At 59.4% G+C, this 115343-nt stretch carries 105 protein-coding genes and 10 tRNA genes (2 of these 115 only partly in view); 33 read left to right on the top strand and 82 right to left on the bottom strand.

From position 1 onward, the window contains the following. The 4 genes in view from gspM to gspG are tightly spaced (at most 8 nt apart) and all read right to left on the bottom strand, a layout consistent with a single transcriptional unit that may run on beyond the window. Positions 1-432 carry the 5' portion of a type II secretion system protein GspM gene (gspM, locus tag ACZZ0G_RS22410; protein ID WP_463557550.1) on the bottom strand. It extends 111 nt beyond the left edge of the window, so the window shows 432 of its 543 coding nt (coding positions 1-432); the start codon lies at positions 430-432; the stop codon falls past the left edge of the window. Next, complete coding sequence (gene gspL / locus ACZZ0G_RS22405) at positions 425-1603, bottom strand: type II secretion system protein GspL (protein WP_463557549.1); 1179 nt, start codon at positions 1601-1603, stop codon at positions 425-427. Before gspL ends, gspM begins: the two co-directional genes overlap by 8 nt. Further along, entirely contained in the window at positions 1600-2586 is a 987-nt protein-coding gene (gspK, locus tag ACZZ0G_RS22400) for a type II secretion system minor pseudopilin GspK (protein ID WP_463557548.1), read from the bottom strand. The genes gspL and gspK overlap by 4 nt, the downstream gene beginning before the upstream one ends. Before the next feature lie 8 nt (positions 2587-2594). Then, complete coding sequence (gene gspG, locus ACZZ0G_RS22395; protein ID WP_463557547.1) at positions 2595-3044, bottom strand: type II secretion system major pseudopilin GspG; 450 nt, start codon at positions 3042-3044, stop codon at positions 2595-2597. Between the two features lie 146 nt (positions 3045-3190). On the opposite strand from gspG, the gene gspI reads away from it, so the two are divergent. After that, positions 3191-3577, top strand: a complete 387-nt coding sequence (gene gspI / locus ACZZ0G_RS22390; protein WP_463557546.1) for a type II secretion system minor pseudopilin GspI — start codon at positions 3191-3193, stop codon at positions 3575-3577. Positions 3578-3583: 6 nt separating this feature from the next. On the opposite strand, the gene ACZZ0G_RS22385 is transcribed toward gspI, so the two are convergent. Next, entirely contained in the window at positions 3584-4015 is a 432-nt protein-coding gene (locus tag ACZZ0G_RS22385; RefSeq protein WP_463557545.1) for a type II secretion system protein N, read from the bottom strand. Between the two features lie 114 nt (positions 4016-4129). Here ACZZ0G_RS22385 and gspH point away from each other — a divergent pair, with 114 nt between their 5' ends. The 3 genes from gspH (at position 4130) to ACZZ0G_RS22370 (ending at position 5834) form a co-directional block, all read left to right on the top strand. Then, the gene (gene gspH, locus ACZZ0G_RS22380; RefSeq protein ID WP_463557544.1) at positions 4130-4591 is read left to right on the top strand and encodes a type II secretion system minor pseudopilin GspH; all 462 of its coding nucleotides are present in this window, start codon (positions 4130-4132) and stop codon (positions 4589-4591) included. Next, positions 4588-5199 (top strand): PulJ/GspJ family protein, encoded by a 612-nt coding sequence (locus tag ACZZ0G_RS22375; RefSeq protein WP_463557543.1) that lies wholly within the window; start codon positions 4588-4590, stop codon positions 5197-5199. Before gspH ends, ACZZ0G_RS22375 begins: the two co-directional genes overlap by 4 nt. Positions 5200-5276: 77 nt before the next feature. Continuing rightward, positions 5277-5834 carry an NADAR family protein gene (locus ACZZ0G_RS22370; RefSeq protein ID WP_463557542.1) on the top strand — a complete coding sequence of 186 codons (558 nt, stop codon included), beginning with the start codon at positions 5277-5279 and terminating at the stop codon, positions 5832-5834. 99 nt (positions 5835-5933) lie between these two features. On the opposite strand, the gene ACZZ0G_RS22365 is transcribed toward ACZZ0G_RS22370, so the two are convergent. The 11 genes from ACZZ0G_RS22365 to thrS all read right to left on the bottom strand — a co-directional run bounded on the left by ACZZ0G_RS22365 (position 5934) and on the right by thrS (position 14387). Further along, positions 5934-6173 carry a YceK/YidQ family lipoprotein gene (locus ACZZ0G_RS22365; protein WP_150729447.1) on the bottom strand — a complete coding sequence of 80 codons (240 nt, stop codon included), beginning with the start codon at positions 6171-6173 and terminating at the stop codon, positions 5934-5936. Positions 6174-6271: 98 nt separating this feature from the next. Beyond that, the gene (locus ACZZ0G_RS22360) at positions 6272-6412 is read right to left on the bottom strand and encodes a YceK/YidQ family lipoprotein (protein WP_254846346.1); all 141 of its coding nucleotides are present in this window, start codon (positions 6410-6412) and stop codon (positions 6272-6274) included. Between the two features lie 522 nt (positions 6413-6934). Further along, a tRNA-Pro gene (locus tag ACZZ0G_RS22355) sits at positions 6935-7011 on the bottom strand. An 88-nt stretch (positions 7012-7099) separates the two neighbouring features. Then, entirely contained in the window at positions 7100-7456 is a 357-nt protein-coding gene (locus tag ACZZ0G_RS22350) for a MerR family transcriptional regulator (protein ID WP_003179985.1), read from the bottom strand. Next, the gene (gene ihfA, locus ACZZ0G_RS22345) at positions 7437-7739 is read right to left on the bottom strand and encodes an integration host factor subunit alpha (protein ID WP_002553164.1); all 303 of its coding nucleotides are present in this window, start codon (positions 7737-7739) and stop codon (positions 7437-7439) included. The genes ACZZ0G_RS22350 and ihfA overlap by 20 nt, the downstream gene beginning before the upstream one ends. Positions 7740-7742: 3 nt before the next feature. Continuing rightward, on the bottom strand, positions 7743-10121 hold the full coding sequence (gene pheT / locus ACZZ0G_RS22340; RefSeq protein ID WP_463557541.1) for a phenylalanine--tRNA ligase subunit beta: 2379 nt from the start codon (positions 10119-10121) through the stop codon (positions 7743-7745). Between the two features lie 26 nt (positions 10122-10147). Further along, positions 10148-11164, bottom strand: a complete 1017-nt coding sequence (pheS, locus tag ACZZ0G_RS22335; protein WP_127926600.1) for a phenylalanine--tRNA ligase subunit alpha — start codon at positions 11162-11164, stop codon at positions 10148-10150. Positions 11165-11273: 109 nt separating this feature from the next. Further along, a complete protein-coding gene (gene rplT / locus ACZZ0G_RS22330; protein ID WP_007913489.1) occupies positions 11274-11630 on the bottom strand; it encodes a 50S ribosomal protein L20 in 357 nt (118 codons plus the stop codon). A 28-nt stretch (positions 11631-11658) separates the two neighbouring features. Next, entirely contained in the window at positions 11659-11853 is a 195-nt protein-coding gene (rpmI, locus tag ACZZ0G_RS22325) for a 50S ribosomal protein L35 (protein WP_002553160.1), read from the bottom strand. A gap of 60 nt (positions 11854-11913) precedes the next feature. Then, on the bottom strand, positions 11914-12465 hold the full coding sequence (gene infC / locus ACZZ0G_RS22320) for a translation initiation factor IF-3 (RefSeq protein ID WP_170947229.1): 552 nt from the start codon (positions 12463-12465) through the stop codon (positions 11914-11916). Further along, entirely contained in the window at positions 12465-14387 is a 1923-nt protein-coding gene (gene thrS, locus ACZZ0G_RS22315; protein ID WP_007913488.1) for a threonine--tRNA ligase, read from the bottom strand. The genes infC and thrS overlap by 1 nt, the downstream gene beginning before the upstream one ends. A gap of 371 nt (positions 14388-14758) precedes the next feature. On the opposite strand from thrS, the gene ACZZ0G_RS22310 reads away from it, so the two are divergent. Beyond that, positions 14759-15061, top strand: a complete 303-nt coding sequence (locus ACZZ0G_RS22310) for a hypothetical protein (protein WP_463557540.1) — start codon at positions 14759-14761, stop codon at positions 15059-15061. Positions 15062-15349: 288 nt separating this feature from the next. Next, positions 15350-15562, top strand: a complete 213-nt coding sequence (locus ACZZ0G_RS22305) for a cold-shock protein (RefSeq protein WP_003179963.1) — start codon at positions 15350-15352, stop codon at positions 15560-15562. 72 nt (positions 15563-15634) lie between these two features. Here ACZZ0G_RS22305 and ACZZ0G_RS22300 read toward each other — a convergent pair whose 3' ends face one another. Both ACZZ0G_RS22300 and ACZZ0G_RS22295 read right to left on the bottom strand, forming a co-directional pair. Continuing rightward, positions 15635-15952, bottom strand: coding sequence for an I78 family peptidase inhibitor (locus tag ACZZ0G_RS22300; protein ID WP_397481403.1), 318 nt, complete (start codon positions 15950-15952; stop codon positions 15635-15637). A gap of 168 nt (positions 15953-16120) precedes the next feature. Beyond that, a complete protein-coding gene (locus ACZZ0G_RS22295) occupies positions 16121-16426 on the bottom strand; it encodes a hypothetical protein (RefSeq protein ID WP_463557539.1) in 306 nt (101 codons plus the stop codon). Positions 16427-16557: 131 nt separating this feature from the next. Here ACZZ0G_RS22295 and ACZZ0G_RS22290 point away from each other — a divergent pair, with 131 nt between their 5' ends. Beyond that, on the top strand, positions 16558-16764 hold the full coding sequence (locus tag ACZZ0G_RS22290; protein ID WP_122609013.1) for a hypothetical protein: 207 nt from the start codon (positions 16558-16560) through the stop codon (positions 16762-16764). Positions 16765-16796: 32 nt separating this feature from the next. Here the strand turns inward: ACZZ0G_RS22290 and ACZZ0G_RS22285 are convergent, their stop codons facing one another. The 8 genes from ACZZ0G_RS22285 to ACZZ0G_RS22250 form a co-directional block, all read right to left on the bottom strand. After that, on the bottom strand, positions 16797-17825 hold the full coding sequence (locus tag ACZZ0G_RS22285) for a nucleoside hydrolase (RefSeq protein ID WP_463557538.1): 1029 nt from the start codon (positions 17823-17825) through the stop codon (positions 16797-16799). A 31-nt stretch (positions 17826-17856) separates the two neighbouring features. Then, positions 17857-18261 carry a D-ribose pyranase gene (gene rbsD, locus ACZZ0G_RS22280; protein ID WP_463557537.1) on the bottom strand — a complete coding sequence of 135 codons (405 nt, stop codon included), beginning with the start codon at positions 18259-18261 and terminating at the stop codon, positions 17857-17859. Next, the gene (gene rbsK, locus ACZZ0G_RS22275) at positions 18258-19175 is read right to left on the bottom strand and encodes a ribokinase (protein WP_463557536.1); all 918 of its coding nucleotides are present in this window, start codon (positions 19173-19175) and stop codon (positions 18258-18260) included. Before rbsK ends, rbsD begins: the two co-directional genes overlap by 4 nt. Positions 19176-19199: 24 nt before the next feature. Beyond that, positions 19200-20219: a LacI family DNA-binding transcriptional regulator gene (locus tag ACZZ0G_RS22270; RefSeq protein WP_463557535.1), complete on the bottom strand. Its 1020-nt coding sequence runs from the start codon at positions 20217-20219 to the stop codon at positions 19200-19202. A 3-nt stretch (positions 20220-20222) separates the two neighbouring features. Further along, positions 20223-21200, bottom strand: coding sequence for an ABC transporter permease (locus tag ACZZ0G_RS22265; RefSeq protein WP_095123149.1), 978 nt, complete (start codon positions 21198-21200; stop codon positions 20223-20225). Then, positions 21197-22750 (bottom strand): sugar ABC transporter ATP-binding protein, encoded by a 1554-nt coding sequence (locus ACZZ0G_RS22260; protein ID WP_463557534.1) that lies wholly within the window; start codon positions 22748-22750, stop codon positions 21197-21199. Before ACZZ0G_RS22260 ends, ACZZ0G_RS22265 begins: the two co-directional genes overlap by 4 nt. Before the next feature lie 56 nt (positions 22751-22806). After that, positions 22807-23763: a substrate-binding domain-containing protein gene (locus ACZZ0G_RS22255; protein WP_463557533.1), complete on the bottom strand. Its 957-nt coding sequence runs from the start codon at positions 23761-23763 to the stop codon at positions 22807-22809. 201 nt (positions 23764-23964) lie between these two features. Further along, positions 23965-24411, bottom strand: coding sequence for a hypothetical protein (locus tag ACZZ0G_RS22250; RefSeq protein WP_463557532.1), 447 nt, complete (start codon positions 24409-24411; stop codon positions 23965-23967). 349 nt (positions 24412-24760) lie between these two features. On the opposite strand from ACZZ0G_RS22250, the gene ACZZ0G_RS22245 reads away from it, so the two are divergent. From ACZZ0G_RS22245 to ACZZ0G_RS22235, 3 genes are all read left to right on the top strand, one after another. Continuing rightward, positions 24761-25849 (top strand): asparaginase, encoded by a 1089-nt coding sequence (locus tag ACZZ0G_RS22245; RefSeq protein ID WP_093432129.1) that lies wholly within the window; start codon positions 24761-24763, stop codon positions 25847-25849. 198 nt (positions 25850-26047) lie between these two features. Then, the gene (locus ACZZ0G_RS22240; protein WP_166219800.1) at positions 26048-26317 is read left to right on the top strand and encodes a DUF1654 domain-containing protein; all 270 of its coding nucleotides are present in this window, start codon (positions 26048-26050) and stop codon (positions 26315-26317) included. Positions 26318-26321: 4 nt separating this feature from the next. Next, positions 26322-27011 carry an endonuclease gene (locus ACZZ0G_RS22235; RefSeq protein WP_034152754.1) on the top strand — a complete coding sequence of 230 codons (690 nt, stop codon included), beginning with the start codon at positions 26322-26324 and terminating at the stop codon, positions 27009-27011. Positions 27012-27065: 54 nt separating this feature from the next. Here the strand turns inward: ACZZ0G_RS22235 and ACZZ0G_RS22230 are convergent, their stop codons facing one another. Together ACZZ0G_RS22230 and ACZZ0G_RS22225 are read right to left on the bottom strand one after the other, a co-directional pair. Then, entirely contained in the window at positions 27066-27968 is a 903-nt protein-coding gene (locus ACZZ0G_RS22230; protein ID WP_463557531.1) for a siderophore-interacting protein, read from the bottom strand. Positions 27969-28056: 88 nt separating this feature from the next. Then, on the bottom strand, positions 28057-28425 hold the full coding sequence (locus tag ACZZ0G_RS22225) for an SPOR domain-containing protein (protein ID WP_463557530.1): 369 nt from the start codon (positions 28423-28425) through the stop codon (positions 28057-28059). A gap of 250 nt (positions 28426-28675) precedes the next feature. On the opposite strand from ACZZ0G_RS22225, the gene csrA reads away from it, so the two are divergent. Beyond that, positions 28676-28870, top strand: a complete 195-nt coding sequence (gene csrA, locus ACZZ0G_RS22220; protein WP_003179932.1) for a carbon storage regulator CsrA — start codon at positions 28676-28678, stop codon at positions 28868-28870. 212 nt (positions 28871-29082) lie between these two features. Here the strand turns inward: csrA and ACZZ0G_RS22215 are convergent, their stop codons facing one another. Both ACZZ0G_RS22215 and ACZZ0G_RS22210 read right to left on the bottom strand, forming a co-directional pair. Further along, the gene (locus tag ACZZ0G_RS22215) at positions 29083-29538 is read right to left on the bottom strand and encodes a DUF2214 family protein (RefSeq protein ID WP_463557529.1); all 456 of its coding nucleotides are present in this window, start codon (positions 29536-29538) and stop codon (positions 29083-29085) included. A gap of 571 nt (positions 29539-30109) precedes the next feature. Next, a tRNA-Val gene (locus ACZZ0G_RS22210) sits at positions 30110-30186 on the bottom strand. A 183-nt stretch (positions 30187-30369) separates the two neighbouring features. Here ACZZ0G_RS22210 and ACZZ0G_RS22205 point away from each other — a divergent pair. Then, on the top strand, positions 30370-31653 hold the full coding sequence (locus ACZZ0G_RS22205) for an NAD(P)/FAD-dependent oxidoreductase (RefSeq protein WP_463557528.1): 1284 nt from the start codon (positions 30370-30372) through the stop codon (positions 31651-31653). Between the two features lie 42 nt (positions 31654-31695). Here ACZZ0G_RS22205 and ACZZ0G_RS22200 read toward each other — a convergent pair whose 3' ends face one another. The 23 genes from ACZZ0G_RS22200 to leuC form a co-directional block, all read right to left on the bottom strand. Beyond that, the gene (locus ACZZ0G_RS22200; RefSeq protein ID WP_463557527.1) at positions 31696-32667 is read right to left on the bottom strand and encodes an XdhC family protein; all 972 of its coding nucleotides are present in this window, start codon (positions 32665-32667) and stop codon (positions 31696-31698) included. Position 32668: 1 nt separating this feature from the next. Continuing rightward, on the bottom strand, positions 32669-33904 hold the full coding sequence (locus ACZZ0G_RS22195; protein WP_463557526.1) for a c-type cytochrome: 1236 nt from the start codon (positions 33902-33904) through the stop codon (positions 32669-32671). 2 nt (positions 33905-33906) lie between these two features. After that, positions 33907-34446, bottom strand: coding sequence for a (2Fe-2S)-binding protein (locus tag ACZZ0G_RS22190; RefSeq protein WP_463557525.1), 540 nt, complete (start codon positions 34444-34446; stop codon positions 33907-33909). Then, entirely contained in the window at positions 34439-37270 is a 2832-nt protein-coding gene (locus ACZZ0G_RS22185) for a xanthine dehydrogenase family protein molybdopterin-binding subunit (RefSeq protein ID WP_463557524.1), read from the bottom strand. The genes ACZZ0G_RS22190 and ACZZ0G_RS22185 overlap by 8 nt, the downstream gene beginning before the upstream one ends. A 502-nt stretch (positions 37271-37772) precedes the next feature. Then, positions 37773-37849: transfer RNA gene (locus ACZZ0G_RS22180), tRNA-Asp, on the bottom strand. Between the two features lie 94 nt (positions 37850-37943). Beyond that, positions 37944-38020, bottom strand: a tRNA-Asp gene (locus ACZZ0G_RS22175). Positions 38021-38076: 56 nt separating this feature from the next. Then, positions 38077-38152: transfer RNA gene (locus ACZZ0G_RS22170), tRNA-Val, on the bottom strand. Positions 38153-38368: 216 nt separating this feature from the next. Next, entirely contained in the window at positions 38369-39145 is a 777-nt protein-coding gene (locus ACZZ0G_RS22165) for an SDR family oxidoreductase (protein ID WP_463387558.1), read from the bottom strand. Further along, on the bottom strand, positions 39142-40353 hold the full coding sequence (locus ACZZ0G_RS22160) for an O-succinylhomoserine sulfhydrylase (protein ID WP_463557523.1): 1212 nt from the start codon (positions 40351-40353) through the stop codon (positions 39142-39144). The genes ACZZ0G_RS22165 and ACZZ0G_RS22160 overlap by 4 nt, the downstream gene beginning before the upstream one ends. 73 nt (positions 40354-40426) lie before the next feature. Further along, positions 40427-41932: an amidophosphoribosyltransferase gene (gene purF, locus ACZZ0G_RS22155; RefSeq protein WP_016984539.1), complete on the bottom strand. Its 1506-nt coding sequence runs from the start codon at positions 41930-41932 to the stop codon at positions 40427-40429. Positions 41933-41973: 41 nt separating this feature from the next. Further along, a complete protein-coding gene (locus ACZZ0G_RS22150; RefSeq protein ID WP_007913461.1) occupies positions 41974-42534 on the bottom strand; it encodes a CvpA family protein in 561 nt (186 codons plus the stop codon). A 98-nt stretch (positions 42535-42632) separates the two neighbouring features. Further along, complete coding sequence (locus tag ACZZ0G_RS22145; RefSeq protein WP_463557522.1) at positions 42633-43295, bottom strand: SPOR domain-containing protein; 663 nt, start codon at positions 43293-43295, stop codon at positions 42633-42635. Further along, entirely contained in the window at positions 43279-44586 is a 1308-nt protein-coding gene (folC, locus tag ACZZ0G_RS22140; RefSeq protein WP_463557521.1) for a bifunctional tetrahydrofolate synthase/dihydrofolate synthase, read from the bottom strand. The genes ACZZ0G_RS22145 and folC overlap by 17 nt, the downstream gene beginning before the upstream one ends. Next, positions 44583-45503, bottom strand: coding sequence for an acetyl-CoA carboxylase, carboxyltransferase subunit beta (accD, locus tag ACZZ0G_RS22135; RefSeq protein ID WP_463557520.1), 921 nt, complete (start codon positions 45501-45503; stop codon positions 44583-44585). Before accD ends, folC begins: the two co-directional genes overlap by 4 nt. Before the next feature lie 204 nt (positions 45504-45707). Then, entirely contained in the window at positions 45708-46334 is a 627-nt protein-coding gene (locus tag ACZZ0G_RS22130; protein ID WP_463557519.1) for a phosphoribosylanthranilate isomerase, read from the bottom strand. A 65-nt stretch (positions 46335-46399) separates the two neighbouring features. Next, positions 46400-47224, bottom strand: coding sequence for a tRNA pseudouridine(38-40) synthase TruA (gene truA / locus ACZZ0G_RS22125; protein WP_463558875.1), 825 nt, complete (start codon positions 47222-47224; stop codon positions 46400-46402). A 271-nt stretch (positions 47225-47495) separates the two neighbouring features. Further along, positions 47496-50153 (bottom strand): FimV/HubP family polar landmark protein, encoded by a 2658-nt coding sequence (locus tag ACZZ0G_RS22120; protein ID WP_463557518.1) that lies wholly within the window; start codon positions 50151-50153, stop codon positions 47496-47498. A gap of 208 nt (positions 50154-50361) precedes the next feature. Beyond that, positions 50362-51372 carry an aspartate-semialdehyde dehydrogenase gene (locus ACZZ0G_RS22115; RefSeq protein WP_463557517.1) on the bottom strand — a complete coding sequence of 337 codons (1011 nt, stop codon included), beginning with the start codon at positions 51370-51372 and terminating at the stop codon, positions 50362-50364. 244 nt (positions 51373-51616) lie between these two features. Beyond that, positions 51617-52729: an aspartate-semialdehyde dehydrogenase gene (gene asd, locus ACZZ0G_RS22110; protein ID WP_007913448.1), complete on the bottom strand. Its 1113-nt coding sequence runs from the start codon at positions 52727-52729 to the stop codon at positions 51617-51619. A gap of 66 nt (positions 52730-52795) precedes the next feature. Beyond that, positions 52796-53878 carry a 3-isopropylmalate dehydrogenase gene (gene leuB / locus ACZZ0G_RS22105; RefSeq protein WP_463557516.1) on the bottom strand — a complete coding sequence of 361 codons (1083 nt, stop codon included), beginning with the start codon at positions 53876-53878 and terminating at the stop codon, positions 52796-52798. A 54-nt stretch (positions 53879-53932) separates the two neighbouring features. Then, positions 53933-54700, bottom strand: coding sequence for a class I SAM-dependent methyltransferase (locus ACZZ0G_RS22100; protein ID WP_463557515.1), 768 nt, complete (start codon positions 54698-54700; stop codon positions 53933-53935). Positions 54701-54847: 147 nt separating this feature from the next. Beyond that, positions 54848-55492, bottom strand: a complete 645-nt coding sequence (gene leuD, locus ACZZ0G_RS22095) for a 3-isopropylmalate dehydratase small subunit (protein WP_236428489.1) — start codon at positions 55490-55492, stop codon at positions 54848-54850. A gap of 11 nt (positions 55493-55503) precedes the next feature. Continuing rightward, positions 55504-56922 (bottom strand): 3-isopropylmalate dehydratase large subunit, encoded by a 1419-nt coding sequence (gene leuC / locus ACZZ0G_RS22090; protein WP_016984527.1) that lies wholly within the window; start codon positions 56920-56922, stop codon positions 55504-55506. 140 nt (positions 56923-57062) lie between these two features. On the opposite strand from leuC, the gene ACZZ0G_RS22085 reads away from it, so the two are divergent. The 3 genes from ACZZ0G_RS22085 to ACZZ0G_RS22075 all read left to right on the top strand — a co-directional run bounded on the left by ACZZ0G_RS22085 (position 57063) and on the right by ACZZ0G_RS22075 (position 63078). Then, positions 57063-57947 carry a LysR family transcriptional regulator gene (locus ACZZ0G_RS22085; RefSeq protein ID WP_220558417.1) on the top strand — a complete coding sequence of 295 codons (885 nt, stop codon included), beginning with the start codon at positions 57063-57065 and terminating at the stop codon, positions 57945-57947. A 74-nt stretch (positions 57948-58021) separates the two neighbouring features. Beyond that, positions 58022-61300, top strand: a complete 3279-nt coding sequence (locus tag ACZZ0G_RS22080) for a sensor domain-containing protein (RefSeq protein WP_463557514.1) — start codon at positions 58022-58024, stop codon at positions 61298-61300. Between the two features lie 86 nt (positions 61301-61386). Beyond that, positions 61387-63078, top strand: coding sequence for an Hsp70 family protein (locus tag ACZZ0G_RS22075; RefSeq protein WP_463557513.1), 1692 nt, complete (start codon positions 61387-61389; stop codon positions 63076-63078). Here ACZZ0G_RS22075 and ACZZ0G_RS22070 read toward each other — a convergent pair. From ACZZ0G_RS22070 to gltX, 12 genes are all read right to left on the bottom strand, one after another. Then, a complete protein-coding gene (locus tag ACZZ0G_RS22070) occupies positions 63075-65777 on the bottom strand; it encodes a DUF805 domain-containing protein (RefSeq protein ID WP_463557512.1) in 2703 nt (900 codons plus the stop codon). The two genes, ACZZ0G_RS22075 and ACZZ0G_RS22070, sit on opposite strands and share 4 nt — an antisense overlap. Next, the gene (locus tag ACZZ0G_RS22065) at positions 65774-66469 is read right to left on the bottom strand and encodes a DUF1266 domain-containing protein (protein WP_463557511.1); all 696 of its coding nucleotides are present in this window, start codon (positions 66467-66469) and stop codon (positions 65774-65776) included. Before ACZZ0G_RS22065 ends, ACZZ0G_RS22070 begins: the two co-directional genes overlap by 4 nt. Before the next feature lie 188 nt (positions 66470-66657). Continuing rightward, on the bottom strand, positions 66658-67104 hold the full coding sequence (locus tag ACZZ0G_RS22060; protein ID WP_007913433.1) for an Hsp20 family protein: 447 nt from the start codon (positions 67102-67104) through the stop codon (positions 66658-66660). 119 nt (positions 67105-67223) lie between these two features. Beyond that, complete coding sequence (locus ACZZ0G_RS22055; RefSeq protein ID WP_137218004.1) at positions 67224-68183, bottom strand: tRNA dihydrouridine synthase; 960 nt, start codon at positions 68181-68183, stop codon at positions 67224-67226. Positions 68184-68348: 165 nt separating this feature from the next. Then, positions 68349-68786: an acyl-CoA thioesterase gene (locus ACZZ0G_RS22050; protein WP_158954628.1), complete on the bottom strand. Its 438-nt coding sequence runs from the start codon at positions 68784-68786 to the stop codon at positions 68349-68351. Positions 68787-68831: 45 nt separating this feature from the next. Further along, positions 68832-69665 (bottom strand): alpha/beta fold hydrolase, encoded by an 834-nt coding sequence (locus ACZZ0G_RS22045; protein ID WP_463557510.1) that lies wholly within the window; start codon positions 69663-69665, stop codon positions 68832-68834. Between the two features lie 30 nt (positions 69666-69695). Beyond that, a complete protein-coding gene (locus ACZZ0G_RS22040; protein WP_077571915.1) occupies positions 69696-70235 on the bottom strand; it encodes a TetR/AcrR family transcriptional regulator in 540 nt (179 codons plus the stop codon). Between the two features lie 182 nt (positions 70236-70417). Further along, a tRNA-Glu gene (locus ACZZ0G_RS22035) sits at positions 70418-70493 on the bottom strand. Between the two features lie 79 nt (positions 70494-70572). Beyond that, positions 70573-70648, bottom strand: a tRNA-Ala gene (locus tag ACZZ0G_RS22030). A 53-nt stretch (positions 70649-70701) separates the two neighbouring features. After that, a tRNA-Glu gene (locus ACZZ0G_RS22025) sits at positions 70702-70777 on the bottom strand. Between the two features lie 79 nt (positions 70778-70856). Continuing rightward, positions 70857-70932: transfer RNA gene (locus ACZZ0G_RS22020), tRNA-Ala, on the bottom strand. A gap of 203 nt (positions 70933-71135) precedes the next feature. Further along, complete coding sequence (gene gltX, locus ACZZ0G_RS22015; protein WP_105705073.1) at positions 71136-72617, bottom strand: glutamate--tRNA ligase; 1482 nt, start codon at positions 72615-72617, stop codon at positions 71136-71138. Between the two features lie 228 nt (positions 72618-72845). Here gltX and ACZZ0G_RS22010 point away from each other — a divergent pair, with 228 nt between their 5' ends. Together ACZZ0G_RS22010 and ACZZ0G_RS22005 are read left to right on the top strand one after the other, a co-directional pair. Next, complete coding sequence (locus ACZZ0G_RS22010) at positions 72846-73895, top strand: HlyD family secretion protein (protein WP_463557509.1); 1050 nt, start codon at positions 72846-72848, stop codon at positions 73893-73895. Then, positions 73885-75435: an MDR family MFS transporter gene (locus ACZZ0G_RS22005; RefSeq protein ID WP_463557508.1), complete on the top strand. Its 1551-nt coding sequence runs from the start codon at positions 73885-73887 to the stop codon at positions 75433-75435. The genes ACZZ0G_RS22010 and ACZZ0G_RS22005 overlap by 11 nt, the downstream gene beginning before the upstream one ends. Before the next feature lie 116 nt (positions 75436-75551). Here the strand turns inward: ACZZ0G_RS22005 and uvrB are convergent, their stop codons facing one another. Then, positions 75552-77567, bottom strand: coding sequence for an excinuclease ABC subunit UvrB (uvrB, locus tag ACZZ0G_RS22000; protein WP_463557507.1), 2016 nt, complete (start codon positions 77565-77567; stop codon positions 75552-75554). A gap of 337 nt (positions 77568-77904) precedes the next feature. Between uvrB and ACZZ0G_RS21995 the strand changes: the two genes are divergently transcribed. Beyond that, positions 77905-79101, top strand: coding sequence for an amino acid aminotransferase (locus ACZZ0G_RS21995; RefSeq protein WP_463557506.1), 1197 nt, complete (start codon positions 77905-77907; stop codon positions 79099-79101). A gap of 224 nt (positions 79102-79325) precedes the next feature. Beyond that, positions 79326-79526: a hypothetical protein gene (locus ACZZ0G_RS21990; RefSeq protein ID WP_463557505.1), complete on the top strand. Its 201-nt coding sequence runs from the start codon at positions 79326-79328 to the stop codon at positions 79524-79526. Here the strand turns inward: ACZZ0G_RS21990 and ACZZ0G_RS21985 are convergent. Beyond that, positions 79523-79753 carry a hypothetical protein gene (locus ACZZ0G_RS21985; protein WP_463557504.1) on the bottom strand — a complete coding sequence of 77 codons (231 nt, stop codon included), beginning with the start codon at positions 79751-79753 and terminating at the stop codon, positions 79523-79525. The genes ACZZ0G_RS21990 and ACZZ0G_RS21985 overlap by 4 nt on opposite strands. Before the next feature lie 219 nt (positions 79754-79972). On the opposite strand from ACZZ0G_RS21985, the gene ACZZ0G_RS21980 reads away from it, so the two are divergent. Then, positions 79973-80048 (top strand) — tRNA-Asn (locus tag ACZZ0G_RS21980). Positions 80049-80168: 120 nt separating this feature from the next. Here ACZZ0G_RS21980 and ACZZ0G_RS21975 read toward each other — a convergent pair. Then, positions 80169-81692, bottom strand: coding sequence for a nucleobase:cation symporter-2 family protein (locus ACZZ0G_RS21975; protein ID WP_463396994.1), 1524 nt, complete (start codon positions 81690-81692; stop codon positions 80169-80171). 254 nt (positions 81693-81946) lie between these two features. Here ACZZ0G_RS21975 and ACZZ0G_RS21970 point away from each other — a divergent pair, with 254 nt between their 5' ends. Next, positions 81947-82231 (top strand): BrnT family toxin, encoded by a 285-nt coding sequence (locus tag ACZZ0G_RS21970; RefSeq protein WP_463396995.1) that lies wholly within the window; start codon positions 81947-81949, stop codon positions 82229-82231. Positions 82232-82234: 3 nt separating this feature from the next. Beyond that, positions 82235-82561 (top strand): BrnA antitoxin family protein, encoded by a 327-nt coding sequence (locus ACZZ0G_RS21965; protein WP_463557503.1) that lies wholly within the window; start codon positions 82235-82237, stop codon positions 82559-82561. Here ACZZ0G_RS21965 and ACZZ0G_RS21960 read toward each other — a convergent pair. Together ACZZ0G_RS21960 and xth are read right to left on the bottom strand one after the other, a co-directional pair. Beyond that, positions 82558-83391 carry an arylamine N-acetyltransferase family protein gene (locus ACZZ0G_RS21960; RefSeq protein WP_463557502.1) on the bottom strand — a complete coding sequence of 278 codons (834 nt, stop codon included), beginning with the start codon at positions 83389-83391 and terminating at the stop codon, positions 82558-82560. The genes ACZZ0G_RS21965 and ACZZ0G_RS21960 overlap by 4 nt on opposite strands. A gap of 101 nt (positions 83392-83492) precedes the next feature. Then, positions 83493-84287, bottom strand: a complete 795-nt coding sequence (gene xth / locus ACZZ0G_RS21955; RefSeq protein WP_463557501.1) for an exodeoxyribonuclease III — start codon at positions 84285-84287, stop codon at positions 83493-83495. Between the two features lie 128 nt (positions 84288-84415). On the opposite strand from xth, the gene ACZZ0G_RS21950 reads away from it, so the two are divergent. After that, positions 84416-84991: a GNAT family N-acetyltransferase gene (locus tag ACZZ0G_RS21950; protein ID WP_463557500.1), complete on the top strand. Its 576-nt coding sequence runs from the start codon at positions 84416-84418 to the stop codon at positions 84989-84991. A 4-nt stretch (positions 84992-84995) separates the two neighbouring features. Here ACZZ0G_RS21950 and ACZZ0G_RS21945 read toward each other — a convergent pair whose 3' ends face one another. The 4 genes from ACZZ0G_RS21945 to ACZZ0G_RS21930 form a co-directional block, all read right to left on the bottom strand. Next, complete coding sequence (locus ACZZ0G_RS21945; RefSeq protein WP_463557499.1) at positions 84996-86438, bottom strand: mechanosensitive ion channel domain-containing protein; 1443 nt, start codon at positions 86436-86438, stop codon at positions 84996-84998. 217 nt (positions 86439-86655) lie between these two features. Then, positions 86656-87282, bottom strand: coding sequence for an isochorismate family cysteine hydrolase YcaC (gene ycaC, locus ACZZ0G_RS21940; RefSeq protein WP_108226668.1), 627 nt, complete (start codon positions 87280-87282; stop codon positions 86656-86658). 57 nt (positions 87283-87339) lie between these two features. Beyond that, positions 87340-88023: an isochorismatase family protein gene (locus ACZZ0G_RS21935; RefSeq protein WP_064116839.1), complete on the bottom strand. Its 684-nt coding sequence runs from the start codon at positions 88021-88023 to the stop codon at positions 87340-87342. Between the two features lie 86 nt (positions 88024-88109). After that, positions 88110-88976 (bottom strand): pirin family protein, encoded by an 867-nt coding sequence (locus ACZZ0G_RS21930; RefSeq protein ID WP_463557498.1) that lies wholly within the window; start codon positions 88974-88976, stop codon positions 88110-88112. A gap of 105 nt (positions 88977-89081) precedes the next feature. Between ACZZ0G_RS21930 and ACZZ0G_RS21925 the strand changes: the two genes are divergently transcribed. Both ACZZ0G_RS21925 and dkgB read left to right on the top strand, forming a co-directional pair. Continuing rightward, positions 89082-89990, top strand: coding sequence for a LysR substrate-binding domain-containing protein (locus ACZZ0G_RS21925; RefSeq protein ID WP_463557497.1), 909 nt, complete (start codon positions 89082-89084; stop codon positions 89988-89990). Positions 89991-90207: 217 nt separating this feature from the next. Then, a complete protein-coding gene (gene dkgB, locus ACZZ0G_RS21920; protein WP_463557496.1) occupies positions 90208-91011 on the top strand; it encodes a 2,5-didehydrogluconate reductase DkgB in 804 nt (267 codons plus the stop codon). 10 nt (positions 91012-91021) lie between these two features. On the opposite strand, the gene ACZZ0G_RS21915 is transcribed toward dkgB, so the two are convergent. The 7 genes from ACZZ0G_RS21915 to ACZZ0G_RS21885 all read right to left on the bottom strand — a co-directional run bounded on the left by ACZZ0G_RS21915 (position 91022) and on the right by ACZZ0G_RS21885 (position 101590). After that, complete coding sequence (locus tag ACZZ0G_RS21915) at positions 91022-94198, bottom strand: transporter substrate-binding domain-containing protein (RefSeq protein WP_463557495.1); 3177 nt, start codon at positions 94196-94198, stop codon at positions 91022-91024. A 52-nt stretch (positions 94199-94250) separates the two neighbouring features. After that, complete coding sequence (locus ACZZ0G_RS21910; RefSeq protein WP_463557494.1) at positions 94251-94877, bottom strand: response regulator; 627 nt, start codon at positions 94875-94877, stop codon at positions 94251-94253. 135 nt (positions 94878-95012) lie between these two features. Next, on the bottom strand, positions 95013-95456 hold the full coding sequence (locus tag ACZZ0G_RS21905; protein ID WP_463557493.1) for a chemotaxis protein CheY: 444 nt from the start codon (positions 95454-95456) through the stop codon (positions 95013-95015). Between the two features lie 188 nt (positions 95457-95644). Continuing rightward, entirely contained in the window at positions 95645-96361 is a 717-nt protein-coding gene (locus ACZZ0G_RS21900; RefSeq protein ID WP_007913384.1) for an MgtC/SapB family protein, read from the bottom strand. Positions 96362-96443: 82 nt separating this feature from the next. Continuing rightward, complete coding sequence (gene mgtA, locus ACZZ0G_RS21895) at positions 96444-99143, bottom strand: magnesium-translocating P-type ATPase (RefSeq protein ID WP_463557492.1); 2700 nt, start codon at positions 99141-99143, stop codon at positions 96444-96446. A gap of 495 nt (positions 99144-99638) precedes the next feature. Beyond that, a complete protein-coding gene (locus ACZZ0G_RS21890; RefSeq protein ID WP_463557491.1) occupies positions 99639-100973 on the bottom strand; it encodes a lysine N(6)-hydroxylase/L-ornithine N(5)-oxygenase family protein in 1335 nt (444 codons plus the stop codon). Positions 100974-101107: 134 nt separating this feature from the next. Beyond that, on the bottom strand, positions 101108-101590 hold the full coding sequence (locus ACZZ0G_RS21885; RefSeq protein WP_463557490.1) for a sigma-70 family RNA polymerase sigma factor: 483 nt from the start codon (positions 101588-101590) through the stop codon (positions 101108-101110). Between the two features lie 321 nt (positions 101591-101911). Between ACZZ0G_RS21885 and ACZZ0G_RS21880 the strand changes: the two genes are divergently transcribed. Genes ACZZ0G_RS21880 through ACZZ0G_RS21870 form a run of 3 tightly spaced genes read left to right on the top strand, consistent with a single transcriptional unit; the run spans position 101912 to position 106457 of the window. Beyond that, complete coding sequence (locus ACZZ0G_RS21880) at positions 101912-103084, top strand: efflux RND transporter periplasmic adaptor subunit (protein WP_463557489.1); 1173 nt, start codon at positions 101912-101914, stop codon at positions 103082-103084. Beyond that, positions 103085-105058 carry a MacB family efflux pump subunit gene (locus tag ACZZ0G_RS21875; RefSeq protein WP_463557488.1) on the top strand — a complete coding sequence of 658 codons (1974 nt, stop codon included), beginning with the start codon at positions 103085-103087 and terminating at the stop codon, positions 105056-105058. It abuts the gene before it with no gap. A gap of 7 nt (positions 105059-105065) precedes the next feature. Further along, positions 105066-106457, top strand: a complete 1392-nt coding sequence (locus tag ACZZ0G_RS21870; protein WP_463557487.1) for an efflux transporter outer membrane subunit — start codon at positions 105066-105068, stop codon at positions 106455-106457. Positions 106458-106588: 131 nt separating this feature from the next. Here ACZZ0G_RS21870 and pvdP read toward each other — a convergent pair whose 3' ends face one another. Continuing rightward, positions 106589-108208 carry a pyoverdine maturation tyrosinase PvdP gene (pvdP, locus tag ACZZ0G_RS21865; protein ID WP_463557486.1) on the bottom strand — a complete coding sequence of 540 codons (1620 nt, stop codon included), beginning with the start codon at positions 108206-108208 and terminating at the stop codon, positions 106589-106591. Positions 108209-108394: 186 nt separating this feature from the next. Between pvdP and pvdM the strand changes: the two genes are divergently transcribed. The 5 genes from pvdM to ACZZ0G_RS21840 all read left to right on the top strand — a co-directional run. Then, a complete protein-coding gene (pvdM, locus tag ACZZ0G_RS21860) occupies positions 108395-109765 on the top strand; it encodes a pyoverdine-tailoring dipeptidase-like protein PvdM (RefSeq protein WP_463557485.1) in 1371 nt (456 codons plus the stop codon). Next, positions 109762-111042: a pyoverdine-tailoring periplasmic protein PvdN gene (pvdN, locus tag ACZZ0G_RS21855; protein WP_463557484.1), complete on the top strand. Its 1281-nt coding sequence runs from the start codon at positions 109762-109764 to the stop codon at positions 111040-111042. The genes pvdM and pvdN overlap by 4 nt, the downstream gene beginning before the upstream one ends. Before the next feature lie 31 nt (positions 111043-111073). Beyond that, positions 111074-111982 (top strand): dihydropyoverdine dehydrogenase, encoded by a 909-nt coding sequence (gene pvdO, locus ACZZ0G_RS21850; protein ID WP_038365326.1) that lies wholly within the window; start codon positions 111074-111076, stop codon positions 111980-111982. 145 nt (positions 111983-112127) lie between these two features. Continuing rightward, a complete protein-coding gene (locus ACZZ0G_RS21845) occupies positions 112128-113777 on the top strand; it encodes a cyclic peptide export ABC transporter (RefSeq protein ID WP_463557483.1) in 1650 nt (549 codons plus the stop codon). 117 nt (positions 113778-113894) lie between these two features. Next, positions 113895-115343 carry the 5' portion of a TonB-dependent siderophore receptor gene (locus tag ACZZ0G_RS21840; RefSeq protein ID WP_463557482.1) on the top strand. The gene runs 1014 nt beyond the window's last position, so the window shows 1449 of its 2463 coding nt (coding positions 1-1449); the start codon lies at positions 113895-113897; its stop codon lies off the right edge, out of view.

Raw genomic sequence — 115343 nt, 5'->3', positions numbered from 1 at the left:
CACTTCAAGTGAAAACTGCACGGGGTGGATTAACAGCCAACTGATGACGGCATCAGCGGGCGCATCCTCGAACGTCAACTGCCAAGCGGTGCCAATTACCTGCAACTGGTAGTGACCCAGCAGCCCGCTGCCATCGAGAGATTGCTGCAATGATCGCTCGACGTTTTGCCCGATGGGCGCTGTCGCCACCTCGCGCAACAACAGATCCAGCGCTTCGGCCTGGCCACGCAACTTCGGCGTTTCGGTCTGCCAATGCTCAATCTTTTTCAGCGGTGGCTGGATGAACAGCAGCCAGATCAGCACGCCCCCCAACATCAATGCGGTGCCCGCGACCAGGCGTTTTTCGCGCAAGCTCAGCGGCGTCCAATGCCGATGAATCTGTGCACGCAGCAGCAGCCAGCGAGCCCGATAGATCGCCAGTGGATTATTCATCGTCGCTGTCCATGACGGCATCGTCCTCGACCGCTGCCGGCTCAACCTGCGGGGTGAAAATCCAAACGTTGTCTTCGCGTCTGGCGACCAACCTTGCCTGCGTCAGCGCTCCCGGCAATGCGCCGTCGGCGGGTGCCTGCGCAGTGTCGGCGGCCAACTCCAACTGCAAACGTCCCTGCTCATAGGTCATGCGCTGGACGCTGCCTGCCATAAACGGCAGCGCGCTCGCGGCATGTTGCACCAGGTAGGTGAACCCGTGATTCGCGTCGGCCGCCACCCCATTGTGTCGAGCCGCCAGTTGCTGGCGAGCCTGCTGCAGCGGATTGAGGATCACCGGCAACTCTGGAAAAGCCTGCTTCACCCGCTGGCTCATTTGCGCCCTGAGCTGCTCGCCTTGGGTCACTTCACGGGCCGCGTAAAGGTTCAGCCCAGACACCCAGATCGCAATCGCCAAGGCACAACAGAAGATGGCCTTGCCCCAACCGCGCGCGGGGCCGGCAGCCTTGCCGATGCCTGCATGCAGCCCCCATTCCGGCGCAACGCCACACCAGCGCTGCTCCGCAGGTCGTGGTTCGACAACTGTTGCAGGAGCATCCGCGCCGATCCACTGCAAGCCGCGACCACTGGTGACGAGTTCATCCAGACGCTCCTGCGCCAAGGGTTCTACCGAAGCCTGCGCACGGCTGAAGCGCAGCAGCAATTGCCCGTCCAATACGCACGCGCTGACCTGCCCCTGCGCGGGCACCGGCAAAGCATAAGGCGCCGGGTAAAGGCCTCGCAGCTTCAATCGGTGCTGAGCCAATAACAGTCCGAAACGATCCAGAGATGCCTGCGCGAGCCAGGCCAGCGACACTTGCCCCGAGACCTCACGAGCACTGTGTGCAACGTACATTTGTTCAGTGCCACCCAGAATCAGCGCCTGCGCGGCACACTTCACCGCCGCCTCGATCTTCACCGGCGTCAGCGGTGGCAAATGCAAACTGGTCAGTACGCTGTCTGCCGGATGCAGAAAAAATTCAACAGGCTGTAACGGCCACTCTTGTTCAATCAGCAACAGCGTACTGACACCGGTCTGACTGACCTGGTCGTGCCGATCCAGGCGCGCAAATTCAACCTCGGAATCTGAGGTCAAACCCGCCAGCGGCGGCAAGGCGACTCGCAGGCGAGTCATACGCCGAGCCTCGACCAGATCACTTTCGGCATGTCGTCGGCGGGTCGATGCAACAGCGCATCCAGGCTGACGCGGCGCTGGTCACGACGCGCGTGTCCGCGCAGCAGAAACCAATCGCTGCTGATGCCGACGTTCAGTCCGTCGACGGTCAGATGCGGCAAGTGCAGACGGTTGACGAAGTCCCCGCGATTGATGAACCACTGGCCACGATCGCGCTCTCCCACCACGGCCCGGGCCTGCGCGAGCGATAACCCCGGCACCACCGCCACCAATACCTCGGCGCTGGCAGTATTACCGTTGACCCAAGTCTTAGCCGGAATCAGGCTGACATACTGATTCAAGCGACCAAGCAGTTGCTCATTTATGCCTTCGAGGCCACGTAAATCATCAAGGCTGCGCAACATCGGCTGGGTGGCCGGCAAGGGTCTTCGATGCGCACTCGGCGACGTCGCACGGACGCCGTCGAAACCCGTCTGCGCCATACTCTGCCCGGCGGCTTGAGGGTCGGGCATTCTCGGGTAGGAGGCAATGACGCGCTGGCTGATGCGCTGGCTGAGGGCAGCATCGATGCCGATCATTTCACAGAGGCGTTCGAAGCTGCGCAACTGTCCGCCATCGACACGCTCATTGCTGAGTAAATTGCGCAAATTGAACTTGCCCTGCTGATCCTCGATGCGCCCCTCGAAACCGCCCCCCGACGAATTCAACAAATGGCTTTTGACAGGCTGCGCCCAAGGTTGATCGAGCCGGGTCAGCGCGTCCTGTTGACGCGCGTCCCTGAGCAGTTGACGACTGAGCTCCAGCCCCGCCAACAGCGTGGCCGCGCCCTGCACTCGGGACTGTTCTGCTTCAAGAGAACGGGTAAAGACGCTCTGCCGGGTGAGCATGCCAGCGGCGATCACCGCAACCACGGCGGCAATCAGCAAGGCGCTGATAATGGCCATGCCGCGCTGTTTCTGCGCCCGTGGCGAGGATGATTTCATGGCCGCTCTCAGAGCTGCCAGGAACCAATATCGGCATTGACGTCGTCGCCGTCGGGTTGGCCGTCTGCGCCGAGGGAGAAGATGTCGATCTCACCGTTCGCGCCAGGATTGAGATAGTTGTAAGGACGACCCCACGGGTCGTTGGGCAAGCGCTCCAGGTAAGAGCGCCAGTTGCTGTTCTTCGCATCCGCCGGGCGCTCCACCAGCACTTTCAAGCCCTGATTCAGGGTCGGATAAGTGCCGTGGTCGAGGCGGTAAAGTTTGAGCGCCTGCATCAGGCCGGCGATGTCTTGTTTCGCCGCAGTGGCTCGGGCCTGATCAGGTCGGTCGAGCACCTTGGGCACGACCATCGCAGCCAGAATGCCGAGGATGACTACCACCACCATGATCTCGATCAGGGTAAAACCCTGCTGGCCTCGACGGCCTGCGGACTGAGATTTGACGCGCGCGAAATCCATTTCAACCTTCCTTGGCATGATTACATTCGGCGCGCAGTGTAACAAAAGCCAGTCATCGTACAACAATCATTAACGCACTGTTTTTCTGCACATTCGCCAAAGGACGGGTGTTATTCTGCGGGCCGGTTTCAACCGCAGAGACAAGCATGGAAGCGTTGCCCAAGGAGCGAGGTTTCACCCTCATCGAGGTTCTGGTGGCCTTGGCAATCATCGCCGTGGCCATGTCTGCGGCCGTTCGCGTTGCGGGCCTGATGACCCAGAGCAATGGCCTGTTGCGTGATCGCTCGATCGCTTTGCTGGCGGCGCAGACCCGGCTCGCCGAACTGCGTCTGGAGGGAGATTTTGCCCCGGGACAGAAAACCTTCGAGTGTGATCAAGGTCGCCTGCAACTGCGCTGTGATCAACGCATGACCCCGAGCACCGATGGACGACTGATGCGCGTGACGCTGCTGGTTTCCGATCGCGAACGTCAGGCGCCACCCCTGGCGCGACTCGAAACCTTACTCGGCCGGCCGCAGGAAAAGCGCCAATGACGCTGCTCAGGGTCGAGTCAACCGAGGCAGCGACGGGGAGTCTGGCAGCGTGCTGACTTTTAATCGGCTCTGTTCTGCGCCACGCTCAATGACCACCGCATCCTGTTCAATGGCTATCACGCGCACCCCCTGGGTCAGGCGATCACCCACCAGAAAACTGCGCGGCGGACCGTCGTTGAGACTTAGAATCGCCACCGCAGCGTGCGCCCCTGCCAGCACTCCGGAAACTTTGATATCCAACGGTGCCGGCTGGTTGGAAAACCACTGCAAAGCCGCTGTGTCGGCGCGCGTCGGCAGCACTTGGGGGTCCATCGCCGGAACGTGGGATTGTGCCGGCGTCAGCAACAGCGCAGACCAGAACAGTCCCCCTGCCAGTGCAGCGATCAGCGCCGCCGATTGCACAAGCTGCGTTGCGGATAAGCGAAAAGTAAATGCCAAGACCCAACCTCCCTGTTGTCTTGCGTCGCAGTCTACAGGACAACATTCGCTTTTCTATCGGGATTGATGGTTCGAATCCGCCAGGATGGATTCACAACGAAGGAACGTTGCGGTATGACCAAGGACAGACAAACAGGCTTCACCCTCATCGAGTTGATGGTGGTGTTGATCATCATCGGCATTGCCAGCGCCGCCGTCAGCCTGAGTATCAAGCCTGACCCGGCGCAACTGCTGCGCAAGGACGCCAATCGCTTGATCCAGTTGCTGCAAATCGCCCATGCCGAAGCCCTGGCCGATGGACGCCCGATCACTTGGCTGGCGGACAAAAACGGCTTTCGTTTCAGTCGTCGCAATGAACAAGGCTCCGGCTTCGATCACTTTCTCGCCGATCCGCAACTGCGCCCTCGTCATTGGGAAACGCCGTCAATGAAGGTGCAAGTGACACCCAGGCAGCCGCTGATACTGAATGCCGAGTGGTTCGATTCACCCGTGCAACTGCAACTCTCGGACGGCCAGAACACGCTCACCGTGCAACGCACAGCCACGGGCAAATTGACCTTGGCCAATCAACCATGAATAGCCGGCAAGAGGGTTTTACCCTGATCGAAGTGATGGTCGCGATCATGCTCATGGCGATCGTCAGCCTGATCGCCTGGCGCGGTCTGGACAGCGTGACCCGCGCCGACACGCACCTGCAGGCGAGCACCGAACACACCGAAGCGCTGCTGCGCACGCTGCATCAACTGGAACGAGATATCGCCTTGCGCGCCAGCATCGAACTGCGCGAACCACTGTTGAACGACAACGATGACGAACGATCCGAGCAGCCAGCGGCAATCAGCGTGCGCAGCGCCGACGACCAGAGCTTTCGTCTTGACGTGATCCGCAGTGCAGTCACCTCGCAGAATGGCTTGCAGCGCGTGCGCTGGTGGTTGAAAGATCAAACCCTGTACCGCGCCGCCGCCACGCCACGTGATCGCTACCCACTGCCTGCGCCGAAACAGGCAGTGGCGGTGCTCGACAGCATCAGCGACCTGCAAGTACGCGTCTGGGAACCGCAGATGGGGTGGCGTCAGCTCAGCGGCAACCGCAAAGAGAACCCACAAGGCCTGGAAATCCGCCTGACCCGGCAGACGCCTCAAGGCGAAGAACACTACCGCCAGGTATTGGGCCCACTGGATTAGTCTCTGGGCGATATTGCGTATTGCCCTGACACGCACAGCGACTGTAACGTCGAAAGTCAGTTACCGAGGAAATCTCATTGCACGACTCTAAACTTCTCGAAGATCTACGCGCTCGCTTCAACGCTGGAGAGCCTCTGGATTTCACCTTTTTCTGGGGACACCAGCGAAGCAAAAGCGCCGTCACGGCTTCGTGCTTCAGCCAGTGGTACGAAGCCGAATTCGTTGTCGAGGGGCAACGCTACCCGACAGCCGAACACTTCATGATGGCCGAGAAGGCAGCGTTGTTCGACGATCAGGAAGTTCGTGCACAAGTGCTGCTGGCCCCCACGCCAAACGCAGCCAAAGCCCTCGGTCGCAAGGTGCGCGGTTTCAACGACCCACTCTGGCTGCAACACCGATACGACATCGTCGCCCAGGCAAACCAAGCCAAGTTCTCCCAAAACCCGGAGCTGGACGAATACCTGATGCGCACTGGATCTCGGGTCATTGTCGAAGCGAGCCCGGTTGATGCCATTTGGGGAATTGGGCTCGCACAAGATCACGCAGATGTGAACAATCCGAATCTGTGGAAAGGCCTGAATCTTTTGGGGTTTGCACTGATGCAGGTTCGGGACGGCAGGATCGGATCGTCCTGAGTTTTACCGGCGGTGGCGTCAGAAACGAAAAAAGCCTTGGCGTGTGCCAAGGCTTTTCTAAGGGAGTTTTACATTACTTTGGATTGCACTACCCACAAGTCAGAAATTGCAGGTGTATTGATATTCGAAGGGGAAGAATACGGTATCGACCACCAATGAAAATGGCGCGTCGATCAATAAAAAGGGAATCAACTTGCCTTTGGATGTACCGACCAACCACCAGTCGAGCCGAACACCGATGTAAGGACATCGATGCTTGTCATAATCCATCCGCATGGCCGTTGCTGCACAGCCGCTTGAACTGGCGATCAACGCCAGTAACATCAGTTTGCGAAACACTTAATATCCTTATTAGTTGTTGATGCTGAGCTGCGTAAACGGGGTTGCAGATGACTTTCCCTCTACGACTGGCCACTCACACAATGAATTCCTCGCCATCAGTACCAACAAAAAGGTAGTGAAACGGTATCCGCCACGAAGGTGAAAGGTAAGTCGATAAGTGCGAAAGGACCGATAAACTGCGCAAGCTGATACTCAGCCTCAAGCCCGTCGTAGCAATCATAACGTCCATAGGTCACAGCCCCGAGCCATGCGCAGCCTGTGAGTTGTGACGAGACCAATAGCAAAATGAGCTTCCGTAGCACGGTATGTCCTTATAACCTTCTGATGTCCGGGGTGTAGACGCTATCGCGAAAAGTGAGTCACCCTCTCCATGGCTTACTCACCCAGAAAAGTACTGATACTTCTCTTTGGGTGAAGTAGCGCCCTACGCCGACTACCGAGGACGATCGTAAGGACAATGAGAGATCTCAACCAGATTGGAATTGGCAAGATGCATGAAGCACGCAGGCGAGGATGCAGATCTGATGGACTTTATTGATTTTCTGGGAAACCTTTGCAGCGCATTCAGTAACTATCAAGGCTATGAAAAGCCTCGCCGGGTTTTTACCCGAAGATTCGTTGCGTTCTGCGTATTTGTGGCTGTGTTTGAGCTGATTGCGCTGAACCTGTACTACGCATAAAACGGGATGCCCCCCGCAAAAGTCCCTACGCATGAAAAAGCCCAACTCGCGAAAGTTGGGCTAAGTCATTGAGTTATATGGTCGGGACGGAGTGATTCGAACACTCGACCCCTAGCACCCCATGCTAGTGCGCTACCGGACTGCGCTACGCCCCGACTGGTTTTGCAACTGCTCTTCACCTCGAAGAACGCTCAAGAATATAGCGCAAGCTTTTGAAAACTGGAAGTATTCAAACGCTGCTTTTTATTTCTTGAGAACCACCAGTACATCTTCCAACTCGGCAATCATCTGCCGAATCATCTGCTTGTATTGGGTCGTGTCGTCTTTGGCTTCATCGCCGGATAGACGCAAGCGCGCACCGCCGATAGTGAAACCCTGATCGTAAAGGAGCGCGCGGATCTGCCGGATCATCAGCACGTCTTGGCGCTGATAATACCGGCGGTTTCCGCGGCGTTTGACGGGGTTGAGTTGAGGAAACTCCTGCTCCCAGTAGCGCAGCACGTGTGGCTTTACAGCACACAGCTCGCTGACTTCACCAATGGTGAAGTAGCGTTTGCCCGGGATGACGGGTAGTTCGTCGTTATGACTTGGTTCCAGCATAAGCCTCAACTCGGGCCTTCAACTTCTGCCCTGGACGAAAGGTGACCACACGGCGAGCCGTGATCGGGATTTCTTCCCCCGTTTTCGGGTTGCGGCCAGGCCGCTGGCGTTTGTCCCGAAGGTCGAAATTGCCGAAACCGGACAATTTGACCTGCTCGTTGTCTTCAAGAGCGTGCCTGATTTCCTCGAAAAACAGTTCGACCAATTCCTTGGCTTCCCGCTTGTTCAGGCCCAGCTCTTCATACAGACGTTCCGCCATCTCAGCTTTCGTCAAAGCCCCCATACGTCACTTCCTTAACGTGGCGTTCAACCTTTGTTCGAGCGAGGTGAGGATATTTTGCGTCGTCGAATTCACCTCATCGTCATTAAGAGTGCGCGATGGATGCTGCCAGGTCAAGCCAACTGCAAGGCTTTTTCTATCAGGATCAATACCTTTACCCTGATACACGTCAAACAGCCTGAGATCTGTGAGCCATTCGCCTGCATTTTCACGGATTACGTCCAGTACGGCTGCGGACGCGACGTCTTTGTGCGCAATCAGTGCAAGGTCACGACGCACTTCAGGAAAGCGCGACAACTCGTGGAATTTCGGCATTTTACCGAGTGCCACTTCAGCCAGAACCAGCTCGAAAACGAAGACTGGACGATCCAGACCCAGAGCTTTCGACAATTCCGGGTGGATGGCGCCGATGAAACCGACTTCACGCCCTTCGCGCTCGATGCGCGCGGTTTGACCCGGGTGCAGCGCCGGGTGTTTGCCAGGAGCGAAAGTGAACGAATCCAGTGCACCGGCAAAGCCCAGCACGGCCTCCACGTCAGCTTTGACGTCGAAGAAATCGACCGTGTCGCGACCTTGCGCCCAGCCTTCCGGCAGACGGCTACCGCACACCACACCGGACAGCATCGGCTCTTGCTTCAGGCCTTCCAGCTGACCGACGAAGCGCAGACCGCTTTCGAACAGACGCACGCGATCCTGCTGACGGTTCAGGTTGTGCTGCAACGCTTTGACCAAGCCAGGCCACAGCGACGAACGCATGGCAGCCATGTCATTGGAGATCGGATTGGCCAGCAACAGCGGCTCGACGCCCGGGTTGAACAGTTCGAACTGACGCGGATCGATGAAGCTGTATGTGATCGCTTCCTGATAACCACGCGCCACCAGCAGACGGCGCAGTTCCGGCAGATCGCTACGCGCTTCTGCTTTGGCTTGCGGCGCCAGACGCGCTTGCGGGTAACGAACCGGCAGACGGTTGTAACCGTACAGACGGGCCAGTTCTTCGATCAGATCGACTTCCAGGCTGATGTCGAAGCGATGGCTTGGCACTTCTACGCGCCACTGGCCTTCACCGTCGGCAGTAATGCCCAGACCCAGGCCACCAAGCAAACGCTCGACCTGGGCGGAATCCATTTCCATACCAAGCATCTGGGTAATGCGCTGGGAACGCAGGGTGATCGGTGCGATCGACGGCAGATGCTGCTCGCTGACGGTCTCGATGATCGGGCCGGCTTCGCCGCCAGTGATTTCCAGCAGCAGGCCAGTGGCGCGCTCCATGGCTTCACGGGCCAGTTGCCAGTCAACGCCACGCTCGTAGCGGTGCGACGCATCGGTGTGCAGGCCGTAGGAACGAGCCTTGCCCGCCACAGCGATCTGGTCGAAGAACGCACTTTCCAAGAATACATCGCGAGTGGTCGCGGAAACACCGCTGTGCTCGCCGCCCATTACACCGGCAATCGCCAGAGCGCGGGTGTGGTCGGCAATCACCAGCGTATCGCTGCGCAGACTGACTTCCTGACCGTCGAGCAGCACCAGCTTCTCGCCCTCTTCCGCCATGCGCACACGGATGCCGCCATTGATTTCGGCGAGATCAAAGGCGTGCAGCGGTTGACCCAGTTCGAGCATCACATAGTTGGTGATGTCGACGGCAGCGTCGATGCTGCGCACGTCGGCGCGGCGCAGACGTTCAACCATCCACAGCGGCGTCGGCATGGACAGGTCAACGTTACGGATCACGCGGCCCAGGTAACGTGGGCACGCGGCAGGCGCCAGCACTTCTACCGAACGCACTTCGTCGTGCACGGCAGGAATGGCCATGACCACCGGACGGGTGACCGGCGCGTCGTACAGCGCGCCGACTTCACGGGCCAGACCGGCCAGGGACAGGCAGTCGCCGCGGTTCGGGGTCAGGTCGACCTCGATGCTGGCGTCTTCCAGATCCAGATAAACACGGAAATCTTCGCCCACCGGCGCATCGGCCGGCAGCTCCATCAGACCGTCATTGCCTTCACCGACCTGCAGCTCAGATTGCGAGCAGAGCATGCCGTTGGACTCAACGCCACGCAGCTTGGCTTTCTTGATTTTGAAGTCGCCCGGCAGCTCAGCGCCAATCATGGCGAACGGAATCTTCAGGCCCGGACGCACGTTTGGCGCACCGCACACGACCTGGAAAGTTTCCGCGCCATTGCTAACCTGGCACACGCGCAACTTGTCGGCGTCAGGATGCTGCTCGGTGCTCAGCACCTCGCCCACCACCACGCCACTGAATACACCGGCGGCCGGGGTAACGCTATCGACCTCAAGGCCGGCCATCGACAGACGAGCAACCAGCTCATCGCGATTTACCTGCGGGCTAACCCAGCCACGCAGCCATTGTTCACTGAATTTCATCCTGCTCTCCTAAGAATTCGTTACGACTAGCGAAATTGCGCGAGGAACCGCAAGTCGTTGTCGAAGAACAGACGCAAGTCGTTCACGCCGTAACGGAGCATGGCCAGACGCTCGACGCCCATACCGAAGGCAAAACCGGAGAACTCTTCCGGATCGATGCCGGACATACGCAGCACGTTCGGGTGAACCATGCCGCAGCCCATCACTTCCAGCCAGCCGGTCTGCTTGCAGACGCGGCAGCCTTTACCGCTGCACATCACGCATTCCATATCGACTTCAGCGGATGGCTCGGTGAACGGGAAGTACGAAGGACGGAAACGTACGGCCAACTCTTTCTCGAAGAACACCCGCAGGAATTCTTCGATGGTGCCTTTGAGGTCGGCAAAATTGATGTCGCGATCGACCAGCAGGCCTTCGACCTGATGGAACATCGGCGAGTGGGTGATATCGGAGTCACTGCGATACACGCGGCCTGGGCAGACGATGCGGATCGGCGGCTGCTTCGATTCCATGGTGCGGACCTGTACCGGCGAGGTATGGGTGCGCAGCAGCATGTTGGCGTTGAAATAGAAGGTGTCATGCATCGACCGGGCCGGGTGATGGCCTGGGATGTTGAGCGCTTCGAAGTTGTGATAGTCGTCTTCGACCTCAGGGCCTTCGGCAATGCCGTAGCCGATGCGGGTGAAGAACTGCTCCACACGTTCCAGAGTCCGGGTCACCGGATGCAGACCACCGGAGGTCTGACCACGGCCCGGCAACGTCACGTCAATGGATTCGGCAGACAGTTTGGCAGCCAGTTCGGCTTCTTCAAACACAGCCATGCGCGCATTGAGAACGCCTGTGACACGCTCCTTGGCAACGTTGATCAGGGCGCCGACTTGCGGACGCTCTTCTGCCGGCAAATTCCCCAGGGTCTTCATCACCTGAGTCAATTCACCCTTCTTGCCAAGGTATTGAACCCGGATTTGCTCCAGGGCATTGATATCTTCAGCGCTTTGCACAGCCTCTAGTGCTTGAGAGACCAGCGCATCCAGGTTTTCCATGTACAGACTCCAGATACAAAATAGGGGAAGAGCTTGAAGGCTCTTCCCCTATTTAAGACGTTTACCACCTGACCCCACGGAAATGAGGCCGGGTGATTGTCGGGGGTACTTAAGCCAAGGTGGCTTTAGCTTTCTCGACAATCGCAGCAAACACCGCTTTTTCGTTCACTGCCAGATCAGCCAGAACCTTACGGTCGATCTCGATGGACGCTTTTTTCAGGCCAGCGATGAAACGGCTGTAGGACAGACCGTTAACACGAGCACCAGCATTGATACGAGCGATCCACAGAGCGCGGAACTGACGTTTTTTCTGACGACGGTCACGGTAGGCGTATTGGCCTGCCTTGATTACCGCTTGCTTGGCAACACGGAATACGCGGGAGCGTGCGCCGTAGTAGCCTTTAGCAAGTTTCAGAATTTTTTTGTGACGCTTACGGGCAATGACGCCACGCTTTACACGAGCCATGAGTTACTTCCTCTATTCTTGACTAAAATTAACGAAGGCGCAGCATGCGCTCGACTTTTGCCACGTCAGACGGATGCAGCAAGCTGCTACCGCGCAGTTGACGCTTACGCTTGGTCGACATTTTAGTCAGGATGTGGCTCTTGAAAGCGTGCTTGTGCTTGATACCGTTAGCAGTTTTCAGAAACCGCTTAGCAGCACCACTTTTGGTTTTCATTTTTGGCATGTTCGGATACTCCGCATTCAGTTGATAAACATAATCAGAAGGCCTGCCGTGCCCTGTTGATTACTTCTTCTTTTTCGGGGCGATGACCATGATCAGCTGGCGTCCTTCCATCTTAGGATGCTGTTCGACCGAACCGTACTCGAGCAGGTCAGCTTCAACCCGCTTGAGGAGTTCCATCCCCAGCTCCTGGTGGGCCATCTCACGGCCGCGGAATCGCAAGGATACCTTGGCCCTGTCCCCATCACTCAGGAAACGTACCAGGTTGCGCAGTTTTACCTGGTAATCCCCTTCCTCCGTCCCTGGACGAAACTTGATTTCTTTAACCTGAATCTGCTTCTGGTTCTTCTTGGCCGCGGCAACCTGCTTCTTCTTCTCGAAGATCGATTTGCCGTAGTCCATCAGTTTGCAAACAGGGGGTACTGCATCGGCGGAAATTTCCACCAAATCCAGTTTGGCCTCTTCAGCCTTAAGAAGCGCGTCTTCAATTGACACAATCCCAAGCTGTTCACCTTCAGCCCCAATTAACCGAACCTCGCGTGCCGAGATATTCTCGTTGATCGGGGCTTTCGGTGCAGCTCGTTTATCTTGTCTCATTTCACGCTTAATAATAATTACTCCGAATCTGGGCGACCACGCCGGGAAACCGCTTGCGCGAGAAACTCAGCGAACTGGGCGACGGGCATCGAGCCCAGGTCAGCACCTTCACGAGTACGCACAGCGACAGTCTGCATCTCGACTTCCTTATCTCCGATTACCAAGAGATAGGGAACCTTGAGCAAAGTATGCTCGCGGATTTTAAAGCCGATCTTTTCATTTCTCAAGTCGGACTTGGCACGAAATCCGCTTTCGTTGAGAGTTTTTTCAACTTCTGCAACAAAATCTGCCTGTTTATCAGTGATATTCATGATCACCGCCTGGGTTGGCGCGAGCCACGCAGGGAATGCACCTTCATAGTGCTCGATCAAAATACCGACGAAACGCTCGAAGGAACCGAGGATCGCACGGTGCAACATTACTGGGTGTTTGCGGCTGTTGTCTTCAGAGACGTATTCAGCGCCCAAACGGACAGGCAGGTTAAAATCGAGCTGCAGAGTACCACATTGCCAGACCCGACCAAGGCAGTCTTTCAGCGAGAACTCTATCTTCGGACCGTAGAACGCACCCTCACCCGGCTGCAGATCGTACGGCAGGCCCGCAGAATCAAGGGCTGCAGCCAATGCGGCTTCAGCGCGATCCCACAATTCGTCGGAACCGACGCGTTTTTCCGGACGAGTGGACAGTTTCATCTCGACATCGGTAAAGCCGAAGTCACGATAAACATCCATCGTCAGTTTGATGAACGCAGCGGATTCAGCCTGCATCTGCTCTTCTGTGCAGAAGATGTGGGCGTCGTCCTGAGTGAACGCACGCACGCGCATGATGCCGTGCAGCGCACCCGACGGCTCGTTACGGTGGCAAGCACCGAACTCAGCCAGACGCATCGGCAGCTCGCGGTAGCTCTTCAGGCCTTGATTGAACACCTGCACGTGGCATGGGCAGTTCATCGGCTTGATGGCGTAATCGCGGTTTTCCGACTGCGTGGTGAACATGTTGTCGGCGTAGTTGGCCCAGTGCCCGGATTTCTCCCACAGGCTGCGGTCAACGACTTGAGGGGTCTTGATCTCAAGGTAGCCGTTGTCGCGCTGGATCTTGCGCATGTACTGCTCGAGCACCTGATACAGAGTCCAGCCGTTCGGGTGCCAGAACACCATGCCCGGGGATTCTTCCTGGGTGTGGAACAGGCCCAGACGCTTGCCGATCTTGCGGTGATCGCGCTTTTCAGCTTCTTCAATGCGCTGGATGTAAGCTGCCAGCTGCTTCTTGTCTGCCCAAGCGGTGCCGTAAACGCGCTGCAATTGCTCGTTCTTGGCGTCGCCACGCCAGTAGGCGCCCGACAGCTTGGTCAGTTTGAAGGATTTCAGGAAGCGAGTATTCGGCACGTGCGGACCACGGCACATGTCGACATATTCTTCGTGATAATACAGGCCCATGGCCTGCTCGTTCGGCATGTCTTCGACCAGACGCAGCTTGTAGTCTTCGCCACGAGCCTTGAACACTTCGATCACTTCGGCGCGCGGAGTGACCTTCTTGATGACGTCGTAATCTTTTTCGATCAGCTGCTGCATGCGCTGTTCGATAGCGGCCATATCGTCAGGAGTGAAAGGACGTTCGAAGGCGATATCGTAATAGAAGCCTTCGTCGATGACCGGCCCGATGACCATTTTCGCAGTCGGGTACAGCTGCTTGACCGCATGGCCAACCAGGTGAGCGCAAGAGTGGCGAATGATCTCCAGCCCCTCTTCATCCTTTGGCGTGATGATTTGCAGGGTCGCGTCGCTGCTGATGATGTCGCTGGCGTCGACCAGTTGGCCATTGACCTTGCCGGCCAAGGTGGCTTTGGCCAGACCGGCACCAATGGATGCGGCGACCTCGGCTACGGAAACCGGGTGATCGAATGAACGTTGACTGCCGTCGGGAAGAGTAATAGTTGGCATGGCGCCTCCTCTCCTAGTGGTGACCCCTACCAAAGGTCACGTGGGTTGGGATGAGCCAGTACAAGATCCGATCCAGGCCATTCAATGACGAACGCCTGCCTTACAGCGGCAGGAGCCTTGCGGCCAACCGGAAAACCGAACCAGAGTGACTGGGATTCAAATCGAAATATTCGCACGTCGACCGCTGCCGAGACTGTAGGTCATCCGGAGCCTGAGAACGCTTGAGCCCGGCATGCTAGCACAGATGAGCGGTCACTTATGCCTCTGTTTGATCACAAGGCAAATCGTCTGTTTTTATGCCAGAGTGCTGAACTTGATTGACCTTTCAGCCCTCAGATAACAAGACATTGACCCACAAGGAGCATCCTCGCATGCGTCTGAATACCCTGTTCGCCGTAGTCGCCCCTATCCTTATGCTGCTGCCGCTGAGTGCCCACGCCGACTGGCCGAAGGGCGAGCGCGAGAAGTACATGGCCCAGTGCACCCAGGCGGCGACTCCGCAAATTGGCGCTGCTGCGGCCAAATCGCACTGCGCTTGTGGCGCTGATGCCATCAAGTCTTATCCTGCAGCCGACATTCAGGCGCTGATGGACAATAAGGCCACCCCTGAACTGCAACAGAAAGCGCTCGGTCAGATTGCCAAATGCAAGGCAAATACCCCGGCGAAAAAGTGAGAAAAAAAGCGTTCTGATTCGGCTCAGCGCCCCTGAAAAGGGCTGAATTTGAGCCTTTTCAGACGATTTATGCAGGTTTTACAGGTTTTTTTATTGTCTTTACGTTCCGCGCAAAGCCTTGTAAACCGGGGCTTTCAGCCGAAATTGGCAGTAAAGAAAACACGACTGATTGGCAAACAGCACGTCCGGGGGGCTACCAAAGCGAACATTTCGACTATGATACCCGGGTGTGCCCAGTTGGCCTGAGCAGCACAGTACTGAAAAATATATGTTTCTTGGAGATACACCATGTCTAATCGCCAAACCGGCACCGTTAAGTGGTTCAACGATGAAAAAGGCTTCGGCTTCATCACTCCTCAAGGTGGCGGTGACGACCTGTTCGTACACTTCAAAGCTATCGAATCCGACGGTTTCAAAAGCCTGAAAGAAGGCCAGACCGTCTCTTTCGTGGCTGAGAAAGGCCAAAAGGGTATGCAAGCTGCACAGGTTCGCCCAGAGTAATTTCTGCGCGCACTAAAAAAACCCCGTCCATGTGACGGGGTTTTTTATGTCTGCAACAAAAGCCTTCGCTAATCAGCCGCAGCTGACACGAGTGATCACCAGGTTGTTGTCGGTGTTCAGATTCAAGCGATCGGAGCGGTACTCGAGCGTGATCATGTCGTCCGGCTTGAGGAAGCGGGCATTCTGCGCCCCGGCTTTGTTGCGCGCCTGCTCCAGAAGCTCCGGCGAAGCTTTCTTGCCGATGGCGAACTGCGCCGCCGATGCTTCACAGCGGCTGTGACCGGCTTCGGTCGCCGCAGATTCCTTTGCCGACTCGCTGGAGGTCGTGCTGCAACCGGCCAACATCACAGCGGCCATAAGTGCACCCAGTGTCGCGAACTTCAAAGGCATGAAGCCTCCTTGTTTTCAAAATGGTTAAGCTGAGATCGTGCGACCGCCATTCCAGTGATTGGTTTCACGGCCAAGGCCATCACCCTGCCCCACGATAGAAAAACGCCGAGTGTGCCTGAGCGGCACGCGTCACTTCTTCAATCAATCGTGACTGAATATTAATGGCGTTCAGTAAACGTCGATGTAGTCATACGGCGGATTCGGCCAGTTATCCTTCAGTGCGTTGAAAATCTGCATCACCCACACCTCGTCACTGGCCGCGACGTTGCCCACGTAACCCGAGCCCTTGGCCCAGGTTTCCAGGCGAAACAACAGGCCATCGATATCCTGCCCGCCGGTGATACCCGAAGAGATGTAGACGATACCGCCCTTGGTCACGCGCAGTTGCGTGTGTTCGTCATCGCTGGCCGAAGCGAGCAACTGGCGCACTGCGTCGAGCGTGAGGCCGTCAGGGGTGTTCAAATCGATCTGCACAGCACGATCCTTGGAAAGCCTTAAAAGACCAAGTGTCGCATAGCGCTCCGTTCATGCCTAAGTCGCAGTGCCAAATGCCCGACAAAATGGTTAACTCAAACCCAAGATCTTCCGACTTTTCGAGCGCTCTCATGACCACCATCAGCATCGACGCCGCCATTAATGCCAAATGGGCAGACGGACACAGCTCCTACAGCCCGGGAACCACCGAAGAACTGGCGCTGATTGGTATCGATCTTTTGGTCAAGGAACTGGGCACTGAAGCGGCCAAGCAATTCATCAAGCAGATTTTCGAGCGCTACCCGACCGAACAAGCCGAGAACACTGAGAGGGTGTAAAACCCGCAGGCTGGCACCTGCGGGCGAATCATTTACTTCAGGCGTTTCAGGCGCTCGGTCAGCAAGTCAAAGAAGCCTTGCGCGTCGCCGTTTTCTACCCAAAAGGCGTTCTTGGGTGCCTTCAGGCCGTCGTACCAATCGACAATCGTCTGGCCGAAAGTCGGCCCTTCACGGCTATCGACAACGACATTCACCGAACGACCGGTGAACAAGTCTGGCTTGAGCAAGTAAGCCACGACAGTCGCGTCATGCACCGGGCCACCCGGAATACCGTAGTGCTCCATATCGCCCTTGATGTACTCGTTGAGAATGTCGCCGACAATCTTGCCCGCGTTGTTGTTCAGCGCAGCGATCTGCTTCAGGCGTGCGTCACTGGTGAGTATCTTGTGGGTTACGTCCAGCGGCAGGTAAGTCAGTTTCACCCCGCTTTTCAGCACGACTTCAGCCGCTTGCGGGTCAGCAAACAGGTTGAACTCGGCAACCGGGGTGATGTTGCCGCCGTTGAAGTGCGCACCGCCCATGATCACCACTTCCTTGATGCCCTGAACGATTTCAGGCTCCTGGATCAGCGCCAGCGCGAGGTTGGTCTGCGGGCCGAGCATGGCGATCGTGATGCTGTGCGGCTTGGCTTTTTTCAGGGTATCGATCAGGTAGTTGACGGCATTGCCTTCAGCCAGCCCCTTTTTCGGTTCGTGCACGGTGACACCCGACAGGCCTTCCTTGCCATGGATGTTCTCGGCGTAAATCGGCGTGCGCATCAGCGGCTTCGGCGCACCGGCATAAACCGGCACGTCTTCGCGCCCCGCCCACTCACGAGCCAGTCGTGCGTTACGCGAGGTCTTGTCGAGGCGCACGTTGCCGGCCACGGTGGTCAGCGCGCGAATGTTCAGTTCGTCCGGCGAGGCCAGTGCGAACAGCAAGGCGACCACGTCGTCGGCACCCGGGTCGGTGTCGATGATCAGGTCGATTTTTTCCGCCGCGTGAGCGCCGGTGGCAGAGATAACGGACAAAAGCAGCAGGCTCCGGAGCAGTTGGTGCAGTTTCTGAGCATAGCGTTGCATGGCGCATTCCTTGTGCTTGTGAAATCAAAAGTTAAAAGGTGACTCCAGCGACCAGCACTATGTTGCAGTACGGCTGGCATTCGCCTGTACGAACAATCGCCCGAGCCTGTCGGCTGAGCACCTTGAATTGCTCATGACTGAGCAGATCGCGACGGCCCAGAACACCCGCTTCATTCAACTCGTCCAGCGTATTCAGCGCGGTCGGTTGCTTGTCGAAGATTTCCTTGGCCAGTGCATGGCTTTCCACCTGCATCTCGCTAAGCACGACTTTCAGGGTGCTGACGAAATCCGGGACACCGTGAGTCAGCGCAAGATCAATCAGCTCGACACCTGGCGGCACCGGCAGCCCGGCATCACCAATCACCACCATGTCGCCATGGCCCAGGGATGCGATCAGCCGCGACAATGCGACGTTGAGCAGAGGAGTCTTTTTCATGCGGGTTTAAAGGCCTGTACGTCGGATTGGGTTGGAATGGACGGTTGCGCCCCAGCGCGGGTTACCGACAGCGCCGCTGCGATCTGGCCGTAGCGAATTGCCTCGGCCTCGGATTTGCCATTGGCCAGCGCCGCCGCAAAGCCACCGACAAAAGTGTCGCCGGCGGCGGTGGTGTCGACAGCCTTCACTGCAGGTGCTGGAAAATGCTCAAAGCTTTGGCCATTGGCAAACAGCGAGCCTTGAGCACCGAGGGTAATGATGACCTTACCCGCCCCCATAGTGATCAGTTGGCTGGCGGCACTTTCTGCGCTTTCCAGCGAGTCCACCGACAACCCGCTCAGCACGGTCGCTTCGCTTTCGTTGGGGATCAGGTAGTCGATCGCGGCAAACCAGTCTGCCGGCAGTGGGCGGCTGGCCGGAGCCGGATTGAGGATCACGATTTTGCCCAATGCACGCGCACGTTTGAGCGCATGCCCCACCGTGGCATCAGGGATTTCGAGCTGGCAGATGATCACGTCGGCGGCTTGCAGCACCGCATCAAAACGGTCGATCACTGCGGGCGTCATGGCGCCGTTGGCGCCGGCGACGATGACAATCGCGTTCTGACTGTTGTCATCAACCACGATCAACGCCACACCACTGGAATCTTCGACCGTGCTCACCGCCTGGCAATCGATCTGCTCGGCCAGCAATGCATCACGCAATTGCACGCCATAGTCGTCATTGCCAACGCAACCGACCATCGCCACCTGTGCACCCAAACGTGCCGCGGCCACCGCCTGATTGGCGCCCTTGCCGCCGGAAACCGTGGCAAACGAATGACCGATCAACGTTTCACCGCCCACAGGCAGCCGCGGCGCCCGGGTCACCAGATCCATGTTCAGGCTGCCTATTACCACTACATTTGCTGGCATACATCATTACTCATCAATTCGGTTTCAGCGGTATTCGGTGAACACGCCGGACAACGGTGCGGTCGATTCGCGCAAGACAATACTCGGGGTCACGATCCGTTGATCAGTTCCCAGACTCGGCGTAGCGATCCTTCGCAGCAGTACTTCAGCCGCCATCTCGCCCAACTGCAGGATCGATTGCCCCACGGTGGTGAGTGCCGGATACACGTAGCGACTCATCTGGATATCGTCGAAACCGATCACCGACAGCTCGCTCGGCACGCGAACATTTCGCTCTGCTGCCGCACGCAGTACGCCGATGCCGATCATGTCGTTACCCGCAAAGATCGCACTCGGCGGATCGCGCTCGAGCAGAATCGCCGCTGCGTTATACCCGCCAGTACTGGTGAAATCACTTTCCAGCATGCGCTCCTGGCGGACCTCAACGCCCGCCTCTTTCAGCGCCCGGCAATATCCGGCCTGACGCATCTGCGCCACACTGGTACTGGCGGGACCACCAATAGTGGCAATGTCGCGGTGACCCAATTCCAGCAAGTGCCGGGTGGCGAGGTACGCGCCGTATTCGTGGTCGATACGCACAAGATCTGCATCGACACCGTCCAGACCCCGGTCGACGATGACCATCGGCGTTTTCACACCCGCCAGCCCTTGCGCCAGACCGCTGTCACCACCTGCGGAAGCAACGATCAAACCGTCGATGCGCTTCTCCAGCAACACACGCAAATAGCTGCGCTGCTTGTCGGGATTGTCGTCGGAGTTGCAGAGGATCACGCAGTAGCCGTTACGCTCACAGTAATCCTCGATGCCCCGCGCCAATTCCGCAAAGTACGGGTTGAGACTGTTCGGCACCAGCAGGCCAATGGTTGCAGTGGTCTTGGCCTTTAGCGAGCGGGCCACCGCGCTCGGCACATAGTCGAGGCTCTTGATCGCCGCCTCGACTTTCAGCCGCACTTCCTGACTGACCGGCCGGGTGTTGTTCACCACATGCGACACCGTCGTGTAGGAAATTCCCGCGAGGGCTGCCACGTCCTTGATTGTTGCCATGTCTTAGCCTCGGCGACTGGCGCGTTGACTGCGATAAGTGTCGAGCACCACCGCTATCACGATAACGGCGCCGGTGATGATTCGTTTGGTCGGTTCAGTCGCGCCGATCTGCGCCAGACCCGCCGCCAGTACCGAGATGATCAATACGCCGAAGAATGTGCTGATCACCGAACCGCGCCCGCCCATCAAACTGGTGCCGCCGATCACCACTGCGGCGATCACCTGCAGCTCCAGACCGGAACCGGCATTCGGGTCAGCGGCTTCCAGACGGGAAATCTGAAACAGCGCGGCGATACCGGCCAGCAGCCCCATCAGGCTGAACACCAGAATCTTGTAGGGTTTCGGATTGATCCCCGCGAGCCGCACCGCCTCTTCGTTGGTGCCAATGCCGATCAGGTAGCGACCGAACACCGTGCGGGTCAAAACTGCTTGAGCAATGATGATCACCAGCAAGGCAATGATGAACGATGGCGAGATGCCGAACGCGATCGGATTCGACAGCCAGGCGAACGAATCACCGATGTACGCGGTGCGCGATCCCGTCATCTGATACGCCAGCCCCCGAGCCATTTCCAGTACGCCCAGAGAGACGATGAACGAAGGAATCCGCCAGGCCACAGTGATCGAACCGGTAACGGTGCCGGCCAGTGCCGCCACGGCCATGCCGAGCAACGCAGACGGCAGCACGCCCCAACCCCAGCCGAGAATGGCGACGCTGACCGTCGAAGCGGCGAGCGCCAGCACCGAACCCACCGAAAGGTCGATGCCGCCGATGATCAGCACGAAGGTCATGCCGACCGCCAGCACCATCAGATCAGGAATCTGGTTGGCCAGCGTACTGAAGGTGTTATAGGACAGAAAGTGGCTGCTCAAGACCGAGAACAGCGCAATCATCGCCAGCAAGGCACCGGCCAGGCCCAGATAAGTGCCCAAGCCATAGAAGTTGCCACCACGTTTGCCGGCAGGAGATGCAGTTTTCATGGGAGATCCCTAGGCGCCGCTTCATTGAGCAGCGCATCACGTTTTTGGTAGCCGGCGAACGCGGCGGCAAGCAAGTCATCCTGGGTCCAGCTGTCGCGCTCGAAGGTGTCGATCAAGCGCCCGGCCGACAGCACGCCGATCCGGTCGCAGATCAGCATCAGCTCACGCAGGTCACTGGACACCACCACCAGCGCTTTGCCCTGGCGCGTCAGTTCGCCGAGCAGTGCATAAATGTCGAACTTGGCGCCGACGTCGATGCCACGGGTCGGTTCGTCGAACAGCAGCACCGAACAATCACGTTCCAGCCAGCGGCCAATCACGACTTTCTGCTGGTTACCACCGGACAATTCTGAAACCAGCTGTGTCGGACTCGAACTGCGGATGCGCATGGCATCGATCTGACGTTGCGCCAAAGCGATCTCGTCGCCGTTATTGACGACACCGCCACTGGAAATCTCCGGCATGTTGCCCAAAGCGATGTTGGCGCTGATCGACTGACTGAGCAGCAGGCCTTCACCTTTGCGATCCTCGGTGATCAACGCGATGCCATTGCGCACCGCATCAACCGGCGAACGTACGCTGACTATTCTGGCCGGCGAACCGAGGGCGATGGTGCCACTGTCGGCGAGGTCGGCGCCGAAGATCAAACGCAGCAATTCCGTGCGCCCTGCCCCGATCAATCCGGAAATCCCGAAGATCTCTCCGGCCCGCACTTCGAAGGAAACATCGCGGACCTTATCGGATCGGCTCAGCCCTTTGACCGTCAACGCCGGTGCGCCGATATTGCGCGCACCCATATCGATATGTTCGCCCAGTTCACGACCGACCATCAGCGTAACCAGTTGCTCGCTGTTGTAATTGGCCATCGGCTCGACACAGACCAGATTGCCGTCACGCAGCACGGCAATGCGCTGTGCCACCCGGGCAAGTTCTTCGAGGCGGTGGGAAATGTAGATGATCGAAACGCCGCGCGCCTGCAACCGGGTGATCTGCTCAAAGAGCATTTCGACTTCACGCGCCGTCAGCATCGCGGTCGGCTCATCGAGAATCAGTACATGGCAATCGCCAATCAGGTTACGGGCGATTTCGACCATCTGCTGATGCCCGATACCCAACTCGCCGACCAGCGTATCCGGATCGATAGCGTCGAGGCCGACTTGCGCCATGGCTTCGATCGCGGCTTTGCGCAACTGCTTGCGGCTGATCCAGCCACCGTTGCTTGGCAGGTTGTCGAGAAACAGGTTCTCCGCCACCGACAGGGTCGGCAACAGATTGAGTTCTTGCATGACCATGCGCACGCCCAGTTCTTCAGCCTGGGTGCGACTGCCCGGTCGATAGTCCTTGCCGTGGAATTGCATCTGGCCGGTGGTCGGGGTGACCAGTCCGCCAATGATCTTCGACAGGGTACTTTTGCCGGCACCATTTTCGCCGGTCAGCGCCAGTACTTCACCGCGCATCAGCGTCAGATCGATGCCGGTGAGCACCGGTTGCGCATAGGTCTTACCGATACCGCTGACCGAGAGGACAGCGTTCGGGGCGGAAACTGACATAAAAACTCTCCATGCGCTCGCCCGGACGGACGAGCGCCGTTGTGTCGCCAGAAGACTTACTTGGTGACCAGCTCGACCGGTGTTTCGATCACGCCGTTGGCGCCGCTGTCGACTTTCTCGCCCTTGATGATTTTCAGCGCAGTCTCGATACCGAACACAGCTTGCTTCGCAGCGAACTGGTCAGCAGTAGCCAGCACCCGGCCGTCCTTCAACATTGGCTTGATGGCATTGATGTTGTCGTAACCGACGACCTGTACCTGACCTGCTTTGCCCGCGGCACGTACTGCGGAAACGGCGCCGACGGCCATGCTGTCGTTGCCGGCCAGCAGCGCTTTGACATCCGGGTATTCACTGAGGATCGAAGCGGCAACCTTGTTGCCTTTGTCGATTTCCCAATCACCGGATTGCAGGGAGACGATCTTGATCTGCGCAGCGTCCATCGCATCCTTGAAGCCAGCGGTACGTTGCTGGGCGTTGGTCGTGGTGGACACGCCTTCAATGATGCCGACTTCGTCACCGGCCTTGAGCTGCTTGGCCAGATATTCACCGACCAGACGCGCGCCTTTGCGATTGTCCGGGCCTACGAATGGAACGCTGATATTTTTGCTTTTGACGATGGCCGGATCGAGCTGGTTGTCGATGTTGATCACGGTGATGCCGGCGTCGACGGCTTTCTTGATCACCGGCACCATGGCCTTGGAATCGGAAGGCGCGATCACCAGTGCATTGACCTTGGCCAGGATCATTTGCTCGACGATGCGGGTCTGGCCAGCCGTATCGGTTTCGTCCTTGATGCCGTTGGAGATCAGGTCGAAATCGGCGGAGTGTTCTTTCTGGTAGGCCTTGGCGCCGTCTTCCATGGTCAGGAAGAATTCGTTGGCCAGGGATTTCATGACCAGTGCGACTTTAGGTTTTTCGACAGATTCGGCGAACGCCGAGGAGACAGGTAGTGCGGCGGCTGTGGCAGCCAGCATAGCGACAGCAAGAAGACGTCCAGCGAATGGCAGCTTCATGGGTTCACTCCGATCTTATGATTATTGTGAGCAACGTTTGCGCTGGCGTAAGCTACATCGCTTTCTTCCAGGCCATACAATGCCAGGAGAGCCGCGCAAACGTTTGCGTAGACCGAACTATGCGAATCCCGCCGACATTTGTCAACAATCAGAAATCGTCATTTGTTGTAGGGCGAATCCTCCGACTCGCCCTTGCGCTGCTTATGCCGTGGTGCTGACCAAATTGCCGCTGGTGGAACTCTTGGACATTTCCTTGACCAATGCACCCGCCACTTCTGCCATCGCGGCGCTGGTTTGCGCGATCTGCCCCTGAATGGACATGACCGCCTGTGATTTCGCCTCGGGCGTCGGATAGGTTTCAGCTTGTGCCGCTGCCAGTTGCTGTTGCTGCTCCTGAAGTTGCTTCTGCAACTCCTGCATGCGCTTGAGCAGCATCTTGACGGTAACGCTCAGGTTACTGCCGCTTTCAGCCTTGCTGTCTTCTTGCGCAGCACCACCGGTTCTGACCTGGTTGCTCTCATCTTTCTCAGTGCCCAGCGCCTCGGTTGAAGCATCCGCTCCCGCCTCGCTCATTGCATTGATGGTCGCTGCGGTTTTGCCGCCGATCGTGACTGCGCCAGGATTTGAAAAACCGACCGTCAGTGACATGTGAACTCCCTAAAATTCAGTTTCCTTGAACAGCCATCGGCCCGCGCGAGGGTTTCTTTAGCAGAAAAGCCGAAACCGGCAACCCGGATCACTCGACAAAAGCAGTAGTCCCTTTCGGAGAGCCGAACGCGAAAGCGTCCATTGTTCGGAAACCCGGATAAACGATTCACCCCGCGATTTTCAAACTCATAAAATATTGATGTAAATCATCAGGTTAAACATTTCTCTGACGCAAAGTACGGCTGGTACAGATCCTGCTCCCTCCATCGCACTCCGGGCATCCAGATCGGCTTGGGGTGCATCTAGATGAACCTGCATCAGCACCGTCTCACTACTAGAGAGAAAAATAATGAAATCTGCTTTCAACACTTTGGTTCCGGGCGCTTTGGCCCTTCTCCTGCTCCTGCCCACCGCCCTCCAGGCAAAAGAAGTCGAAACCCAGACCAAGCTCGCTAACGTTGTGGTACTTGCCACTGGCGGCACTATTGCCGGTGCCGGCGCGAGCGCCGCCAACAGCGCCACCTATCAGGCGGCCAAGGTTGGCGTCGAACAATTGATCGCCGGCATTCCCGAACTGAGCAAACTGGCGAACGTGCGTGGCGAACAAGTCATGCAGATCGCCTCGGAAAGCATCACTAACGAAAACCTGCTGCAACTGGGTCGTCGCGTGGCCGAACTGGCCGACAGCAAGGACGTCGACGGCATCGTCATCACCCACGGCACCGACACCCTGGAAGAAACCGCTTACTTCCTCAATCTGGTAGAAAAAACCGACAAGCCGATCATCGTGGTCGGCTCGATGCGTCCGGGCACCGCCATGTCCGCCGATGGCATGCTCAACCTGTACAACGCCGTGGCCGTGGCCAGCAGCAAAGAAGCGCACGGCAAAGGTGTACTGGTAACCATGAATGACGAAATACAGTCCGGTCGCGACGTCAGCAAAATGATCAACATCAAGACCGAAGCGTTCAAAAGTGCCTGGGGACCACTGGGCATGGTGGTTGAAGGCAAATCCTACTGGTTCCGCTTGCCAGCCAAGCGTCACACCATGGATTCGGAATTCGACATCAAAAACATCAAGAGCCTTCCTGACGTAGAAATCGCTTATTCCTACGGCAACGTTAGCGATACTGCCTACAAGGCTCTCGCCCAATCCGGTGCCAAAGCCATCATCCATGCCGGTACTGGCAACGGCTCGGTTTCATCCCGCGTGGTGCCGACCCTGCAAGCGCTGCGCAAGGATGGCGTGCAAATCATTCGTTCCTCCCACGTCAACGCTGGCGGCTTCGTTCTGCGTAACGCCGAACAGCCGGACGATAAGTACGACTGGGTTGTCGCTCACGACCTGAACCCGCAAAAAGCCCGCATCCTGGCAATGGTCGCGCTGACCAAAACCAACGACAGCAAAGAGCTGCAACGGATGTTCTGGGAATACTGATTGACCTTCGCCTGATCGATTCTCGATCGGGCACCCCGCGCACTACTCGCCCAATAGCTGGGTAGTGCGTCGCTTACAGCGCTCTCGCACTTTTCCCACAAAAAATTCGACATGGCCTACACCAAAATCTGAAAACCGCTGTCAGAGGATTTTCTTGAATTTTAAGCAGTTGCGAAAATGCTTACAGTTAAATACTGTATGCACGTACAGCTTAATAAGGATAACCTCGTGGCCACCTCCCCTGATGCTCCTGACGCTTACGAACGCATGGGCATGCGCGTTCAGAAAATCATCAATTCCCCCACTGCCCAAAAAGCCAAAGCCGCACTGATCTTCCGTTTGCCGGACGAGCCGATGGACGAATGGGAACGCCTGCTCGAGGAAATCGACGAGAACGACAACGTCACCCTCGCCTATCGCGACGACGGTGGCGTGCAGATTTTTTGGGTTGTACCGAAGGAAGATTGATTCAATGAGTGTCCGCTGTTTTGCTTTGCTGCTTTTGTTCATCGCCATGGGTGCCCAGGCTGGCGCACCCCGCACCTTTACCGAAGCCAAGAAGGTCGCCTGGAAGCTTTATGCCCCGCAGTCCACAGAGTTTTATTGCGGGTGCAAGTACACCGGCAACAAGGTTGACCTGAAGGCTTGCGGTTATGTACCGCGCAAAAATGCCAAGCGTGCGTCACGCATTGAATGGGAACACATCGTGCCCGCCTGGCAGTTCGGTCATCAGCGTCAGTGCTGGCAGGAAGGTGGGCGCAAGAACTGCACGCGTTACGACCCAAGCTATCAGAAGGCTGAAGCCGATCTGCATAACCTGGTGCCGAGTATTGGCGAGGTCAATGGCGACCGCAGCAACTTCAGCTACGGCTGGCTGCCCGTGCAATCCGGGCAATACGGTTCGTGCTTGACCCAGGTCGACTTCAAGGCGAAGAAGGTCATGCCTCGCCCGTCGATTCGCGGCATGATCGCCCGCACCTATTTCTACATGAGCAAGCAGTACGGCTTGCGCCTGTCGAAACAGGATCGACAATTGTATGAGGCGTGGGACAAGACTTACCCTGTGCAAGACTGGGAGCGTCAGCGCAATCAGAGCGTGGCGTGCGTGATGGGGCGCGGTAATGAGTTCGTCGGGCCGGTGAACATGAAAGCCTGCGGCTGATCGACCACTTAAAAGAAAAGGCCTCGAACGTCATGTCCGAGGCCTTTTTTGTGGTTAGCTGCCCGCCTTGTTGTAGCGCCAGTAACCCATCAGATTGAGCGACTGCCGCGCGATTCCGCACTCCTTGATCAGGTATCTGCGCAGACTCATCACTGCTGCGCCTTCTCCAGCGATCCAGCCATAGAAGCCTTCACTGGCTGTCTCGGCTATCTCCCAAAGAATCTCTTTGTCGATATCGACCTCGGCCAACTCGACAGCCTGGCCGATGGATGAGGCATGAATGGCTGGAACGGCTTTCTGTACCGCCGCCACCATCAATGTACCGGCGCTGACCTGGTCCCGGATCAGCCACTGCACCGTCAGCCCGGCCCAATCGGGAACCGCCAGCATATCTTCGACACTATCGACCTCGAAAAACGCCTGCGTCAGGGGTGGCTCGGCCATAGCGGCCAACTCGTCGAGAATGCCCATGGCCGCCGGTAGCGCCGTGCCGTCGGCGACCAGCAGAAGCTGCTTGAGAGCCTGCGGCGGCTTCCATTCGAATCCTCCGGCGTCCTGCGCTGAAAAGCGGCAATCAGGGGCAAGAATCTGCATCGAATCACCCGTCTGCGCCCGAAGCGCCCAACGCGAAGCCGGTCCGGTTTCGCCGTGCAGGACGAAATCAATATCCACTTCGCCTTGTTCGGCACGCAAATGGCGAATGGTGTAGGTGCGCATGGCCGGACGTCGATCAGCAATCATTGCCTTGAAGCGAGCGTACCAACCCTCGCCCTGAGCAAGCCTGGCAGGCGAACCATCTGCCGCAGGAAAAAACAGTTTCACCCTTTGATCCGGCGCCCAGGTGGCCATTTTTTTTACAGCAGGACTGGCCAGCGTGATCCGCATCATGTGCGGGCTGAGTAAGGTTTTGCGACGCAGGATAACGTCGAACAGCTGGTAAGGATTGGCGGAGGCCATGCGGAGCTCCTTCGGAAAATCGTGACTGACTCCGTATAAGACGAGCCACATCCGAGGTCCTTTAGGTCGCTCCGCTGAAACGCAGCGTTTACGGCGCGAGCGGGTGCTCAATCACCACCGATTCAATGTTCTGCTTCTTGGCTTTCACCAGCGCCGCATCCACTTGTACTTTGCGGGCTTCAGCTTCGGCTTGCGAATTGAAAGGACCAATCAGAATTCGCGCCTTGCCACTGCTGTCCTTGATCACCGTAGGTACGAAGGCGTGTTCGATCAACCAGCCACTCAGGTCGCTGACAGCCTGTGGCGTTTCTCCACGCACTTCGAGATCCCATTGCGGCGCTGCGACCGGCGCCGGCGCCGTTACTGCAGCCGATTGTGGTTTTGCTGCGTCTGCATTCTTGCCTTCACCACACCCAGTCAATACCAGAGCCGCGACCAACCAAACCAATTTGCGCACAACGCTTTCCTCGAAATTCTCAAAGCCGCGATCTTATCATTCATAAATACTTCGCGAGGCCCGCAAAATGGGCACAAAACAACGAGATTGATGGTTGCAGCCTCTGTATAGTTACGCCCTGGGAATTAATGCGGCTTCTGCGCGTCAGAAAGAGGCACCCAAACCGTGAGACTTCGCACTAATCTATACGTACCACCGACCTCTGCACTGTCTGAATCAGGTGCCCTACAAAGCAATCAAGGAGAAGACCATGCTGATACTCACCCGCAAAGTCGGTGAAAGCATAAACATCGGTGATGACATCACTATCACCATTCTGGGCGTAAGCGGCCAACAGGTCCGCATTGGTATCAACGCTCCGAAAAACGTTGCCGTGCACCGTGAAGAGATTTACCAGCGCATTCAGGCTGGCCTGACCGCCCCGGACAAGCCACAAACTCCCTGAGCCGCCTCGCAGTCAGTAGCCAGTCCGTTTACCTCGTGGAATGACTGGCTAGAGATTCACGCGCCGTTTTGCCATCCGCTCCCCACCTCGCTGGGTACGGCGCCTGACACATCCCCCTCCCTTCACATATCCCCCTCTCGCTGCCGGATACTACCTGCCATCCCCGAAGCTGGCTGTCGGACGTTTCCGATAGAGCGAAGAGAATTCGCCTTCTAACCGAATGTCACGCCACGCGCCATGCCTGTGGCCGCCACCATCATCAGCACCAGCAACAACGCCTCGACATGACTGATTCGCGCGTACAGCTTTGCGCGCCCGGTGTCGATTGCTGCGCCGCGTGCGGACGCGATCCGCCACTTGATCAACGTGATCATCGGGGCGAGCTCGACAATCAGGATCAACACAAACAGCGTCATCTTCAGATGAAACAGTGGCTGATGAAGATAATAGTCCGCGCCTTTTTCAAAGCCGCCAAAAGCCCGCATCCCGCCTGTCACCAGCAGAATCAACGCAGAAATACCCCATAGATTATCGGCGAGCAAAACGCGCCTGGTCTCACCTGCGCCAGCAGCGAGGCGACTGAACGCCGTCCCACGCGTCAGAACCGCCCAAAAGCCCAAGGCATAAGCCAGCAGATGAATAGCCGCAAGAAACCAGTGAACCAGCATCGATACACCCCATCTGAAGAGTTGAAAATCGGCCAGTCAGTAGTAGTCGAAAAAACAGGGATTTGCCTGCGCAGAATCGCCAGGCAATCACCAAGCATCGAGAGGAAAATGAAGCGGAAAAGCCAAATCGCAGGCAAAAAAAATCCCAAGCAGCTGATGGAAGCTTGGGATTTAAAAATGCATAAACCGTGGTGGTGAACGCGGGGCGGATGTTACTTAATTCCACGGACAGTAACAACGTTTTTTTGATAACTGGCTGGTTAGTAACACTCGTAAGCTATTCAATATCTACACTTTTTCAAAGGATGCATGCGACGAGTGGCGATTTTTCAAACTCCCGACGGAATCATTTGCACCAAAAACAAAACCTGCCTTGGCGTAGGAACCCTGGGCGAAGCAGTAAAACCATGAAGGTCTACTCATGGAATTTCGAATGCCCTGAGGTTGATTGAGCGCGAAGAGGAAATGACGCGGGGCTGGCGTTACGGAGGGTTTTGCAAATCGCAGACAACAAAAAAGGGCCCACCTTTCGGTGAGCCCTTCTAGACCGCCCAGCAGAGCGGATTTTGTTTGGTAGGCGCGATTGGACTCGAACCAACGACCCCCACCATGTCAAGGTGGTGCTCTAACCAACTGAGCTACGTGCCTGCTGTGAGGCGGCATTCTACGGAATTCCGGAGGGGTGTCAACACCTTTTTTTCACCTAACCCTATGAATATGCAAAATATTTAATTTCGGGTCGTTGGCGAAGATTTTCCGGTGGCTGGCGGAGGTTTTTCAATTCGAGTAGGATCGTCGCACTCGTAAAATATATTAAACAGAGGCTGCAGGATGGCGAACACCCCTTACCCAGAGTCTTATTACGCTGCGTCGGCCAATGCCGTACCGCCCCGCCCTGCCTTGCAGGATGATGTGGAGACGGACGTCTGTGTGATCGGCGCCGGGTATACCGGATTGTCCTCTGCCCTGTTTCTGCTGGAGAACGGTTTTCGTGTGACGGTGCTCGAAGCGGCCAAAGTCGGTTTCGGCGCCTCGGGGCGCAATGGCGGACAGATCGTTAACAGTTATAGCCGTGACATTGATGTGATCGAGCGCAGCGTCGGGCCGAAGCAAGCGCAATTGCTCGGGCAGATGGCGTTTGAAGGCGGACGAATCATTCGTCAGCGCGTGGCCAAGTACAACATCCAGTGCGACTTGAAAGACGGCGGTGTGTTCGCGGCGCTGACGGCCAAGCAGATGGGCCATCTGGAATCGCAGAAGCGCCTCTGGGAGCGCTTTGGCCATACGCAGCTCGAACTGCTCGATCAACGCCGCATCCGCGAAGTGGTTGCGTGTGATCAATACATCGGCGGCATGCTCGATATGAGCGGCGGGCACATTCATCCGCTGAACCTCGCACTCGGCGAAGCGGCGGCGGTCGAGTCCCTCGGCGGCACTATCTATGAGCAATCTCCCGCCGTACGCATCGAACGCGGCGTCAGCCCGGTGGTGCATACACCGCAGGGCAAGGTCAGAGCCAAGTTCATTATCGTCGCCGGCAACGCATACCTCGGCAACCTGGTGCCGGAGCTTGCTGCCAAATCCATGCCGTGCGGCACACAAGTGATCACCACCGAGCCACTGGGTGACGAACTGGCGAAAGCGTTGTTGCCGCAGGACTACTGCGTCGAAGACTGCAATTACCTGCTCGACTACTATCGTCTGACCGGTGACAAACGTCTGATCTTCGGCGGCGGTGTTGTTTATGGCGCAAGGGATCCGGCAAACATCGAAGCGATCATTCGCCCGAAAATGCTCAAGGCCTTCCCGCAACTCAAGGACGTGAAGATTGATTACGCCTGGACCGGAAATTTCCTGCTGACCCTGTCGCGCTTGCCGCAGGTCGGGCGCCTGGGCGATAACATCTATTACTCGCAAGGTTGCAGCGGCCATGGCGTGACCTATACGCACCTGGCAGGCAAGGTGTTGGCCGAAGCGTTACGCGGCCAGGCCGAGCGCTTTGATGCGCTTGCCGATTTGCCGCATTACCCGTTCCCTGGCGGGCAACTGCTGCGCACGCCGTTTGCCGCACTGGGCGCATGGTATTACGGGCTGCGCGATAAATTCGGAATGTAAAAAAGGGCCGCTGATGCGGCCCCTTTTTATTGAACATAGAACTCAGAGCTGATCCCGAGCAATCCCGCTACGGATGCGCACAATATCCGCCAGCACCGCCAAGGCAATTTCCGCCGGCGTCTTGCTGCCGAGGTTAAGCCCGATCGGCGCATGAATCCGCGCCAACTCAGCCTCGCCCAAACCGCCAATCCGACGCAAACGCTCGAAGCGTTTCTGCGACGTCTGCAGTGAACCCATCACGCCGATGTAGAACGCTTCAGTGCGCACCGCTTCCATCATCGCCAGATCGTCGATACGCGGATCGTGAGTGAGCGCCACGACCGCCGTATCACGATGACAACCACCGTCAGCAATAAACACCGACGGCAATTGTCGTCGAATATCCACGCCATCCAGCACCACGCCTTCAAGCACCTCGTCACGCGGATCGCAGAGAATCACCTCAAAACCCAATCCAACGGCAAACTCGGCACACGCCTGTGCCACACTGGAATACCCGGCGAGCAACAAACGCTGCGCCGCGCCGACTCGAATGCGCACCCGATCAATCTCACGCTCGATCCGCGCCCCCTGCTCGCGATCAGCAAACAAAGTGCGTGCACCACTGGCCAGATCGACCTCGCGAATCAAGCGACGCTGACCCAGCAGCGCGGACTCCAATTCACGCAGATGCGCCTGCACTTCGCAGTCAGCGTCAAATTTCTCAACCAGCACATCGAGAATGCCGCCACAGGGCAGGCTGACCCGCGAGCGCGGATCGTCGCCTTCACCGTAGCGCACGACGTTGACCGCATCGAGGAACGCCCCCTCGGCAACGCGTTCGAGAAAATCCTCTTCAACGCAGCCACCCGACAGCGACCCGATCCACTGCCCACCATCGTTCACCGCCAGCAGCGAACCCGGCGCACGGGGTGCCGAGCCGTAGGTGGTCAGCACGGTGCAGAGCCAGATGCGCCGCCCCGCCACCGACCACTCCAGCGCGCGGCGCACCACTTGTAGATCGAGATGCTGCATGTCAGTGGGCCTTGTGCTCGATGGACGGCGCGTCGGCTTGCAGCTTCTGCACCTCGCTCACTGCCAACTCGGCAGACTGCCCGCCCCAGCCTTGGCGTAAGTAGTTGAGCAGATCGGTCAACTGCTCAGGATTGAGCTTATCGGCGAAGCCCGGCATCGGTTGCATGTGCTCGAAACCGGAAAACTTCTGCTCGCCAATCCCGTCCTCGATCACCCGCAACAGGTTGCGCGGATCTTCCAGGCGCAGCGTGGTGTTGCCGCGCATGGCCACCGCGATGTGCGGCTTGCCTTCGCCACCGACCGCATGGCAACCGGCGCAGACGTTCAGGTATTCCTGACGGCCGCGCTGGGCACTGGCACTGAGTTGTTCTACGGGCACTTCAACCAGCGCTTTGGCCGCCGGCGGTTGGTCGCCGAGCAGGAACGTCGCCATCGCCGCCAGATCGGTATCGCTCAGGCCTTGGGTGCTGTTATGGAACACCGGGAACATCTCGTTGAACATGGTCCCCTGCGCGCTCATGCCGTGCTTGAGGAACGTGCTCAGATCCTGCTCGTTCCAGCCGCGAGCGGCCAGATCAGTAGCGAGCAGGCTTGGCGCCAGATATCCATTGAGAATGCCGCCAGTCAGACGTTTATCCAGCTGCATCGCACCCGGCAAACCACGTGGCGTGTGGCATTCGCCACAGTGACCAAGGACTTCGACCATGTACTGGCCACGCTTCCAGGCATCGCTTTTGCCTTCGGCCGGCTCCAGTTTCAGCGCTTTGCCGTACATCATGTTCCAGCCGATCAGGCCCGGACGCACATTGAATGGAAAGCTCAGACTGGTGACAGGAGCTGCACGCTCGATCGGCTCGATGGTTTTCAGGTACGCATGGATTGCATCCGAGTCTTCACGCGGCATCAGGTGATACGAGGTGTAAGGCATCGCCGGATACAAATTGGCGCCGTCACGACGTTTGCCCTCGGTCAACGCAGCAAAGAATTCGTCATCGCTGTACAAACCGATGCCATGCTCCTTGCTCGGCGTGATGTTGGTGCCGTAGATCGTGCCGAACGGCGAGACGATCGGCAGGCCGCCGGCAAACGGCGCGCCACCTGGTGCGGTGTGGCAAGCCATGCAGTCGGCGGCGCGAGCGAGATACTCGCCGCGCTTGACCTGATCATCAGCGTGAGCAAACAACACCGGCGCAGCGAGGCCGACCGCCAGGGTCAGGCGGGTCAGAAAAAGCTTCATGCTTAACCCTCCTTGACCAGGCCGAGATCGGTCAGCACGTTGCGGGTCGCGTTGTAGTAACGCACGTACCCGGTGCAACGGCAGATGTGATGGCCGAGGCTGTCTTCGATGACTTTTTCCAACTGACTTTTGACGATTGGCTGGCGCTGCAGCTTCTCGACCAGCACGGTCGCGGCGTTGACGAAGCCCGGCGCGCAGTAGCTGCACTGGAAGGCGAACTCATCGACGAAACGCTGCTGGATCGGGTTCAGCTCAGTGACCTGGCCCGCTTCGTCACGCTTGGCGTGGGATTCGATGGTGCGGACTTTCTTGCCTTCGAAGTAATGCGCGCCGGTGATGCAGGTGCGCACTTCTTCGCTGGTGCCGTCCGGGTTGTCGACGATCACCACGCAAGCGTGGCAGATGCCCTGGCCACAGCCCAGTCGCGAACCGGTGAGGTTTTTGTATTCGTGCAGGTAATCGATCATCGGCAGGTCATCAGGGATGTCCACCGGGCCGACGGATTGACCGTTGAGGGTCAGTTGAAGCGGACGGTTAGCCATTGAGGGCCTCCTTGATGCGCGCAGCAGTGATTGGCAGATCGCGAACACGTTTACCGATGGCATGCGCCACGGCATTACCGATGGCACCGACAATCGGGATCATCACCACTTCGGCGATGCCTTTTGACGGATCGCTCGGCGACAGTGCCGGCAGAATCTCCGACGTCTGTTTCCACACCGCAACGTGGCGCGCCATCGGCAAACGGTAACGGTTGAAGTTCCAGTCACCCTCCCCCGGCCCGCCCTCGTACAGCGGCATCTCTTCCATCAAGGCGTGACCGATGCCCATGGCGATACCGCCTTCCATCTGGCCCTTGACCAGCTCTTCGACCAGCACACGACCGCACTCGACCCACGAATGGTGGTTGAGCACTTCGACTTCTGCAGAGCCTTTGTTGACCTTCAGTTCGACCAACGTGGCGACCGGGCTGTAGTAAGTCACCGCAGCGTTGTTCAACTGCACAACCGGGTAATTGATGTTCTGGCGATCCAACAGGTGGAAACCGGACGTGGTCATCAACGCTTTCTTCGCTTTCGGCGCGCCGTCACCGTATTTCACGGCAAGACCATCGAGCGGCAGACGTTCACGCACACCGTCGATGCTGTATTCGGCCTCAGCCCAGCTCCAACGGTTGAATGCGTGAACAGTGGCACCTGTCACCAGACCACGCTCGTGAGCGTGCTTGGCCAGCTCTTCGAAGCTCAGCGGCTGCATGCCGTTGGCCGTGAGTTTGCCGTCAACCCAATGCGCATCTTCGCGACGCACAACATAAGGGTTGGCTTGACCGCCGTAAGGGCCCTGACGCCAGATTTCCATGGCCGCCGGCCACAAACCGTTGTTGAACAGCACGCGCGCCGCTTCACGGGTGGCGTGGCTGAAGTAGTACGCCGAGTTGGTCGCGGAAGAAGCCGATGCCAGTTTGCCGACCCAACGCGGGTTGCGCAGCAAGTTGTCCTGCTCAGCCTGGCTCATGATGTAGGGGTTGCCGCTGGTGATCAGCTGCATTTCCTTCCATTCGGTTTCGCCGGTCTTCACTTCGTGCGCCGGACTGCCGAGGAAATCGGCGACGACCAGGGCTTGCGAGGTCGACATGCCGGTACCGATTTCGATACCGATGTGGCGCAGGGTGATGCGACCGTCAGCGGTGAATTCGATGCTGGCCATCGGCGCTTCGGAGCCGGTGCCGAAGTCTTTCTGGCAGATGGCGAAACCAACGCCGTACCAGTTATCCGGGTCTGCGGCTTCGCGTTGCTTCTTGATTGCGTCGCGGTTTTTCCAGACTTCGTGCACCGAAGCCTTGTCGAGAATCTCGTGCAGGCGCAGCGCACCCGCCGGGATCGCACCTTGAGTGTTTTTCATGCCCGAACGCAGGGCGTTCTTGCGACGCAAGTCGATGGCGTCGACACCCAGACGGTTGGCGATTTCGTCGACCATCATTTCGGTCGCTGCCATGCTTTGCAGCGTGCCATAGCCACGCATCGAACCTGCCTCGACACCACGCGAGTGGTAGGCGGTGACCTGCAGGTCGTTCTGCGGCATGTAGTAGATCGACTGCGCCGCCGTGGCGCCAACCGCCGCTACGGATGGGCTGTAGTTGACCCGACCGCCCCCGTCGACGCTCATTTCGGCGCGGAAAATCTTGAAGCTGTAGTCGTTCTTGTCCACTGCCAACTGGTAGCGGATGTCGAACGGGTGACGCTTGATGCCGCTCTGGAATTGTTCGTAGCGGTCGTTGGCCAGACGCACTGGCACGCCAGCGCCGTACAACGCGGCAAGAGCTGCGTAGTAGACGAAAATGTTGTGGTCTTTGGAACCGTAACCGACGGTGTAACCCGGGTGCATGTTCAGGTTGTCGAGGCCGAAGCGCGACGGCGCGATCATTTTCGCGGTCTCGGTCGCAGCTTCCAGTGGGCACTGGGTGGCCACCACGAAGTGCAGGGTTTTGGTTTTTGGGTCGTACCAGCCGTTGCCGTTGTCCGGCTCCATCGCGGCCGGTTCGATCGACGGGGTTTTGTAGCGCTCGTCGAACACCAGCCAGTTGTCTGGCGGCGTATCGATCTCGCTCTTCATACGGTCGGCGTAGAACAGGCCGCGCTCGGTCAGGTTACCGTGCAGGTTGGGCTGGGAATTCCACACCGGACGACGGTTTTTCAGCATCGGGAACAGGATCGAATCCTTGAGGCTGGCAAACTCATCTTCATCAGCCGAGGTCGCGCCGCCGACACGTACGTAGCGGAAGCTGCCATAGGGGTCGCCTTCGTAGAACGGCACTTGGGCACCGTAACGAATCGCCTTGTCATTGAATTTGAGTTTGTTCTTGGCCTGACGAAAACGCTCAAAGTCGTTCCAGATCAGGATCGCCACAGGATGACCGATGAACATCGGCACTTTGCCTTCCGGCAACAACGGGTCCGGAGCATGTTCTTCCGGGAAGACGATGCCGTCCTTGTCCAGATCAGCGGCGGTGACGATGCGGTCAGGCTGCAAGTCAGCGCCAAGCCACGACAGGTCGTAGCCGTCGTAGATGCGGTCGGCCTTGATGGTTTTCAGCAGCATGGCATGGCCTTGCTGCTCAGGCCAGCCCGGCATGTCCTTGGAGCGGATGTCGCGGGCGAAAACTTTGCTGCCGCAGACTTTGGACAATGCGTCGTTACGCTGACGCGCCTTGCCGTTGTTGCCGAGCCATTTCTCGGACGGCACGGTGACGCTGTTTTCCATCAAGGCAGCCAGCGCTTGGGTGCTGAGCGGCGTGAGCGTGACGCTCACACCCGCCACCAGCCCGCCCTGGAGGAACGAGCGCCGGGATATATCACGGTTGGACATGGATCATCCTCTGGGCGGTTATGTGTCCGCCCTTCTGGTTATCTACTGGGGAATCTCGAGTCTTGCAGAAGCCCTTTCTGGCGAAACAAAGGGCGTGTTGACAGTGCAAAGCTGACCGAAAGGTTAACTTTAAAGGTTTCTGCGCTCGCAGCAAACAACCAGTTACAAAAATTTGACTGAAGAATCAAAAAATCAATGCGACGTGGCACCGCATCTAGACCGCAGAGATGACTGGGTATGCCCGTGTGGGAGCGAGCTTGCTCGCGAAAGCGTTGTTCCAGTCGATGCAAATTTTGAATGTGCCGACGCCTTCGCGAGCAAGCTCGCTCCCACAGGGATTTGTGTAGGGCACCGGATGGAGGGGATAGAAGAGAAAAGCGGAAAGCCAAATTTCAGACACAAAAAACCCCGGTCTTTCGACCAGGGTCTTTGCTATCGATTCCGAAACAACCGATGGCTGCTTTCGGTGCTTCAAGGCGTTCAGTGGTCCTTGGAGCAGATATGGCGCAGCGGACGGGACTCGAACCCGCGACCCCCGGCGTGACAGGCCGGTATTCTAACCGACTGAACTACCGCTGCGTATCGCTTTGAGCTTGCGCTCAAGTAACTCGTTTTGATTGAAAGCTTCGGTGCTCTTCAATCGCAAACCAGACAACGTCTGATTTGTACAATATGGCGCAGCGGACGGGACTCGAACCCGCGACCCCCGGCGTGACAGGCCGGTATTCTAACCGACTGAACTACCGCTGCGCGTCGGTGCAGGCACTTTCAGCCTACGCTCTTGCTTACGCAAGTTTCTCGGGGAGTGGTGGGTGATGACGGGATCGAACCGCCGACATTCTGCTTGTAAGGCAGACGCTCTCCCAGCTGAGCTAATCACCCGTTTGCATCTCCGAGGCCGCGAAATTTACGCAGGTAGCGAACCTAAGTCAATAGCAGGATTGAAGTTTTTCTAAAAAAGACGAAATTGCTTCAATCCCGCCAGAACGTCTTCGCGAGCAAGCTCGCCCCCACAGGGGATTGCATTCCAAATGTCGGAGCGAGCTTGCTCGCGAAGACGGCAATCCATTCGATGCAAATTCAGGACAAGAACGAGCGCTACTCGCTGTAAATCATTTTTTTGGTCATGCCGCCATCGACGACGAATTCCTGCCCGGTGACAAACCCGGCATTCCTCGACAGCAACCAGGCAACCATCGCTGCTACGTCTTCAACCGTCCCTACCCTGCCCGCCGGATGCTGAGCATGATCGGCATCCGCCAAAGGCTCAGCACGACGCACAGATGGATCACGCGCATCAATCCAGCCCGGACTGACCGCGTTGACGCGAATCTCCGGCCCCAGACTGATTGCCAGCGCATGCGTCAGCGCCAACAACCCGCCCTTGCTCGCCGCATACGCCTCAGAGTCAGCCTCCGACTGCCGCGCACGGGTCGAGGCCAGATTGACGATCGAACCGTTGTGCGCACGCAGATACGGCGCACAGTGCTTGGCCAGCAACATCGGCCCACTTAGATTCACCGCCAGCACGCGATTCCAGTAAGCCAGATCCAGACTTTCCAGGGTGATGTTGTGCGGATCAGCGACCGCCGCGTTGCAGACCAGCGCATCGAGACGACCAAACTGCCCCAACACTTCAGCAACACCGAGCGCCACCTGCCCCTCATCCGCGACGTCCATGGCGATAAACCAGGCATTTTCGCCCAGTACCTTCGCCACTTTCGAACCACGCGCGCGATCCAGATCCGTCAGCACCACTTGCCAGCCTTCGCTGATCAGCCACGCAGCAATGCCCAGACCGATACCACGCGCAGCCCCCGTGACCAGCGCAACGCGGCCATGGGTACCTGCTGTCGGCGTAGACAACTCGATCACAGCGCCGCCAGACCGCGCGCCAGGTCGGCTTGCAGGTCGGCCACGTCTTCCAGACCGACCGCAATGCGGATCAGGCTGTCACGAATGCCCGCCGCTTCACGCTCTTGCGGCGCCAGACGGCCGTGAGAGGTGGTGCTCGGGTGCGTGATCGTGGTTTTGCTGTCGCCAAGGTTAGCGGTGATCGAAATCAGGCGAGTGGCATCGATGAAGCGCCACGCGCCCTCTTTGCCACCCTTGACCTCAAAGCTCACCACCGCACCAAAGCCTTTCTGCTGACGCTGAGCCAGCTCATGCTGCGGATGGCTCTTGAGACCGGCGTAATGCACCTTCTCGATGCCGTCCTGCTGCTCCAGCCATTCGGCCAGTTCCTGAGCATTCGCGCAGTGTGCCTTCATCCGCAGGTTCAGGGTTTCCAGCCCCTTGAGGAAGATCCACGCGTTGAACGGGCTCAGGGTCGGCCCGGCAGTGCGCAGGAAGCCGACGATTTCTTTCATCTGCTCGCTGCGACCGGCAACTACGCCACCCATGCAACGGCCCTGGCCGTCGATGAACTTGGTTGCCGAGTGCACAACGATGTCAGCGCCCATTTTCAGCGGCTGCTGCAAAGCAGGCGTACAGAAGCAGTTATCGACCACCAGCATCGCGTTCTTGGCGTGCGCAATTTCCGCCAGCTCGGTGATGTCGACCAGTTCGGCCAGCGGATTGGATGGCGATTCGACGAAGAGTAGCTTGGTATTCGACTTGATTGCCGCATCCCACCCCGAAAGGTGGGCCAGTGGCACGTAGTCGACTTCCACGCCAAAACGCTTGAAGTACTTTTCGAACAGGCTGATGGTCGAACCGAACACACTGCGCGAAACCAGCACGTGATCGCCGGCACTGCACAGGCTCATCACCACCGCCATGATCGCGGCCATGCCGGTGGCGGTCGCAACGGCCTGCTCGGCGCTTTCCAGTGCAGCAATACGCTCTTCGAACGCACGTACGGTCGGGTTGGTGTAACGCGAGTAAACGTTGCCCGGCACTTCCCCGGCAAACCGCGCGGCGGCGTCGGCGGCGGTGCGGAACACGTAGCTGGAAGTGAAGAACATCGGATCACCGTGTTCGCCTTCCGGCGTACGGTGCTGACCGGCACGTACGGCCAGGGTATCGAACGCTACGCCTTCGAGGTCGCTGTCCAGCCGACCGGCATCCCATTCCTGACTCATGCTGTCACTCCTTGCCCTGTTCACGAAAATTAAAAGTCAGATACAAAACCGGCCCCTCAGGGCCGGTAGAAACTCAGTTGTTGTACAGATCGATGATCGCACTGACCGCCTGGGTCTTGACCTTCGAGGCATCGTTACGTGCCTGCTCGATCTTGTCCAGGTAAGCCTCGTCGACGTCGCCGGTGACGTACTTGCCGTCGAACACCGCACAATCGAAGTTTTCGATCTTGATCTTGCCGCCACCGACCGCTTCGATCAAGTCAGGCAAATCCTGATAGATCAGCCAGTCAGCGCCGATCAGATCCGCCACGTCCTGAGTCGAACGGTTGTGCGCGATCAGTTCGTGAGCGCTCGGCATGTCGATGCCGTAGACGTTCGGGAAGCGTACCGCCGGTGCGGCCGAGCAGAAGTAGACGTTCTTCGCGCCGGCTTCACGGGCCATCTGGATGATCTGCTTGCACGTGGTGCCGCGTACGATCGAGTCGTCGACCAGCATTACGTTCTTGCCGCGGAATTCCAGCTCGATGGCGTTGAGCTTCTGGCGCACCGACTTCTTGCGCGCCGCCTGGCCCGGCATGATGAAGGTCCGGCCGATGTAACGGTTCTTGACGAAACCTTCGCGGAATTTCACGCCCAGGTGGTTGGCCAGCTCCAGCGCCGCCGTACGGCTGGTGTCCGGAATCGGGATGACTACGTCGATGTCGTGCTCTGGACGCTCGCGCAGGATTTTCTCGGCGAGCTTCTCACCCATGCGCAGACGGGCCTTGTAGACCGACACGCCGTCGATGATCGAATCCGGACGCGCCAAGTAGACGTGTTCGAAGATGCACGGGGTCAGGGACGGGTTGGTCGCGCACTGACGGGTGTGCAGCTTGCCGTCTTCAGTGATGTAGACCGCTTCACCCGGTGCCAGGTCGCGAATCAGGGTGAAACCGAGCACGTCCAGCGAAACGCTTTCGGACGCGATCATGTATTCGACGCCTTCGTCGGTGTGACGCTGGCCGAACACGATCGGGCGGATGCCGTGCGGATCGCGGAAACCGACGATGCCGTAACCGGTGACCATCGCCACGACAGCGTAACCACCGACGCAACGGTTGTGCACGTCGGTGACGGCAGCAAACACGTCTTCTTCGGTCGGTTGCAGCTTGCCGCGCTGGGCCAGCTCGTGAGCGAACACGTTGAGCAGCACTTCCGAGTCGGAACTGGTGTTGACGTGACGCAGATCGGATTCGTAAATCTCTTTGGCCAACTGTTCAACGTTGGTCAGGTTACCGTTGTGCGCCAAGGTGATGCCGTACGGCGAGTTGACGTAAAACGGTTGGGCTTCGGCCGAAGTCGAGCTGCCCGCGGTCGGGTAACGGACGTGACCGATACCCATGTGGCCGACCAGACGCTGCATGTGACGCTGTTGAAACACGTCACGCACCAGGCCATTGTCCTTGCGCAGGAACAACCGGCCATCATGGCTGGTCACGATACCGGCAGCGTCCTGGCCGCGGTGCTGGAGCACGGTTAGCGCGTCATACAGCGCCTGATTGACGTTCGACTTACCGACGATACCGACGATGCCACACATGCGACGCAACCCCTACTTAATGGATCTGAACTGAACAACACTCACTGAGGCGTTTTCGCCGACGGCAAGAGTTGCTCCTTGAACGGAATATCAGCGGGTACGCTGATTCCGCTGGCAAGCCACTGACTGCTCCACCCGAGAATCAGGTTTTTGGACCAATCAGCGACCAATAGAAATTTTGGTACGAGCTGTGATTCTTTCCACCACCCGTCCTGCTGTACCGGCCCCAGGCTCAACAGCCCGACCGCCACGACCACCAGCAACACGCCACGCGCTGCGCCGAAGGCCATGCCGAGGAATCGATCGGTCCCGGACAACCCGGTGACGCGTACCAACTCGCCGATAAGATAATTGATCATTGCGCCCACGATCAGTGTGGCGACAAACATGATGGCACAGCCCGCGATCACGCGAGCCGATGGGGTTTCGATGTATCCGGCGAGGTACTCGGACAATGAGCCACCGAACATCCAGGCGACGACTCCTGCGATGATCCAGGTCACCAGCGATAATGCTTCCTTGACGAAGCCGCGGCTCAAACTGATCAAAGCGGAGATGGCGATGATTGCAACGATCGCCCAGTCAACCCAGGTAAATGGCACAGTGCAGCCTACAGACGGATAAGGCGGCGCATTTTAGCAGAGCGCATGCCTCTCGGTAAGCTGCGATTGTCAGTGCATTTCAATCGAGGCGATAGTTTTTAGCCGCGCTCAGGCTGGAAGCGTACAACAAAACCCTTGAGGTTCTGCTGACGGCCCAGCAGATCACGCAGACGATCGGCTTCGGCACGCTCGATCAGCGGCCCGACGAACACGCGATTCTTGCCATCGGCCGAACGGATATAGGCGTTGTAGCCTTGACTGCGCAGGGTTTTCTGCAGGCTTTCAGCGCTGGCGCGGCTCGACAGGCTGGCCAGTTGCACCGACCAGCTCACCGACAGACCATTGGCATCGACGCGGCTTTGCGTGGTGTCCGGCTTGCTCGCTGCGGCGCCCGGCCCAGCGGTGATCGGCTGCGCAGGCGCAGGAATCGGTTTCGAGGTTGGCGGTGGCGTGGCTGGCTTGACGATCTGCGCGGGCACTACCGGCGCCGCTGCAACCGGCGCCGAAGGCACCTCTTGTTCGGCAACCTCGTCATCGGTTGGTACCGGCTCTTGCGGCAAGGCTTGCGGCTCAGGGACGGCCACCGTTTCCATCTGCACTTGTGGCACGGCAGGCGCTTGCGGGGCGGCAGGTGCCTCGACGGTTACCTGACGCTGCTCATCCTGACGGGAAAACAGCATCGGCAGGAAGATCACCGCCAGCGCAACCAGCACCAAAGCGCCAACCATGCGCTGCTTGTACGCTTTATCCAGCAAAGCCATTTGCCGCTTCCTCCGTGGAGCGCCGGGCCAACCATTCAAGGGCCTCGGCGACACAATAAAATGATCCGAACAACAGAATCTCGTCGTCGCTTGTAGCCACTGCGCACTGACCGTCGAGGGCGGCGGCGACACTGTCGTAAGACGTGACCGAGGCGCCAAGGTTCTGCAATGCAGCGTTTAATTCAACCACCGGACGTGCACGCGGCGAATCCAGCGGCGCAACGGCCCAATGCTCGACACTAGCATTCAATTCGCCGATAACACCATCCAGATCCTTGTCGGCCAACAAACCGAACACCGCCAGACGCTTGCCGACCGGCGGCCGGGACGCCAGACGACGGGCCAGGTATTCGGCGGCATGCGGGTTGTGCCCGACATCCAGCAACACATTCAGGCGTTTGCCGTTCCATTCGAAGGAACGACGATCCAGCCGCCCGACCACGCGAGTCGCCTGCAATGCCGCGACAATCTGCTGAGCATTCCACGGCAACCCGAGCAGCAGATACGCCTGCAATGCCAGCGCGGCGTTTTCCATCGGCAGATCGAGCAGCGGCAAGTCACGCAGCTCAACCACCTGACCCTGCGCATCGGTACCGCGCCATTGCCAGTGCTGGTCGGTAATACCGAGGTCAAAATCCCGCCCACGCAGGAAGAATGGACAGGCCAGTTCGCGCGCCTTGTCGAGCAACGGTTGTGGAGGACTCAGATCGCCGCACAAGGCAGGCTTGCCCTGACGGAAGATGCCGGCCTTCTCGAAAGCCACGGATTCGCGGGTATCACCTAGATAATCGGCGTGATCGACGCCAATGCTGGTAACCAGCGCGATGTCGGCATCGACCACATTGACCGTATCCAGACGCCCGCCCAGCCCGACTTCCAGCACCACCGCATCGAGCCTGGCCTGTTGAAACAGCCAGAACGCCGCGAGGGTGCCCATTTCGAAATAAGTCAGGGAAGTGTCGCCGCGCCCGGCCTCGACTGCTGCGAAGGCTTCGCACAACTGCGCGTCAGTGGCTTCGACGCCATTGAGCTGCACCCGCTCGTTGTAACGCAGCAGGTGCGGAGAATTGTAGACACCAACGCTCAGGCCCTGCGCGCGCAGCAACGAAGCCACGAAAGCGCAGGTCGAACCCTTGCCGTTGGTGCCGGTGACCGTGATCACCCGAGGCGCCGGCTGGCCCAGCCCCATGCGGGACGCTACCTGTTGCGAACGCTCCAGACCCATGTCGATGGCCGAAGGATGCAACTGTTCAAGGTAGGCGAGCCATTCGCCAAGGGTGCGCTCGGTCATAGGCCGGCAGGGACCGGCGGAACCACGATCGGCTCGATTGGCGCGGCGACGAATTTCGGCGTCGGCTTGCCAGTCATTTGTGCCAGCAGATTACCCAGGCGTGGACGCAGTTCCTGACGGTGGATGATCATGTCGATCGCACCGTGTTCCAGCAGGAATTCACTGCGCTGGAAGCCTTCCGGCAGTTTTTCACGTACGGTTTGCTCGATAACACGCGGACCGGCGAAGCCGATCAGGGCTTTCGGCTCACCGACGATGACGTCACCGAGCATCGCCAGACTCGCCGAAACACCGCCGTAAACCGGGTCGGTCAGTACGGAGATGAACGGAATGCCTTCTTCACGCAGACGCGCCAGCACAGCCGAAGTCTTGGCCATCTGCATCAGCGAGATCAGCGCTTCCTGCATGCGCGCACCGCCGGAAGCGGCGAAGCAGATCATCGGGCAACGGTTTTCCAGGGCGTAGTTGGCAGCGCGCACGAAGCGCTCGCCAACGATGGCACCCATCGAACCGCCCATGAAGGCGAATTCGAACGCCGAAACCACCACCGGCATGCCCAGCAAGGTGCCGCTGACGGAGATCAGCGCGTCTTTTTCGCCAGTCTGCTTATGGGCAGCGGTCAGGCGATCCTTGTACTTCTTGCCGTCACGGAATTTCAGACGGTCAACCGGCTCCAGATCGGCGCCCAGTTCGTTGCGACCTTCGGCATCGAGGAAGATGTCGATGCGCGCACGTGCGCCGATGCGCATGTGGTGGTTGCATTTAGGGCAAACGTCCAGGGTCTTTTCCAGCTCCGGACGATACAGCACCGCCTCGCAGGACGGGCATTTGTGCCACAGACCTTCAGGCACCGAGCTCTTCTTGACCTCGGAACGCATGATCGAAGGGATCAGTTTGTCTACTAACCAGTTGCTCATGCTTTCTTTCTCCAGTACCGGCGGCTCGAACGCTCTGGTTCGCAGCCCCGCGTATGCCCTTCAGCTAAATTCATGTGTGTGGCGATGATTGGTGGACAGCCACGGTCAGCGCGAAACATGACCTGCGTGCGATCCAGAAACCCTCAGCCGCGCCTGCTTTGTGCAAGTGCATTGATGGACGGCGGCAGACTGCCAGCCGTCACATCAATATGGCGCTTTGCGTACAGCGTCAATGAACGCGCGAATCTTTGCGTGATCCTTGATGCCCTTGCTCGCCTCTACCCCACCGCTGACGTCTACCGCATAGGGTTTTACCCGATCCACGGCGTCTGCGATGTTCTCCGGAGTCAAACCACCCGCCAGAATCAACGGCTTGCTCAACACCTGCGGAATCAATGACCAGTCGAACGCCTCACCGGTTCCGCCGGGCACGCCCTCAACGTAGGTGTCGAGCAGCACACCGCTGGCGCTCGGGTAGGCATCAACCGCTGCCGCGATGTCATCACCGGCCTTGACCCGCAGCGCCTTGATGTAAGGGCGATGCCAGCCTTCGCAATCTTCAGCGACTTCATCGCCATGGAACTGCAACAGATCCAGCGGCACGGCATCGAGGATTTCCCCCAACTCGCAGCGGCTGGCGTTGACGAACAGGCCCACGGTGGTCACGAACGGCGGCAATGCCTGAATAATCGCTCGCGCCTGCTGTACCGTCACCGCACGGGGGCTCTTGGCGTAGAACACGAACCCGATCGCATCCGCCCCGGCCTCAACGGCGGCCAGCGCATCTTCCATGCGGGTAATCCCGCAGATCTTGCTGCGAACGGCTGACATAACGAGAAAAACTCCGAAGTAAAATCCGGGAAAGTCCCGGATGGTAACAAATGCGTTCGAGGGCGTCAGCCGTCAAGTTCGGAGAAACCCGTAAGGAAATGTGGCCCGATAAAACGCTCGGGCAACGGGAATTCGTCGTGGTACTCGACCTGCACCAGATACAAGCCGTACGGATGCGCCGTGACACCGCCGGAGCGACGCTCGCGACTTTCCAGCACTTCCTTCATCCACTCCACCGGACGCTCGCCAGCACCAATGGTCATCAGAACGCCGGCGATGTTGCGCACCATGTGATGCAGGAAAGCATTGGCGCGGATGTCGAGCACAATCATCTTGCCGTGACGGGTCACCCGCAGATGATGCATCTTCTTGATCGGCGATTTGGCCTGGCACTGGCCGGCGCGGAACGCACTGAAATCGTGGGTGCCGATCAGGTATTGCGCGGCCTCGGCCATGCGCTCGACGTCCAGCGGACGGTGGTTCCAGGTGATTTCTTCGTTGAGATGCGCCGGGCGGATCTGATCGTTGTAGATCACATAGCGATAGCGCCGGGCGATGGCTTTGAACCGCGCATGGAAATGCGCCGGCATCACCCGCGCCCAACTGACGCTGATGTCATGGGGCAGATTGATGTTGGCGCCCATGACCCAAGCTTTCAGCGATCGATCAACGGTTGTATCGAAATGCACCACTTGCCCGCAGGCATGCACGCCGGCATCGGTACGCCCGGCGCACTGTAGCGAAACCGGTGAATTGGCCACTTTCGACAGCGCTTTTTCGAGCTCTTCCTGCACCGTTTTCACACCGGTCAGCTGACGCTGCCAGCCGCTGTAGCGCGAGCCTTTGTACTCAACGCCCAGCGCGACGCGGTAAAAGCCGTCGGGGGCCATTTCGGCGACCGGGTTATCTATGTTTGCCAAGGTGGGACAGCCTGCTGTTTGTGCAAAGGCGGGCATTATAAGGCTGTGGTTCAGGGATGCCAGAGGGTTCTCTGTCGCCTGAAACACCGCTTTCGCGAGCAAGCTCGCTCCCACAGGGGAAATGCATTCCAAATGTGGGAGCGAGCTTGCTCGCGAAAGCGCTGGATCAGACACCACTGGATCCGGCACAAACAAAAACGGCAGCCTCACTGGGCTGCCGTTTCGTTTACCGCTGGACTGATTACAAGCTCGACAGCATTTCCTTGGCCTCGCCACGCTGCTTCTCGTCACCCTCGGTCAACACTTCGTTGAGGATGTCGCGTGCACCGTCGCTGTCGCCCATATCGATATAGGCCTGAGCCAGATCGAGTTTGGTCGCCGCCTCATCGGTGCCGGCGAGGAAGTCGAAATCGTCTTCACCCAGGTCACCACCGATTGCCGCATCGGCTTCGGTGAAGGTCGGCTCGGCAATGCTTTGCGACAGACGATCCAGCTCGGCATTGACGTCGTCCAGCTCGGCGGCAAATGCATCAGGCTCGGCCGGTGGGTTGGAATCCATCTCGTCCGCCAGCGACAGATCGAAATCGGCCGGCAGTTCCAGATCGTCTTGCGGCACGTCAGCCACGACTGGCGGCTCGACCGGCGACAGATCCTTCACGCCATCGTCCAGATCCAGCAGGAAGTCGTCTTCAGCCAAGGGGGATGGCGACGGTTCGGCGCCGAGATCCAGATCCAGGTCGAAGTCCGACAGATCATCCAGGTTCTCTTTGATATCAGTCTGCTGTTGCAGCACCGATTCGAAGCTCAGGTCATCGTCGGACGGGAACTCGTCCAGCTCGACCGGCGCTTCAGGCTCAACCACAGGCGCAGGCTCTACCGGGGTGATGTTGTCGAGATCGTCCAGGCTCAGATCAAACGCGCTGTCCAGATCGTCTTCCACTGGCGCCGGCTCAGGCACTTCAGGCTCATCCAGCAGCAGATCCTTGACGTATTGCGCGTCCAGCTCGGCAGCCACGGCAGCAGCGGCCAGACCCGCCGCAGCGACGACGGCCATAGCCGGGAAGCGGCTTTTCAGCTCTTCGACCTTGGCGAAGTTGTCGCCATTGGCCACCAGTTGACGCTCCTGACCAACGAACGCATCGCGATCGCCCTGCTGACCGTAGACTTCCATCAGTTTCAGACGCAGGTCACTGCGCTGCGGCTCCAGGCTGACGCCCTCTTCCAGCAGCGCGGCAGCCTGATTCAGGCGACCGGCGTTGATGTGCGACTGCGCCTTGTCGAGCACGTCATCGGAGCGCTCGGCGGCCGGCGCCACCAGTGGCGCGGCAATCGGTTCAGCCATCACGATCGGCGCCACTACCGGAGCCACGACTGGAGCGGGAGCAGGCGCCGGGGTGTTGAGCTTGACGCTAGCGGCCGGAGTTTCCAGACCTTCGAAGCTGCTTTCCGGCAGATCCTGCTCGGCGGAGAACTCTTGCTCTTCCGACAGCGCACGAGCCATGCGCATGTGCTTCTCGGCCTCTTGCTGCGCTTTGCGGCGACGCGCCAGCAGCAACAACAGGAGCAGCAGAACAACGGCGCCGCCACCGACCAGACCCAGCAGGATCGGGTTGGTCAGCAGCTCGTTGAAGGTCTTTTCCTCATCGGCGGCAGGCTTGGTTTCGACAACCGGTTCGACCACTGGCTCAACCGGCGTCTCGGCGGGTGGCGCAATGGCAGATTCTGGCGTCGGCGATGCCGGTGCTGCTTCTGCAGGAGTAGCCGGCGGTGTGGCAGCCAGCTCAGCAGTGATCGCCGGAACCGGCGCCACCGCGCCGTTCGCGGCCGGCGCAGCACCCGCCCCTTCAGCCTGCAGTTTCGCCAGTTGATTGTTCTTCAGCTCGATCAGTTTTTGCAGCTTGTCCAACTGGCTTTGCAGATCGGACATGCGGCTTTTCAGTTCCTCGTTGTCACGACGGGTCGTGTCGAGGCTTTCCTGAGTGACCGCGAGCTTGTTGCTCAGCGCCTTGGCGTCACCCGCCGGGCCTATGCCGCGCGCCTTGGCGCTTTCAGCAGAGACCAGGCTCAGATTGTCCTGGGCGTTCTGTGCCGCACCGGTATTGCCGCGACCACGGTTGGTCGCATCGAGCTGCTGCTGACCGGTGCCCGGCTTGGCCACATAACGACGACCCTGACGCCAGGCTTCGTTCTGCGCCGCCACTTCGGCAATGGCTTTCGATTGCGGCAGCGCCGTGCTTTGCACGGAATCAGGCAGACGCAACACCTGACCGGTTTTCAGGCGGTTGATGTTGCCGCCAATGAACGCATCCGGATTCAGGGCCTGAATGGCCAGCATGGTCTGCTGCACAGAGCCACCATTGCGCGCCTTCGCGGCAATTTCCCACAGGGTGTCGCGCGGCGTGGTGGTGTATTGCGTCGGGTGCGTAGCGCCAGTGGTCGGCGCGGTAATGGTCTGCGACGGCGCCGGTTGCGCGGCAGCGTCAGCGGTCTCGGGAGAAAACTTCGAGGGATCGAGCAGCACGCTGTAGTCACGCAGCAGACGGCCGTTCGGCCACATCACCTGCACGAGGAATTTCACCATCGGTTCCGACAACGGTTTGCTCGAGGTGACGCGCAGCACGCTTTTGCCGCTGGCGTTGAGCACCGGGGTGAAGGTCAGATCATTGAGGAAGGCCTGGCGATCAACACCGGCCTTGGCAAAGTCTTCAGGTGAAGCCAGGCTCGGCACCACTTCGGCAGAGGTGAGATCCTTGACGTCGAGCAACTCGATCTCGGCCACCAGCGGCTGGTTCAGGGTCGACTTCAGGGTCAGCTCCCCGAGCCCGAGGGCATGCGCCATACCGGAGGACAGCGCCGAGGCGGCCGCTATTGCTAACACCAGTTTGCGAACTTGAACCATAGCCTCATCCTTTGTTTGAACGTTCCTCGGCCAGCGAGAAGATGTTGAATACCGCTGCCGTAAGGCATTGCGCGCGACGACGACAGATGTCGCGCGCGATCATTTCTTTGATGCCCCGGAAAGTCCCGGAGGGTGACACGTTATCAAGCGATCTGGGCAAGCATAGCGCTCACCTAGAATCAGTCGACAAATTGTTGCCAAGTATCTTTTACAGCAGGTCTTTTATCAACAATTCAGCCACCTGCACAGCGTTAAGGGCCGCGCCTTTGCGTACGTTATCTGACGTCAGCCACAGATTAAGTTCCGCCGGGTCGTCGACACCGCTGCGCACGCGCCCGACATAGACCACGTCCTGCCCTACCGCGTCACCCACTGCAGTCGGGTAATCGCCGGCCTCGACCAGCTCGATCCCCGCTGCATTTTCGAGTGCAGCGTTGACTTTGACCAGGTCGACGGCCTTCTTCGACTGCAAGGTCACGCTAAAGCTATCGCCAAAAAACACCGGGGCTTGAACGCAAGTTGCGGAAATCTTTAATAAAGGCAACGCCAGCACTTGGCGCAATTCGCGCACCAGACGTTTTTCCAGCAGCGTGTGGCCTTGTGCATCAGGCGTGCCGACCTGGGCCAGCAGGTTGAAGGCCATCTGCCGATCGAAGAAGGTTGGTTCCAATGGACGCATGTTCAGCAGTTCGGCAGTCTGCCGCGCCAGTTCGGTGACGGCCTCGCGGCCCTGAGCGGAAACGGCCAGATTGGCCGTGACATTCACATATTGCAGGTCGATCAGATCGAGCAGCGGCGCCAGTACCACGGCCAGCGAAGTGGCCGACGGACTTGGGCTGCTGACCTGGAACGGCGCTTTCAAACCGGTGAGTACATCGGCGTTGGCTTCGGGTACCACTTGCGGTGCTTGATCGGCCGGCAAGGCTCCTGACAGGTCAATCAGCGAGCAGCCGGCGGCGTGGGCACGAGCGGCATAGCTCAGAGTGATGGCCGGGCCGGCGGCGAAAAACACCAGTTTGACCTTGCTGAAATCGAACTCGTCGACTTCACGCACGCGTACGTTCTTGTTGCGGAACAGTACTGAGCTGCCGGCGGACTCGCTGCTCGCCAGCAGGTGCAGGTTGCCGACCGGAAAGTCGCGTTCTTCGAGAATTTGTACGAGGGTTTCGCCGACAGTACCGGTGGCGCCGATCACGGCAATATCTAGGGTCTGGGTCATGGTGCGAGCCTCTGGCGAAACGGGGGGAGCGGCACTTTACCGGGTGACTGGCGCACAGGCAATTTCTGCCCACCCGGATCGTTCCCACGCTCCGCGTGGGAATGCCGCATCGGACGCTCCGCGTTCGGCTTGTAAAGGGACGCGGAGCGTCCCGGGATGCATTCCCACGCAGAGCGTGGGAACGATCGGCATAAAAAAACCCGCACCTCTCTCAAGGCACGGGTTGTTTCATTGCTTCAAGCGATCAACGCTCCAGCAAAATCCGCAACATGCGACGCAGCGGTTCGGCCGCGCCCCACAGCAGTTGGTCGCCGACGGTGAAGGCACCGACGAATTGCGAACCCATGTTCAGCTTGCGCAGACGACCCACCGGAACATTCAGGGTGCCAGTAACCTTGGTTGGGCTCAGCTCCTGCATGCTGATTTCGCGCTGGTTCGGCACCAGTTTGACCCAAGGGTTGTGCTGGCTGATCAGCCCTTCGATATCAGCGATCGGCACGTCTTTGTTCAGCTTGATGGTCAGTGCCTGGCTGTGGCACCGCATGGCGCCGATGCGCACGCAGATACCGTCGACCGGGATCGGACTCTTGAAGCGACCGAGAATCTTGTTGGTCTCGGCCTGGGCCTTCCACTCTTCGCGGCTCTGACCGTTCGGCAGTTCCTTGTCGATCCACGGGATCAGGCTGCCGGCCAGCGGTACGCCGAAGTTTTCCGTCGGGTACGCTTCGCTGCGCATGGCATCCGCTACGCGACGGTCGATATCGAGGATCGCGCTGGCCGGATCGGCCAGTTGATCGGCAACAGCAGCGTGAGTCGCGCCCATTTGCTTGATCAGCTCACGCATGTTCTGCGCGCCGGCACCGGAAGCCGCCTGATAGGTCATGGCGCTCATCCACTCGACCAGACCGGCTTCGAACAGGCCACCCAGGCCCATCAGCATCAGGCTGACGGTGCAGTTGCCGCCGATGTAGTTCTTGGTGCCCGCGTCGAGCTGCTGATCGATGACCTTGCGGTTGACCGGATCGAGAATGATCACGGCGTCATCGTTCATGCGCAGGCTCGAGGCCGCGTCGATCCAGTAACCCTGCCAGCCGGCTTCGCGCAGCTTGGGGAACACTTCGCTGGTGTAGTCGCCGCCCTGGCAGGTCAGAATCACGTCGAGGGTCTTCAGCTCATCAATGCTGTAAGCATCCTTGAGCGGAGCAATGTCCTTGCCCACGGACGGGCCTTGGCCACCGACGTTGGAAGTGGTGAAAAACACCGGCTCGATTAGATCGAAATCCTGCTCTTCCAGCATCCGCTGCATGAGCACGGAACCGACCATCCCGCGCCAACCGATCAGACCTACACGTTTCATCGCAACTACACCTTCTTGAAAAGTGGGCCGCTGCTTTGTATTGAATTTCGCAGCGGGCCCGAGAGATTACAGATTCCGCAGCGCGGCGACTACTGCGTCGCCCATTTCCTGCGTACCGACTTTGCTGCAACCGGCCGAATGGATGTCACCAGTGCGCAGGCCTTGATCCAGCACGACGCTGACGGCTTTCTCGATGGCATCGGCCACGTCGTGCAGATTGAAGCTGTAACGCAGCATCATCGACACCGACAGGATGGTCGCCAATGGGTTGGCGATGCCTTTGCCGGCGATGTCCGGAGCGGAACCGTGGCAAGGCTCGTACATACCTTTGTTGTTGGAGTCCAGCGAGGCCGACGGCAGCATGCCGATGGAACCGGTAAGCATCGACGCTTCGTCGGACAGGATGTCGCCGAACATGTTGTCGGTGACGATCACGTCGAACTGCTTCGGTGCGCGCACCAGCTGCATGGCGGCGTTGTCGACGTACATGTGGCTCAATTCGACTTCCGGGTAATCCTTGGCCACTTGCTCGACGACTTCACGCCACAGCTGGCTGGACGCCAGTACGTTGGCCTTGTCCACCGAGCAGAGCTTCTTGCCGCGAACCATGGCCATGTCGAAACCGACACGGGCAATGCGGCGGATTTCGCTTTCGCTGTACGGCAGCGTGTCGTAGGACTGACGCTCGCCGTTTTCCAGGGTACGGGTGCCACGCGGCGCGCCGAAGTAGATGCCACCGGTCAGCTCACGGACGATGAGGATGTCCAGACCGGCAACGATTTCCGGCTTCAGGCTCGAAGCCTCGGCCAGTTGCGGGTACAGGATCGCCGGACGCAGGTTGCCGAACAGACCCAGTTGCGCACGGATTTTCAGCAGACCGCGCTCTGGGCGGATGTCACGTTCGATGGTGTCCCATTTCGGGCCGCCAACGGCGCCCAGCAGGACTGCATCGGCAGCGCGGGCACGGTCGAGGGTTTCATCGGCCAGCGGCACGCCGTGCTTGTCGATGGCCGCGCCACCGATCACATCATGGCTCAGCTCGAAGCCCAGGCTGTACTTGTCGTTGGCCAGTTCCAGCACCTTGACCGCTTCGGCCATGATTTCCGGACCAATACCGTCACCTGGGAGAATCAGAATCTGCTTGCTCATGCTTTCCTCGTGTCTTCAGTCGGTGCGCCATCTGAGGCGCGCCCGGAAAAATTCTTAGCGCTCAGCCATCAATACGATTACATCTGTACTAAACGAGCCGTCGGCATCAATCTCAAAATATTCGCGCACTTCATTGCCCATCGACTGCTGCAACTGGCGGATCGCTGCGCGCATCACTTCCGGTGTGCGCATGCGCTCAACCCAACTGGTGTATTCCAGACGCAGGCGCTGACGCGTGGTACTGCGCACATGCAAACCGGCTTCGCTGACCTGACGCAGCCATTCTGCAGCGGAATAATCGCGCACATGGCTGGTGTCGCGCAGCACTTCGACGCTTTGCAGGTAAGTGTCGAACAACGGACTGCCCGGTGACAACACATCCACGAACGCCGCCACACCGCCCGGCTTCAGCACCCGACGCACTTCGCGCAGGGCCACGCCGAGATCGCTCCAGTGATGCGCCGAATAACGGCTGAACACGAAGTCGAACTCGCCATCGGCAAACGGCAGGCGCTCGGCGGCGCCGTTGACCGTGGCAATGTTGTGCATCTTGCGATCAACGGCAGCGGCGGCGACCACGTCGAGCATTTGCTGCGACAGGTCGTAGGCGACTACTTCCTTGACCAGCGGTGCAACGTGGAAACTGACGTGACCGGCGCCGCAACCCAGATCCAGCACCCGCGCCTCGCCCTGCCCGGCCAACTCAGCTTGTAGCAGTGCGAATTCGGTGCCTTGAGCGTGAACGGCGCTGCTCAGGTAGGCGGCGGCCTGTTCACCGAATTGCTTCTGGACAACCTGAGTGTGTTGGGCGGTGCTGGTCATGGTTACATCCTTCTGGGTTTTAGCCTTGTATTGCCTGGACTACCGCCTTCGCGAGCAAGCTCGCTCCCACACTTGAAATGCATTCCCCTGTGGGAGCGAGCTTGCTCGCGAAGAGGCCAGCCTGAACTGCATCAATTCAAAACTTGCTTATGCGTCGCGGAACAACCACGGCTGGCTAACCCGGTGCTTGGCCTCAAACGTCGCAATCGCATCGCCGTCCTGCAAGGTCAGACCGATATCGTCCAGACCGTTCAACAGGCAGTGCTTGCGGAACGCATCGATCTCAAAGCTGTACACCTTGCCATTCGGGCTGGTCACTGTCTGCGCCTGCAGATCGACCTGCAGTTGATAGCCCGGCTCAGCCTCGACCTGCTTGAACAACTCATCAACCTCAGCGTCGCTCAAGATGATCGGCAGCAAGCCGTTCTTGAAGCTGTTGTTGAAGAAGATGTCGGCATAGCTCGGCGCGATGATGCTGCGGAAACCGTATTCTTCCAGCGCCCATGGCGCGTGTTCACGGCTCGAGCCGCAACCGAAGTTCTCGCGGGCCAGCAATACGCTGGCGCCTTGATAACGCTCGGCGTTGAGGACGAAGTCCTTGTTCAGCGGACGCTTGGAGTTGTCCTGATACGGCTGGCCGACATCGAGGTAGCGCCACTCGTCGAACAGATTCGGGCCGAAACCGGTGCGCTTGATCGACTTCAAGAACTGCTTCGGAATGATTTGGTCAGTGTCGACGTTGGCACGATCCAAAGGCGCGACAAGACCAGTGTGCTGGGTAAAAGCTTTCATGCTGCGCTCCTTTAGATCAATTCACGAACGTCGATGAAACGACCGTTCACCGCTGCCGCAGCCGCCATGGCCGGGCTGACGAGGTGGGTACGGCCACCGGCGCCCTGACGGCCTTCGAAGTTACGGTTGGAGGTCGAGGCGCAGTGTTCGCCGGACTCCAAACGGTCCGGGTTCATCGCCAGGCACATCGAGCAACCCGGCTCACGCCATTCGAAACCGGCTTCGAGGAAAATCTTGTCGAGGCCTTCAGCCTCAGCCTGCGCCTTCACCAGACCCGAACCCGGCACCACGATCGCTTGCTTGATGGTCGAAGCGACTTTGCGGCCCTTGGCGATCACCGCCGCAGCGCGCAAGTCTTCGATCCGCGAGTTGGTGCAGGAACCGATGAACACGCGGTCCAGTTGAATGTCGGTGATCGCCTGATTGGCGGTCAAACCCATGTACTTCAAGGCGCGGACGATCGAGTCGCGCTTGACCAGATCCATCTCTTTGGCCGGATCCGGCACGTTCTGATCAACTGCCAAAACCATTTCCGGGGAAGTGCCCCAGCTGACTTGCGGCTTGATCTGCGCAGCGTCGAGTTCAACCACGGTATCGAATTTGGCGTCAGCGTCGGAGACCAGATCTTTCCACGCCTCGACAGCCATGTCCCACTCCGCGCCTTTCGGGGCGAATGGACGGCCCTTCACGTAGTCGACGGTCTTCTGATCCGCTGCCACCAGACCGACGCGGGCGCCGGCTTCGATGGACATGTTGCAGATGGTCATGCGGCCTTCGACGGACAAGTCGCGGATCGCGCTGCCAGCGAATTCGATGGCGTGGCCGTTACCGCCGGCGGTGCCGATCTTGCCGATCACCGCGAGGACGATGTCCTTGGCGGTCACGCCGAACGGCAATTGCCCTTCAACGCGCACCAGCATGTTTTTCATTTTCTTCGCGACCAGGCACTGGGTGGCGAGCACGTGCTCGACCTCGGAAGTGCCGATACCGTGAGCCAACGCGCCGAACGCGCCGTGGGTCGAGGTGTGCGAGTCGCCGCAGACCACGGTCATGCCCGGCAAGGTCGCGCCCTGCTCCGGGCTGATCACGTGGACGATGCCTTGGCGCACATCATTCATCTTGAACTCGACGATGCCGTATTCATCGCAGTTGTCGTCGAGGGTCTGAACCTGCAAACGCGAGACCTGATCGGCAATGGCTTCGATGCCGCCCTTGCGCTCTGGGGTGGTCGGTACGTTGTGGTCCGGGGTCGCGATGTTGGCATCGATGCGCCAAGGCTTGCGCCCGGCCAGACGCAGACCTTCGAAGGCTTGCGGCGAGGTCACTTCGTGGATGATGTGACGGTCGATGTAGATCAGCGCAGAGCCATCGTCGCGCTGCTTGACCAAATGCGAATCCCAGAGCTTGTCGTAGAGCGTTTTGCCGGCCATCAGACGGTTCCTCATCAGCTTGTTTCTATGCCCTGGGCTTATCAATAACCCTTTGGCTTGTGAGGCCGATCCTATGGGGTTAGATTAAATAACTCAAATTCATATTTTTTATGCTTTGGATAACCAACTGGAATACGAACATGGATCTGGCCAACCTCAACGCTTTTATCGCGATTGCCGAGACCGGCAGCTTCTCCGGCGCCGGCGAACGGCTGCACCTGACGCAACCGGCGATCAGCAAACGCATCGCCGGGCTGGAGCAGCAATTGAAGGTGCGCCTGTTCGACCGACTCGGTCGTGAAGTCGGCCTGACCGAGGCCGGCCGCGCCCTGCTGCCCCGGGCTTATCAGATTCTCAACGTGCTCGACGACACCCGCCGTGCCTTGACCAATCTGACTGGTGAAGTCAGCGGGCGCCTGACCCTGGCCACCAGTCACCACATCGGCCTGCACCGTTTGCCGCCGCTCCTGAGGGAATTTACCCGCCGCTACCCACAGGTGGCGCTGGATATTCAGTTCCTCGATTCCGAAGTGGCCTACGAAGAGATTCTCCATGGGCGCGCCGAATTGGCGGTCATCACCCTGGCGCCGGAACCTCACGCACTGGTCAAGGCCACGCCCGTGTGGGACGACCCACTGGATTTCGTAGTCGCCCCGGAGCACTCGCTGATCAATAACGGCGCCGTCAGTCTGGCGGACATTGCCGGTCATCCGGCGGTTTTTCCCGGTGGCAACACCTTCACTCACCACATTGTCCAACGTTTATTCGAGGCCCAAGGCCTGACGCCGAACATCGCCATGAGCACCAACTACCTGGAAACGATCAAGATGATGGTCTCCATTGGTCTGGCCTGGAGCGTCTTGCCACGCACCATGCTCGACGAACAGGTGGCGAGCATCGTATTGCCGGGCATACAGCTCAGTCGCCAGCTAGGCTATATCTTGCACACCGAACGGACGCTATCGAATGCGGCAAGAGCCTTTATGGCCTTGCTGGATGCACAGATCGATCTGCCAGGGACTTAAGGCCAACTTGTGCTACTCCTATAGAGCCGCTGCCCCTGTGCCTAATGCCACCATCAGCTCAAGGCCTGTCCACGATGCCGAAATCTGTTGACCGAATTCCGCCGATGCCGCGTATCCAAGCGATTGACCCGCGTCATTCCGAGCAGAGCTGGGAGAGCGCGCCGCAATTGCTCGCCGCGCTCAACGGCGCACGGCTCGGCGCCTGGTACTGGGACATCGAGCGCGGGCAGATCAGTTGGTCGCGTGGCACCCAGGCCTTGTTCGGCTTCGATCCGCGGCAACCGCTGCCAGAAGACCTCGAATACCTTGACTTGCTGCCGCCGGAAGACCGCGCAAAAACCGTTCGCGCCTTCCACGCGGTGATTGCCGGCGCGCCGCTGGAACAAGCGATGCACCACCGCATCCGCTGGCCTGACGGCAGCCTGCACTGGCTGGAGATCAACGGCAGCCTGTTGCCGGACAAAAACGGCCGTCCCCGAATGATCGGGGTGATTCGTGAAATCACCCACCAGCGCCAACGCGAACAGGCGCTGAGCAGCTCGGAGAAACGTTTCGCGACACTTTTTCACCTGTGCCCGAACATGGTCCTGCTGACCCGCCAGGAAGACGGCCTGATCAGCGAAGCCAATCAGTATTTTGAAAGTCTGTTTGGCTGGCCGGTGCAGAGCGCCATTGGCCGGACCACACTGGAACTGGGCCTGTGGGTGCACCCGGAGCAGCGCGCCGAGCTGGTCAAGAAGACCAACAACAAAGGCGAACTGATCGCCATGGAAGTGCAGTTTCGCGCCAGCAACGGGCAGATTCACGACGGCATTCTCAGCGCGCAGAAAGTCGAACTCGAGGGCCAGCCCTATCTGCTCAGCACGTTCCTTGATACCACCGAACGCAAAGCCGCCGAACACGCCTTGAAGGACAGCCAGGAACGCCTCGATCTGGCGCTGGATTCGGCACAGCTCGGCACCTGGGACTGGCACATCCCCAGCGGCATGCTCTACGGCTCGGCCCGAGCCGCACAACTGCACGGCCTGGAGCCGAAACCGTTTCATGAATCGTTTGAAGAGTTTTTCGAAGGCGTGCCCGGCGAAGAGCGCGACAGCATGCGCGACGCCTACCGCAGCCTGCGCGAAGGCCCGGCGGGCAACTATCAGCTGACCTATCGCGTGCAACTGCCGGACGGCAGCTCACGCTATCTGGAAAGCCGCGCCCGCCTCTATCGCGATGACAACGGCGCGCCGCTGCGCATGGCCGGCACCTTGCTCGACATCACCGACCAGGTCGAGCGTGAACAGCGGCTGGTGGCCTCGGAAGAGAAATTCGCCACGCTGTTCCAGGTCAGTCCCGATCCGATCTGCGTCACCCGTCAGGACAGTGGCGAGTTCATCGAAATCAATAACAGCTTTACCCAGACTTTCGGCTGGAGCGCCGCCGACGTGATCGGCCACACCGCCGAAGAAATCGGCCTGTGGGACGCCTCGGCAAAAAGCCTGCAACGCATTGAACGGGTGATCCGCGAACAGGGTTTGAGCAATGTCGCGATCATCGTCCAGCACAAGGACGGCCAGTCGCTGACCTGCGTGATTTCCAGCCGTCAGATCAGCGTCGGCGATCAACCGTGCATCGTCACCACCCTGCGCGACATTACTCAGCAACAACGCTCGGAAGCGGCACTGAAAGCCAGTGAAGAGAAATTCGCCAAGGCGTTCCACTCCAGCCCTGACGCGATCACCATCACCGAGCGCGACACCGGGCGTTATCTGGAGGTCAACGACGGTTTCTGCCGCCTCACTGGCTATCGCGCTGAAGATGTCGTGGGCAAAACCGTATATCAGGTGGGTATCTGGGCCGAGGAAAAACAGCGCTCGGCGTTACTCGCCGAGTTGCAGATCAAGGGGCGCGTGCATCATCAGGAAATGCTCGGGCGCAACAAACGCGGGGAAATGCTGACGGTGGAGGTCTCGGTCGAACCGATCACCCTCAACGAAACCGCGTGCCTGCTGCTGACCGCCCGAGACGTCAGCCTGCTGAAAAACGCCGAAGCGCAGATTCGTCATCTGGCCTATCACGATCCGCTGACCAACCTGCCCAACCGCGCGCTGCTGATGGATCGCCTGAGCCAACAGATCGCCCTGCTCAAGCGCCACAATCTGCGCGGCGCGTTGCTGTTCCTCGATCTCGACCACTTCAAGCACATCAATGATTCGCTCGGTCACCCGGTCGGCGACACCGTGCTGAAGATCATCACAGCGCGACTGGAAGCCAGCGTGCGCATGGAAGACACGGTCGCGCGCCTCGGCGGCGATGAGTTTGTCGTCCTGCTCAGCGGCCTCGAAGGCTCGCGCAATGAAGTCAGTGCGCAAGTGCGCAATCTGGCTGACACCCTGCGCGAATTGCTCTCGGAACCGATGTTCCTCGACGGCCAGCGCCTGCAAGTGACACCGAGTATCGGCGTGGCGCTGATTCCCGATCACGGCTCGACGCCGACCGATTTGCTCAAACGCGCCGACATTGCTCTGTACCGGGCCAAGGATTCCGGGCGCAACACCACGCAGATGTATCACAACACCATGCAGAAAGCCGCCAGCGAGCGGCTGCGCATGGAGACCGACTTGCGTCTGGCGCTGTCACGCGGTGAATTCAATGTGCACTTTCAGCCACAAGTCGACGCCCGCGACAACCGCATCATCGGCGCCGAAGCCCTGGTGCGCTGGAATCACCCGGAACTGGGGGCGCAGTCGCCTACCGAGTTCATCAAAGTGCTGGAAGACAGCGGGCTGATTCTCGAGGTCGGCACGTGGATTCTTGATGAGGCCTGCAATGCGTTCAAACAACTGATCGCGCAGAAACGGGTCGACCCGCTGAATTTCAGCCTGTGCGTGAACATCAGCCCGCGACAGTTCCGCCAGAACGATTTCGTCGAGCGCATCGAACACAGCATGACCAGCCACGGTCTGCCCTGCTCGCTGCTGAAACTGGAGATCACCGAAGGCATCGTCATCCAGAACCTGGAAGACACCATCAGCAAAATGCGCCGCCTGAAAAAGCTCGGCGTGAGCTTCGCCATGGATGACTTCGGCACCGGTTATTCTTCGCTGACTTACCTCAAACGGCTGCCGGTAGACACGCTGAAAATCGATCAGTCGTTTATTCGCGATGCGACCACTGACCCCAACGATGCCGAGATCATTCGCGCGATTGTCGCCATGGCGCGCAGCCTCGAGCTGGAGGTGATTGCCGAAGGTGTGGAAACCCCCGAGCAGCTTGCGTTCCTGCAAGGTTTGGGCTGCCATTTGTATCAGGGCTATCTGCACAGTCGACCGGTTGCACTGGAGGATCTGAAAAAGCTCCTGCCATAACCGGTGCACGTTGCAACAGAAGCGCAATTGCCACGGTTGGCGGCAACCTGTAGGGTCGCGGTTTTTGCGCCGTTTCGAGATCTGTCATGCAGGATGCATCCCTCCCCCGCCCGGCTCTGCTGGGTATCGACCTTGGCACCACCAACAGTCTGATCGCCGTCTGGCAGGACGGTCAGGCACGCCTGATTCCCAATGCTCTGGGCGATGTACTGACACCCTCGGTGATCAGTCTCGATGAAGACGACACGATTCTGGTCGGCAAAGCTGCTCGCGCCCGCCTGACCACACACCCGGAACGCAGCGCTGCGGCGTTCAAACGCTTCATGGGCAGTGATAAACAAGTCCAGCTCGGTACACGTCAGTTCAGCCCGGAAGAATTGTCGGCGCTGGTGCTCGGCTCACTCAAGCAGGACGCCGAGGCCTTTCTCGGCCACCCGGTGTCGGAAGCGGTGATTTCCGTACCGGCGTATTTCAGCGACGAACAACGCAAACGCACGCTGTTTGCCGCTGAACTGGCCGGGCTCTCGGTGACGCGTCTGATCAACGAACCGACGGCCGCCGCCATGGCTTACGGGCTGCATGAGCAGAAATTCGAACGCACGCTGATCTTCGATCTGGGCGGCGGTACCTTCGACGTCACCGTGCTGGAATACGCTTTGCCGCTGATCGAAGTGCACGCCTCCACCGGCGACAACTTTCTCGGCGGCGAAGACTTCACCGCTGCGCTGTTGCAGGCCTGCCTGAAACACTGGCAACTGACCCCGGCCATGGTCGACGCGCAAAGCATGGCCAGCCTCGGCGATGCGCTGGAGCAGCTCAAATGCAAACTCGGCGAAGGCACTCAACACCTGAGCTGGCGCCACGCCGACAAAACCTTCGAATGGTCACTGGACGAAGCGGCGGCGGTAAAAGTCTGGGAACCGTTGCTGGCGCGTTTGCGCGCACCGATCGAGCAAGCCCTGCGCGATGCCCGCCTCAAGCCCCGCGACCTCGACAGCCTGGTATTGGTCGGCGGCGCCACGCGCATGCCGGCGGTGCAGCAGATGGTCGCGACGCTGTTCGGGCGCCTGCCGTACCGGCATCTTGATCCGGATACCATTGTTGCGCTGGGGGCGGCGACGCAAGCGGCATGCAAGGCTCGCGACGGTGCGGTTGAAGAGTTGATTCTGACGGATGTCTGCCCGTATACGCTGGGGATTGCGACCCTGCGTGGCGAAGGCATCAAAGGCGCTTTCTCACCGATCATCGAGCGCAACACCATCATCCCGACGTCAAGGGTGGAGCGCTATTACACCACCCAGCCCAAGCAATCGGTGCTGCGCATCGCCGTCTATCAGGGTGAGCGGCCGTGGGTGTGCGACAACATTCTGATTGATGCTTTCGATGTCACGTTGACGCCCACTGAGCACATCCAGGAGCTGGACGTACGCTTCAGCTATGACATTAACGGTTTACTCGAAGTCGACGTCACCTTGCTGGAAACCGGCGAGCGTCACAGTCACAGCATCGACCGCAGCCCCACTGGCCTGGATGAGCAAGCACGCCGAGACAGCCATAACCGGCTGTCGACACTGAAAGTCCATCCACGCGATGCGCTGCCCAACCGCACGTTGCTGGCCCGCCTGGAGCGGGCATGGATGCAAAGCCTCGGCGAGCAACGCGAGCAGATTGCCGAATGGTTGCACAACTTCACCCGCGTGCTCGGCGGCCAGCAACCCTCGGAGATCGCCAGCCATCGCTCAGAGCTGAACAAGGCGCTGGATCAACTGCGTCTCTAACCGTTGAGCCGCCGCAAGGCAGCCTGCAAGCCGCCGGACAGCATCTCAGAGTCACCGCTGTCCGGCGGCACACCATAGCGGTTGGGCAACTTGTCACCGGCAAGCCCGAACAGCACCAACGGCAGGAATGGCAGGACCGGCGTCAGCGCCATGAAAATCAGCAACGTCGGAATGCCTCGGCCCATGTCGTGCAAACGGCGCAGAATGGCGCCGAACACCAGCAGCACGCCCAATAGCAGGATAAGAATGCCAGCGCCCGTGGTGCCACTGACCAGCCCGGCCACCGGCGCAATCACCACGCAGGCCAGAACTTGAGCGATAAAAGCCTTGCGCCCCAACCGCGAGCCCAGACGCCAGATCGCTGTCGCCGGTACCGGCTGCACATCGCTTTTCGCCAGCAGTAGTCGTTCCGACCAGGACAATAACGCGGACAGGGCCAGGCGCAGCCCGACGCTGTTCTGCGAATCATCCTTGCCCTGTTGCAACTGCCGCAGGACCCGCGTCTTCGGCACGCCGGCAGCGCCATAACGAATCAAGCCCTTCAGCGTGTCCAGCGCCTCGTACGCCAACAGTTTGTCGACACCAAAATCCGTCAGTACTTTGCGCGGCGGCCACACCGGTTCGCCCTTGATCAAGCCGTCACGAAAGCCTTCGAACCAAGCATCCTCACAACTGATCGCAGCAATTGACTGCAGCAGTGCGCGATGCTGCTCGGCACTCAGGCTCGGGTCGTGATAGAGCACGCCCCAGAACATCATCAAACCCAGCAAGTCGTCGCCGCATGCCGCACGATCACTTTCGAGGCAGGTGTAAAGCAGGCTATTGGCTGGCAACCGCACGCTGTCGAGTGCCTGCTGTACGCTGAACAATTGCTGCACCAGCAAACCGTGCACCGGATCATTGCCTTGCAGCCATCCGAGCAAACCGTTGCAATTGCCTTGCTCGCGCAGCAAGCGCCGCAGCAGTGGGTGCAGGCGACTCAAAGGATGGGCCGGATTGAAGGGCAGGCGCTCCAGGCACTGCACATCAATCATTTGCAGCCAGCGTTCGGACTGGCCCAGCAACGCCAGCAAGAACAAGGTCTGCGCGTGCCACTCCCAAGTGGCCTCACCGAGCCCGACCGGTGGCAACTGAATCCCGCGTCGGCTCAACTGCAGAATCAAATCGAGTTCGGACAAATCACAGTCGTCTTTGACCGCAGCCAGCTTGAACGCATCTGCCAATCGCTCCAGCGCAGCGTCGCTGTAAGGCCGCAAGCGCCGCAACCACAGACGACAGACCTTGTGCGGCTCGCCGTCGGTCAGCACCTGCGGCAATGACCGCGAACCTGAGTCCGCGGCGCTGAACGCGCTCATGGCCAGCGCAATCGGTGCCCTGCGCAACCAGCTCAGATGTTGCTCAGCCTGATATTTGAACCCGCTCATCACCAGGCTTTCGAGGGCATCGATCGGCAGCGGTGCATCCACAATCTGCTGCAACAGCGCCGTATCACCGCGATGCAGCGCCCAGGCATGCCGGTACAGATGCAGCAATCGGCTGTCGGCATTTTCGCCCAGCAATTGCGCGAGCAATGGCAGTTCATCACCGGTCACGCGCCAATCGACAAAGCTTTGCGCAAGGCTCTCAAGCTTTAACCGCCCGACACCCAACCAGCGGTTCAGGGTCTCGGGGTGCTGTGACGGACTGCCATACACTTGGTCGCCATCGCCAAGATCCTCCGGCCAGCCAGAGATGCCCTGCAGGCGATCGAATGCCTGAATCAGCAGGGGCAGAAAAGTCGGCTGGCGCTTGGCGCACATTTCCAGCAGACGACTTTCCGCCATCGGATGGCGATGCTCGTTCCACAGCCGGATCCAGCACGGCAATGCCTGATCGTCCCGCCCGAGCAGACTGCTCTGACAGGCCAACAGGTAAAGCCAGTCGACATCGTCCGGTGCTGCAGCCTGATGTTCGATACAGCACTGCAAAAACGTCGGCCCGCCGATACCCGCCTGAGTGAACTGCACCAGGAGACGCTTGAGGAACGCAGCATCATTCGGCAACGGCAGGCAGGTGTGCCGACTGGCGAAGTCGGCGAACTCGTGGAGTGGCCGCTGGCTGAAGATAAAATCGAGGCTGCGGGCGTACCAAAGCGATTCGGTCTGGGCGGCCTCTGACCATGTGCTCATCAGATCCGTGTCGAACGGGTCCGGCGTTTCGATTCGCTGCAGAAAGAATCCCACCTGATGCGCGTCGTCGAAGCCCAGATCCAGCAACTGTTGATCCCAGGCCATGCGCTTGGCCAACAGATTCGCGCAGCGGTACGACAACGGACCGGCGTCGGCCATCCGGTGGTACAGCGGCCAGCTGAGTTCATCGAGCACGTCCAGCGACAGCTCATCCAGCCCTCGAACAAAGGCCTGCCACGCGGCGAAATTGAACCGGCGCGCGGGATCATCCAGCAGCTCGCAAAAATCGCCGAACACTGGAGGGACCTCAACGACAGTCTGTTCTGAGGCTTGGAACTCGTACTCGTCCTCGGGATCTTCTTCCTCTTCCTCACGCGCCAGACGCAGGGCGTTTTCGTAGGCCATGCGCAACGCCTGGAAACCTTGCGGATCGGTCTCCGGGTGATGCGCTGGCAAACGTGCGCGGTAAGCATTACGAATCAGGGTTTCGTCGGTGGTAGGCTCGATGCCCAGGCGGATCCAGCAACTCATGACCAGTCGAACTCCTTGAGCGATGCCGGACGTGGCGGCAAGTCAATTTCCATGTGCCACGGTAAATCAGCCAGAAACTGAGGAATGTTCTCGGCAAGGCCGCGGGCAATCCGCACGTTAAGGGCGCTGGCGCCTTGTCGATCCAGTTCGCGCGTAAGCTCATCGTCGCTTGCGCTCAGGCACGACCAAAAGGTCCGACCCACCACAAAGCCATCGAAGTAAGCCATCCAGCTGCCGTAGTGAAATTGCGCTCTGAGGGCCAAACGGCTGTGCAGCCAATTGCTTTCGTCGAGGTCAATCCACTGATTGCGCACCGCGCAACGCAAGAGAAAACCCATGCGGCCATAGTCCCAGGACAATATCCCGCCCGGCCCGCAACTGCCGAACGTGCGACTGGCAAACTCATGCAGGACCCGTTCACGGGGGGAGAGATCTTCAAGCAAGGCCTGCCATTCACTCGGCAGACAACGCTGCCACGCCAGATAGGCTGCGCTGAGGTGTTTGGCATGGCCGTCGTCGGTCATCCGTTCGAGCATGTCGAACAGTTGCCCACGATCATCGATACCCCAACTGTCCTGCAGATCGATGTAGCGATCGTTGCAGAACGCCGGGTCGTCGTAGCTGGCGCCGGTATTGATCGCCGCCATTGGCGCAGACAGGGCGCACAGCCAGCGCTGTTGAATCTCGTCCATGAAAAAAGGCTCCAGGCCGACCGGTGAGGAATGGGGGTCGGCAAAACTGCCGCGGATTGTAGAGAAACCGCCGCCAGCGGCAAAGTCGTACAGCGCTTTTCTTGCGCGCACAAAAAAGGCCCCGACGTATCGGGGCCTTCATTCAGCGGCTCATCGTCTGATCAGACGATTGTGTTGCGGCACATGACTCAGTGCTGCAACGCCGGTTTCTGCGTCCCGTTGATCGGGATGCGTTTGGCTTTCGCTTCTTCCGGGATCACGCGCAACAGGTCGATGCTCAGCAGACCGTTGCTCAGATCGGCAGCCTTGATCTCGATGTGATCGGCCAGGCGGAAGGACAGCTTGAAAGCACGCTGGGCAATGCCCTGATGCAGGAAGGTCACGCCTTCGTTGGCATCACGCTTGCCACCACTGATGGTCAGCACACCTTTCTCGACTTGCAGCTCCAGATCTTCTTCCTGGAAACCGGCTGCCGCTACGACGATGCGATATTGGTCATCACCGTGCTTTTCGACGTTGTAAGGTGGGTAGCTGCTGCCTGGCTCGTTGCGCAGGGCGGTTTCAAACAGGTCGTTGAAACGGTCGAAGCCCACCGAGGAACGGAACAGTGGCGCGAGGGAAAATGCAGTACTCATGGTTCAAATCTCCTGAAAACAATCAGCAAGTTTTTTAACTCCGCGACCCGAATTCGGCATCGCGTAACCCTTAGATAGGGACCACTGAAATGATTTCAAGAGACTATTTGCAGATTTTTTCAGGCCGCTTCAGCGACTGGCAGACCGAGCAAACGCGAGACGTGATCCGGCTCGGTCTCACGGCGCAGGACGGTGAACAGCTCCGCAGCCTCTGGATAATTGCGGGTCAGCATGGCCAGCCATTGCTTCAAACGGCCCGGTGATTGGCGTGCAGTCATCTGTGCTTTGGCTTGCAGCCAGAAGTCCTGGATCAGCGGCATCAGCTCGGCCCAGGTCATCTCGACGACTTCTTCGCCAGCGCGGGCAGCGGCGATTTGCTTGGCCAGATCCGGGCGCGAGACCAGACCGCGACCGAGCATGATGTCTTCCACGCCACTGATTTCGCGGCAACGCCGCCAGTCTTCGACGCTCCAGATATCGCCGTTGGCGAACACCGGGACTTTGACCACGTCTTGCACGCGCGGAATCCACTCCCAATGCGCCGGCGGTTTGTAGCCGTCCATTTTGGTTCGGGCGTGAACCACGATGTGCTCGGCGCCGCCTTCTGCCAGCGCGGTGGCGCAGACCAGCGAACCGTCGGGGCTGTCGAAGCCCAGGCGCATTTTTGCGGTGACGGGAATGTGCGCGGGTACAGCGCGGCGCACGTGCTCGACGATCTGGTTGAGCAGTTCAGGCTCTTTCAGCAGTACGGCGCCGCCACGGGATTTGTTCACGGTCTTGGCCGGGCAGCCGAAGTTGAGGTCGATCACCTCGGAGCCGAGTTCGCAGGCCAATGCAGCGTTTTCCGCCAGGCACACCGGGTCGGAACCGAGCAATTGCACACGCAATGGCACACCGGATGCGGTGCGGGCGCCATTTAGCAGTTCCGGGCCGAACTTGTGGAAATAGGCCGGCGTGAGCAACTGGTCGTTGACCCGAATAAATTCAGTCACGCACCAGTCGATGCCGCCAACGCGGGTCAGCACGTCGCGGAGAATGTCGTCGACCAACCCCTCCATGGGCGCCAGAGCAATTTGCATGGGAAAAACACTACTTGAGGAAAAAACGTGGGGCAGTTTACTGGATTGAGCGGCTTAAACCCACGACCACCTGTAGGAGCTGCCGAAGGCTGCGATCTTTTGATGCTGTTTTTTAGAATCAAGATCAAAAGATCGCAGCCTTCGGCAGCTCCTACAGGGATTGTGTCAGGCCGGGACCTGGATTGCGGGGCCGTAACCTTCGATGAACTCGGCCGGCATGCGCTTCGGCTTGCCCGTGGACAGCTCAATGCAGACAAACGTGGTTTGCGCACGCAACAACGTGGTGTTGTCGCTCGGGCGCTTGAGCTGGAAATGCCGGGTCATTTTCAGGCGCTGATCCCAATCGACGATCCACGTCGCCAATTGCAGTTCGTCGCCTTCATAGGCGGCGGCGAGATAATCGATCTCATGACGCACTACCGCCATCGCCCGATCCAGTCGCCGATATTCGACCAGATCCAGGCCCAGACGCTGCGAGTGGCGCCAGGCGCAACGTTCGAGCCAGGTCACGTAGACCGCGTTATTCGCGTGGCCCAGCCCGTCGATGTCTTCGGCGCCTACTTGCAGATCAATGGTAAACGGCGTTGCCCGATCCCAGCCCATGCCCCACTCCCGGTCAATGATTCAACCCGGGCAGTGTAACGGAGCTCACGCCGATTGGCGCGCCTGAAGGCTGCGGCCGGCCAGCAGTGATAACACGCCATCAACCACGCGAGGGTCGGCCAGCACACGCTGATGACCGCCGCCCTCAAGCCGCAGCAAGCGACTGTCGAACCAGGATTCGTGGATCAGTTGCGATTCCTTGACCGAGACGAAGTTGTCGTCCTCGGCATGTACGATCAGGCCGGGCATATCCAGTTGATAATGGGCAACGTCGAGAGTAGCGGCGCGCATGCCGACGTCTTGTTCGACCTGGCGGATGAACGCGGAACGGGCTCGCGGCGGCATACCGACGTAGCGGGCAAAACCGCGCAGTACGCCAAGAATGCGTGCAGGCGCGGCGATGCTGACGAGGGTTTCGGTGCGCAAGCCCAGTTGCACGGCGAGCATGGCGCTGGCGCCGCCCATGGAGTGACCGATGACCGCTTGCAGCGGCGGCAACTCGGCAGCGGCTTCGAGCATCGCCCGAGCGAACAACACGACATTGGCTTCACGCCCCGGCGAACGACCGTGGGCCGGGCCATCGAGTGCAACAACGGTATAACCGGCATCGACCAGCGCAGTGATCAGTGCGGCGAATTGGGTTGGCCGCCCTTCCCAACCGTGCATCAACAGCACTGCAGGGCCTTGACCCCAGCGCAGCGCAGAGAGGCCGAAGCGCAAAGTGATGCGCTCGGAACTGGCCAGCAGCGGCAACTCCCAATCTCGCAACGGCAGCGACCGCGGCGTCATGAACGCCAGACGCATTTTGCTCGCCACGCGTTGCGGTGCAATCCAGCCCAAGGTGCCATTAACGCCACGAATCCACTTCAACGTGTTCATCGCTCTCTCCTCAGGCCTGTTGCCTTCAGGTCAACGCACCGCCGACTTGGCAGCGCGCAGCAATCGATCGGATAAATCTCCCGGGCCCAGCGCCCTTGCCAGCGCCAGACCACCCACCATCAAGGCCACGTCGGCCAGAGCTTTGTCGGTGTCCTCAGGGCTGGACGCCAACTGCGCAATCATCAACTCCAGGTGCTCGTTCAGCGCTATGCGGAACGATTCCGGCAAACGGCCCAATTCGCCGATCGACGCTGGAATCGGACACGCTGCGTCGCTGGAATCACGGTGCTTGCGCGACAGGTAGAACGCGGCGACCAAGGCGCGACGCTCTTCACCGGTCAGTTCGGTATCCATGTCGGCAATCAGGTCGCGGCGGCGACCGAGTAACTGCTTGAACGCTTCGAGCATCATCGCGTCCTTGCTTTCAAAGTGCGCATAGAAGCCGCCAACCGTCAGGCCGGCTGCGCCCATCACTTCGCCCACGCTAGGGTCGGCCGGGCCACGCTGAATCAGTGCGGCGCTGGCAGCCTTGAGGATGCGTTCGCGGGTTTGAGCTTTTTTATCGTTCATCGTTGCCTCCGAATATTACGACTAGAATATTATTCGCATAATAATATTCTGCAAGTCAAGGATATGACCGCTGGTCTGAAGCACAGTGTAAGGAAAAAGGAGAATTGGCCAAACGCCAGACAAACAAAAGGGCCATTCAATAATTGAATGACCCTTATAAAATCCCGCAGAGCGGGTAATCGTGGCGTCCCCTAGGGGACTCGAACCCCTGTTACCGCCGTGAAAGGGCGGTGTCCTAGGCCACTAGACGAAGGGGACACAAACCTTCTGTACAACTGATCAGCGCTGAGAACTGATCGATTCAAGGCCGGTGTGGCCAGACCTTGAACTTGTAAATTGGTGGAGCTTAGCGGGATCGAACCGCTGACCTCCTGCATGCCATGCAGGCGCTCTCCCAGCTGAGCTAAAGCCCCGGATTTTTCGCCTCGCGGCGGAGCGACGTCTTGCAACATCGCTTCTGTAAAACTGGCGTCCCCTAGGGGACTCGAACCCCTGTTACCGCCGTGAAAGGGCGGTGTCCTAGGCCACTAGACGAAGGGGACGCAAACCCTTCTATACAACTGATCAACGCTGAGTGTTGATCGCTTCGAAGCCGGTGTGGCCAGGCTTCGAAGTGTAAATTGGTGGAGCTAAACGGGATCGAACCGTTGACCTCTTGCATGCCATGCAAGCGCTCTCCCAGCTGAGCTATAGCCCCTCATCGTTGATGTCATCGCTGAGGACGGGGCGAATCTTAAGGGCGTATCGAAAGCCTGTCAAACTTATTTTTGAAATTTTTCAAAGTTTTTCGTCGGCATAACAATCACTTACCGCCCTCCCCCGTAAATTCGGGGGGAAAAACGCCGAAGGCCGGAATCAAAAGATCCCGGCCTTCGGTGGTTCCCGCAGAGTCAGGCGTGCTTAAGCGATAGCGCCCAGCAGCTTTTCCCACTCTTTGTTTTCTTTCTTCGACACGCCGCCCAACAGGTCAATCGCCTGACGCAGACGGAAACGGGTCAGGTCCGGGCCAATGATTTCCATCGCATCGAGCACCGACACCGAACTCGCTTGCCCGGTGATCGCGGCAAACATCAGCGGCATCGCATCGCGCAGTTTCAACTCCAGCGACTCGACGACTGCCTGAATCGTTGCGGTGATGTTGTCCTTCTCCCACTGACGCAGGCTTTCCAGCTTCCACAGGATCAACTGCATCAATTGACGAACCTGATCGCCCGAAAGCTTTTTCGATTCGAACAGCTTGGCATCCGGATTGACGCCACCGGCGAAGAAGAAGCCGCCCAGCGGTGCAACCTGGCTGAAGGTTTCAACGCGCCCCTGAACCAGCGGCGCGATCTTCATCATGTATTCCGGGTTCAGCGCCCAGGTCTGCAGGCGGCTGGCAAATTCTTCCACCGGCAGATCACGCAGCCACTGGCCGTTGAGCCACGACAGCTTCTCGATGTCGAAGATCGGCCCGCCGAGGGAGACGCGCTTGAGGTCGAAGTTGTCGACCATTTCCTGCAGCGAGAACTTCTCGCGTTCGTCCGGCATCGACCACCCCATGCGGCCGAGGTAGTTGAGCATCGCCTCAGGCATGAAGCCCATGCGCTCGTAGAACGTCACCGAGGTCGGGTTCTTGCGCTTGGACAGCTTGCTCTTGTCCGGGTTACGCAGCAGCGGCATGTAACACAGCTCTGGCTGTTCCCAGCCGAAGTATTCGTACAGCAGAATCAGCTTCGGTGCCGATGGCAGCCACTCTTCGCCGCGCAGGACGTGGGTGATGCCCATCAGGTGGTCGTCGACGACGTTGGCGAGGAAGTACGTCGGCAGGCCGTCGGTCTTCATCAACACTTGCATGTCCATGCGATCCCACGGGATCTCGACATCGCCACGAAGCATGTCCGGCACCACGCAAACGCCTTCGCTCGGCACTTTCATGCGGATTACGTGGGGTTCGCCAGCCGCCAGACGAGCGGCGACCTCTTCTTTCGACAGCAGCAGCGCGCGGCCGTCGTAGCGTGGGGTTTCGCCACGAGCCATTTGCTCGGCGCGCATCTGATCGAGTTCTTCAGCGGTGCAGAAGCATGGGAACGCGTGGCCCATGTCGACCAGTTGCTGGCAGTACTTCTGGTAGATGTCGCCGCGCTCGCTCTGGCGATACGGACCGTGCGGGCCGCCAACGTCCGGGCCTTCGCTCCAGTCGATACCCAACCAGCGCAGGGCGTCGAAGATCTGCTGTTCGGACTCGCGGGTCGAACGCAACTGGTCGGTGTCTTCGATCCGCAGGATGAACTCACCGCCATGCTGCTTGGCAAAGCAGTAGTTGAACAATGCGATGTAAGCGGTACCTACGTGGGGATCCCCGGTAGGCGATGGCGCGATGCGAGTGCGGACGGTGGTCATGGCATGTCTCGAAAAGAATGAAAAGCAAAACAATCAAGCGGCGAATGGTAACAGGCGACACCCGCCCCGCTCCAGCAGGCAGGGCATTTAAGCCAAGTTTGCCTCTGGAACGCCCGTAAGCCGTGGTGAATGGGCAAATATCAACGGATGGCATTTACCGTTTATCGGCTGTATGCCAGATTCGCCTGCTGATAACTTTCCTTACAATTCCTCGACTACAGTTTGCCCATGCCTGCCCAACTCAAGCGTCGCCTGTTGATTTTCCTGCTGCTCGTCCTGCTGATCGCCGGGGGCTTCTTCGCCCACTGGTTTTTCAAGGGACGCTTTTATGAAAGCACCGACAACGCCTATGTCCAGGGCGAAATCACCCGTGTGTCGAGCCAATTGAGCGCGCGCATCGATGAAGTGCTGGTGCAGGACAATCAGCACGTTGAAAAAGGCCAGTTGCTGGTGCGCCTCGAACCGAATGATTTCCGTCTGGCCATCGACCGCGCCAATGCCGCCCTCGCCACCCGCGAAGCCGAACGCCTGCAGGCGCAAAGCAAACTTACACAACAATCGAGCCTGATCGCCGCCAGCGACGCGCAAGTGGCGACCACCCAAGCGACACTTGGGCGTTCGCAGATGGATTTGTCGCGCGCCGAAACCCTGCGTAAACCCGGCTACGTTTCCGAAGAGCGCGTAACCACCCTCTCCGCCGACGCCCACATCGCCCGCTCGCAAGTGGCCAAGGCCCAGGCTGACGCGCAAGGTCAGCGTCAGCAGGTCAATGCCCTGAATGCTGAGATCAAACGCCTAGATGCACAGATCGCCAACGCCCGCGCCGATCTGGCGCAAGCCGAACTCAACCTGACCCGCAGCGAAATCCACGCGCCGATCAGCGGCCTCGTCGGCCAGCGCGCCGCCCGTAACGGCCAAGTGGTGCAGGCTGGCGCTTACCTGTTGTCGATCGTCCCGGACGAAGACATCTGGGTGCAGGCCAACTTCAAGGAAACCCAGATCGGTCATATGCAACCCGGCCAAAAAGCCGAGCTGACCTTCGATGCTTATGGCGACACGCCGATCGAAGCGCGAGTCGAGAGCCTTTTCGCCGCCTCCGGTGCGCAGTTCAGCCTGCTGCCGCCTGACAACGCCACGGGCAACTTCACCAAAGTCGTGCAACGTATTCCGGTGAAACTGACCTTCAAGGCCGATAACCCGTTGCACGGCAAGATCCGTCCGGGCATGTCGGTTACCGCCACCGTGAACATCAAAGACGCCCCGGACAATGGCCGGTGATTCGCTGATCCGCCCGGTCGGCGAACCGACCCGGCGCGACTGGATTGCGGTGATGAGCGTGATGCTCGGCGCTTTCATGGCCGTGCTCGACATCCAGATCACCAACTCGTCGCTGAAAGACATTCAGGGCGCACTGTCGGCGACGCTGGAAGAAGGCTCGTGGATTTCCACATCGTATCTGGTCGCGGAAATCATCATGATCCCGCTGACCGCATGGCTGGTCCAGTTGCTCTCGGCGCGACGTCTGGCGGTGTGGGTGTCGCTGGGCTTTCTGGTTTCATCGCTACTGTGCTCAATGGCCTGGAGCCTGGAGAGCATGATCGTCTTTCGCGCCATGCAGGGTTTCACCGGCGGCGCGCTGATCCCGCTGGCATTCACCCTGACCCTGATCAAACTCCCCGAACACCACCGCGCCAAAGGCATGGCGATGTTCGCCATGACCGCCACCTTCGCGCCGTCCATCGGCCCGACGCTGGGCGGCTGGCTCACGGAAAACTGGGGCTGGGAATACATCTTCTATATCAACATTCCGCCGGGCCTGATCATGATCGCCGGGTTGATGTACGGGCTGGAGAAGAAAGAAGCGCACTGGGAGCTGCTGAAAAGCACCGACTACACCGGCATCCTCACGCTGGGGATCGGCCTCGGTTGCTTGCAGGTGTTTCTGGAAGAAGGCCATCGCAAGGACTGGCTGGAATCGAGTCTGATCGTGACGTTGGGCAGCATTGCGCTGGTGAGTTTGATCACCTTTGTGATCGTGCAGATCTCCAAACCCAATCCGCTGATCAACCTGGGCATCCTGCGTAATCGCAACTTCGGTTTATCGAGTATTTCCAGCCTGGGCATGGGTGTCGGGTTGTACGGCTCGATTTATCTGTTGCCGCTGTATCTAGCGCAGATCCAGAACTACAACGCCCTGCAGATCGGCGAAGTGATCATGTGGATGGGCGTGCCGCAGCTGTTTCTGATTCCGCTGGTGCCGAAGCTGATGAAGTTTGTTTCGCCGAAATGGCTGTGCACGATTGGCTTCGGGCTGTTCGGGCTGGCGAGTTTTTCTTCCGGAGTGCTCAATCCGGATTTTGCCGGGCCGCAGTTCAATCAGATCCAGATCATTCGTGCGCTAGGGCAGCCGTTGATCATGGTGACGATTTCGCTGATTGCCACGGCGTACATCCTGCCGCAGGACGCAGGGTCGGCGTCGAGCCTGTTCAACATTCTGCGCAATCTGGGCGGTGCGATTGGCATTGCCCTGCTGGCGACGCTGCTGGATGCGCGCACCAAGACCTACTTCGATTATTTGCGCGAGGCAGTGGTGCCGACCAATCCGCAGGTGGCGGAGCGATTGGCGTCAATGACCGATCGATTTGGCAGTGACACGGCGGCGCTGGGCAAGCTGAGCGAGATCGTCCATCAGCAGGCGGCGATCATGGCTTACAACGATGCGTTTCACTTTGTCGGTATTGCGCTGGGGGTCAGCATGCTGGCGATTTTGTTGACGAAGAAATTGCCGCAAGGGCTGAAGGCTGGCGAGTCACACTAACTGCAACTGATCGTTCCCATGCCCCGCGTGGGAATGACTCCGGTGGCGCTCTGCGTCACAGCGGACGCGGAGCGTCCGGGGCTGCATTCCCACGCAGAGCGTGGGAACGATCCTCCTTACACAGCCAAAAGCCGCTCGCGCAGTTTGGCAATCTCATCGCGCATCTGCGCCGCCGCTTCAAACTCCAGATCCCGCGCCAGCTGATACATCTTCTCTTCCAGCGCTCGAATACGCTTGGTGATCTCGCTCGGCGAACGCAATTCGGCTTCGTACTTGGCGTTCTCTTCGGCAGCCTTGGCCATGCCTTTGCGCTTCTTGCTGCGCGAGCCCGGCACGGTGGCGCCTTCCATGATGTCGGCGACGTCCTTGAATACGCCTTTCGGGGTGATGCCGTTTTCCAGGTTGAACGCGATTTGCTTGTCGCGACGTCGTTCGGTCTCGCCAATCGCCCGCTCCATCGAACCGGTCATGCGATCGGCGTAAAGAATCGCCCGGCCATTGAGGTTACGCGCCGCACGGCCGATGGTCTGGATCAGCGAGCGCTCGGAACGCAGGAAGCCTTCCTTGTCCGCGTCGAGAATCGCTACCAGCGACACTTCCGGCATGTCCAGACCTTCACGCAGAAGGTTGATGCCGACCAGCACATCGAACGTACCAAGGCGCAGATCGCGGATGATTTCGACGCGCTCCACCGTGTCGATGTCCGAGTGCAAATAACGCACGCGCACGCCGTGATCGGCAAGGTAATCAGTGAGGTCTTCGGCCATACGTTTGGTCAGCGTGGTGACCAGTACCCGCTCTTCGACGGCGACGCGTTTGCTGATTTCAGAGAGCAGATCATCGACCTGAGTCAGCGCCGGACGCACTTCAACCTGTGGGTCGACCAGACCCGTCGGGCGCACCACTTGCTCGACCACCCGCCCGGCGTGTTCGGCTTCGTAATTGCCCGGGGTCGCCGAGACAAAAATGGTCTGCGGGCTGACCCCTTCCCACTCGTCGAAACGCATCGGTCGGTTATCCAGCGCCGAGGGCAGACGGAAGCCGTACTCGACGAGGGTTTCCTTACGCGAACGGTCGCCCTTATACATCGCGCCGACCTGCGGCACGCTGACGTGGGATTCGTCGATCACCAGTAAAGCGTCGGCCGGCAGATAATCGTAGAGCGTTGGCGGCGCGGCACCGGACGGACGTCCGGACAGGTAGCGCGAGTAGTTTTCGATGCCGTTGCAGTAACCCAGTTCGAGGATCATCTCCAGGTCGAAACGGGTGCGCTGTTCCAGCCGCTGGGCTTCAACCAGTTTGTTGTTGCTGCGCAAGTATTCGAGGCGTTCCTGCAGTTCGACCTTGATGTGTTCGATGGCGTCGAGCAGGGTTTCCCGTGGCGTCACATAGTGGCTCTTCGGGTAGAAGGTGAAGCGCGGCATCTTGCGGATGACTTCGCCGGTCAGCGGGTCGAACGCGGAAATGCTCTCGACCTCGTCATCGAACAGCTCGATGCGGATCGCTTCCAGATCGGATTCCGCCGGATAGATGTCGATCACATCGCCGCGCACGCGGAAGGTCGCGCGGGCAAAGTCCATGTCGTTGCGGGTGTATTGCAGGTCGGCCAAACGCCGCAGCAGTGCACGCTGATCGAGTTTGTCGCCACGATCAACGTGCAAGACCATCTTCAGATAAGTTTCCGGACTACCCAGGCCATAGATGCACGACACCGTGGTGACGATGATCGCGTCCTTGCGCTCGAGCAGCGCTTTGGTCGCGGACAAACGCATCTGCTCGATGTGGTCGTTGATCGACGCATCCTTCTCGATGAAGGTGTCGGACGACGGCACATACGCTTCGGGCTGGTAGTAGTCGTAGTAGGAAACGAAATACTCGACCGCGTTGTTCGGGAAAAACGCCTTGAATTCGCCGTACAACTGCGCGGCCAGGGTCTTGTTCGGCGCCAGCACCAGCGTCGGGCGCTGTATTTGCGAAATGACATTGGCGATGCTGAAAGTCTTGCCCGAGCCGGTCACACCGAGCAGCGTCTGGTGCGCCAGCCCGGCTTCGATGCCTTCCACCAATTGGCGAATGGCTTCCGGCTGGTCGCCGGCGGGCTCAAAGCGAGTGACGAGCTGGAATTCGGACATATACACCTCTGGGATCGCGGCATTCCGAGCAAAGCGGAGCACCACGGGGACGACCGCAAACGACCGGTGTCGCGCAAGAAAAAACCTGGATTGTGCTCAATGTGGTGGCGATTGCCTCACCTTTCAAGGCAAACGTCCTACATCCGGTAAAGACTCTGACACGCGCAGTCGACTAACGGTCAAGAAATAATCGGAAAAACTTACCGTAAAAGCCGAATCGCCTGTCGCCATTGTTCAGTAATGGCCTCTATACTAGCTCCCCGTTTGTGCACCGCTCTAGTGCATCCGGCTGGAGCGCGACACGTCCCTCCATTTTCCATTCAGAGCCGCCGCAATAATGAGCCTGTTCTCCGCTGTCGAAATGGCACCCCGCGATCCAATCCTGGGCCTCAACGAAGCATTCAACGCCGATACCCGGACCACCAAGGTCAACCTGGGCGTGGGTGTTTACTGCAACGAAGAGGGGCGAATTCCACTTCTGCGCGCCGTGATCGAAGCCGAGACGATTCGCGTCGCTCAACACGCTTCGCGCGGTTACCTGCCGATCGATGGCATCGCTGCCTACGACCAAGCCGTGCAAAAGCTGCTGTTCGGCAATGACTCGCCGCTGATCAGCGCCGGTCGCGTCATCACCACTCAGGCCGTCGGCGGGACCGGCGCACTGAAAATCGGTGCCGACTTCCTCAAGCAACTGCTGCCGAACGCTGTTGTGGCGATCAGCGACCCGAGCTGGGAAAACCACCGCGCGCTGTTCGAAACCGCCGGTTTCCCGGTGCAGAACTACCGTTACTACGACGCAGCCACCCACGACGTAAACCGTGCCGGCATGCTCGAAGACCTCAACGCTCTGCCGAACGGCTCGATCGTTATCCTCCACGCTTGCTGCCACAACCCGACCGGCGTCGACCTGACCCCGGAGGACTGGAACAACGTGCTGGAAGTGGTCAAGGCCAAAGGTCACGTGCCGTTTCTCGACATGGCTTATCAAGGCTTTGGCGACGGTATCGACGAAGACGCCGCTGCCGTGCGCCTGTTCGCTGAATCCGGTCTGACTTTCTTTGTATCGAGTTCTTTCTCCAAGTCGTTCTCGCTGTACGGCGAACGCGTTGGTGCGCTGTCGATCATCAGCGAATCGAAAGAAGAAAGCGCGCGCGTGCTGTCGCAAGTCAAACGCGTGATTCGCACCAACTACTCCAACCCGCCGACTCACGGTGCGAGCATCGTCGCCGCTGTGTTGAACAGCCCGGAACTGCGTGCGCAGTGGGAAGCAGAGCTGGCCGAAATGCGTTTGCGCATTCGCGGCATGCGTACCCAGATGGTTGATCTGCTGGCAGAGAAAGCCCCGGGCCGCGACTTCAGCTTCGTCGGTCGTCAGCGCGGCATGTTCTCCTACTCCGGCCTGACCACCGAGCAAGTGCATCGCCTGCGTAACGAGTTCGGCATCTACGCTTTGGACACCGGCCGCATCTGCGTGGCGGCGCTGAACCAGAGCAACATCAAGGCAGTGACGGATGCGATTGTTCAGGTCATCTGATTTCGCCACGTGATGAAAAACGGGAAGCCTTGGGGCTTCCCGTTTTTTATTTGTCCGAAGGACGCCCCACACCCTCTAGACTGCACACACATCCAAATTGTGGGAGCTAGCCTGCTCGCGAATGCGGTTTGCCTGCCAACAATGATGGCGACTGACCCACCGCATTCGCGAGCAGGCTAGCTCCCACAGGTTTTGTGTTTATCCGAGAATTTTGTGAGATCAATATGAAAAACGACAACCTGCGCGCTGACCGTGACGATCTGGATGATTTCATCCCGCGCGCCTCGGCCAAACGCGAAAAAAGCCTGGTGCTGCAAGTCGCCGCCGGTGTGTTCCTGGGTGGCCTGGTGCTGTGGCTGGTGCAACTGGCAGCCACTGCGGCCTACGCCAAACTGATATTGGGCACCATCACCTTCGGCAGTTAAGTCAGTTCAGTCGCGCGCTGAGCGGCAGCATCGTCATAAATGACGTACAGCGATTCGGCGACCTGGCTTTTGATCGCCTTGGTGCTTTCCAGCCCAAGGACGAACCCTTCGGCCTTGCCACCTGCGCGGTTCAATTCCTCGGCAGTGCTGGCTTGGGTGATTGCCTCGAAGAGTTTCTCGGCGTGCGGCCCTACCCCTTTGGGCAGGCTGATTTGCGTGGTGCTCATGCGAACACCTCGTTGTTACGGGCAGAAAGTTTCATGGCGCGTACCTTTTCGGCGAATGGCCGGCAGCGCGTGTGACCACTTCCGGGCGGCCATGGTAGACCTCTGCTACGGTTCTGGTCACCGCCAATCGCAGACAAACTGCCATTCGTCCTGATGAATCGCATATTTTTGCAACGATCGCTTGACTAGTCTTTTTAAATCAGTAACATACGCACCAATTCCGCAATAGCTCAGTTGGTAGAGCAAATGACTGTTAATCATTGGGTCCCTGGTTCGAGTCCAGGTTGTGGAGCCAAATAGCAAAGCCCCTGAATCGAAAGATTCAGGGGCTTTTTTGTGGGCGCTCGAAAAGCTCAAACAAAAAGGGCCGATCTGTACAAAACAGATCGGCCCTTTTTCTATTCAGCCGCAGCCGTCAGACGTGCTCGCTGGGTCTCACCTGCACTTTCGGCGCACCGTGCCCGTGATCGTGCTCATCCGGCTCGATCACGGGCACTTCCTTGCCGTCGCAGTCGTGAAGCTTGCCGTCGCTGAAGTAATCGCCCTCACGCAGCGCCGCCAGATCACGGTAACGCAACGTCCGCTCCTCCGCCGCCGCGAACACCGATTGCTGATCCGAGTTACCGGCGGTGAAGTGGTTGAACGCCAGGTTGAGCAGGATCGCCATGATCGCCGACGAGCTGATGCCCGAGTGGAAAATGGTCGCAAACCAGCTTGGGAAGTGATCGTAGAAGTTCGGCGCAGCAATCGGGATCATGCCGAAACCGATCGAGGTGGCGACGATGATCAGGTTGACGTTGTTGCGGTAATCAACCTTCGACAGCGTGCGGATACCGCTCGCCGCCACGGTGCCGAACAGCACGATACCGGCGCCGCCGAGTACCGAGGTCGGCACTGCAGCAATGACCCGGCCCATGAACGGCAGCAGGCCAAGGATCACCAGGAAGATACCGCCAGTGGCAACCACGTAACGGCTCTTGATTCCGGTCACCGCCACCAGCCCGACGTTCTGGGCGAAGGCGCTCTGGGTGAACGAACCGAAGATCGGCGCAAACATGCTCGACAGCATGTCCGCTCGCAGGCCATTGCCGAGACGTTTGGAATCGACTTTGGTGCCGATGATTTCACCGACCGCCAGAATGTCCGCCGAAGTCTCTACCAGGGTCACCATGACCACGATGCACATCGACAGAATCGCGGCGAAATGGAAGGTCGGCATGCCGAAGTGGAACGGCGTCGGGAAGCCGAACATCGGTCCTGTGGTGACGCTGGAGAAATCCGCCATGCCGAGGAACACCGCCAGCACCGTGCCGATGACCATGGCCAACAGGATCGACAGACGCGAGATGGTCGAACTGCCGACCTTGCTCAGCAGCAACACCAATACCAGCGTGACCGCCGCCAGACCGATGTTCTGCATGCTGCCGAAGTCCGGCGCGTGACTGTTGCCACCCATGGCCCAGCGTGCGGCCACCGGCATCAGCGTCAGGCCGATGGTGGTGATCACGATACCGGTGACCAAGGGCGGGAAGAACTTGGTGATTCGCGAGAACACCGGGGTGATCAGCAATCCAATCAACGACGCCGCAATCACCGCGCCGAGCACCGACTGAAAGCCGCCCTCCCCGCCACTGCTGACGATCGCGACCATGGTCGCCACACCCGAAAACGACACGCCCTGTACCAGCGGCAACTGACAGCCAAAAAACGGTAGACCCAGGGTTTGCAGCAGCGTCGCCAGCCCCCCCGCAAACAATGAAGCAGCAATCAGCAAACCGATGTCGGCCGGCGACAGGCCGGCCGCCTGGCCGATGATCAGTGGCACCGCAACGATACCGCCGTACATGGTCAGAACATGTTGCAGGCCGTAAGCCATATTCGCGCCGACCCCGAGATTTTCGTCCTCGGGCCGTTGGTGTGAAACATGGGGCGTTTTCATGGTGGGGGGTTCCCTGGTTTTTGTTATGCGCACACTGTATTCAATACTCACGACAAATGTCCATAGAGTTGTATACAACTTATCAGTCACATAATGGATAGGTAGCCACCCAAGCTTCTAGCGCGCTGCTCCCATCCCCCACAAATCCGGCAACACTTCCTCTCCAGTGCCCTCGCCTGTCGCCACTACGCTGAAGTGTTCACGGCGACCGACGGTGCAGTCGCACTCTTTTTTATACATATAAAGTATGCATAATGAAGTCATTCACTATTAAGTACGACAAAAGCAAGAACGCAGCCAACAAACTCAAGCACAAAGGCGTCAGCCTGGCCGAAACCGGGCCGGTCTTTGACGACGAACGAGCACTGACGATCGAAGACAACGACCATGACGAACAACGCTGGATCACTATTGGCCTCAACGGCAAAGGGCGTTTGCTGGTCGTTGCGTACAGTTACCGGGAAGCGAATGTCGTTCGAATCATTTCTGCACGTGCCGCCACACCGAGCGAACGTTGCGCTTATTTTCTGGAGGCTTGACCGATGAAAGATGAATATGACTTTTCTCAGGGGAAACGCGGCGCAGTGGCGTCAAACAAAGGTAAAACCCGCATCACCATCATGCTCGACGACGCCGTCATCGAGGCAGCGCGTACGGTCGCGGAAAACGAAGGGTTCGGTTATCAGACGGTGATCAATAACACCCTGCGCCATGCCCTGCTCGATGCCGTCGCCAAATCGGAACAAGCCGAATCGAGCGGGCAATTCAAGAAAGGCATTACCGCCGCAGACCTCAAGAGTCTCGAGAAAAAACTGTCGGCAGCGGTCGGGGAAATCCGCCGAGTGCTGGAGCCCGACGCCAAGCCCTAAACGGAAACCGGTACGATCATCCGCGCCAGAGCCTGCCGTATGTGGGGCAGATCCGGCAGGTGCAGAGCAAACTCGCGCGCCAGCAATCCAATCAGCTCATCGACCTGCGTCACCTCGCGTCGCTCACTGCTGACGCCCATGCGATGAACAGCGAAACTGCCGTTATTCAGCGTCTTGCGCCAGCCCTCACCGGTACGCGCAACCATCAGACGATTGGCAAACGGTGATTCTGGATGCGTCGAAACATACCAGTTGCCAATGGTGTAATCGATGTCTTCCTGGCGTTGCAGGTCAAACAGGTACATCGGCCGCCATTCACCCGCCACGTTGGCTCGTAGCATGTAGCCGTCGGCCTGTTTTTCGATGCGATAAGGTTCGTGAGGGGTTGCTTGCTCAGTCTCGGTATCGAGGAGCAGCGGCGCGGTCGGCACCATGCCACCGAAGCCGACATCGCTGATGTAACGCACATCGTCGATAGTCACCAGACTCAAACGGTGCGTGCGCGCCGTCCAGCTGCCTTCTGGCTGATTCATCACCACCCGCCCGCTGATGGCGCGAGCGTCGAAACCCAACTCCAGCAACAAGGCAAAAAACAGGTTGTTCAGCTCATAGCAGTAACCACCGCGCCCACCGAGCAGGACTTTCTCTTCGATGGACGGCAGATCGATCAACACCGGAGCCCCGGTAATCGTCGCCAGATTTTCGAAAGCAAACACGCCGGTGTGGCGCAGTTGCAACACGCGCAAGGTTTCCAGCGTTGGCGCCGGTGGCACAGCAAAACCCAGACGTTGCAGGTACAGCTTCAGATTCGTCAGGCGTGGCTCACTCATTGCTCGATCCTTATGCATGGGGCCGCAGTTCACTGCGTTGATGGTCGCCATGTATACGGGATCGCGCAGTGTGTTCGACAATTGATTTCGCAAATCGCCTGCTAGCGTTTCTTGCGTGAACCGATACGAATCCACGCCGGCGCATGATCACTGGCGTGGGGTTCATTGCGCACCCAGGCGTCTACGCCGGCCTCATGCAGATAAGGACTCAGCGCCGGGTTGAGCAGCAAATGATCGATACGCAGTCCGGAGTTGGTTTGCCAGTGCTGGCGGAAGTAATCCCAAAACGTGTAGAGACGATCCTCGGGATACAGATGCCGCAGCGAATCGGTCCAGCCCTGATCAAGCAAACGCTGATAACACTCGCGACTCTCCGGCTGCAGCAACGCGTCCTTGAGCCAGGAACGGGTGTTGTAGATGTCCATGTCGGTAGGCACGACGTTGTAGTCGCCGGCCAGCACCACCGGGTGATCGCTGCTTTGCAGGTCTTTCGCATAGCGGATCAACCGTTCGAACCACGCCAGTTTGTAATCGAATTTCGGCCCGGGTTGCGGGTTGCCATTGGGCAGATACAGGCACCCGACCAGAATGCCGTGCACCGCTGCTTCCAGATAACGACTGTGTTTGTCATCGGGATCGCCCGGCAGGCCGCGCCGGCTCTCCAGCGGTTGCGCATCGCGGGCGAGAATCGCCACACCGTTCCACGAGGCCTGGCCTTGCCAGATCGCGCCATAACCCGCCGCTTCAAGTTCTGCAACGGGGAATGCCGTGTCAACAGACTTGAGCTCCTGCAGGCAGGCGATATCCGGCTGCTCGCGCTTGAGCCAATCCAGCAGGTTCGGCAAACGTGCGCGTAAACCGTTGACGTTGTAGGTGGCGATCCGCAGGTTTTTCATCGGTGCAGGCTCCTGCCGTGGGCTATGAAAATTGTGACCGCGTGAACATCGCGGCGGTTGCATCGGATCAGTCCGGTGCGGCGTAATAGGCGCTCGCCCTTCGCCCGCCCTGCCGAGACCTGAATCCCATGCAAACCACGCTGCAAGGTCAGCGCATCCTTCTGCGCCCGCTTGAGTATTCAGATGCCGCGGCCCTGCTCCACGCTGCCGCTGACGGCGAATTGTGGAACCTCACCGTCACCGTGGTGCCTTCGGCCAGCACGGTCGACAGTTATCTGAAAAAGGCACTCGATGGGCGTGACGCTGGCACCGTGATGCCGTTCGTGATCGTGCTGAAAGATACCGGCGAAGTCATCGGCTCCACGCGTTTCTGGAAGATAGACCCGCTCAATCGCAAGCTGGAAATCGGCAGCAGCTGGATTTCGGCGAGCTGGCAGAAATCCTTCGTCAACACCGAAGCCAAGTACCTGATGCTGCGTCACGCCTTCGAAGTGCTCGGTTGCGTGCGCGTGCAGTTCACCACCGACGAGAACAATCAGAAGTCACGCAACGCCATCCTGCGTCTTGGCGCTCACCAGGAAGGTATCGTCCGGCATGAGCGGATCATGCCGGACGGGCGCAAGCGCAATTCGGTGCGGTTCAGCATCATCGACGACGAGTGGCCGCAGGTTCGCTTGCATCTGGAGCAGAAACTCGGCGCCTGACCCTTCAGGCGCGATTACGCAGCCATTGCAGAAAGCCTCTTTTCGGTACGACTGCCGGCGCTTCCTCGGTCAGCGATTGCGCCTTGTGCAAACGGTAATCGAGCAGCGTCTGCATCGCGTCGTGGATGTCATGTCGCGCATCGAGGCACGGCTTGAGGTAGGACTTCTCGATGCGATACAACGCGCAAAAGGTCTTCGCCGAAAAGTCCGCCGGCAATGCGGTATCGGACAAGATCCCAGCCTCGCCAATCACCTCGCCCGGCCCCATCCGCCCGGATTCGAACGGTGTGCCGTGGCGCTTCAACGTCACCGAAACCACGCCGGACTCAATGATGAACAGGTGATCGCTGACCTCGCCGCCCGCAAGAATGATTTCGCCGGCGCGAAACGTTTGCAGGCTCATGTTCTGGCTGAAGGTGTCTTTTTCTTCCTGGCGCAGGGTCGAGAAAATCGGCGAACTGTCGAGCAGTGCCCGTGGCCGCGACAGGTTGGTCGGCGCAGCGCTTTCATCGCTCGATAGCAGATTGACCCCGGACGCCTGCAAGTGCCGATACGCCAGGTCAAACAACTGATTGCGCACCACGCGCTTCTCGCCCATCGACGCAACAAATCCGCTGATTTCGTATTCCGCACCGCTGCTGCCGGAGCTTTTCAGAGCGACGCTCGGCGACGGCGTGTCGAGCAGTTGCCGACAGCCCTGCATCGCCCGCTCCAGCGCATCGATTACCGAACTGGGCCGGGCATGCGGGCTGACCTGCACGCTGACCGCGACGCCGAACATATTGCTCGGCCGACTGAAGTTGATGATCTTGGCCTTGGCCGCCAGCGAGTTGGGAATCACCGCCATGCTGCCCTGACTGGTTTGCAGGCGTGTGGCGCGCCAGTCAATGTCGGTGACCCGACCTTCAGTGCCGTCGATGGAAATCCAGTCATCCAGTTGATACGGCTTGGTGGTATTGAGGACGATCCCGGAAAACACATCGCTGAGTGTGCTCTGCAAGGCCAGACCGACGATGATCGCCAACGCGCCGGACGTCGCCAGCACGCCTTTGACCGGCAGGTCGAGCACGTAGGCCAGCGCGGCAATGATCGCGATGAGGAAAATCACCGCGCCGAGCAAGTCCTGCAACAGCCGTCCGGTGTGGCCGACCCGCTGCATCATCACCGCGCCGATCAACACCGTCAGGGTGCGCGCGCCGAACAGCCACCAGCCAATCTGCAACCCCGTCGCTGCCAAGTGCAGTGGCACATTGTCGGCCCAAGGCGCCGGCTCCATCGGGTTGAGGCCTTCGTTGAACAGCAGCACGCTGAACAGCGTGAAAATCAGCACCCGCACCAGCAGTTTCCACTCACTGCCATGGGAGGAGATCAGACGCCACAAGCCCAGATCGAGAAGGATCAGGATCAACGCGCAGAACAACGGATGTTCAGTGAGCAGAGACAGCATCAAACAACTCCGACGGGGGCCAATCGCGAGAAGATCGCACAGATTGAGCAAGTGTAGGAGCAATTGATTTCAGAGCATGAACACGATCTCACTGACAACAAAAAAAACCTGTAGGAGCTGCCGAAGGCTGCGATCTTTTGATGTTGATTTTTAAGGATCAAGATCAAAAGATCGCAGCCTTCGGCAGCTCCTACAGGGGATTGCAGGTGTGGCGGGGTTATTTGCCGTTAGTCAGGCTGTTGTAGCTGGTGAACAGGTTGCGGTAGTCCGGGATGTGGTTGGAGAACAGCGTGCCCAGCCCTTCGATATCGTTGCGCCAATCGCGGTGCAGCTCGCAGGCCAGACCGAACCAGGTCATCAACTGAGCGCCAGCGGTGGACATTCGATTCCACGCCGATTCACGGGTCAATTCGTTGAACGTGCCTGAGGCATCGGTCACCACGAACACATCGAAGCCCTCTTCCAGCGCCGACAGTGCCGGGAACGCCACGCAAACTTCCGTCACCACACCAGCAATGATCAACTGCTTCTTGCCAGTCGCCTTGATCGCCTTGACGAAATCTTCGTTGTCCCAAGCGTTGATCTGCCCCGGGCGGGCGATGTACGGCGCGTCCGGGAACAGCGCTTTCAGCTCGGGCACCAACGGGCCATTGGGGCCGGTTTCGAAACTGGTGGTGAGGATCGTTGGCAGTTTGAAGTACTTGGCCAGATCGGCCAGCGCTAGCACGTTGTTCTTGAATTTGTCCGGTTCAATGTCGCGCACCAGCGACAGCAGCCCGGCCTGGTGATCGACCAGCAGCACCGCTGCGTTGTTCTTGTCCAGACGTTTGTATTGAGTGGTCATTGCAGTAATCCTCGCGGTTGGTAGAGGCCAACCGGGGGTCGGCCTCAGGGGACTCGATCAGCGCTGGGAATCCAGCACTTCGTGTTCGTTCGCGACTTGCTGAGCCTTGAGGTAGCTCTCGATCAGCAATTGATAATGCGGCATGGCCTGGGCGTAGACGGCCGCCCACTGCTCGGCATCGGGACGGTTCCACGAGCCTTGCAGCTCGGAAAGCGTAGCCATGATGTCGATCGGCACCACCCCGGCCTGGGCCAAACGGGCAACGGTCAGATCAGTGGCGAGTTTCGAGTGATTGCCGGACGCGTCGACCACGGCAAATACCTTGTAGCCTTCGTGCACGGCAGCGATCGACGGGAACGCCAGGCACACGCTGGTCAACGTGCCGGCAATCACCAGGGTTTTCTTGCCGGTGGCTTTGACCGCTGCGTGAAACTCGGGATTGTCCCAAGCATTGATTTCGCCTTTGCGCGCCACGTATTGCGCATGCGGTGCGGCTTCGTGGATCTCCGGAATCAACGGTCCGTTCGGCCCTTGCGGCACGGAGGCCGTGGTGATGACCGGCATTTTCAGCAGGGTCGCGGCCTTGGCCAGCGCGATGGCGTTGGCGCGCAGTTGCGGCACATCCATGTCCTTGACGATCTGGAACAGACCGCTTTGGTGGTCGATCAACAACATGGCCGCATCGCTGGCATCGATGGTCGGTTTCTGGCCGTCGAAGTTCGCTGCATTGACAGTGTTCATGGGCGTTTCCTCTTTTCTATAGGCGACAGCCATCCCTGGCCTGCGAACCGGCCTACGCGTCCTGTGTAGAGCGGAGTGGTGGTGCGTTAAGCGTGCATCTGGCCGAAACGGCCGGACTGGAAGTCGGCGAACGCCTGGTGGATTTCCTGCTCGGTGTTCATCACGAACGGGCCGTGGCCGACGATCGGTTCGTCGATCGGCTCGCCGCTGAGCAGCAACACCACCGCGTCCTGGCTGGCTTCGAGCGTCATCTGATGGCCGTCACGTTCGAACAGCGCCAACTGCCCTTCGCGCACCGATTCCAGACCGTTGACCTGCACCGAGCCTTTCAACACCACCAGCGCGGTGTTGCGGCCTTCATGCAGATCCAGCGTCAGCAACTTGCCGGCGTTCAGGCGCAAGTCCCACACGTCGATCGGTGTGAAAGTGCGCGATGGGCCGGTATGGCCATCGAACTCACCGGCGATCAGGCGCAGGCTGCCCGCGTTGTCCTTGAGCGCGAGGCTCGGGATGTCGCTGTCGAGAATGGTCTGGTAGCCCGGCGCGGCCATTTTGTCCTTGGCCGGCAGGTTGACCCACAGCTGCACCATTTCCAGTTTGCCGCCGGTTTTGGCGAAGCTTTCCGAGTGGAACTCCTCGTGGAGGATCCCGGAAGCAGCCGTCATCCATTGCACATCGCCAGGGCCGATCACGCCGCCGCTGCCGGTAGAATCGCGGTGCTGCACTTCGCCTTCATAAACGATAGTCACGGTTTCAAAACCACGGTGCGGATGCTGACCAACGCCACGCCGTTCGGTGGTCGGGGTGAAATCGGCAGGGCCAGCGTGATCGAGCAGCAGGAACGGGCTGATGTGTTTGCCGAGGTTGTCGTAGGAAAACAGCGTGCGAACCGGGAAACCATCGCCGACCCAATGGCCGCGCGGGCTGGTGTAGATACCGATGATGTTTTTCATGGTTGTCTCCAATTGGGGTGAGTGATGCGATGGATTAAGCTTAAATCCATGACCATTAATGCACTAGACTGCAAAAATCAGCCTTAGCGTTCTATCTGGAGAACGATGGTGGAAGACCTCAACACCCTCTACTACTTCACCCAAGTGGTCGAACATCACGGTTTCGCCGCCGCCGGGCGCGCACTGGACATGCCCAAATCGAAACTCAGCCGACGCATTTCCGAACTGGAAGAGCGCCTCGGCGTACGCCTGCTGCGCCGTACCAGCCGCCATTGCTCGTTGACCGAAATCGGCCAAGCCTATTACCAGCGCTGCCTGGCCATGCGCGTCGAAGCCGAAAGCGCCGCCGAGCTGATCGAACGAAACCGCTCCGAACCGCAGGGGCTGGTACGTCTGAGTTGCCCGACAGCGCTGCTCAACTCCTGGGTCGGACCGATGCTCACGCGTTACATGCTCAAGTACCCGCTGGTGGAGTTGTTTATCGAGAGCACCAATCGCCGCGTCGATCTGCTGCACGAGGGCTTCGACATTGCCTTGCGCGTGCGTTTTCCACCGCTGGAGAACACCGACATGGTCATGAAAGTGTTGGGCAACAGCACGCAATCGGTGGTTGGTAACCCACAGTTTGTCGAACGCCTGTCGTCACCACCTTCGCCCGCTGACCTCAATGGTTTGCCGAGCCTGCATTGGGGCGCGGCGCAGCGTGAATATCAGTGGGAGTTGCTGGGGCCAAATGACAACACGGCGCTGATCCGCCATACGCCGAGGATGGTCACCGATGATTTGATCGCGTTGCGTCAGGCGGTGATTGCCGGGGTTGGCGTGGCGCACTTGCCGAGTGTGGTGGTGCGCGAGGACATTGCGGCGGGACGGGTGGTGGAGTTGATTCCAGGATGGGCACCAAAGTGCGGGGTGGTGCATGCGATTTTTCCGTCGCGACGCGGATTGTTACCGTCGGTGCGCACCTTGATTGATTTTCTAGGGGAGGAGTTTGCCCGCAGCGACATTGCCTGAATCGGCGGTGCGCCCTTCGCGAGCAGGCTCGCTCCCACAAGAGCACGCATTCCAATGTGGGAGCGAGCCTGCTCGCGAAGAGGCCAGTCCAGACAACACAATTCCTCAAAATGATTCATGACTTCTGATCAACAGTGCTTTGCCCCACCAGCGGTTTTTCTCAACGATTCAGACACGGATACTCCAGCCCATTCCCACTGCGACCCTGGAGTCTTTCATGTCTGTTCCCGCTTTCGGTCTTGGTACGTTTCGCCTGCAAGGCCAGGTGGTCATCGATTCGGTGAGCACCGCCCTTGAACTCGGCTACCGGGTCATCGACACCGCGCAAATCTACGAAAACGAAGCAGATGTCGGCGAGGCCATCGCTGCCAGCGGTATCCCCCGCGACGAGCTGTTCATCACCAGCAAGATCTGGGTCGCCAACTTCGCCAAGGATCGCCTGATCGACAGCCTCAAGGAGAGCCTGCAGAAATTGCAGACCGACTACCTCGACCTGACGCTGATCCACTGGCCTTCGCCGGAAGATCAAGTGCCGGTTGAAGAATTCATGGGCGCCCTGCTCGAAGCCAAGCGTCTGGGCCTGACCCGGCAGATCGGCGTGTCCAACTTCACCATCGACTTGATGAAGCAGGCCATCGCGGCCGTCGGTGCCGACAATATCGCGACCAACCAGATCGAGTTGCACCCGTACCTGCAGAACCGCAAAGTGGTCGAGTATGCCCGCAGTCAAGGTATCCACATTACCTCGTACATGACCCTCGCCTACGGTGAAGTGCTGAAAGATCCGTTGATCCAGCAGATCGCCGAACGCCTGCAGGCCACCCCGGCGCAAGTCACCCTGGCGTGGGCGATGCAGTCGGGCTACGCCGTGATTCCGTCATCGACCAAACGTGGCAATCTGCAAAGCAACCTTGCTGCCACGGCACTGACACTGAGTGATGCCGATATGGCGCTGATCGCTGCGCTTGATCGCGGCCATCGCCTGACCAGCCCGAAAGGCATCGCGCCGCACTGGGACTGACCCGCACGCGTCAGATTTGCAGACGTTGCGCGAGGCTGGCCATGGCCTCGCGCAACGCATCGCTCGACGGACCCAATGGCGCCGCGTGCGCTTCGCGACACGCCTGCTCAAGCTCCGCACACGCCGCCACCACCCGCGCCGCGCCGACCATCTGCGCCCCGCCTTTAATGTGATGCGCCAGCTCACGCAGCCCTTGGCGATTCTGCTCTCGCTGCAATACTTCCAGACTCTGCAGATCGAGCTGCAAGCTGTTCAACACTTCCTTGCGCAACTGTCCGATCAACGCACGATCATCCCCGGCCATTTGCTCCAATGCGCTCAGGTCGATTTCCACCAACGCCGGCACCTCGCCGGGGTCTAGCGTCATCTCGCAATGACTGGCAGCCGTCAACGCCTGCGCCAGGTCGTGCAAACGAATCGGTTTGAACAAACATTCGTCCATGCCGGCATTCAGGCAGCGCGTCCTTTCCTCAGCCTGCGCGTTGGCAGTAAAGCCAAGGATCAGACACGGCTGGCGAGCGGCAAGCGACTCTTCATCACGGATCGCCCGCGCCAGTTGATAACCGTTGCGCCGCGGCATGTTGCAATCAGTGATCACCACATCGAATGCCTGAGTCCGCCATCGCTCAAGGCCCTCGTCACCGTTCTCGGTGTCGACCGTGCGGTGGCCGAGTTCACTCAACTGCCAGCACAACAGCAAGCGGTTCACCGGATGGTCGTCCACCACCAGGACATTAAGTGAACAGCTCGCTGCGACCACGGTTTGCGCGATTGCAGCGGGCCGAGCGAGCGCGGCCAACAGCGGCAGTTCAAGGCTGACTTCGACTTGCGTTCCTTCACCCGGCGCACTGTCGAGTCGCAGCGTGCCACCCATCATTTCGCAGAGACTGCGACTGATCACCAGACCCAGTCCGGAACCGCTGCGCGCCGACTGCGAGTGATTGCTCGCCTGAACGAACGGGCTGAACAACCGGCGCCGATCGTCGTGACTGATCCCCACCCCACTGTCTGCAATAAGCACTTTCACCGCCAGGCGCTCGGCCGTCGTTGCGGTCACCACCAGCCGCAGACTGACCTCGCCCTCTGCGGTGAACTTGATCGCATTGCTCAGCAGATTCGACAGCACCTGTTTGAAGCGCGTCGGGTCAATCAGCACGTCAACATGGCTGCGGGCATCGAGTTCGATGTGCCACAACAAACGCTTCTGCCGCGCCAGCCCTTCAAACACCCGGCACACCGACACCACCAGTTCGCGCAGGTTGGCGCGTTCGGGCGCGAGGGATAAATGCCCGGTTTCGATACGCGCGATGTCGAGGATGTCGCCGATCAGCGCCAGCAACTGCTGCCCGGCGTTAGATGCCACTTGAATTGCCAAGCGGTCGGTCAAGCCTTCCTCGGCGCGCTTCAAGGCGAGTTCGAGCATGCCGATCAAGGCGTTCATGGGTGTGCGGATTTCATGGCTCATGGTCGCCAGAAACGTGGTTTTGGCGCGATTGGCATCGTCCGCCGCGTCCTTGGCTTCCTGCAATTGCTGCAACCATTGCTGGCGTCGGCGAATCTGTTGCCGCTGAAAAACAATCCAGGCCAGTGCAAGCGCCAGCAACACCGCTGCACCGGCAAAACCGAGGAGAATCTCACGACGATGGCGTAACCAATAACTGTCTTCCACCACCACATCGTGGCTCCAGCGCTCAACCAGCTCGTCCATCTGTTGCGGGGCGATGCTCAACAACGCCTTGTTCAGGATCGAGTGCAGGGCCGGCATATGCGGGGCCGTCGCCAACGCAATGCGCGCCGGTTGATCGCCGATGGTGCCGGTAATGCGTAGACGCTCACGGTAGTGACGTGCGATCAGAAAGCGCGCCACCAGCAATGAACTCACCGTGACGTCGACCTGCCCCTTGGCAATCAGCGCCATGCCTTCGGCGGGGCTTTTGACTTCGACCAGACGGATGCGCGGCACGCGGCCCAACAGGTAAGCGCGCAACGGATGCCCGCGATATATCGCCAGTTGTTTACCGGTCAGGTCATCAAGGTTGAGCGGCCCCTGCGCGGTCATTGCACTGACCAGCACAAACGGATTGTTCAGGTAAGCGCGGGTAAATTGCAGTTCTGTTTCGCGCTCGCTGCTCGGCGTCACCACCGGCAACACATCCAGTTCACCGGCCTTGAGCTGTTCAATCTGCCGATCCAGCGAAGTGCCGCGCACGATCTCGAAATTCAGCCCGCTACGCTGGCTGATCAGACTCAGCAGTTGCGCCGACAGCCCGCTGAAACGGCCATCGGCATCAAAAAAGGTCAGCGGCGCGAAGTCATCGATGGCACCGACCCGGATAACGGGATGCTGGTCCAGCCACTCCTGCTCATTTGCACTGAGTTGCACCCGCGATTGCTCAGCCATATCGGCGAGGCCGACGCTCCAGCGTTGTTCGATGCGTTGGCGCCGCTCCATGGGAATGGCCGTCAACGCCTTGTCGACCATGCGTTTGAGGCGCACATCGCTGCGCAACAGGGCGAAGCCGAACGCGTTGGCGTCCAGCCGCGACGGTCCGGCCAATTGCAGGTCGTTTCGATAATTGGTGTTGATCAGGTAGTTGGCACTGATGAAGTCGCCCAGATAAACGTCATCCGCGCCGAAAGCTACCGCACCCAGTGCATCCATCGCCGAGGGGTAACGCTGCACGCTGGCCTGGGGATAAAACGCTTGCACGCTCGCCAGCGGCAGATAGTCCTCGACCATGGCCAGGCGCTTGCCGGCCAGATCGCTCGGCAACGGCTCGTCGACCCGGGTCACCAGCATCGGCTGATCTTCGGCGTAAGGCCGGGACAGGATGAACTCCGGGTCGGCGGCTTCAAAACTGTTGGAGGTCCCCAGCAGATCGAGATCGCCGCGCTTGAGTGCCGCCATCACGGCATCGCGGTTGGCAAACCGCTGCACCTCGATGCGCACGCCAAGCAACTGTGCCAGCAGGTCAGCGTAATCCGCAGTGAGCCCTTCGAGTTCATGTTGATTGCGAGTGATCTCGAACGGTGGGTAATCCGCTCCGGAAATCCCCATGCGCAGCACCGGGTGCTCACGCAGCCATTGCCGGTCCTGTTCGTCCAGGCGCATCTGGGCTTTTTCCAGTCCGGCACGTGTCAGCACTTGCAGCATCTGCGGCGCATCACTCGCCCAGCAGGTGGCCATCAGGCTCAACCATAGCCAGATAACCCAGCGTCCCTGCCTCATGTCCGCTCGCTCAGATCACATGGTTGCGCTTGGCGAAATCGCGCAAATGCACTGCTGAGCTGACCCCGAGCTTTTTCATCAGACGGGTTTTATAGGTGCTGACCGTTTTGTAGCTCAAGTGCATCTCCTCGGCTATCGCCTTGTTGGATTTGCCCAGCCCCAGTTGCCGGAAAATGCTCAACTCACGGTCGGAGAGCTGATCGATCATCTGTTTTTCTGTGGTTTGCACGGCGTTAAGCGTGCTGAAACTGTCCGGGAGCGAGGAAAAATAGGCATGGCCCGACATCACCGCCCGAATGGCATTGCGCAACTGCTCCAGTTTATTGGTTTTGGTCACGTAGGCCATGGCCCCGGCACGCACACAACGTTCCTGATAGAACATGGGTTCGTGGGTACTGAAAACCAGCACCCGGCAACGAAGATCATTAGTCTTGATCCGGGCCATGACTTCCAGCCCGTCGAGTACAGGCAAGTTCAGATCGAGGATGACCAGTCGAGGCTTGTGTTCACGAATGAGCGAAACCACCTCGTTGCCATGCGACGCCTCGTATATCTGTTTGAATCCTTCGGTTTGCAACACGATTCGGATGGCAGCGCGCACCACCGGATGATCGTCGACGATCAACGCTGACTTCATGACCACTCCAAGTGCAAGGTCCGACGAACAGGCCACCGCTTCGGGCTGATCCAGGCTCAGTGGCTGCCCCGCGACTGTTACACGGAACGGAGAGCAGATCACCTGTCAGACCTGACAGTTGCAGCCAGTGAGTTTTTATGCATGAGCAGCGCTTTGCACAGACAGGTATGACCTGGGGACGGCCAACTCGCGCGGCCGGTCGGGAACGTCCACCAGCGCCATCAACTGACTGATCGACTGTTTTGAAGGCAAAGCCAAATGACTGACCTGCACATTTTCCTGAGCGAAGCCTGAAGCCGGTTGCAACGGCGCCGTGCCGTCGTTGTAGATCAACGCCTGACGAACCTGCAGGTTATCCAGGAAAAACCCCGGCAGATCCAGCGAACCTGGCGCCAGCTCGGCATTGACGACCACCACGTCGAACGGCTCACAACCGTAGTCCACCAGCGTCAGTAGTTCGGTGAGGCTCTGTGCCGGAGCCACGCGGAAGTAATCGAGGCTGTTGAACAGACGCTCGATTCTCATCCGGTGAAAATGCTGCGAGTCGGCGATCAGGATGCGCAGGGCTTTGTTGATCATGGTCAGTCTCCCGGGATTTGCGATTTCTGGGTGCGGCAAGACTACGCAAGCACCCCGGCAGGTTCTGTAGGAATATTCCTAAAAACACGGTTATTCATCGCAGGCTCAACGAGCCTGAACCATCACTCGACGCTTCAGTGACCGTCTGCCACCCTGGAAGATCAGGAGCGCTTTATTCGGTAGTACTTTTATTCGGTAGTACTCGGACTCCAGAACGCCTGCACCACCAGCGCCGACGTCGAAATCCTCGCCACCAGGGCGTCGAGTTCATCGCCATCGACTGAAGTCGTCGCCAGCGTCGCTTCAATTTCGATTTCATCGGCGCCGAACGCATGCACATCGACATCGCTGGCCGGGTAGTTGCTGCGTTCAAGCTCGGCTTCGAGCAAGGCGAACACGGCGGTCTGCTGTGAGCGGCGGGCGATGACGTAGACGATGTTGGTGACCTCTGCCGAAACCACGTCCAATGGCTGGCGGTTGATGTTGTTGACGATCGGCCGCAGCAAGGTGTTGGCAGCCAGAATGAACAGCGTGCCGAGCACGGCTTCGGCGAGCAGGTCGGCACCGGCACAGGCGCCGACCGCCGCTGAAGTCCACAGCGTTGCGGCGGTGTTGAGGCCACGCACGTTGCCTTCTTCGCGCATGATCACCCCAGCGCCGAGAAAACCGATGCCGGACACTACGTAAGCGACCACGCGCACCGCGCCTTCAGCGCCGGCGAGACGGTTGGCCATGTCGACGAAAATCGCCGCGCCGACGGCGACCAGCACGTTGGTCCGCAGGCCTGCGGTGCGTTGCCGATACTGGCGCTCGAAGCCGATCAGGCCGCCGAGGATGAACGCGGCGCTGAGGCTGACGAGGGTATCGAGGAGCGAATCGAGGTTGAGGTTGTTGATGGCTTGCATGATGAAATCCTTGAGAACACAAAGTCCCCCTGTGGGAGCGAGCAGGCTCGCTCCCACAGGGGGAAATAGTTTTGCAGTGCGGTTATTGCCAGCCGAACCGGCGGATGTAGAACCCTTTCACCGCCTGGGTCAGCGCCATGTACGCCAGCAGGATCACCGGCAGAAACACGAAGTACAGCGACGGCAGCGCCTGCAATTTGAAGTAGTGCGCCAGCGGCCCCATCGGCAGGAAGATGCCGACCGCCATGATGATTCCGGTCATCACCAGCAGCGGCATCGCTGCACGGCTTTGCAGGAACGGAATCTTCGGCGTGCGGATCATGTGCACGATCAGCGTCTGGGTCAGCAACCCGACCACGAACCAGCCGGACTGGAACAGCGTCTGGTGATCCGGGGTGTTGGCATCAAACACGTACCACATCAAGGCGAACGTGGTGATGTCGAAGATCGAGCTGATCGGGCCGAAGAACAGCATGAAGCGCCCGACATCGCCCGGCTGCCAGCGTTGCGGTTTCTTCAGCATGTCCTCATCGACGTTATCGAACGGAATGGCGATCTGCGAAATGTCGTAGAGCAGGTTCTGCACCAGCAGGTGCATCGGCAGCATCGGCAGGAACGGAATGAACGCACTGGCGACCAGCACCGAGAACACGTTGCCGAAGTTGGAACTGGCGGTCATCTTGATGTACTTGAGCATGTTGGCGAAGGTGCGCCGTCCTTCGAGCACGCCCTCCTCCAGCACCATCAGGCTCTTTTCCAGAAGGATGATGTCGGCCGCTTCCTTGGCGATGTCCACCGCGCTGTCCACGGAAATACCAATGTCGGCGGTGCGCAGCGCTGGCGCATCGTTGATGCCGTCGCCCATAAAGCCGACCACATGGCCGTTGCCTTTGAGGATGCGCACGATGCGCTCCTTGTGTGACGGCGTCAGTTTGGCGAAGACATTGGTGGTCTCTACGGCCACGGCCAGTTCGGCATCGCTCATGCGCTCAACGTCATTGCCCAGCAGCAGGCCTTGTTGCGCGAGGCCGACTTCGCGGCAGATCTTCGCGGTCACCAACTCGTTGTCGCCGGTCAGCACTTTCACTGCCACGCCATGCTCGGCCAAGGCCTTGAGTGCTGGCGCGGTGCTTTCCTTCGGTGGATCGAGGAACGCCACGTAACCGATCAGCGTCAGTTCCTGCTCATCGGCCAGGCTGTAGATTTCCCGACCTTCGGGCATCGAGCGGGCCGCCACGGCGACCACGCGCAAGCCTTCAGCGTTGAATGCTGCGGTGACCTGACGAATCCGGGTCAGCAATTCATCGCTCAAGGCTTCATCGACGTCACCGTGACGCACGCGGCTGCACACCGCGAGGACTTCTTCCACGGCACCTTTGCAGATCAACTGATGTGGCTGGCCACGCCCTTCGACCACCACCGACATGCGCCGACGATTGAAGTCGAACGGGATCTCGTCGACCTTGCGAAACGCCGTGCCGACTTTCAGTTCACGGTGGACTTCCACGTGTTCCAGCACCGCGACATCCAGCAGGTTTTTCAGGCCGGTCTGGTAGTAGCTATTGAGGTAGGCCATTTCCAGCACGTCGTCGGAATCGGCGCCCCAGACATCGACATTGCGCGCCAGGAAGATCTTGTCCTGAGTCAGCGTGCCGGTCTTGTCGGTGCACAGCACATCCATGGCGCCGAAGTTCTGGATCGCGTCGAGGCGTTTGACGATGACTTTTTTCCGTGACAGGAACACCGCGCCTTTGGCCAGCGTCGAGGTGACGATCATCGGCAACATTTCCGGGGTCAGGCCGACGGCAATCGACAACGCGAACAGCAGTGCTTCAGTCCAGTCCCCCTTGGTGAAACCGTTGATGAACAGCACCAGCGGCGCCATGATGAACATGAAACGGATCAACAGCCAGCTGACTTTGTTGACGCCTTGCTGGAACGAAGTGACTGCGCGATCGGTTGCGCCGACACGTTGGGCCAGCGCTCCGAAATAGGTGCTGTTGCCGGTGGTGAGAATCACCGCCACCGCCGTACCGGACACGACGTTGGTGCCCATGAACAGGATGTTGTCCAGCTCCAGCGGATTGCGCGTGTCGCGATCTGCCTGACGCGGAAACTTCTCCACCGGCATCGATTCACCGGTCATCGCTGCTTGGCTGACGAACAGGTCCTTGGCGCTGAGCACGCGGCAATCGGCAGGAATCATGTCGCCAGCCGAGAGCACAATCAGATCGCCCGGCACCAGTTGCTTGATCGGCAATTCGCTGCGCGGCGCGTCACGGCGCATGACGGTGGCGGTGTTGCTGACCATGGCTTTTAGCGCATCGGCGGCCTGGTTGGATTTGCTTTCCTGCCAGAAGCGCAGCAGCGTCGACAGCACCACCATGGAAAAAATCACCACGGCCGCCTTGAGGTCTTCGGTCAGCCACGAGATCACCGCCAACAAAGTCAGCAGCAGGTTGAACGGGTTTTTGTAGCAGTGCCACAGGTGGATCCACCCTGGCAGTGGCTGTTCGTGTTCGACTTCGTTGAGACCGTATTGCGCACGCAGCGCATCGACTTCGAAATCGGTCAGGCCATCGGAATGCGTGCCCATTGAAGACAGCAACACACCGCTGTCGCAATGCGCGGCATCGACCAGGGTGTTGGCCAAAGTGGGCGGGACCTCACGGCTGACCGTGGTGTCGTTGATCGATTCCAGCAACGCCAGGCGACGGAAGTGCCGGGCGATGTGGCGCGTGCGCAGGAAGCCTGCGAAAAATTCCTTGAGCGTAAGTTTCATGGCTGTTGCCCCTATGGTCAGCCGGGAAACCGTCAAGCAGGTACGGCCGCGCCTCGTCCGCCGGAAAAACCGGCACGGCAAGGCTTGGCGCGCCGGTCAGAAAAGACAGGCGAGTCGATAGGGCTGCGATCACGACAGTAAAGTCGCAATCACGCTCTGTTCAGCGTCGATGAGAAGGACGTCTAGCCATGACCCAGGACGGGTCATGCACGGGATGCCGCTGCTCGCTTTTACGGCGAGACAACGACAGAGAAAGTCTGCGCGTTATCTTGCCGAGAATCTGCCGGTTACCGAGACCGGCCGACAACTGTCACTCGAACAAGTACCCACTGTGGGTCTCCGCTATTGATGAAAACGCGCGAAGCTTACGCCCCGATGATGGGAGAGTAAACCTGCAAAAGGAGGTGCGTCGGGGAATGTGGGGGATGTTCAGGAAGGGTTCAGGATGATCGTTCCCGCGCTCTGCGTGGGAACGATATGGCCTGGAAATCGGCGTTAGCTGGCAGTCGCCAACAACAGATCCGCCATCGAACGATGCCCGCGGTTCTTGCCATGCTCATACAGCGAGCCGGCAATCTCGTCCGCGCGAATCGGCAGCACCGACAGCAACGTGTCGCTCAGACCATGGCTGGCCTGGCAGAAGCCCTGCATGTAGATACCGGCCTTGCAGCGTTCGTCGGTGATCAACTTGTAGTTGCGATCGACCTCGAAGTCACCCAGATACTCTTCCAGCGGCGCCAGCAGTTTGCGGTGCATCTGCCGCTCGTAACCGGTGGCCAGAACAACGGCGTCGTAGTTGCGCACAGTGACTTCGCCGGTGGCGTTATTGCGCACAGCCAGCTCGATACCGTTTTCGGTAGCGGTAGCGCTCTCGACAGTGGTCAGGGTGCGGAATGCGTGACGGGCGATCCCGGAAACCTTCTGGCGATAGAAGATGCCGTAGATGCGCTCGATCAGGTCGATGTCGACCACCGAGTAGTTGGTGTTGTGGTACTCGTTGACCAGACGCTCACGCTCGGCACTGTTCTGCTGGAACACCAGGTCGGTGAACTCCGGCGAAAACACTTCGTTGACGAACGGGCTGTCATCCGCAGGCTTCAAGGCCGAACCGCGCAGGATCATGTCGACCTGCACCGACGGGAACGAATCGTTCAGGTCAATGAAGGCTTCCGCCGCGCTCTGCCCGCCACCGATGATCGCGATACTCATCGGTTGATTGTTCACGCACGGCTGCTTGGCCATTTGCGACAGATATTGCGAGTGGTGAAACACGCGAGTGTCGCCCTTCAGCGCTTTGAACGCCTCGGGAATACGCGGCGTGCCACCGGCGCTAACCACCACCGAACGGGTGGTGCGCACATGTTGCTGGCCATCGCTGCCACGGGAAATCACGCGCAGCGCTTCGACCTGATGGTTGTGCAGCACCGGCTCGATGGTCAGCACTTCTTCGCCGTAACGGCTCTGTTCGGTGAACTGCCCGGCGACCCAGCGCAGGTAATCGTTGTACTCCATACGGCACGGATAGAAGGTGCCGAGGTTGATGAAGTCGACCAGACGACCGTGATACTTCAGGTAGTTGACGAACGAATACGGGCTGGTCGGATTGCGCAGGGTCACCAGATCCTTGAGGAAGGAAATCTGCAACTCGCTCTGCGTCGACAGAGTGTTGCCGTGCCAGCTGTAGTCGGCTTGCTTGTCGAGGAACAGCACATCCAGCTCGCCGAGGGTCGGACCGCGTTCTTGCAGAGCGATGGCCAGCGCCAGGTTCGAAGGTCCGAAACCGACGCCGATCAGGTCGTGAACGATGGGCGATGCAATTGCCTGAGTCATTTCCAGTGTCCTCTGGAGGAACCCCTCAACAAGGGGCAAGGAGAGCCTAAGTGACCTGACCGGCCTTGAGCAGGACAGCAGGTCGTCTGTTGAGTAGGAACGAGGACAGTGAAATAAAATTTAACGACGATGGCTCAATGGGCATCCCATTGTTTGATCCGCAACCGGCAATGTTTCATCGCATTGACGATGTGTTTTTCCACCAGAGCCTTGGAAATGCCGAGCTGTCGGGCGATTTCCGGATGCGACAGACCTTCGATCTTGCGCAGCAGAAAACTTTCGCGACACAGTGGCGGCAGCTCTGCCAGCGCACGCTGAAGCATACCCAGCCGCTGCCCGTGATCGAGGCTGCTGTGTGGCGACGGGGTAAAATAGCGCTCTTCGTTGTCGAGCACTTCCAGTGATTCGACCTGACGCAGGGCGTTGCGTCGATGGTCATCGATGACCAGATTCAACGCGGTCCGGTAGAGGAAGGCTCGGGGTTGCTCGATCGGTGTGTCGCTGGAACGTTCCAGCACTCGCAGATAGGCGTCATGCACCACATCTTCGGCAACCTGACGGTTGCCGAGCTTGGCGTTCAGGAAACACACCAGCTCCCGATAGTAGTTTTCCAACATGACTCCCGGCCGCAAACCTGCGGGTTCTGTCCTTGAGCTCACTGATTACCCCTGCGTGAAATGCAGTAGCAAGATAGTGGCAACTTGAGGTGCGTAATTTATAGTAATTCTCATATAGATTTAAAGTGGTGTTTGTCGTTGACCGACAAATAGTCCTGCTCTATAGCTGTAACTTCGTGTGTCCGCAGTTAAATTCCCCCGTCCTTTTCTCGTTTACAGGACAGCTCCCCGTATCTGTCGCGCCTTGCGACAGCGTTCAGCGCTGCCCGAATCTGCGTGCCAGCCGAGCGACGGGCCGATTTCCACTGGCCGGAACCCTGCATGAAACGTCCCCGCCCCGCCCGACGCGCCTTGCTCGTAGTCCTTTGTCTGATCCCCGCTGTCGCGTATGCCGCGTGGCAGATCCTGCCGCCAGGCCGGGATAAATTCGCCACCGTGCAAGTGACCCGTGGCGACATCGAAAGCAGCGTCACCGCGCTTGGCACACTGCAGCCGCGTCGTTACGTGGATGTCGGTGCGCAGGCTTCCGGGCAGATCCAGAAAATCCATGTCGAAGTCGGCGACGTGGTCAAGGAAGGCCAATTACTGGTGGAGATCGATCCATCGACGCAAAAGGCCAAACTCGATGCCGGCCGCTTCTCGATCGAAAACCTCAAGGCGCAACTGCAGGAACAACGTGCCCAGCATGAACTGGCGCAGCAGAAGTATCAGCGCCAGCAGAATCTGGCGGCCGGCGGCGCGACTCGCGAAGAAGACGTGCAGACCGCCCGCGCTGAATTGAAAGCCACCCAGGCGCGCATCGACATGTTCCAGGCGCAGATCCGCCAGGCTGAAGCCAGTCTGCGCAGCGATCAGGCCGAGCTCGGCTACACGCGAATCTACGCGCCCATGGCCGGCACCGTGGTCGCCCTTGATGCCCGCGAAGGCCAGACCCTCAACGCGCAACAGCAGACGCCGTTGATTCTGCGCATCGCCAAGTTGTCGCCGATGACCGTTTGGGCAGAAGTTTCCGAGGCGGATATCGGCCATGTCAAACCGGGCATGACCGCCTATTTCACCACCCTCAGCGGCGGCAATCGGCGCTGGAGCAGCACCGTACGGCAAATCCTGCCGGTACCGCCAAAACCGCTGGATCAGACCAGCCAGGGCGGCGGCAGCCCGGCCAGCAGCAGTAAAAGCGGCAGCGCTCGCGTCGTGCTTTACACGGTTTTGCTCGACGTCGATAACGCCGACAACGCACTGATGGCGGAGATGACCACCCAGGTGTTCTTCGTCGCCAATCAGGCCAAGGACGTTCTCACTGCACCAGTGGCTGCTCTGCAAGGCAGCGCCACGGCCAACCTGCAAACCGCACAAGTGGTCGCCGCCAACGGCAAAATCGAATCCCGCGAAGTGCGCACCGGCATCAGCGATCGGCTCAAAGTGCAGATTCTCGACGGTCTAAACGAAGGCGATCATCTGCTGATCGGCCCGGCTGACGGCAACGGGGGTTAAATGCAAACGCCCCTGATCGACCTGCAGGACATTCGCAAATCCTACGGCGGCGGCGACGCGCCTGAAGTTCACGTTCTGCGCGGCATCGACCTGTCGATCCACGCTGGCGAGTTCGTCGCCATCGTCGGCGCCTCAGGCTCTGGCAAATCGACGCTGATGAACATCCTCGGCTGCCTCGACCGCCCGACGTCCGGCGAATACCGCTTCGCCGGGGAAAACGTCGCCGGCCTCGACAGCGATGAACTGGCGTGGCTGCGCCGCGAAGCCTTCGGCTTCGTGTTCCAGGGTTATCATCTGATTCCGTCCGGCTCGGCCCAGGAAAACGTCGAGATGCCGGCGATCTATGCCGGCACTCCTGCCGCCGAACGCCATGCTCGCGCCGCCGCCCTGCTCGACCGTCTCGGCCTCGCCTCACGCACCGGCAACCGCCCGCATCAGCTCTCCGGCGGTCAGCAACAACGGGTGTCGATTGCCCGCGCCTTGATGAACGGCGGGCACATTATTCTCGCCGATGAACCGACCGGCGCCCTCGACAGCCACAGCGGCAAAGAAGTGATGGCGCTGCTCGACGAACTGGCGAGCCAGGGCCATGTCGTCATTCTCATCACCCACGATCGCGAAGTGGCGGCGCGGGCCAAACGCATCATCGAAATCCGCGATGGCCTGATCATCAGTGACAGCGCCAGGGACAACCCCGAAGCCCAGACCAGCGCCAACCCCGGCGCCTTGCAAGCCGTCGATCTGCGCAAGCGTCTGGTCGAGGGCGCCGAAGCCACTGGCGCCTGGAAAGGTGAACTGGTGGACGCCTTGCACGCCGCATGGCGGGTGATGTGGATCAACCGTTTTCGCACCGCACTGACCCTGCTTGGCATCATTATCGGCGTGGCTTCGGTGGTGGTGATGCTCGCCGTCGGCGAAGGCAGCAAGCGTCAGGTCATGGCGCAGATGGGCGCGTTCGGCTCGAACATCATTTACCTCAGCGGTTCGGCGCCCAACCCGCGCACACCACCGGGGATCATCACCCTCGACGACGTCCGCGCGCTGGCGAGCCTGCCGCAAGTGCAACGGATCATGCCGGTCAACGGCGCCGAGGCTGGCGTGCGGTTTGGCAATGCCGACCATTTGAGTTACGTCGGCGGCAACGACACCAACTTCCCGGCGATCTTCAACTGGCCAGTGGTGCAAGGCAGCTACTTCACCGAGGCCGACGAGGCGAACGCCGCTGCGGTAGCGGTGATCGGCCACAAAGTGCGGAGCAAACTGCTCAAGGATGTGATCAACCCGATCGGCCAATTCATCCTGATCGAAAACGTACCGTTTCAGGTGGTCGGCGTGCTCGCGGAAAAAGGCGCCAGCTCCGGCGACTCTGACAGCGACAACCGCATCGCCATCCCCTACTCGGCCGCCAGCGTCAGGCTGTTCGGCACACGCGATCCGGAATACGTGGCCATCGCCGCCACCGACGCCCGTAAGGTCAAGGACGCCGAACAGGCCATCGAGCAACTGATGCTGCGCCTGCACAATGGCAAGAAGGATTTCGAACTGACCAACAACGCCGCGATGATCCAGGCCGAAGCCCGTACGCAAAACACCCTGTCGCTGATGCTTGGTTCGATTGCCGCCATCTCACTGCTGGTTGGCGGCATTGGCGTGATGAACATCATGCTCATGACCGTGCGTGAGCGTACCCGCGAGATCGGCATCCGCATGGCCACCGGTGCGCGCCAACGCGACATTCTGCGCCAGTTTCTCACTGAGGCAGTGATGCTCTCGGTGGTCGGCGGCATCGCCGGGATTGCCCTAGCGCTGATCGTCGGCGGTGTCCTGATCCTCAGCGAAGTGGCTGTCGCATTTTCGTTGCTGGCGGTGCTCGGCGCTTTCGCCTGCGCACTCGTGACCGGCGTTGTCTTCGGCTTCATGCCGGCCCGTAAAGCTGCCCGGCTCGACCCGGTCACGGCCCTTACCAGTGAATGATCGATCTATGAAACCGCGCCTCAGTTTGTTGACCGTGTGCCTGATCCTCAGCGCCTGCGGCAGTCCCGTGCAGCGTCCTGACAGTGGCGTGCAAGCGCCCGCAACCTGGCAATCGCCACACAGTGCGAACAGCGCCCGCAACAACCCGCAGTGGTGGACGCAGTTCGGCAGTCCCGAGCTGGATCGTCTGATCGAACAGGCCCGCGTCGGCAGTTTCGACCTCGCGGCCGCCGTTGCCCGCGTGCGCCAGGCGCAGGCCGGCACGGTGATCGCTGGCGGCTCGTTGCTGCCGGAGGTCAAGGCCGGGCTCAACGCCAACCGGCAGAAACTGCTGCGCGGCAATGGCTATAGCCAGCTCGATGCCAACAGCAGCAACAAAGCCGTGGACTATTTCGACACCAATCTGAGCGCCACTTACGAAATCGATTTCTGGGGTGGCAAACGCGCGTCCCGGGACAGTGCGCAGTTCACCTTGCAGGCCAGCGAATTCGACCGCGCGACCGTCGAGCTGACATTGCTCAGCGGCGTGGCCAGCACCTATGCGCAGACCTTGTCGCTGCGCGAGCAGAGCCGCATCGCCGAACTCAATCTGGCCAACGCACAAAGCGTGCTGAAACTGGTGCAGACGCGGTTCAATTCAGGCTCGGCGACCGCGCTGGAACTGGCGCAACAGAAAAGCCTGGTCGCCGCCCAGCAGTGGCAATTGCCGCGCGTGCAACAGGAGGCCCAGGAAGCACTGATCAGCCTTGCCGCCCTGCTCGGCCGACCGGTACAACAACTGTCGCCGACGGAGTCCTTCGATCACCTGCAATGGCCAGACATCGCCGCCGGCGTGCCCAGCGAGCTACTCAGCCGTCGTCCGGACATCGCTCGTGCCGAAGCGCAACTGGCTGCGGCCGAAGCGGACGTCAAAGTTGCCCGTGCGGCGATGTTGCCGGCGCTGACCCTGACTGCCCAGCTCGGCTCCGGCGCCAATCAGTTCGACGATCTGATTCGCAGCCCGTTCTATAACCTGACCGCCGGGCTGGTCGCGCCGATCTTCAATAACGGTCGCCTCGGCGCCGAACGCGACAAGGCCACGGCGCGCCAGCAAGAGCTGCTGGAAACCTACCGTGGCGCAATCATCAATGGCTTTGCCGACGTGGAAAAAGCCCTCAACAGCATTCGTCGTCTGGATGAACAGCGGTTGTGGCAGAACGAAGAATTGAATCAGGCCCAGAGCGCTTTCAACATCGCGCAAAGTCGCTATGAGGCCGGCGCCGAAGATTTGCTCACGGTACTGGAAACCCAACGCACGCTGTACGCCGCACAGGATCAGAATGCGCAACTGCGGCTGTCGCGGGTGCAGGCGAGCATTGCTTTGTACAAGGCACTGGGTGGTGGGTGGCAGACGCAGTAATTGCGTTGCCTGGCAGACCGCTTTCGCGAGCAGGCTCGCTCCCACAATGATTGGCGGTGCTTTCACAATCTGCGATCAACACCAGATCCTGTGGGAGCGAGCCTGCTCGCTAATGAACGATGACGCAGCCCTCAAGCCGGGCTGGTTTTAGCCTTCAGATTGCGCGCATACCACGGTCGTTGCGGCACGCGACGGAACAGCCCGGCGAGTTTTTCCTCGTCGGTGATGAAGGTGATGCGCAAGGCCAGTTTCATGGTTTCCGGATCCATCTCCACCGACTTGCCCACCTGCAGGCCCGGCGTGGTGCTGCAGCCATGGGTGATCGGCCCCAGCCACGGATCATCGACCTCGACCCAGCGCCCCGGTGCAAACCACTGCACGCCATTGACCTGCAAACGGCTGACCTCACCCGGATGAAAACGCTCATGGGCGCGAAACCAGTCTTCGATCCGGTCGTCGATCCAGCCATGAAAATGCCAGAACGCCGGGTTGACGTGGGATGAAAACGGATCGCCGAGGAAGTCGTTTTCGGCGTTGTACCAGCGCGCGGCGAAGTCTGCCGGATCCCGCGCAAACGGTACCGGCTGACCATTGGAAGGATCACGCGGCACCGAGGCCCAGCGCATGTGCAACCAGTCGTGCAGTCCCAGCTCAACCTCGGAGCCAAACTGCCCCAACGTGAGTTTCGCCAGATACGCCGGATCGCGGTATTGCGACTCCCAGACCTGGAAGTTGCTTTCGTAAGTCTCGGCGGTCTTGATGTCGCTGACCCACTGACTGAACTCATCATCGCCCGCCGCCGTCCACGTCGGCGGCAACGCCGTGCCGTCGTGGTTATCGAAGTAGCGGGCGAAACCGATGCGATCGCGGATCAGCTCAGGTTGCGGCAGCGGAAAGTACTCCCAGGACGGCAGATCCTGCATGGAACGCGCCGTACCGAGCATGTGCCGATGCATGAAAAAGAAGTCCACGCCCGAGCCGTTGCGATCCTTGCGCGGGCCACGGGCATCACGCTCCTTGTCACGTGGCCCGGGCTGCCAGCCAATCCCCCGCAGCGCCTCGCGCTTGTCCTCGGGAAGCTTGTGCCACTTGTCGCGCGTCGCATGCCACAACTGGTGGAACAGGCGATGCTCGGGGGAAATCAGCCAGGCCAGCAGCGTCGCGTTCAGCGGCGTGCGCTCGCGGGCTTCGGGAAACAGCTGTTTGACCGCGACGAAGCGGTTGTCCTGCGCGGGCAAATTCAACGGTCGATCCAGGCGCAGCGCTTTGCCGCTGAGGGTGCCGCTGCCGGCATTGCCGAAGTCGGCCCAGACCTCATCGAGGATCATGTCCAGCTCATAGCTGATCTGCCCATCAGCGCCGATCAGCCGCCAACTCAGTTTCGCCGCATCGGCCTTGGCCAGATCACCGAGAATTCGGTAACGCGGTGTTTCGCCGGAACGCAAACGCGCCGGCGTATCGAGAAAACCGCACACGCCCCGGCCTTTATGACCGATGTCGAGAAACACTTGCAGGCCTTTCTGCGGCAAGCCTTCGAGCCCTGCGTCAGCGCCTTCGAAACGGATCTCCCAGACCCCGCGCAAGGCGTTCGCCAGGCGCTGACCGGCCGTGTCCGCCACATCAAAAGAGGCCTCGCCCGGCGTGATCGTCGGATCCGGCTTCGTCCATTCACGATGCCCAAAGTAAGCCGCCGGCACGGCAGCGCCCGTCAGCGCCAGGCCTGCCATGAACCATCGTCGAGAAATCTTCATTGCCCTACCTGTGTCAGCCATGAAGCAGGCTTTATCCAAGCTAGAACGTTTGTTGCCGCGGCAAATTTAAGCGCGCGTTTTCGCCACAGCGCAGCCGGCCTAAATTTCCCTGCCGATCACTCGTTCTTCCCAGATAGCAAAGGCCCCCGCGCCTGCACCTCAATGGCGAACCCGACTGAGATGGCAATGACAAAACCACGTTCGAAAAAGGCTCTATTCATTGGCCTGCCGTTAGCCTTGGCGATCAGCGCCGGCGCAGGCTTTGCCGTATGGCAACACTGGTTCAAGGACGACCTCGGCTATCCGGTCAAAGTCATGAAACAGGCGGATGAGCTGCACGAACGCATGCTCTCTTTCGATAGCCATGTCAGCCTGACGCAGAACTTCGGCACCGACGGCCACGAAGCCGACAAGGACGGTGACGGCCAGTTCGATCTGGCCAAGGCCAATCGCGGGCGCCTGTCGGGTGCAGCACTGACCATCTTCGGCTGGCCGGAAATGTGGAACGGCCCGAACGCACCGCACAAGCCAACTCCCGGCTTCGTTGACGAGGCGCGCAATCAGCAGGAAATTCGCTTCAAAATCATTTCCGGCATGGTCCGCGACTACCCCAATCAAGTCGCCATCGCCTACACCCCGGACGATTTCCGGCGCCTGCACGGCGAAGGCAAATTCGCGATTTTCATCAGCATGCTCAACGCCTACCCCCTGGGCCACGACCTGAGCCTGCTGGACATGTGGACGGCGCGCGGCATGCGCATGTTCGGCTTCAGCTACATCGGCAATAACGACTGGGCTGATTCATCGCGTCCTTTGCCGTTCCTCAACGATTCACCGGACGCCCTCGACGGCCTCTCGGATCTGGGCAAGCAAGCGGTCAAGCGCCTCAACGATCTGGGCGTGATCATCGACGTCTCGCAGATGTCGACCAAGGCTCTCGAGCAGGTCGCGCAACTGAGTCGCACGCCTTTGATTGCTTCGCATTCGGCGCCGCGCGCGATGGTCGACATCCCGCGCAATCTCAGCGACAAGGAAATGCAACTGATCAAGAACAGCGGTGGCGTGGTGCAGATTGTTGCGTTCTCGCAGTACCTGCGCCCACTGACTCAGGCCACCCAAGACAAGCTCAATGAAATGCGCAAGGACTTCGATCTGCCGCCGCTGCCGAACCTCGCCATGGCATTGATGCCCGGCGATCCGATCATTGCAGCGTGGTCCGAGCAGAAGTTCGGCCAGTACGCAGGCCGCCTCTACGGCATCCTCGAAGAAGAGCCGAAAGCCAGCCTCAAGGACCTGGGCGACGCCATCGATTACGCAGTACGCAAGATCGGCATCGACCATGTCGGCATCAGCTCCGACTTCAACGAAGGTGGCGGCGTCAAAGGTTTCGAGAACGTTGGCGAAATCCGCAACGTCACCGCCGAGTTGATCTCGCGCGGTTATTCCGAGGCGGATATCGCCAAGCTTTGGGGCGGCAACTTCCTGCGGGTCTGGGATCAGGTCGAGAAAGCCGCGAAACCGGCACTGGCCACCGCGCCGGGAACCGCCAAGCCATGAGCAATCGTCGCGATTTTCTGAAGCAGGCCGGGATACTGGCTGCGGCGCTGCCACTGGGTGCAAGCTTGCCCACGCTCGCCAGTGCTGCAACCACTGCACCGCTGCCGCGCAACAAATGGGCGCAACTGCAACAGCTGTTCAATCAGGATCCCGACTACCTGCACTTCTCCAACTTCCTGATCACCTCGCACCCCAAACCGGTGCGTGAGGCGATTGAACAGCATCGCGCGGCCCTCGACAAAAATCCCGGTCTGGCGATGGATTGGGACCTGGGCGTGATCGAACAGCGCGAGGAAAACGTGCGGGTCTGGGCCGCTCGCTACTTGCAGACCAACGCCAAACAGATCGCGCTGACCGGCAGCACCACCGAAGGCCTCGCGACCATCTACGGCGGTGTGCACGTGCGCCCCGATCAGGAAATTCTCACCACCGCCCACGAACATTACGCCACCCACACCATCCTCGCCTTGCGCACCGAACGCGACGGCACGCGGGTGCGCAAGATTGCGTTGTTCAAAGATGTTCACCAGACCAGCAAAGCCGAAATCCTCGCCAATATCGACAACGCCATCCGCCCCGAAACCCGTGTGCTGGGGATGTGTTGGGTGCATTCGGGCAGCGGTCTGAAGCTGCCAATCGGCGAGATCGGCGCGATTGTCGACAAGCACAATCGCGGCCGCAGCGATGCCGACCGGATCGTCTACGTGGTCGACGGCGTGCACGGCTTCGGCGTCGACAACCTGAACTTCGCGCAAATGAACTGCGACTTCTTCATTGCCGGCACGCACAAATGGATGTTCGGCCCACGGGGTACCGGGATCATTTGCAGCCGCTTCGAAGACGTCAGATACGTCACGCCGGTCATTCCGACGTTCTCCGAGGCGACTGCGTTTTCCACCACCATGACCCCCGGTGGCTACCACGCGTTCGAGCACCGCTGGGCGCTGGACGAGGCGTTCAAGTTGCACCTGCAGTTGGGCAAGGCCGACGTCGAAGCGCGCATTCACGCGCTCAACAGCTACCTGAAACAGCACTTGCAACAACGCGCGCAAATCGAGCTCGTCACGCCGTTGAGTCCAGAGCTGTCCGCCGGCTTCACGTTCTTCCGGGTCAAGGGCAAGGACAGCGACAAGATCGCTGCGCACCTGATGGCCAACCGTGTGGTCGCCGATGCCGTCCACCGCGATGTCGGCCCGGTAATCCGCACCGCACCCGGGCTGCTCAATGACGAAGCACAAATCGACCGTCTGCTGGCCGTGCTCGACCAAGCCCTCTGAGCGCTCCCTTTTCCTCTTAGCGAGACCCGCCATGAACAGTGAACTGCGTCGTTTCCCCCTCAAGACCTTGCCGGCGCTGATGCTCACCGCCCTCGCCGCCGGCCTGCTGCCTGGCGTTGCCCAGGCCGCCACACCGCCGGCGCCGGGCAAGGTGTTCAAGGACTGCAAGGACTGCCCGGAAATGGTCGTGCTGCCCACCGGCACCTTCACCATGGGCACCCCGGACGATGAAGTCGGCCGCGAGCCTGACGAAGGCCCGATGCACCCGGTGACGTTTGCCCAGCCGCTGGCGATCAGCCGCTTTCAAGTGCTGCGCGGTGAGTGGGACGCCTACCTAAAGGACAGCGGCTACAAGATGCCCGACGGCGACACCCGTCCAGGTCGTGCGTGCAAGGCCGGCATTCCCGACTATCAGGGCAGCGACCCGCGCAAGCAGTACACCGACAAACATCCAGCGGTGTGCATGGACTTCCCTGAAGTCGAAGCGTACGTGGCGTGGCTGTCGAAAAAGACTGGCAAACAATACCGACTGGTCAGCGAATCCCTGCGCGAATACGCCGCCCGTGGCGGCAGCAGCGGGCCGTTCCCCTTCCCCTTCGATGAAGGCAAGGAATACAGCATCGCCAAACACGCCAACACTTACGGCGCTGCCGACGGCTACAACTTCACCGCGCCGGCCGGCAGCTTCCCGGCTAACGCCTTCGGCGTGTACGACATGCACGGCAACATCTATGAATGGACGGCCGACTGCTACAACGAAAACTACGTCGGCGCACCGAGCGACGGCAGTGCCTGGCTGAGCGGCAAATGCGAGATCCGCCGCATCCGTGGCAACGACTGGGGCGAAGCGCCGGTGTTCTCCCGCTCTGGCAACCGCAACGCCACCTACACCGACACGCGCGGCGACTGGATCGGTTTTCGCGTCGCCCGCGATCTGTAACGCCATCGCCGGCTAAATTAGCCGTCCTGCCAGTCGTTTTACAGGTGAGCGCGAACCGCCACGGTGCGCCACCGCCCTCTACGTCATCCAGGCGAAGTCCGCGATCAATGCCGGCCTTCGCCGCTTTTTCAAGCAGGGAACCTCCATGAGCAAACCAACACGCGGGGTGATCAAAGAATTGTTCGCCCTGCTCAAACCCTTTCGGCTGATCGTGACCGTCTCGACCCTGCTCGGCATGGTCGGTGGTCTGAGTGTCACCGCGCTGCTGGCGACCATCAACAGCGTGCTGCACACCGAAGGCGACCTGAGCAACACCGTGGTCGCGGTCTTCGCCGGATTGTGCCTGCTGGCCCTGACCAGTTCGATTTTCTCCGACATCGGCACCAACTATGTCGGTCAGCACATCATTGCCAAACTGCGCAAGGAACTGGGCGAGAAAGTCCTTTCTGCCCCCATTGAGCAGATCGAGCGCTACCGCAGCCATCGCCTGATTCCGGTGCTGACCCACGACGTCGACACCATCAGCGACTTCGCTTTCGCCTTTGCCCCGCTGGCGATTTCCATGACCGTCACGCTGGGCTGCATGGGCTACCTGGCGATGTTGTCATTGCCGATGTTTCTGATGGTGGTGGTGGCGATTCTGCTCAGCACGATCATTCAGTACATTGCCCGCGGGCGCGGCATGCAGGGTTTCATGAAGGCCCGTGACTACGAAGACGAGTTGCAGAAGAACTACCACGCCGTGGCTGAAGGCGCGAAAGAACTGCGCATCCACCGCCCTCGCCGGCATCGCATGTTCGTTTCCGGCATCGAAGGCACCGCGAACAAGATCTGCGACACCCAAGTGCGTTCGGTGAATATTTTCGTCATCGCCAAAACCCTCGGCTCGATGCTGTTTTTCGTGGTGATCGGTTTGGCGCTGGGCCTGCAATCGCTATGGCCGAGCGCGGATAAAGCAGTGATCAGCGGTTTCGTGCTGGTGTTGCTGTACATGAAGGGGCCGCTGGAACATCTGATCAGCACCTTGCCGATTGTCAGCCGGGCGCAGATCGCCTTCCGCCGCATCGCCGATCTGTCTGAGCAATTCTCCTCGCCCGAACCGCACCTGCTGCTCAGCGAGCAAGGCGCGAAAAACAAAGTCGTGCACAGCCTGGAACTGACCGATGTGTCGTACAGCTTCCCGACCGTGGCAGGCGCGGCGCCGTTCCGCCTGGGCCCGGTGAACCTGAAAATCGAACAAGGCGACATCATCTTCATCGTCGGCGAAAACGGATGTGGCAAAACCACCCTGATCAAACTGCTGCTGGGCCTGTACGCGCCGCAGCAGGGTGAGATCCGCCTCAACGAGCAGGTCATCGACGCCGCGACCCGCGACGATTATCGCCAGTTGTTCACCACGATCTTCGCCGACTATTACCTGTTCGACGACGTGGTACAGGGCGACACGCACATTCCGGAGGACGCCAACAAATACCTGCAGCGTCTGGAGATCGCCCACAAGGTCAGCGTGCGGGACGGCTCGTTCACCACCACCGACCTGTCCACCGGGCAGCGCAAGCGTCTGGCGCTGATCAACGCGTGGCTGGAAGAGCGCCCGGTGCTGGTGTTCGATGAGTGGGCCGCCGACCAGGATCCGACGTTCCGCCGCATTTTCTACACCGAGCTGTTGCCTGATCTGAAGCGTCTTGGCAAAACCATCATCGTCATTTCCCACGACGATCGTTACTTCGATGTCGCCGACCAATTGGTGCGCATGAGCGCCGGCAAAGTAGTCACCGAGCTTCAACCCGCCTGATTGTGAAAAATTTGTAAAAAAAGTGCGTTGAGCCTTTCCGGTTTTCGGAAGGTTCAACGTCTTATTTACAGTTAATAGAAATAGTTCTCAGTCAACACTTTGAAGAGTAGAAGAATAATGCCCGCACCGCACGGACTCCACCCGCTCGCCAAGGCTCTGCTGATCCGCCGTTCCTTCCGTTCCACATTGCCAGCACTGTGCGCCATGGCCCTGACCTTGCCGATGATCGGCCAAGCGCAGGCTGCGGCGGTGGCGATCAATATTCCTGCCCAGTCGCTGGGGAGCGCTTTGCAGGAATTCGGTCGCCAGACCAACCTTCAGGTGCTGTACAGCCCGGATGAAGTGAGTGGTCTGCGCAGCAGCGCGGTCAGCGGCAACCTGGAACCGACTGCCGCCATCGCGCAGTTGCTCCAAGGCACTGACATCGCCTACAGCGTTGAAGGCAGTAACGTCGCCTTGCGTTCGCGCAGCAACAGCGGCGCCAGCCTCGATCTGGCACCGACCAACATCTCCGCTACCGCGGAATCGGCCTGGGGTCCGGTCGACGGCATCGTCGCCAAACGCAGCGCCACCGGTTCGAAGACCGATACGGCAATCAAGGTCATCCCGCAGACGATCAACGTCGTCACCCAAGACGAAATCAAGATGCGCGGCTCGCAGTCGGTCACCGAGGCCCTGCGCTATACCCCAGGCATGACGGGCGGTGGCTTCGCCGACCGGGTGAAAATTTTCGACGAGCCGACCTCGCGCGGCTTCTCCCCTACTCCGCTGTACCTCGACGGCCTGCACATGCCTTACGGCGGTGGCAGCACCGGCGGTTCGCTGCAGATCGACCCGTACACCCTGGAACGCATCGAAGTGCTCAAGGGCCCGGCGTCGGTACTGTACGGCCAGAACCAGCCAGGCGGCATCGTCAACATGGTCAGCAAGCGTCCGACCGCGACACCGCTGCATGAAATCAAAATTGGCGGCGGCAGCTATGACCGCGCCTACGGTGCCTTCGACCTCGGCGGCCCGATCGACGATCAGGGTGAATTCCTCTATCGCCTGACCGGTGTGGTCAACGACAGCAACTCGGCCATCGACTACGCCAGCCAGAACCGCATGATGCTGGCGCCAAGCCTGACCTGGCTGCCGAACGACCGCACCACCATCACCGTGTTCGGCCAGTACCAGAAGGACCACGACGTGCCGGAAGCTCAAGGTCTGCCAGCGTTCGGCACGGTCAAGAGCACCTCCAACGGTCGCATCAGTCGCAGCCGCTTCATCGGCGAGCCGGACGTGAACAAGTACCACCGCGAGCAGTTTGTGGTCGGTTACGAAATCGCCCACGAACTCAACGACGTCTGGACCCTGAAGCAGAATGCCCGTTATGCCGACGTCAACGACCAGTACGTTGCGCCGCTGCACGGCTACTCGTTCCCGACCAACCCGGTTACCGGCCTCAACGACAGCAGTTTCCAGAGCCGTTACGCGGTGGACTGGTCGCAGCACAACAAGGTTTACGGCATCGATAACATCGCCCAGGCCAAGTTCAAGACTGCCGATATTGACCACACCGTGCTG

The sequence above is a fragment of the Pseudomonas sp. AC169 genome (genome assembly GCF_979258515.1).
Note: the sequence above shows the minus strand (reverse complement) of the source record. Positions and strands in the feature narration are given on the sequence as shown.

Bases quoted from the DNA above. Each gene is read 5' to 3' on its own strand.
- ACZZ0G_RS21870 (WP_463557487.1), top strand. From the start codon at position 105,066: ATGAAACCGCGCCTCAGTTTGTTGACCGTGTGCCTGATCCTCAGCGCC.
- ACZZ0G_RS22235 (WP_034152754.1), top strand. From the start codon at position 26,322: ATGAGTGTCCGCTGTTTTGCTTTGCTGCTTTTGTTCATCGCCATGGGT.
- gspK (WP_463557548.1), bottom strand. From the start codon at position 2,586: ATGAAATCATCCTCGCCACGGGCGCAGAAACAGCGCGGCATGGCCATT.
- pvdN (WP_463557484.1), top strand. From the start codon at position 109,762: ATGAGCAATCGTCGCGATTTTCTGAAGCAGGCCGGGATACTGGCTGCG.
- ACZZ0G_RS22050 (WP_158954628.1), bottom strand. From the start codon at position 68,786: ATGGGCTGGGATCGGGCAACGCCGTTTACCATTGATCTGCAAGTAGGC.
- ACZZ0G_RS22100 (WP_463557515.1), bottom strand. From the start codon at position 54,700: ATGACCAGCACCGCCCAACACACTCAGGTTGTCCAGAAGCAATTCGGT.
- uvrB (WP_463557507.1), bottom strand. From the start codon at position 77,567: ATGTCCGAATTCCAGCTCGTCACTCGCTTTGAGCCCGCCGGCGACCAG.
- ACZZ0G_RS22200 (WP_463557527.1), bottom strand. From the start codon at position 32,667: ATGCAGCATCTCGATCTACAAGTGGTGCGCCGCGCGCTGGAGTGGTCG.
- ACZZ0G_RS21930 (WP_463557498.1), bottom strand. From the start codon at position 88,976: ATGAAAAACATCATCGGTATCTACACCAGCCCGCGCGGCCATTGGGTC.
- ACZZ0G_RS21965 (WP_463557503.1), top strand. From the start codon at position 82,235: ATGAAAGATGAATATGACTTTTCTCAGGGGAAACGCGGCGCAGTGGCG.
- ACZZ0G_RS22060 (WP_007913433.1), bottom strand. From the start codon at position 67,104: ATGAGTACTGCATTTTCCCTCGCGCCACTGTTCCGTTCCTCGGTGGGC.
- ACZZ0G_RS22250 (WP_463557532.1), bottom strand. From the start codon at position 24,411: ATGTCACTGACGGTCGGTTTTTCAAATCCTGGCGCAGTCACGATCGGC.
- ACZZ0G_RS22215 (WP_463557529.1), bottom strand. From the start codon at position 29,538: ATGCTGGTTCACTGGTTTCTTGCGGCTATTCATCTGCTGGCTTATGCC.
- gspL (WP_463557549.1), bottom strand. From the start codon at position 1,603: ATGACTCGCCTGCGAGTCGCCTTGCCGCCGCTGGCGGGTTTGACCTCA.
- purF (WP_016984539.1), bottom strand. From the start codon at position 41,932: ATGTGTGGCATCGTCGGTATCGTCGGTAAGTCGAACGTCAATCAGGCG.
- ACZZ0G_RS21875 (WP_463557488.1), top strand. From the start codon at position 103,085: ATGCAAACGCCCCTGATCGACCTGCAGGACATTCGCAAATCCTACGGC.
- ACZZ0G_RS22300 (WP_397481403.1), bottom strand. From the start codon at position 15,952: ATGCCTTTGAAGTTCGCGACACTGGGTGCACTTATGGCCGCTGTGATG.
- thrS (WP_007913488.1), bottom strand. From the start codon at position 14,387: ATGCCAACTATTACTCTTCCCGACGGCAGTCAACGTTCATTCGATCAC.
- ACZZ0G_RS22310 (WP_463557540.1), top strand. From the start codon at position 14,759: ATGCGTCTGAATACCCTGTTCGCCGTAGTCGCCCCTATCCTTATGCTG.
- truA (WP_463558875.1), bottom strand. From the start codon at position 47,224: ATGGCCCCCGACGGCTTTTACCGCGTCGCGCTGGGCGTTGAGTACAAA.
- ACZZ0G_RS22190 (WP_463557525.1), bottom strand. From the start codon at position 34,446: ATGGCTAACCGTCCGCTTCAACTGACCCTCAACGGTCAATCCGTCGGC.
- folC (WP_463557521.1), bottom strand. From the start codon at position 44,586: ATGACCGAGCGCACCCTTGGCGAATGGCTCGCCTACCTTGAACAGTTG.
- ACZZ0G_RS22290 (WP_122609013.1), top strand. From the start codon at position 16,558: ATGACCACCATCAGCATCGACGCCGCCATTAATGCCAAATGGGCAGAC.
- ACZZ0G_RS21975 (WP_463396994.1), bottom strand. From the start codon at position 81,692: ATGAAAACGCCCCATGTTTCACACCAACGGCCCGAGGACGAAAATCTC.
- ACZZ0G_RS22045 (WP_463557510.1), bottom strand. From the start codon at position 69,665: ATGAACACGTTGAAGTGGATTCGTGGCGTTAATGGCACCTTGGGCTGG.
- ACZZ0G_RS22245 (WP_093432129.1), top strand. From the start codon at position 24,761: ATGAAATCTGCTTTCAACACTTTGGTTCCGGGCGCTTTGGCCCTTCTC.
- ACZZ0G_RS21990 (WP_463557505.1), top strand. From the start codon at position 79,326: ATGAAAAACGACAACCTGCGCGCTGACCGTGACGATCTGGATGATTTC.
- asd (WP_007913448.1), bottom strand. From the start codon at position 52,729: ATGAAACGTGTAGGTCTGATCGGTTGGCGCGGGATGGTCGGTTCCGTG.
- ACZZ0G_RS22160 (WP_463557523.1), bottom strand. From the start codon at position 40,353: ATGAGTCAGGAATGGGATGCCGGTCGGCTGGACAGCGACCTCGAAGGC.
- dkgB (WP_463557496.1), top strand. From the start codon at position 90,208: ATGTCTGTTCCCGCTTTCGGTCTTGGTACGTTTCGCCTGCAAGGCCAG.
- gltX (WP_105705073.1), bottom strand. From the start codon at position 72,617: ATGACCACCGTCCGCACTCGCATCGCGCCATCGCCTACCGGGGATCCC.
- ACZZ0G_RS21915 (WP_463557495.1), bottom strand. From the start codon at position 94,198: ATGGCCACCTGCTGGGCGAGTGATGCGCCGCAGATGCTGCAAGTGCTG.
- ACZZ0G_RS21960 (WP_463557502.1), bottom strand. From the start codon at position 83,391: ATGAGTGAGCCACGCCTGACGAATCTGAAGCTGTACCTGCAACGTCTG.
- pheT (WP_463557541.1), bottom strand. From the start codon at position 10,121: ATGAAATTCAGTGAACAATGGCTGCGTGGCTGGGTTAGCCCGCAGGTA.
- ycaC (WP_108226668.1), bottom strand. From the start codon at position 87,282: ATGACCACTCAATACAAACGTCTGGACAAGAACAACGCAGCGGTGCTG.
- ACZZ0G_RS22350 (WP_003179985.1), bottom strand. From the start codon at position 7,456: ATGCTGGAACCAAGTCATAACGACGAACTACCCGTCATCCCGGGCAAA.
- ACZZ0G_RS22040 (WP_077571915.1), bottom strand. From the start codon at position 70,235: ATGAACGATAAAAAAGCTCAAACCCGCGAACGCATCCTCAAGGCTGCC.
- ACZZ0G_RS22255 (WP_463557533.1), bottom strand. From the start codon at position 23,763: ATGAAGCTGCCATTCGCTGGACGTCTTCTTGCTGTCGCTATGCTGGCT.
- ACZZ0G_RS21970 (WP_463396995.1), top strand. From the start codon at position 81,947: ATGAAGTCATTCACTATTAAGTACGACAAAAGCAAGAACGCAGCCAAC.
- ACZZ0G_RS22265 (WP_095123149.1), bottom strand. From the start codon at position 21,200: ATGAAAACTGCATCTCCTGCCGGCAAACGTGGTGGCAACTTCTATGGC.
- rbsK (WP_463557536.1), bottom strand. From the start codon at position 19,175: ATGCCAGCAAATGTAGTGGTAATAGGCAGCCTGAACATGGATCTGGTG.
- ACZZ0G_RS22010 (WP_463557509.1), top strand. From the start codon at position 72,846: ATGCCTGCCCAACTCAAGCGTCGCCTGTTGATTTTCCTGCTGCTCGTC.
- ACZZ0G_RS21985 (WP_463557504.1), bottom strand. From the start codon at position 79,753: ATGAGCACCACGCAAATCAGCCTGCCCAAAGGGGTAGGGCCGCACGCC.
- mgtA (WP_463557492.1), bottom strand. From the start codon at position 99,143: ATGAAACTTACGCTCAAGGAATTTTTCGCAGGCTTCCTGCGCACGCGC.
- ACZZ0G_RS22285 (WP_463557538.1), bottom strand. From the start codon at position 17,825: ATGCAACGCTATGCTCAGAAACTGCACCAACTGCTCCGGAGCCTGCTG.
- ACZZ0G_RS22145 (WP_463557522.1), bottom strand. From the start codon at position 43,295: ATGGCTTTGCTGGATAAAGCGTACAAGCAGCGCATGGTTGGCGCTTTG.
- rbsD (WP_463557537.1), bottom strand. From the start codon at position 18,261: ATGAAAAAGACTCCTCTGCTCAACGTCGCATTGTCGCGGCTGATCGCA.
- ACZZ0G_RS22230 (WP_463557531.1), bottom strand. From the start codon at position 27,968: ATGGCCTCCGCCAATCCTTACCAGCTGTTCGACGTTATCCTGCGTCGC.
- ACZZ0G_RS21890 (WP_463557491.1), bottom strand. From the start codon at position 100,973: ATGACTCAGGCAATTGCATCGCCCATCGTTCACGACCTGATCGGCGTC.
- ACZZ0G_RS22070 (WP_463557512.1), bottom strand. From the start codon at position 65,777: ATGAGTTGCTGGATCCGCCTGGGCATCGAGCCTACCACCGACGAAACC.
- gspG (WP_463557547.1), bottom strand. From the start codon at position 3,044: ATGGATTTCGCGCGCGTCAAATCTCAGTCCGCAGGCCGTCGAGGCCAG.
- ACZZ0G_RS22195 (WP_463557526.1), bottom strand. From the start codon at position 33,904: ATGAAGCTTTTTCTGACCCGCCTGACCCTGGCGGTCGGCCTCGCTGCG.
- gspH (WP_463557544.1), top strand. From the start codon at position 4,130: ATGACCAAGGACAGACAAACAGGCTTCACCCTCATCGAGTTGATGGTG.
- pvdM (WP_463557485.1), top strand. From the start codon at position 108,395: ATGACAAAACCACGTTCGAAAAAGGCTCTATTCATTGGCCTGCCGTTA.
- ACZZ0G_RS21925 (WP_463557497.1), top strand. From the start codon at position 89,082: ATGGTGGAAGACCTCAACACCCTCTACTACTTCACCCAAGTGGTCGAA.
- leuC (WP_016984527.1), bottom strand. From the start codon at position 56,922: ATGGCCGGCAAAACGCTCTACGACAAGCTCTGGGATTCGCATTTGGTC.
- ACZZ0G_RS22055 (WP_137218004.1), bottom strand. From the start codon at position 68,183: ATGCAAATTGCTCTGGCGCCCATGGAGGGGTTGGTCGACGACATTCTC.
- leuB (WP_463557516.1), bottom strand. From the start codon at position 53,878: ATGAGCAAGCAGATTCTGATTCTCCCAGGTGACGGTATTGGTCCGGAA.
- ACZZ0G_RS21995 (WP_463557506.1), top strand. From the start codon at position 77,905: ATGAGCCTGTTCTCCGCTGTCGAAATGGCACCCCGCGATCCAATCCTG.
- ACZZ0G_RS21880 (WP_463557489.1), top strand. From the start codon at position 101,912: ATGAAACGTCCCCGCCCCGCCCGACGCGCCTTGCTCGTAGTCCTTTGT.
- rpmI (WP_002553160.1), bottom strand. From the start codon at position 11,853: ATGCCAAAAATGAAAACCAAAAGTGGTGCTGCTAAGCGGTTTCTGAAA.
- ACZZ0G_RS22085 (WP_220558417.1), top strand. From the start codon at position 57,063: ATGGATCTGGCCAACCTCAACGCTTTTATCGCGATTGCCGAGACCGGC.
- ACZZ0G_RS22240 (WP_166219800.1), top strand. From the start codon at position 26,048: ATGCACGTACAGCTTAATAAGGATAACCTCGTGGCCACCTCCCCTGAT.
- rplT (WP_007913489.1), bottom strand. From the start codon at position 11,630: ATGGCTCGTGTAAAGCGTGGCGTCATTGCCCGTAAGCGTCACAAAAAA.
- ACZZ0G_RS22080 (WP_463557514.1), top strand. From the start codon at position 58,022: ATGCCGAAATCTGTTGACCGAATTCCGCCGATGCCGCGTATCCAAGCG.
- ACZZ0G_RS21950 (WP_463557500.1), top strand. From the start codon at position 84,416: ATGCAAACCACGCTGCAAGGTCAGCGCATCCTTCTGCGCCCGCTTGAG.
- ACZZ0G_RS21935 (WP_064116839.1), bottom strand. From the start codon at position 88,023: ATGAACACTGTCAATGCAGCGAACTTCGACGGCCAGAAACCGACCATC.
- ihfA (WP_002553164.1), bottom strand. From the start codon at position 7,739: ATGGGGGCTTTGACGAAAGCTGAGATGGCGGAACGTCTGTATGAAGAG.
- ACZZ0G_RS21885 (WP_463557490.1), bottom strand. From the start codon at position 101,590: ATGTTGGAAAACTACTATCGGGAGCTGGTGTGTTTCCTGAACGCCAAG.
- accD (WP_463557520.1), bottom strand. From the start codon at position 45,503: ATGAGCAACTGGTTAGTAGACAAACTGATCCCTTCGATCATGCGTTCC.
- pheS (WP_127926600.1), bottom strand. From the start codon at position 11,164: ATGGAAAACCTGGATGCGCTGGTCTCTCAAGCACTAGAGGCTGTGCAA.
- ACZZ0G_RS21845 (WP_463557483.1), top strand. From the start codon at position 112,128: ATGAGCAAACCAACACGCGGGGTGATCAAAGAATTGTTCGCCCTGCTC.
- ACZZ0G_RS21900 (WP_007913384.1), bottom strand. From the start codon at position 96,361: ATGCAAGCCATCAACAACCTCAACCTCGATTCGCTCCTCGATACCCTC.
- ACZZ0G_RS22260 (WP_463557534.1), bottom strand. From the start codon at position 22,750: ATGTCAGTTTCCGCCCCGAACGCTGTCCTCTCGGTCAGCGGTATCGGT.
- ACZZ0G_RS21945 (WP_463557499.1), bottom strand. From the start codon at position 86,438: ATGCTGTCTCTGCTCACTGAACATCCGTTGTTCTGCGCGTTGATCCTG.
- csrA (WP_003179932.1), top strand. From the start codon at position 28,676: ATGCTGATACTCACCCGCAAAGTCGGTGAAAGCATAAACATCGGTGAT.
- ACZZ0G_RS22130 (WP_463557519.1), bottom strand. From the start codon at position 46,334: ATGTCAGCCGTTCGCAGCAAGATCTGCGGGATTACCCGCATGGAAGAT.
- ACZZ0G_RS21905 (WP_463557493.1), bottom strand. From the start codon at position 95,456: ATGATCAACAAAGCCCTGCGCATCCTGATCGCCGACTCGCAGCATTTT.
- leuD (WP_236428489.1), bottom strand. From the start codon at position 55,492: ATGAAAGCTTTTACCCAGCACACTGGTCTTGTCGCGCCTTTGGATCGT.
- ACZZ0G_RS22305 (WP_003179963.1), top strand. From the start codon at position 15,350: ATGTCTAATCGCCAAACCGGCACCGTTAAGTGGTTCAACGATGAAAAA.
- ACZZ0G_RS22005 (WP_463557508.1), top strand. From the start codon at position 73,885: ATGGCCGGTGATTCGCTGATCCGCCCGGTCGGCGAACCGACCCGGCGC.
- ACZZ0G_RS22185 (WP_463557524.1), bottom strand. From the start codon at position 37,270: ATGTCCAACCGTGATATATCCCGGCGCTCGTTCCTCCAGGGCGGGCTG.
- gspI (WP_463557546.1), top strand. From the start codon at position 3,191: ATGGAAGCGTTGCCCAAGGAGCGAGGTTTCACCCTCATCGAGGTTCTG.
- xth (WP_463557501.1), bottom strand. From the start codon at position 84,287: ATGAAAAACCTGCGGATCGCCACCTACAACGTCAACGGTTTACGCGCA.
- ACZZ0G_RS22120 (WP_463557518.1), bottom strand. From the start codon at position 50,153: ATGGTTCAAGTTCGCAAACTGGTGTTAGCAATAGCGGCCGCCTCGGCG.
- ACZZ0G_RS22075 (WP_463557513.1), top strand. From the start codon at position 61,387: ATGCAGGATGCATCCCTCCCCCGCCCGGCTCTGCTGGGTATCGACCTT.
- ACZZ0G_RS22065 (WP_463557511.1), bottom strand. From the start codon at position 66,469: ATGGACGAGATTCAACAGCGCTGGCTGTGCGCCCTGTCTGCGCCAATG.
- ACZZ0G_RS21910 (WP_463557494.1), bottom strand. From the start codon at position 94,877: ATGAAGTCAGCGTTGATCGTCGACGATCATCCGGTGGTGCGCGCTGCC.
- pvdP (WP_463557486.1), bottom strand. From the start codon at position 108,208: ATGAAGATTTCTCGACGATGGTTCATGGCAGGCCTGGCGCTGACGGGC.
- ACZZ0G_RS22205 (WP_463557528.1), top strand. From the start codon at position 30,370: ATGGCGAACACCCCTTACCCAGAGTCTTATTACGCTGCGTCGGCCAAT.
- ACZZ0G_RS22375 (WP_463557543.1), top strand. From the start codon at position 4,588: ATGAATAGCCGGCAAGAGGGTTTTACCCTGATCGAAGTGATGGTCGCG.
- ACZZ0G_RS22115 (WP_463557517.1), bottom strand. From the start codon at position 51,372: ATGACCCAGACCCTAGATATTGCCGTGATCGGCGCCACCGGTACTGTC.
- ACZZ0G_RS22270 (WP_463557535.1), bottom strand. From the start codon at position 20,219: ATGGCAACAATCAAGGACGTGGCAGCCCTCGCGGGAATTTCCTACACG.
- pvdO (WP_038365326.1), top strand. From the start codon at position 111,074: ATGAACAGTGAACTGCGTCGTTTCCCCCTCAAGACCTTGCCGGCGCTG.